The organism is Dolichospermum planctonicum, assembly GCF_005402965.1.
In the GTDB taxonomy this organism is placed as follows: Bacteria; Cyanobacteriota; Cyanobacteriia; order Cyanobacteriales; family Nostocaceae; genus Dolichospermum; species Dolichospermum planctonicum.
In genome coordinates this window covers 1-115,343 of record NZ_BJCF01000006.1, presented here as the reverse complement: position 1 = coordinate 115,343, position 115,343 = coordinate 1, and the positions used below count along the sequence as shown (strand labels likewise).

At 37.5% G+C, this 115,343-nt stretch carries 111 protein-coding genes and 3 pseudogenes; 63 read left to right on the top strand and 51 right to left on the bottom strand.

Translation table 11 applies throughout. From position 1 onward, the window contains the following. Position 1 precedes the first annotated feature (1 nt). A complete protein-coding gene (locus tag FFO06_RS04840; protein WP_137907004.1) occupies positions 2 to 607 on the bottom strand; it encodes a hypothetical protein in 606 nt (201 codons plus the stop codon). 432 nt (positions 608 to 1,039) lie between these two features. Between FFO06_RS04840 and FFO06_RS04835 the strand changes: the two genes are divergently transcribed. Continuing rightward, positions 1,040 to 1,228: a hypothetical protein gene (locus FFO06_RS04835; RefSeq protein ID WP_228036633.1), complete on the top strand. Its 189-nt coding sequence runs from the start codon at positions 1,040 to 1,042 to the stop codon at positions 1,226 to 1,228. Between the two features lie 15 nt (positions 1,229 to 1,243). Here FFO06_RS04835 and FFO06_RS04830 read toward each other — a convergent pair whose 3' ends face one another. The 5 genes from FFO06_RS04830 to FFO06_RS04810 form a co-directional block, all read right to left on the bottom strand. Next, positions 1,244 to 1,474, bottom strand: a complete 231-nt coding sequence (locus FFO06_RS04830; RefSeq protein ID WP_028091050.1) for a type II toxin-antitoxin system HicB family antitoxin — start codon at positions 1,472 to 1,474, stop codon at positions 1,244 to 1,246. Continuing rightward, a complete protein-coding gene (locus FFO06_RS04825) occupies positions 1,471 to 1,710 on the bottom strand; it encodes a type II toxin-antitoxin system HicA family toxin (RefSeq protein WP_137907003.1) in 240 nt (79 codons plus the stop codon). Before FFO06_RS04825 ends, FFO06_RS04830 begins: the two co-directional genes overlap by 4 nt. A gap of 136 nt (positions 1,711 to 1,846) precedes the next feature. Continuing rightward, entirely contained in the window at positions 1,847 to 2,197 is a 351-nt protein-coding gene (locus FFO06_RS04820) for a DUF1257 domain-containing protein (protein WP_015081375.1), read from the bottom strand. A 144-nt stretch (positions 2,198 to 2,341) separates the two neighbouring features. Further along, the gene (ycf46, locus tag FFO06_RS04815) at positions 2,342 to 3,853 is read right to left on the bottom strand and encodes a stress-responsive protein Ycf46 (RefSeq protein WP_137907002.1); all 1,512 of its coding nucleotides are present in this window, start codon (positions 3,851 to 3,853) and stop codon (positions 2,342 to 2,344) included. A 93-nt stretch (positions 3,854 to 3,946) separates the two neighbouring features. Next, positions 3,947 to 4,294 carry a slr0373 family blue light stress response protein gene (locus FFO06_RS04810; protein WP_137907001.1) on the bottom strand — a complete coding sequence of 116 codons (348 nt, stop codon included), beginning with the start codon at positions 4,292 to 4,294 and terminating at the stop codon, positions 3,947 to 3,949. A gap of 521 nt (positions 4,295 to 4,815) precedes the next feature. Here FFO06_RS04810 and FFO06_RS04805 point away from each other — a divergent pair. The 3 genes from FFO06_RS04805 (at position 4,816) to FFO06_RS04795 (ending at position 7,846) form a co-directional block, all read left to right on the top strand. Further along, positions 4,816 to 5,247: a hypothetical protein gene (locus FFO06_RS04805; protein WP_236097065.1), complete on the top strand. Its 432-nt coding sequence runs from the start codon at positions 4,816 to 4,818 to the stop codon at positions 5,245 to 5,247. 128 nt (positions 5,248 to 5,375) lie between these two features. Further along, entirely contained in the window at positions 5,376 to 6,530 is a 1,155-nt protein-coding gene (locus FFO06_RS04800; RefSeq protein WP_137907000.1) for an NAD-dependent epimerase/dehydratase family protein, read from the top strand. 185 nt (positions 6,531 to 6,715) lie between these two features. Next, positions 6,716 to 7,846: a glycosyltransferase family 4 protein gene (locus FFO06_RS04795; protein ID WP_137906999.1), complete on the top strand. Its 1,131-nt coding sequence runs from the start codon at positions 6,716 to 6,718 to the stop codon at positions 7,844 to 7,846. An 85-nt stretch (positions 7,847 to 7,931) separates the two neighbouring features. On the opposite strand, the gene FFO06_RS04790 is transcribed toward FFO06_RS04795, so the two are convergent. Beyond that, a complete protein-coding gene (locus FFO06_RS04790; protein ID WP_137907037.1) occupies positions 7,932 to 8,192 on the bottom strand; it encodes a DUF7219 family protein in 261 nt (86 codons plus the stop codon). A gap of 713 nt (positions 8,193 to 8,905) precedes the next feature. Here FFO06_RS04790 and purC point away from each other — a divergent pair. From purC to FFO06_RS04745, 9 genes and pseudogenes are all read left to right on the top strand, one after another. Then, positions 8,906 to 9,631, top strand: a complete 726-nt coding sequence (gene purC / locus FFO06_RS04785; RefSeq protein WP_137906998.1) for a phosphoribosylaminoimidazolesuccinocarboxamide synthase — start codon at positions 8,906 to 8,908, stop codon at positions 9,629 to 9,631. Positions 9,632 to 9,691: 60 nt separating this feature from the next. Continuing rightward, positions 9,692 to 12,007, top strand: a complete 2,316-nt coding sequence (locus FFO06_RS04780) for a BamA/TamA family outer membrane protein (RefSeq protein ID WP_137906997.1) — start codon at positions 9,692 to 9,694, stop codon at positions 12,005 to 12,007. A 95-nt stretch (positions 12,008 to 12,102) separates the two neighbouring features. Then, complete coding sequence (gene lpxC, locus FFO06_RS04775; protein ID WP_137906996.1) at positions 12,103 to 12,951, top strand: UDP-3-O-acyl-N-acetylglucosamine deacetylase; 849 nt, start codon at positions 12,103 to 12,105, stop codon at positions 12,949 to 12,951. Positions 12,952 to 13,012: 61 nt separating this feature from the next. Further along, positions 13,013 to 13,498, top strand: coding sequence for a 3-hydroxyacyl-ACP dehydratase FabZ (gene fabZ / locus FFO06_RS04770; protein ID WP_137906995.1), 486 nt, complete (start codon positions 13,013 to 13,015; stop codon positions 13,496 to 13,498). 194 nt (positions 13,499 to 13,692) lie between these two features. Further along, entirely contained in the window at positions 13,693 to 14,508 is an 816-nt protein-coding gene (gene lpxA, locus FFO06_RS04765) for an acyl-ACP--UDP-N-acetylglucosamine O-acyltransferase (protein ID WP_137906994.1), read from the top strand. A gap of 180 nt (positions 14,509 to 14,688) precedes the next feature. Next, positions 14,689 to 15,846 carry a lipid-A-disaccharide synthase gene (gene lpxB, locus FFO06_RS04760; protein ID WP_137906993.1) on the top strand — a complete coding sequence of 386 codons (1,158 nt, stop codon included), beginning with the start codon at positions 14,689 to 14,691 and terminating at the stop codon, positions 15,844 to 15,846. Positions 15,847 to 15,895: 49 nt separating this feature from the next. Beyond that, positions 15,896 to 16,321 (top strand): annotated as a pseudogene (locus tag FFO06_RS04755) (DUF4351 domain-containing protein); the annotation flags it as partial. Then, complete coding sequence (locus tag FFO06_RS04750) at positions 16,321 to 17,571, top strand: DNA cytosine methyltransferase (RefSeq protein ID WP_137906992.1); 1,251 nt, start codon at positions 16,321 to 16,323, stop codon at positions 17,569 to 17,571. The pseudogene FFO06_RS04755 and the gene FFO06_RS04750, both read left to right, overlap by 1 nt. A gap of 41 nt (positions 17,572 to 17,612) precedes the next feature. Then, positions 17,613 to 18,074, top strand: coding sequence for a hypothetical protein (locus FFO06_RS04745; protein WP_236097064.1), 462 nt, complete (start codon positions 17,613 to 17,615; stop codon positions 18,072 to 18,074). Positions 18,075 to 18,293: 219 nt separating this feature from the next. Here the strand turns inward: FFO06_RS04745 and FFO06_RS04735 are convergent, their stop codons facing one another. Further along, entirely contained in the window at positions 18,294 to 18,527 is a 234-nt protein-coding gene (locus FFO06_RS04735; RefSeq protein ID WP_137906991.1) for a hypothetical protein, read from the bottom strand. Positions 18,528 to 18,679: 152 nt separating this feature from the next. Between FFO06_RS04735 and FFO06_RS04730 the strand changes: the two genes are divergently transcribed. Continuing rightward, entirely contained in the window at positions 18,680 to 18,889 is a 210-nt protein-coding gene (locus FFO06_RS04730) for a hypothetical protein (protein ID WP_137906990.1), read from the top strand. Between the two features lie 15 nt (positions 18,890 to 18,904). Next, positions 18,905 to 19,063 (top strand): hypothetical protein, encoded by a 159-nt coding sequence (locus FFO06_RS21090; RefSeq protein WP_162501173.1) that lies wholly within the window; start codon positions 18,905 to 18,907, stop codon positions 19,061 to 19,063. Here FFO06_RS21090 and FFO06_RS04725 read toward each other — a convergent pair. Together FFO06_RS04725 and csaB are read right to left on the bottom strand one after the other, a co-directional pair. Next, the gene (locus tag FFO06_RS04725) at positions 19,037 to 19,615 is read right to left on the bottom strand and encodes a Uma2 family endonuclease (protein ID WP_137906989.1); all 579 of its coding nucleotides are present in this window, start codon (positions 19,613 to 19,615) and stop codon (positions 19,037 to 19,039) included. The genes FFO06_RS21090 and FFO06_RS04725 overlap by 27 nt on opposite strands. A gap of 52 nt (positions 19,616 to 19,667) precedes the next feature. Further along, complete coding sequence (gene csaB, locus FFO06_RS04720; protein ID WP_137906988.1) at positions 19,668 to 20,714, bottom strand: polysaccharide pyruvyl transferase CsaB; 1,047 nt, start codon at positions 20,712 to 20,714, stop codon at positions 19,668 to 19,670. A gap of 26 nt (positions 20,715 to 20,740) precedes the next feature. Between csaB and FFO06_RS04715 the strand changes: the two genes are divergently transcribed. The 4 genes from FFO06_RS04715 to FFO06_RS04695 all read left to right on the top strand — a co-directional run bounded on the left by FFO06_RS04715 (position 20,741) and on the right by FFO06_RS04695 (position 22,908). Then, positions 20,741 to 21,076, top strand: a complete 336-nt coding sequence (locus FFO06_RS04715) for a DUF2499 domain-containing protein (RefSeq protein WP_137906987.1) — start codon at positions 20,741 to 20,743, stop codon at positions 21,074 to 21,076. Then, complete coding sequence (locus tag FFO06_RS04710) at positions 21,073 to 21,363, top strand: DUF3593 domain-containing protein (protein WP_137906986.1); 291 nt, start codon at positions 21,073 to 21,075, stop codon at positions 21,361 to 21,363. Before FFO06_RS04715 ends, FFO06_RS04710 begins: the two co-directional genes overlap by 4 nt. A 229-nt stretch (positions 21,364 to 21,592) precedes the next feature. Next, a complete protein-coding gene (gene hisA / locus FFO06_RS04700; RefSeq protein WP_137906985.1) occupies positions 21,593 to 22,366 on the top strand; it encodes a 1-(5-phosphoribosyl)-5-[(5-phosphoribosylamino)methylideneamino]imidazole-4-carboxamide isomerase in 774 nt (257 codons plus the stop codon). A 110-nt stretch (positions 22,367 to 22,476) separates the two neighbouring features. Continuing rightward, complete coding sequence (locus tag FFO06_RS04695) at positions 22,477 to 22,908, top strand: TOBE domain-containing protein (protein WP_137906984.1); 432 nt, start codon at positions 22,477 to 22,479, stop codon at positions 22,906 to 22,908. Positions 22,909 to 22,970: 62 nt separating this feature from the next. On the opposite strand, the gene FFO06_RS04690 is transcribed toward FFO06_RS04695, so the two are convergent. Continuing rightward, positions 22,971 to 23,255 (bottom strand): DUF427 domain-containing protein, encoded by a 285-nt coding sequence (locus FFO06_RS04690; protein ID WP_137906983.1) that lies wholly within the window; start codon positions 23,253 to 23,255, stop codon positions 22,971 to 22,973. A 153-nt stretch (positions 23,256 to 23,408) separates the two neighbouring features. Between FFO06_RS04690 and FFO06_RS04685 the strand changes: the two genes are divergently transcribed. Both FFO06_RS04685 and FFO06_RS04680 read left to right on the top strand, forming a co-directional pair. Further along, entirely contained in the window at positions 23,409 to 23,861 is a 453-nt protein-coding gene (locus FFO06_RS04685; protein ID WP_137906982.1) for a hypothetical protein, read from the top strand. 72 nt (positions 23,862 to 23,933) lie between these two features. After that, positions 23,934 to 26,603 carry a HEAT repeat domain-containing protein gene (locus FFO06_RS04680; RefSeq protein ID WP_236097063.1) on the top strand — a complete coding sequence of 890 codons (2,670 nt, stop codon included), beginning with the start codon at positions 23,934 to 23,936 and terminating at the stop codon, positions 26,601 to 26,603. A gap of 30 nt (positions 26,604 to 26,633) precedes the next feature. Here FFO06_RS04680 and FFO06_RS04675 read toward each other — a convergent pair whose 3' ends face one another. Beyond that, positions 26,634 to 27,143, bottom strand: a complete 510-nt coding sequence (locus FFO06_RS04675) for a DUF29 family protein (RefSeq protein ID WP_137906981.1) — start codon at positions 27,141 to 27,143, stop codon at positions 26,634 to 26,636. Between the two features lie 271 nt (positions 27,144 to 27,414). Between FFO06_RS04675 and recQ the strand changes: the two genes are divergently transcribed. The 9 genes from recQ (at position 27,415) to FFO06_RS04625 (ending at position 38,790) form a co-directional block, all read left to right on the top strand. Continuing rightward, positions 27,415 to 29,604 carry a DNA helicase RecQ gene (gene recQ, locus FFO06_RS04670; protein ID WP_137906980.1) on the top strand — a complete coding sequence of 730 codons (2,190 nt, stop codon included), beginning with the start codon at positions 27,415 to 27,417 and terminating at the stop codon, positions 29,602 to 29,604. A gap of 852 nt (positions 29,605 to 30,456) precedes the next feature. Continuing rightward, positions 30,457 to 32,442, top strand: a complete 1,986-nt coding sequence (locus FFO06_RS04660; RefSeq protein ID WP_137906979.1) for an AMP-dependent synthetase/ligase — start codon at positions 30,457 to 30,459, stop codon at positions 32,440 to 32,442. A 167-nt stretch (positions 32,443 to 32,609) separates the two neighbouring features. Further along, on the top strand, positions 32,610 to 33,059 hold the full coding sequence (locus FFO06_RS04655) for a YlqD family protein (protein ID WP_137906978.1): 450 nt from the start codon (positions 32,610 to 32,612) through the stop codon (positions 33,057 to 33,059). Positions 33,060 to 33,620: 561 nt separating this feature from the next. Further along, on the top strand, positions 33,621 to 34,391 hold the full coding sequence (gene hpsJ-A, locus FFO06_RS04650) for an HpsJ-like protein, cyanoexosortase A-associated (RefSeq protein WP_137906977.1): 771 nt from the start codon (positions 33,621 to 33,623) through the stop codon (positions 34,389 to 34,391). Positions 34,392 to 34,401: 10 nt separating this feature from the next. Continuing rightward, positions 34,402 to 35,985 (top strand): cyanoexosortase A system-associated protein, encoded by a 1,584-nt coding sequence (locus FFO06_RS04645; protein WP_162501172.1) that lies wholly within the window; start codon positions 34,402 to 34,404, stop codon positions 35,983 to 35,985. A 237-nt stretch (positions 35,986 to 36,222) separates the two neighbouring features. Beyond that, positions 36,223 to 37,521, top strand: a complete 1,299-nt coding sequence (locus FFO06_RS04640; RefSeq protein ID WP_137906975.1) for a dihydrolipoamide acetyltransferase family protein — start codon at positions 36,223 to 36,225, stop codon at positions 37,519 to 37,521. Positions 37,522 to 37,691: 170 nt separating this feature from the next. Further along, positions 37,692 to 38,009 (top strand): thioredoxin, encoded by a 318-nt coding sequence (trxA, locus tag FFO06_RS04635; protein ID WP_137906974.1) that lies wholly within the window; start codon positions 37,692 to 37,694, stop codon positions 38,007 to 38,009. A gap of 347 nt (positions 38,010 to 38,356) precedes the next feature. Further along, complete coding sequence (locus FFO06_RS04630; protein WP_137906973.1) at positions 38,357 to 38,563, top strand: type II toxin-antitoxin system HicB family antitoxin; 207 nt, start codon at positions 38,357 to 38,359, stop codon at positions 38,561 to 38,563. A 2-nt stretch (positions 38,564 to 38,565) separates the two neighbouring features. Beyond that, on the top strand, positions 38,566 to 38,790 hold the full coding sequence (locus tag FFO06_RS04625; protein WP_137906972.1) for a type II toxin-antitoxin system HicA family toxin: 225 nt from the start codon (positions 38,566 to 38,568) through the stop codon (positions 38,788 to 38,790). 627 nt (positions 38,791 to 39,417) lie between these two features. Here the strand turns inward: FFO06_RS04625 and FFO06_RS04620 are convergent. Beyond that, a complete protein-coding gene (locus FFO06_RS04620) occupies positions 39,418 to 39,801 on the bottom strand; it encodes a hypothetical protein (protein WP_137906971.1) in 384 nt (127 codons plus the stop codon). 343 nt (positions 39,802 to 40,144) lie between these two features. On the opposite strand from FFO06_RS04620, the gene dnaK reads away from it, so the two are divergent. The 9 genes from dnaK to FFO06_RS04575 all read left to right on the top strand — a co-directional run bounded on the left by dnaK (position 40,145) and on the right by FFO06_RS04575 (position 52,500). Continuing rightward, entirely contained in the window at positions 40,145 to 42,205 is a 2,061-nt protein-coding gene (gene dnaK / locus FFO06_RS04615) for a molecular chaperone DnaK (RefSeq protein WP_137906970.1), read from the top strand. 127 nt (positions 42,206 to 42,332) lie between these two features. Next, the gene (locus FFO06_RS04610) at positions 42,333 to 43,325 is read left to right on the top strand and encodes a DnaJ C-terminal domain-containing protein (RefSeq protein WP_137906969.1); all 993 of its coding nucleotides are present in this window, start codon (positions 42,333 to 42,335) and stop codon (positions 43,323 to 43,325) included. Between the two features lie 138 nt (positions 43,326 to 43,463). Next, positions 43,464 to 44,288: a Uma2 family endonuclease gene (locus FFO06_RS04605; RefSeq protein ID WP_137906968.1), complete on the top strand. Its 825-nt coding sequence runs from the start codon at positions 43,464 to 43,466 to the stop codon at positions 44,286 to 44,288. 360 nt (positions 44,289 to 44,648) lie between these two features. Further along, entirely contained in the window at positions 44,649 to 45,797 is a 1,149-nt protein-coding gene (locus FFO06_RS04600; protein ID WP_137906967.1) for a VWA domain-containing protein, read from the top strand. A 17-nt stretch (positions 45,798 to 45,814) separates the two neighbouring features. Beyond that, on the top strand, positions 45,815 to 48,889 hold the full coding sequence (locus tag FFO06_RS04595) for a tubulin-like doman-containing protein (RefSeq protein ID WP_137906966.1): 3,075 nt from the start codon (positions 45,815 to 45,817) through the stop codon (positions 48,887 to 48,889). Between the two features lie 143 nt (positions 48,890 to 49,032). Beyond that, positions 49,033 to 50,868: a hypothetical protein gene (locus FFO06_RS04590; protein WP_137906965.1), complete on the top strand. Its 1,836-nt coding sequence runs from the start codon at positions 49,033 to 49,035 to the stop codon at positions 50,866 to 50,868. Positions 50,869 to 50,960: 92 nt separating this feature from the next. Further along, entirely contained in the window at positions 50,961 to 51,596 is a 636-nt protein-coding gene (locus FFO06_RS04585; RefSeq protein ID WP_137906964.1) for an OmpA/MotB family protein, read from the top strand. Between the two features lie 133 nt (positions 51,597 to 51,729). Beyond that, entirely contained in the window at positions 51,730 to 52,176 is a 447-nt protein-coding gene (locus FFO06_RS04580) for a J domain-containing protein (RefSeq protein ID WP_137906963.1), read from the top strand. A 57-nt stretch (positions 52,177 to 52,233) separates the two neighbouring features. Continuing rightward, a complete protein-coding gene (locus tag FFO06_RS04575) occupies positions 52,234 to 52,500 on the top strand; it encodes a DUF3143 domain-containing protein (RefSeq protein WP_137906962.1) in 267 nt (88 codons plus the stop codon). A gap of 178 nt (positions 52,501 to 52,678) precedes the next feature. Here the strand turns inward: FFO06_RS04575 and uppS are convergent, their stop codons facing one another. The 3 genes from uppS to lysA form a co-directional block, all read right to left on the bottom strand. Then, a complete protein-coding gene (gene uppS / locus FFO06_RS04570; protein ID WP_137906961.1) occupies positions 52,679 to 53,428 on the bottom strand; it encodes an undecaprenyl pyrophosphate synthase in 750 nt (249 codons plus the stop codon). Further along, on the bottom strand, positions 53,425 to 54,414 hold the full coding sequence (gene cdaA, locus FFO06_RS04565) for a diadenylate cyclase CdaA (RefSeq protein WP_137907034.1): 990 nt from the start codon (positions 54,412 to 54,414) through the stop codon (positions 53,425 to 53,427). The genes uppS and cdaA overlap by 4 nt, the downstream gene beginning before the upstream one ends. Positions 54,415 to 54,507: 93 nt before the next feature. Further along, positions 54,508 to 55,920: a diaminopimelate decarboxylase gene (gene lysA / locus FFO06_RS04560; protein ID WP_137906960.1), complete on the bottom strand. Its 1,413-nt coding sequence runs from the start codon at positions 55,918 to 55,920 to the stop codon at positions 54,508 to 54,510. A 139-nt stretch (positions 55,921 to 56,059) separates the two neighbouring features. On the opposite strand from lysA, the gene rimI reads away from it, so the two are divergent. Then, positions 56,060 to 56,581: a ribosomal protein S18-alanine N-acetyltransferase gene (rimI, locus tag FFO06_RS04555; RefSeq protein WP_137906959.1), complete on the top strand. Its 522-nt coding sequence runs from the start codon at positions 56,060 to 56,062 to the stop codon at positions 56,579 to 56,581. A 25-nt stretch (positions 56,582 to 56,606) separates the two neighbouring features. On the opposite strand, the gene FFO06_RS04550 is transcribed toward rimI, so the two are convergent. The 5 genes from FFO06_RS04550 to FFO06_RS21085 all read right to left on the bottom strand — a co-directional run bounded on the left by FFO06_RS04550 (position 56,607) and on the right by FFO06_RS21085 (position 59,429). After that, positions 56,607 to 56,978 carry a hypothetical protein gene (locus FFO06_RS04550; RefSeq protein WP_137906958.1) on the bottom strand — a complete coding sequence of 124 codons (372 nt, stop codon included), beginning with the start codon at positions 56,976 to 56,978 and terminating at the stop codon, positions 56,607 to 56,609. Between the two features lie 138 nt (positions 56,979 to 57,116). Further along, positions 57,117 to 57,560, bottom strand: a complete 444-nt coding sequence (locus FFO06_RS04545; RefSeq protein WP_137906957.1) for an ATP-binding protein — start codon at positions 57,558 to 57,560, stop codon at positions 57,117 to 57,119. A 300-nt stretch (positions 57,561 to 57,860) separates the two neighbouring features. After that, entirely contained in the window at positions 57,861 to 58,343 is a 483-nt protein-coding gene (gene petD, locus FFO06_RS04540; protein WP_028083690.1) for a cytochrome b6-f complex subunit IV, read from the bottom strand. 173 nt (positions 58,344 to 58,516) lie between these two features. Beyond that, positions 58,517 to 59,164: a cytochrome b6 gene (gene petB / locus FFO06_RS04535; protein WP_028083689.1), complete on the bottom strand. Its 648-nt coding sequence runs from the start codon at positions 59,162 to 59,164 to the stop codon at positions 58,517 to 58,519. Between the two features lie 109 nt (positions 59,165 to 59,273). Continuing rightward, complete coding sequence (locus FFO06_RS21085; protein ID WP_162501171.1) at positions 59,274 to 59,429, bottom strand: hypothetical protein; 156 nt, start codon at positions 59,427 to 59,429, stop codon at positions 59,274 to 59,276. Positions 59,430 to 59,557: 128 nt separating this feature from the next. On the opposite strand from FFO06_RS21085, the gene ctpA reads away from it, so the two are divergent. Then, positions 59,558 to 60,790: a carboxyl-terminal processing protease CtpA gene (ctpA, locus tag FFO06_RS04530; RefSeq protein WP_137907033.1), complete on the top strand. Its 1,233-nt coding sequence runs from the start codon at positions 59,558 to 59,560 to the stop codon at positions 60,788 to 60,790. Between the two features lie 624 nt (positions 60,791 to 61,414). Further along, positions 61,415 to 62,926, top strand: coding sequence for a site-2 protease family protein (locus FFO06_RS04525; protein ID WP_137906956.1), 1,512 nt, complete (start codon positions 61,415 to 61,417; stop codon positions 62,924 to 62,926). Between the two features lie 102 nt (positions 62,927 to 63,028). On the opposite strand, the gene FFO06_RS04520 is transcribed toward FFO06_RS04525, so the two are convergent. Together FFO06_RS04520 and FFO06_RS04515 are read right to left on the bottom strand one after the other, a co-directional pair. Beyond that, positions 63,029 to 63,595, bottom strand: coding sequence for a phycobiliprotein lyase (locus FFO06_RS04520; protein ID WP_137906955.1), 567 nt, complete (start codon positions 63,593 to 63,595; stop codon positions 63,029 to 63,031). 71 nt (positions 63,596 to 63,666) lie between these two features. After that, positions 63,667 to 64,347: a HEAT repeat domain-containing protein gene (locus FFO06_RS04515; RefSeq protein WP_137906954.1), complete on the bottom strand. Its 681-nt coding sequence runs from the start codon at positions 64,345 to 64,347 to the stop codon at positions 63,667 to 63,669. 353 nt (positions 64,348 to 64,700) lie between these two features. On the opposite strand from FFO06_RS04515, the gene FFO06_RS04510 reads away from it, so the two are divergent. Further along, positions 64,701 to 65,252, top strand: coding sequence for a YciE/YciF ferroxidase family protein (locus tag FFO06_RS04510; protein ID WP_137906953.1), 552 nt, complete (start codon positions 64,701 to 64,703; stop codon positions 65,250 to 65,252). Positions 65,253 to 65,523: 271 nt separating this feature from the next. Here FFO06_RS04510 and FFO06_RS04505 read toward each other — a convergent pair whose 3' ends face one another. Further along, positions 65,524 to 66,267 (bottom strand): fasciclin domain-containing protein, encoded by a 744-nt coding sequence (locus FFO06_RS04505; RefSeq protein WP_137906952.1) that lies wholly within the window; start codon positions 66,265 to 66,267, stop codon positions 65,524 to 65,526. 410 nt (positions 66,268 to 66,677) lie between these two features. On the opposite strand from FFO06_RS04505, the gene FFO06_RS04500 reads away from it, so the two are divergent. The 4 genes from FFO06_RS04500 to FFO06_RS04485 all read left to right on the top strand — a co-directional run bounded on the left by FFO06_RS04500 (position 66,678) and on the right by FFO06_RS04485 (position 72,036). After that, a complete protein-coding gene (locus FFO06_RS04500) occupies positions 66,678 to 67,472 on the top strand; it encodes a glutathione S-transferase family protein (protein WP_137906951.1) in 795 nt (264 codons plus the stop codon). Between the two features lie 80 nt (positions 67,473 to 67,552). Further along, on the top strand, positions 67,553 to 69,283 hold the full coding sequence (locus tag FFO06_RS04495; protein ID WP_137907032.1) for a helicase HerA domain-containing protein: 1,731 nt from the start codon (positions 67,553 to 67,555) through the stop codon (positions 69,281 to 69,283). Between the two features lie 574 nt (positions 69,284 to 69,857). Then, on the top strand, positions 69,858 to 70,841 hold the full coding sequence (locus FFO06_RS04490) for an RNA polymerase sigma factor, RpoD/SigA family (RefSeq protein ID WP_137906950.1): 984 nt from the start codon (positions 69,858 to 69,860) through the stop codon (positions 70,839 to 70,841). Between the two features lie 487 nt (positions 70,842 to 71,328). Further along, positions 71,329 to 72,036 (top strand): hypothetical protein, encoded by a 708-nt coding sequence (locus FFO06_RS04485; RefSeq protein WP_137906949.1) that lies wholly within the window; start codon positions 71,329 to 71,331, stop codon positions 72,034 to 72,036. An 83-nt stretch (positions 72,037 to 72,119) separates the two neighbouring features. Here the strand turns inward: FFO06_RS04485 and cobO are convergent, their stop codons facing one another. From cobO to FFO06_RS04470, 3 genes are all read right to left on the bottom strand, one after another. Further along, positions 72,120 to 72,797 carry a cob(I)yrinic acid a,c-diamide adenosyltransferase gene (cobO, locus tag FFO06_RS04480; protein ID WP_137906948.1) on the bottom strand — a complete coding sequence of 226 codons (678 nt, stop codon included), beginning with the start codon at positions 72,795 to 72,797 and terminating at the stop codon, positions 72,120 to 72,122. 108 nt (positions 72,798 to 72,905) lie between these two features. Beyond that, positions 72,906 to 73,262, bottom strand: a complete 357-nt coding sequence (locus tag FFO06_RS04475) for a DUF433 domain-containing protein (protein WP_236097062.1) — start codon at positions 73,260 to 73,262, stop codon at positions 72,906 to 72,908. Next, positions 73,256 to 73,621: a DUF433 domain-containing protein gene (locus tag FFO06_RS04470; protein ID WP_137906947.1), complete on the bottom strand. Its 366-nt coding sequence runs from the start codon at positions 73,619 to 73,621 to the stop codon at positions 73,256 to 73,258. The genes FFO06_RS04475 and FFO06_RS04470 overlap by 7 nt, the downstream gene beginning before the upstream one ends. Before the next feature lie 186 nt (positions 73,622 to 73,807). Here FFO06_RS04470 and FFO06_RS04465 point away from each other — a divergent pair, with 186 nt between their 5' ends. The 7 genes from FFO06_RS04465 to FFO06_RS22260 all read left to right on the top strand — a co-directional run bounded on the left by FFO06_RS04465 (position 73,808) and on the right by FFO06_RS22260 (position 82,688). Continuing rightward, entirely contained in the window at positions 73,808 to 74,956 is a 1,149-nt protein-coding gene (locus tag FFO06_RS04465) for a homospermidine biosynthesis protein (protein ID WP_137906946.1), read from the top strand. Positions 74,957 to 75,144: 188 nt separating this feature from the next. Next, on the top strand, positions 75,145 to 75,324 hold the full coding sequence (gene psb34, locus FFO06_RS04460; protein WP_137906945.1) for a photosystem II assembly protein Psb34: 180 nt from the start codon (positions 75,145 to 75,147) through the stop codon (positions 75,322 to 75,324). A gap of 480 nt (positions 75,325 to 75,804) precedes the next feature. Further along, positions 75,805 to 77,985 (top strand): tetratricopeptide repeat protein, encoded by a 2,181-nt coding sequence (locus FFO06_RS04455; RefSeq protein ID WP_137906944.1) that lies wholly within the window; start codon positions 75,805 to 75,807, stop codon positions 77,983 to 77,985. Between the two features lie 20 nt (positions 77,986 to 78,005). Further along, positions 78,006 to 79,862: an ABC transporter ATP-binding protein gene (locus FFO06_RS04450; RefSeq protein WP_137906943.1), complete on the top strand. Its 1,857-nt coding sequence runs from the start codon at positions 78,006 to 78,008 to the stop codon at positions 79,860 to 79,862. Between the two features lie 107 nt (positions 79,863 to 79,969). Next, on the top strand, positions 79,970 to 80,557 hold the full coding sequence (locus tag FFO06_RS04445; protein ID WP_137906942.1) for a Crp/Fnr family transcriptional regulator: 588 nt from the start codon (positions 79,970 to 79,972) through the stop codon (positions 80,555 to 80,557). A 253-nt stretch (positions 80,558 to 80,810) separates the two neighbouring features. Further along, positions 80,811 to 81,785, top strand: a complete 975-nt coding sequence (locus tag FFO06_RS04440; RefSeq protein WP_137906941.1) for a cysteine synthase A — start codon at positions 80,811 to 80,813, stop codon at positions 81,783 to 81,785. Between the two features lie 318 nt (positions 81,786 to 82,103). Next, positions 82,104 to 82,688, top strand: coding sequence for a DUF5331 domain-containing protein (locus tag FFO06_RS22260; RefSeq protein ID WP_137906940.1), 585 nt, complete (start codon positions 82,104 to 82,106; stop codon positions 82,686 to 82,688). 79 nt (positions 82,689 to 82,767) lie between these two features. Here the strand turns inward: FFO06_RS22260 and ygfZ are convergent, their stop codons facing one another. Beyond that, positions 82,768 to 83,760: a CAF17-like 4Fe-4S cluster assembly/insertion protein YgfZ gene (gene ygfZ / locus FFO06_RS04430; protein WP_137906939.1), complete on the bottom strand. Its 993-nt coding sequence runs from the start codon at positions 83,758 to 83,760 to the stop codon at positions 82,768 to 82,770. A gap of 497 nt (positions 83,761 to 84,257) precedes the next feature. On the opposite strand from ygfZ, the gene FFO06_RS04425 reads away from it, so the two are divergent. Next, positions 84,258 to 88,238 (top strand): Eco57I restriction-modification methylase domain-containing protein, encoded by a 3,981-nt coding sequence (locus FFO06_RS04425; protein ID WP_137906938.1) that lies wholly within the window; start codon positions 84,258 to 84,260, stop codon positions 88,236 to 88,238. Between the two features lie 101 nt (positions 88,239 to 88,339). Here FFO06_RS04425 and FFO06_RS04420 read toward each other — a convergent pair whose 3' ends face one another. The 6 genes from FFO06_RS04420 to aat all read right to left on the bottom strand — a co-directional run bounded on the left by FFO06_RS04420 (position 88,340) and on the right by aat (position 92,186). After that, positions 88,340 to 88,624, bottom strand: a complete 285-nt coding sequence (locus FFO06_RS04420) for a hypothetical protein (protein ID WP_015083498.1) — start codon at positions 88,622 to 88,624, stop codon at positions 88,340 to 88,342. Continuing rightward, positions 88,614 to 88,910, bottom strand: a complete 297-nt coding sequence (locus FFO06_RS04415; RefSeq protein ID WP_137906937.1) for a BrnT family toxin — start codon at positions 88,908 to 88,910, stop codon at positions 88,614 to 88,616. Before FFO06_RS04415 ends, FFO06_RS04420 begins: the two co-directional genes overlap by 11 nt. A 280-nt stretch (positions 88,911 to 89,190) precedes the next feature. After that, positions 89,191 to 90,408 (bottom strand): DUF4336 domain-containing protein, encoded by a 1,218-nt coding sequence (locus FFO06_RS04410; protein ID WP_137906936.1) that lies wholly within the window; start codon positions 90,406 to 90,408, stop codon positions 89,191 to 89,193. A 153-nt stretch (positions 90,409 to 90,561) separates the two neighbouring features. After that, on the bottom strand, positions 90,562 to 90,765 hold the full coding sequence (locus FFO06_RS04405) for a hypothetical protein (protein ID WP_137906935.1): 204 nt from the start codon (positions 90,763 to 90,765) through the stop codon (positions 90,562 to 90,564). Between the two features lie 12 nt (positions 90,766 to 90,777). Next, entirely contained in the window at positions 90,778 to 91,341 is a 564-nt protein-coding gene (gene def, locus FFO06_RS04400) for a peptide deformylase (protein WP_028083309.1), read from the bottom strand. Between the two features lie 269 nt (positions 91,342 to 91,610). Beyond that, positions 91,611 to 92,186: a leucyl/phenylalanyl-tRNA--protein transferase gene (gene aat, locus FFO06_RS04395; RefSeq protein WP_137907030.1), complete on the bottom strand. Its 576-nt coding sequence runs from the start codon at positions 92,184 to 92,186 to the stop codon at positions 91,611 to 91,613. 117 nt (positions 92,187 to 92,303) lie between these two features. On the opposite strand from aat, the gene FFO06_RS04390 reads away from it, so the two are divergent. Beyond that, entirely contained in the window at positions 92,304 to 92,633 is a 330-nt protein-coding gene (locus FFO06_RS04390; protein WP_028090093.1) for a DUF8822 family protein, read from the top strand. Positions 92,634 to 92,696: 63 nt separating this feature from the next. On the opposite strand, the gene rpsN is transcribed toward FFO06_RS04390, so the two are convergent. The 9 genes from rpsN to FFO06_RS04350 all read right to left on the bottom strand — a co-directional run bounded on the left by rpsN (position 92,697) and on the right by FFO06_RS04350 (position 97,997). After that, a complete protein-coding gene (gene rpsN / locus FFO06_RS04385) occupies positions 92,697 to 92,999 on the bottom strand; it encodes a 30S ribosomal protein S14 (protein WP_137906934.1) in 303 nt (100 codons plus the stop codon). A gap of 100 nt (positions 93,000 to 93,099) precedes the next feature. Next, positions 93,100 to 93,774 carry an endonuclease III gene (gene nth / locus FFO06_RS04380; RefSeq protein ID WP_137906933.1) on the bottom strand — a complete coding sequence of 225 codons (675 nt, stop codon included), beginning with the start codon at positions 93,772 to 93,774 and terminating at the stop codon, positions 93,100 to 93,102. A 162-nt stretch (positions 93,775 to 93,936) separates the two neighbouring features. Then, complete coding sequence (gene rseP / locus FFO06_RS04375) at positions 93,937 to 95,025, bottom strand: RIP metalloprotease RseP (protein WP_137906932.1); 1,089 nt, start codon at positions 95,023 to 95,025, stop codon at positions 93,937 to 93,939. Between the two features lie 482 nt (positions 95,026 to 95,507). Continuing rightward, on the bottom strand, positions 95,508 to 95,909 hold the full coding sequence (locus tag FFO06_RS04370; RefSeq protein ID WP_028091334.1) for a type II toxin-antitoxin system VapC family toxin: 402 nt from the start codon (positions 95,907 to 95,909) through the stop codon (positions 95,508 to 95,510). Further along, the gene (locus FFO06_RS04365; protein WP_028091335.1) at positions 95,897 to 96,118 is read right to left on the bottom strand and encodes a hypothetical protein; all 222 of its coding nucleotides are present in this window, start codon (positions 96,116 to 96,118) and stop codon (positions 95,897 to 95,899) included. The genes FFO06_RS04370 and FFO06_RS04365 overlap by 13 nt, the downstream gene beginning before the upstream one ends. 300 nt (positions 96,119 to 96,418) lie before the next feature. Beyond that, positions 96,419 to 96,820, bottom strand: coding sequence for a type II toxin-antitoxin system tRNA(fMet)-specific endonuclease VapC (gene vapC / locus FFO06_RS04360; protein WP_137906931.1), 402 nt, complete (start codon positions 96,818 to 96,820; stop codon positions 96,419 to 96,421). Next, positions 96,821 to 97,048: an antitoxin gene (locus FFO06_RS04355; protein WP_137906930.1), complete on the bottom strand. Its 228-nt coding sequence runs from the start codon at positions 97,046 to 97,048 to the stop codon at positions 96,821 to 96,823. 304 nt (positions 97,049 to 97,352) lie between these two features. Then, entirely contained in the window at positions 97,353 to 97,520 is a 168-nt protein-coding gene (locus FFO06_RS21440) for a hypothetical protein (protein ID WP_168651017.1), read from the bottom strand. A 3-nt stretch (positions 97,521 to 97,523) separates the two neighbouring features. Continuing rightward, on the bottom strand, positions 97,524 to 97,997 hold the full coding sequence (locus tag FFO06_RS04350) for a type II toxin-antitoxin system VapC family toxin (protein WP_137906929.1): 474 nt from the start codon (positions 97,995 to 97,997) through the stop codon (positions 97,524 to 97,526). Between the two features lie 392 nt (positions 97,998 to 98,389). On the opposite strand from FFO06_RS04350, the gene FFO06_RS04345 reads away from it, so the two are divergent. Next, a complete protein-coding gene (locus FFO06_RS04345) occupies positions 98,390 to 98,941 on the top strand; it encodes an REP-associated tyrosine transposase (protein WP_137906928.1) in 552 nt (183 codons plus the stop codon). A 600-nt stretch (positions 98,942 to 99,541) separates the two neighbouring features. Here the strand turns inward: FFO06_RS04345 and serS are convergent. Beyond that, a pseudogene (serS, locus tag FFO06_RS04340) lies at positions 99,542 to 100,822 on the bottom strand (serine--tRNA ligase); the annotation flags it as partial. 322 nt (positions 100,823 to 101,144) lie between these two features. Between serS and FFO06_RS04335 the strand changes: the two are divergent. After that, positions 101,145 to 101,729, top strand: coding sequence for a Uma2 family endonuclease (locus tag FFO06_RS04335; RefSeq protein ID WP_137906926.1), 585 nt, complete (start codon positions 101,145 to 101,147; stop codon positions 101,727 to 101,729). Positions 101,730 to 101,778: 49 nt separating this feature from the next. Here the strand turns inward: FFO06_RS04335 and FFO06_RS04330 are convergent, their stop codons facing one another. Further along, entirely contained in the window at positions 101,779 to 102,348 is a 570-nt protein-coding gene (locus FFO06_RS04330) for a DUF3611 family protein (RefSeq protein WP_137906925.1), read from the bottom strand. Positions 102,349 to 102,471: 123 nt separating this feature from the next. On the opposite strand from FFO06_RS04330, the gene FFO06_RS04325 reads away from it, so the two are divergent. Next, positions 102,472 to 103,005 carry a cofactor assembly of complex C subunit B gene (locus FFO06_RS04325; RefSeq protein ID WP_137906924.1) on the top strand — a complete coding sequence of 178 codons (534 nt, stop codon included), beginning with the start codon at positions 102,472 to 102,474 and terminating at the stop codon, positions 103,003 to 103,005. A 629-nt stretch (positions 103,006 to 103,634) separates the two neighbouring features. Here FFO06_RS04325 and FFO06_RS04320 read toward each other — a convergent pair. Continuing rightward, positions 103,635 to 103,940 (bottom strand): annotated as a pseudogene (locus FFO06_RS04320) (DUF3155 domain-containing protein); the annotation flags it as partial. A gap of 334 nt (positions 103,941 to 104,274) precedes the next feature. Here FFO06_RS04320 and FFO06_RS04315 point away from each other — a divergent pair. The 3 genes from FFO06_RS04315 to FFO06_RS04305 all read left to right on the top strand — a co-directional run bounded on the left by FFO06_RS04315 (position 104,275) and on the right by FFO06_RS04305 (position 108,602). Beyond that, a complete protein-coding gene (locus FFO06_RS04315) occupies positions 104,275 to 105,645 on the top strand; it encodes a sensor histidine kinase (protein ID WP_137907029.1) in 1,371 nt (456 codons plus the stop codon). Positions 105,646 to 105,877: 232 nt separating this feature from the next. Then, positions 105,878 to 107,434, top strand: a complete 1,557-nt coding sequence (locus FFO06_RS04310) for a DEAD/DEAH box helicase (protein ID WP_137906923.1) — start codon at positions 105,878 to 105,880, stop codon at positions 107,432 to 107,434. Then, positions 107,364 to 108,602: a DUF790 family protein gene (locus FFO06_RS04305; RefSeq protein WP_137906922.1), complete on the top strand. Its 1,239-nt coding sequence runs from the start codon at positions 107,364 to 107,366 to the stop codon at positions 108,600 to 108,602. The genes FFO06_RS04310 and FFO06_RS04305 overlap by 71 nt, the downstream gene beginning before the upstream one ends. A gap of 226 nt (positions 108,603 to 108,828) precedes the next feature. Here the strand turns inward: FFO06_RS04305 and FFO06_RS04300 are convergent, their stop codons facing one another. The 5 genes from FFO06_RS04300 to FFO06_RS04280 form a co-directional block, all read right to left on the bottom strand. Further along, complete coding sequence (locus FFO06_RS04300) at positions 108,829 to 109,359, bottom strand: YqeG family HAD IIIA-type phosphatase (protein WP_137906921.1); 531 nt, start codon at positions 109,357 to 109,359, stop codon at positions 108,829 to 108,831. Between the two features lie 325 nt (positions 109,360 to 109,684). Continuing rightward, positions 109,685 to 110,257 (bottom strand): DUF3727 domain-containing protein, encoded by a 573-nt coding sequence (locus FFO06_RS04295; RefSeq protein ID WP_137906920.1) that lies wholly within the window; start codon positions 110,255 to 110,257, stop codon positions 109,685 to 109,687. A gap of 137 nt (positions 110,258 to 110,394) precedes the next feature. Next, positions 110,395 to 110,886, bottom strand: a complete 492-nt coding sequence (gene ruvX / locus FFO06_RS04290) for a Holliday junction resolvase RuvX (RefSeq protein WP_137906919.1) — start codon at positions 110,884 to 110,886, stop codon at positions 110,395 to 110,397. Beyond that, complete coding sequence (locus FFO06_RS04285) at positions 110,873 to 112,117, bottom strand: GNAT family N-acetyltransferase (RefSeq protein WP_201275419.1); 1,245 nt, start codon at positions 112,115 to 112,117, stop codon at positions 110,873 to 110,875. The genes ruvX and FFO06_RS04285 overlap by 14 nt, the downstream gene beginning before the upstream one ends. Before the next feature lie 285 nt (positions 112,118 to 112,402). Continuing rightward, positions 112,403 to 112,603, bottom strand: a complete 201-nt coding sequence (locus FFO06_RS04280; protein WP_028082167.1) for a hypothetical protein — start codon at positions 112,601 to 112,603, stop codon at positions 112,403 to 112,405. Positions 112,604 to 112,946: 343 nt separating this feature from the next. On the opposite strand from FFO06_RS04280, the gene FFO06_RS04275 reads away from it, so the two are divergent. Next, positions 112,947 to 114,491, top strand: a complete 1,545-nt coding sequence (locus FFO06_RS04275) for an RNA polymerase sigma factor (RefSeq protein ID WP_137906917.1) — start codon at positions 112,947 to 112,949, stop codon at positions 114,489 to 114,491. Positions 114,492 to 115,343 lie beyond the last annotated feature (852 nt).

Genomic DNA, 115,343 nt, shown 5'->3' with positions numbered 1-115,343 from the left:
TTTATGCCAAAATTCCTACCAAAATTCTCATTAGATCTTCTAAATCATCAGGAATGCGATATAAGGAAATGTCCTGAAAAATTTGCTGATTGATTTTTTCTAATATTCCAAAACGCCAAGCATCACCAATGGTAACACATCCATAAAAAACATCTCCTTCTTCTACTTGAGAAATAGCAATTAATTCTACAGCAAGTTGTGTAAAACCTCGTGTTAAATCATCATTTTTAGCTTCAACTACCAATAAACTAGGATTATGTTTGAGAAAATAATCTAAATTACCCTTTAACCAGTTATTTACAGACAATGGGTATTCAATTCTCACTTGACATTGACAATAGCGAGCAACTTCTAATAATGTTGGTGCTACTAGGGTTTCTCGTCTTGCTGTTTCACTACTCAAACTTACTAAAGGTAAAGATTCTTCAATTCGTTGTTTTAATTCTTCTAGTCTTTGTAAATGGCGATCGCTTCGTGGTAAAGTAAGATGTTTTCTTATTAACGAATAGCCCAATTCTGCTAGTATTTCATCAGGTTCATAGGGCATTTCAAAGTAAGATCGAAATGTGTAGGATTGATTTTCTGATAATATTTTTTTACGAGTCATAAATTTATCTGAATCAGAATTTACAGGTAAAGAAGTAAAAAGAGCAATTAAAGCCTATTAGAATTTAGATTTTTACATGGCGTGAAAACGTGCATTCATAATCAATCATTTGTCTGAATCAGGATATCCAGGATTTTAGGGTTTACAGGATGTTAATTTTCAATCATCTCACATTCAACTTTGTCTACCGTAGCGATCGCTTCTGTATCAATTTTCATAAAGTAGTCTTTGTTACCTAAGTCTCATGAGTCGAATGTTAGACATATTATACTGTTAGTTACCTATATTTGAGTATATTTGGAGTAAATCTAGATCAGATAATATAATATAATTATTGACAGTTTTAACAGTAAATTAGGTTTGAATTAAGTTTTAATAATTACTACATTTTACTGCCAGAAAGTTTTTATTTCTATACTTCCCTAGCACCCCATGACCACCATTAAAGAAAAACTCATTGCGTCAATTGAAAACGCACCAGAACCTATTCTGGAAAAAACCCTCGACTATCTCGAATATCTCAAAACCAAAATAACTGCCTCTACTATTAAATCAAGCAGTATTCCCATAAAAGATGGAGAACCGATATTACGCGGATGTAAAGCCAAAGATTTGCTATAATTGCCGAAACTTAAACTAGGCAACTTGCAACGGTTGTGTAGGAAGCATTCTAGGTTCTGGTAATGCTTTATTCTCTTGAGTCAGCATCTCCACAAAAGTTTCAATCACTTCCTGACCATTTCTCGCAGCTTCTTCATAAGTTCTACCATGAGTATGAAACTCCTGCCAGGGAAATTCAGGTAAGTGAACTAAAAAAAGTTGATCCTCTTGAGACCATTGAATCACCATACTGTAATGATAAGTCATTCTTCACCTTCTTGATTTTCTTGCTTGTTCAATTCTTCAAGTTTTTTCAGCACCCGTTGAATGTTTTTTTCTAAATATAACGGAGCATCATCTCCATCTTTTCCCGGTATGGTTAATGGTTCTTCCGGTAATAAAGGATGCTTCCAGTAAGTATGACTTCCTTTACCTCTACCTGCTTGAAGGAGATACCCAACTTTTGCTACTATTCCCTTCAGTTCTTTTATTTTCTTCGGCATTTCTCATTACCACACCCCTAGTTTATATTTTATGCTATTTATTTACAACATAATCCTGATTCAGACAAAAAAAAGCGGGCTAACCGCTGATTAGAAGGTTAACCCGTTTCACTTTGGGAACGCGCTAGAGAAATTGTTACTGCAATACCAACTTAACGTTAGCGTTTTGCAGACCGCGCTGTTTTACTTCAGCCAAAGTCTTGTTAACGGCATATTTTTGATTAATAGAGTTGATTAACTCAGTCTGGTTGTGCTTCTTAGCAACACCCCAAAGGTCAGCAATGAGGTCAAAAGAACCGTCACTGTTACGAGACCAACCTAAATCGTACTCGCCTTCCAATACAGCAACGATGTCGGAGCGGAGACGTTGACCATTATAACCGCGAACATCAGCTTCAGTTTTGACACTGATACCCAAGTCGCGCAAAGAAGATTTGAGAATTTCGGCATCGGTGATCTTGGTACGCAGAGTGCTAAAGTGAGACATTTGGGTTTCCTCCAATAAGAAGATTGATGAGAAAAACGACAACGGTTCTTTTTTTTCAGCGAAGCCGCATGATTTGGGAACGGCTTTTTTCTAACTGTTAGTCTTGTGACTAACCTTTCCCCCTGATATAGCAGAGGAAAGCTTTTAAAACTCCATGCGCTGATATTCAGCAACAGAGGAGGCTGCGGGTCTAGCACGCTGTCTGGCCCAGTCTCTTAAAGCTGTGACCTGTTCTTGCATCGTTCGTGACAGCGGCAAAGTAGACTTCAATGCAGCAATAATATCTAATTGGGTGAACTCCCGATCTTGGGCGAAGGCTTCATACATAGCCGCCACGACCGCTTGTTCAATTTCTGCCCCCGAAAAGCCATCGGACATTTTTGCTAGTTGTCCTAAATCAAATCTAGCAATATCTTCCCGGCGTTTGGTCAGGTGAATACCGAAGATATCCTGACGTTCTTCCGGTGTGGGCAGATCCACAAAGAAAATTTCATCAAAACGACCTTTCCTCAAAAACTCTCCAGGTAGGCGTTCTACACGGTTAGCAGTGGCCATTACGAAAACTGGAGATTTCTTTTCTTGCATCCAGGTGAGGAAAGAGCCAAAAATTCTGTTTGATGTCCCCCCATCGGAATCGCCAGAACCACCGCTACCCGCAAAGGATTTATCCAATTCGTCAATAAACAGAATCGTGGGGGAAATTGATTCTGCCGTTTTCAGGGCGTTCCGCAGGTTAGCTTCACTGCGACCCACCATTGAGCCGTCGTAGACCCGCCCCATATCTAATCTCAGAATTGGTAAACCCCATAAACGGGAGGTAGTTTTAGCAATTAGTGACTTACCACAACCGGGAACACCGAGAATTAACATTCCTTTAGGTTGGGGCAAACCATATTCTCTCGCTCTTTCTGTAAAGGCGTTGGAGCGTTGGGTGAGCCAGGTTTTCAACTCTTCCAAACCACCCACAGCATCAATGGTTTCATCTTCTTCGAGGTACTCCAAGATACCGTTACGGCGGATGAGTTGTTTTTTCTCGGACAGGACTATATTAACTTCATTTTCTGTCAATTGCCCCGTTGTTACCTGTGCTTTGCGGTATACTTTCTCAGCTTCATCTTTGGTTAGACCCAAAGCGGCTCGAAGAAGCCTTTCTCGCGCCTCGGTTGTCAGCCGTCGCCCCCGATTTTGCTCTTGATGGGCGGTTAAAACTTTATTTAACTCAGCCATGTCAGGCAATTGAAAATCTAAAACAACAACTTCTTTTTCTAGTTCGATGGGAACTTGTTGCACAGGGGACATTAAGATAATGTTCTTTTGCGTTCCTTTAAAACTAGCGATCGCGTCCCGGAGCGATCTAGTTGTTGCTGGCGCATCAATAAAGGGATGTAAATCTTTAAGAATAAATATACTGGGTTCTTTTTGACGAATTATCCAATCAATTGCTGCTTCGGGAGAAACAGTATTGTGTTGGGTTGTACTGCGAGGTTGACCGTACTCCACGATACCGTGAGTTACTGTCCACACATATACTCGCCTTTGGGGCTTTAACTCTTGAGAGACTTTAAAAATTGCCTGCTCTGCCCGTTCTTCCTCGGAGGTCACAAGGTAGATTAAAGGGTATTGAGCTTGAATTAAAATATTGAGCTCTTCTTTCATACTATCGACCTACTTGAGACCTTATAGAGACAGCACTAATAACGGTAGCCTGGCCTGAAGCCATACTATGAATTAATCATTAACAATTCCTATCTAGCAAGGGACTAATTCTTCCTCACTCTTAGGATGGGTTTGATCTTTTTCTCTGTTGTCAATAGGTAAACATTCTTCACCTATTATTCCCGCTGGATTACCCAAATCCACTAGTTCTCCATTCCGTAACACCAGTGAAGTTTCACAAGTAGGACAGGAATAAAGCCGATGGGTTCGCCCATAAGAAGACGCTTCTAATTCTTCTACTACTTCTGAGTTCGTCAGGTAGAAATTAAGCGCTCGTTCTGCCATATCTGACATCGGTTCTGAGTCAACAGCAGAACGAATTTTCAGTCTTCTGTGCAATTCTGGCGACAAATATAGCGTAACCTTTTGCTTAGTTTGCATATCACTTTCTAGTGGTCTTACCCGGGTATGTATATCACTCTATCTGTTCTTTTCTTGGTTGTCAAGATGGTAAGCCGTTTTAATGCCTATTTTGTTACATTTCTTAATAAATAGTCATTGTTCAGGATTTACATAGTAAATTAAGGTAATAATAAATACTCTATAGTTTGATTGCTAAATCTTTAATTAGATCAAAAATTATTTCCAAAAAAAATCTAGAACTTACCCACAAGTTACGAACTAATGAACCACGTTCGCGGAGCGTCCCGTCAGGGATAGGGGCGAAGATCACGAAGGAAAGAGGTTTTGAGAGATATTTTGCATAAATCCTGACATTAACATGGTAATTTAGGTTTATAGGCAAAATTATTTACCCTGTCTCTTTCCTGTTCTCCTTTTCGACAAGTTATTTTGTTATGGGTGTAACTTATGTCCAAAAGATACTATATGCTACTACTTTAAGTCTTGGCTCATGCTTGATGGTTTGGGGGTGTAATGCTAATGATTTCCAGGTTAAAGATGTGACATGGAAGACATATAAAAATGATCGTTATGGTTTTGAGTTTCCCTACCCCCATACTTGGCAGGAATTAAGAAACCCAGACAACAGTGATGGAGTTGTGTTAGTTTTACCAAACAAGGAAAACCTAGAAATTCGCTCTTATGCCAGTAAGCCCGTATTAAAATTCTCACCCAAAACTCAAGAACATCAAGAACAAGGATATAATTTTCGGACAAATCAAGGGGTTTTTAGCGTCCTGACGGTAGAAGTTAAGGAAAAGGTGACTATAATTAAGTTGACCATTACTCAAGCAGAATTGGAATATTACTGGCAAGGACAAAGCGACAGTCAAGACTTTCAAAATTATTATCGCTTGTTTTACTATATTGCTCAAGAGTATAAAATTAGTCAGGAGTCAGTTGTCAGTAGTCAGTTGTCCGTAGTTAGGTAAGCAGTAGGAATTATTTTTTACTTTTTATTTTTGATTTTTAACTGATTACTGTCTTAGTAAGAATTTAATGATGAAGAGGGGACATAAACCTGATAGATTTAGCTATCAGCGAGTAAAAACTGGTAAAGATGAAAGTCCTGGTTATTGGTGGTGATGGGTATTGTGGTTGGGCAACCGCGCTTTACCTTTCTAATCGAGGTTATGAAGTTGGCATTTTAGATAGTTTGGTGCGACGACACTGGGATAATGAACTGGGTGTAGAAACCCTGACCCCAATCGCACCAATTCAGCAGCGTCTCCAGCGATGGCAAGATTTGACTAGTAAGTCTATTGATCTGTTTATTGGCGATATTACTAATTACGAGTTTCTGCATAAGGCCTTACATCAATTTCAGCCGACAGCAATCGTGCATTTTGGTGAACAGCGTTCAGCCCCATTTTCCATGATTGACCGTGAACACGCTGTTCTTACCCAGGTCAATAATGTGGTGGGTACGTTGAACTTGCTGTATATCATGCGGGAAGATTTCCCAGATTGCCATTTGGTGAAATTGGGAACTATGGGTGAGTATGGAACTCCTAATATTGACATTGAAGAAGGATACATCACGATTGAACACAACGGACGTAAGGATACTTTGCCCTATCCTAAGCAGCCCGGTTCAATGTATCACTTGAGCAAAGTCCATGATAGCCATAATATCCATTTTGCTTGTCGGATTTGGGGGTTAAGGGCTACAGACTTAAATCAAGGGATAGTTTACGGTGTCTTAACTGATGAAACGGGGATGGACGAACTGTTAATTAACCGCTTGGATTATGATGGTGTATTTGGTACAGCACTTAACCGTTTCTGTATTCAAGCCAGCGTAGGACATCCCCTCACCGTCTACGGTAAAGGTGGACAAACTCGCGGATTCTTGGATATTCGGGATACGGTACGATGTATTGAATTAGCGATCGCTAATCCTGCTGAACCGGGAGAATTTCGTGTGTTTAACCAATTTACTGAACTATTTAGTGTCGGTGATTTGGCAATGATGGTGAAAAAAGCCGGTAACGCTATGGGGTTAAATGTGGATATTAACCACATAGATAATCCTAGAGTGGAGAAGGAAGAACACTATTTCAATGCGAAAAATACTAAACTCTTGGATTTGGGTTTACAACCTCACCTGCTTTCAGATTCTTTACTTGATTCGCTTTTAAACTTTGCTGTCAAGTATCAGAACCGAGTTGATCACAAACAAATTCTTCCCAAGGTTTCTTGGCATAGAACATAGGTGACAGTTGACGGGTGACAGTTGACAGTTGACAGTTGACAGTTGACGGGTGACAGTTGACAGTTGACCGTTGACCGTTGACCGTTGACCGTTGACAGGGAGAGAAATTTCTATGGTTCTTTCTCCTAAATTCCTGACTCCTGACTCCTGACTCTTAACTCCTGACTCCTGCTTTCTGGTTTTTTATGCGAATTGCCCTATTTACAGAAACCTTTTTACCGAAAGTTGACGGCATTGTGACACGCCTCCGTCATACTGTTGACCATTTACAACGTCATGGAAATCAAGTTTTGGTATTTGCCCCCGACGGTGGCATCACTGAACATAAAGGTGCGAAAGTTTACGGAGTTAGTGGCTTTCCTTTACCGCTCTATCCAGAGTTAAAAATGTCACTACCTCGCCCTGCCATTGGTCACGCTTTAGCAGAATTTAAACCAGATATTATTCATGTTGTTAATCCCGCTGTTTTGGGACTATCAGGGATTTTTTATAGTAAAGTTCTCAAAATTCCTTTGGTGGCTTCTTATCATACTCACTTGCCACAATATCTGCAACATTACGGTTTAGGGATGTTAGAAGGACTACTATGGGAGTTGCTGAAGGCTGGTCATAATCAAGCAGCATTAAACCTTTGTACCTCTACGGCAATGGTCAAGGAACTTTCAGCACATGGAATTGAAAGAGTGGATTTGTGGCAACGGGGGGTAGATACAGAGTTATTTCATCCTGAGTTGGCTAGTGACAAAATGCGATCGCATCTTTCCCAAAATCATCCAGATAGCCCGTTATTATTGTATGTTGGTCGTCTTTCTGCGGAAAAGGAAATCGAACGCATTAAACCGATTTTAGAAGCTATTCCTGATGCCAGATTAGCATTAGTGGGAGATGGTCCCCACCGCCAAGCTTTAGAAAAACACTTTGCTGGCACAAATACTTATTTTGTCGGTTATCTCATAGGTAAAGAATTAGGCTCTGCCTTTGCCAGCGCTGATGCTTTTATTTTTCCTTCCCGCACAGAAACATTAGGATTAGTGCTGCTAGAAGCCATGGCTTCCGGTTGTCCAGTTGTAGCAGCCCGTTCTGGAGGTATACCTGATATTGTCACAGATGGTGTAAATGGATATCTTTTTGATCCCCAAGCTGATATTCAAGAAGCGATTAATGCTACTATAGGTCTGTTAAAAGAAAAACAGGAAATAAATATTATCCGTAAAAATGCCCGTGCAGAAGCGGAGAAATGGGGCTGGTCATCTGCTACACAACAACTTCAAGATTATTATCAAAAAATAGTCTTCAATGAAAAATTCAATTCTTAATTACCGTTTTCCGTGACCTGTGACATAAACCACAGGGACTTTTCCACCCTGCGGTATCTTTGGCTAAAACATGATAATTAACTAGTTAACTACCCTCTTCAAAACTGTTATTTTGGGAAGGTTGTTCGCCTATTTTCAGTTGTTTTTTTGATTGCTTCAACTGCTTCCAAAGTAACTTTATTTGTTTATACGCTTCCTCAGTGGGAATTTTCCCACCTGTTTCTAGGTTACAGATATAGCCAACTTTTTGAGCAAACTCCTGTAAATTAGCGTTGAATACCAAGTTTTCTGGTTTTACATGACCATAGTAGCGACTACGGGGATAGAGAAAATCGTCTTTACTGATACTCACTATTTTTTCTCCATTTACTCAAATACTCTATAAAACATATACCGTTACCAGCCTTTTCGACATCATATCTACTTATAAGTAGATGGAAAATAAAATGTAACAGAATGCTTACCCTGCGGGCTTTTGCTAAATCCTATGCCTGGATATGTATTTATCAGTCAGGCACTTGAGGAGTTTTTTAGCATTCATCTGATAGTGCGGGGTTTCACAGGCTATAGGTGGAGCTTTAGAGTAATTGGTCATGTCTGATTATCCCCTTATTTATTAACAACAGATTATATAATCTTCTGTAAGTTATGACTATATTCCTGAAAATAGATTAATATATTCTACAATATTTTGCAAATCAAATTTTGGCAGAAGATCAGACACATTCAAAACAGATTCAGATTAGATACATGACTACTGCCATCTATCAGGAAAATTAAGTATATTTAAATATATGAAATATGAGGTAACCTAATGATTTATACATATTTTTTTAGTGGGTTTAGCTTAATTAATCAAGTGACAGGGAACAGATAAGAGTAATAATTTTACATTACCGGTCTAGAATAGATCGGAAGAACTTAAATTAGTTAACTTAAATTAGTTGGTGAAATATGCCGAAAAGTCCTGTTCACCAATGACTAATAACTAAAGATAAAATGGTGAAGCTGATTTCATCAAAGCCGTCCACTACCAAAAACAGTTTTTAATATCTTATCATGTCTGTTAATTCTAAACTCTACGAAGGCAAAGCTAAAATTCTCTACGCTACAGAAGATCCAGAAATTTTGTTGGCTGATTTTAAAGATGATGCTACAGCTTTTAATGCTCAAAAACGCGGCAGCATTGAGAATAAGGGGATGATCAACTGTAGTATTTCTAGCCAACTATTTCAACAATTGGCTAAACAGGGTATTAAAACTCATTTTATTGATAGTCCAGCCCCGCATTTAATGCGAGTAAAAGCTGTAAAAATCATCCCTGTGGAGGTAGTGGTGAGGAACATTGCGGCTGGTAGTCTGTGCAAGGAAACTGGGTTAATACCAGGTACAGTTTTATCAAAGCCTTTAGTGGAATTTTATTACAAAAATGATGATTTAGGTGATCCTTTACTGACGCGCGATCGCTTATTGCTTTTAGAATTAGCGAGACCGGAACAAGTTGATCAAATTACCCATCTAGCATTAGAAATCAACAAATTTCTCCAGGAGTTTTGGGAAAAATGCCAGATTACCTTGGTAGACTTTAAACTTGAATTTGGTGTAGACCACCAACAGCAAATACTATTAGCCGACGAAATTAGTCCTGATACCTGTCGTTTATGGGACATGAACCAAACCGATCCTGAGAACCGAATTATGGATAAAGATCGTTTTCGTCGTGACTTAGGAAATATAGAGAATGCTTACCAGCAGGTTTTACAAAGAGTATTAAAAGTAGTATAAACTACTTAAACAGGGTAAATAACTTTTGACGATTAATGGTGTGTGGTAGTAGAGAGAAAAATGATTAAAACAAGTTTAACACGGGGATTAATGGCAATGGTAGCCATTACAGTTCCCATTGTTGGTTCTTCCGTCAAGGCAAATGCCCAAGCTGTTAATAGTCTTGCAGGGACAACAGAAATTTTGACAGTAGATACAAATCAACTAGACAAGCACAATCCTGGTAAAATTGACAAAAACGAATGTAGGGGCAATAATCCCCCCGTGGTTGCCCAGTGTAATCCCGCCGTGGTTGCCCCAAGGATTATAGAAAAAGCATCTCACCAAGATTCTTCTATTGTTAAAGTTTTAACAACCAATTCAGCACTAGTAAATAATGCTGCTGTGATTGTGCCAAACACTACAACAACTCCAATCACAGCACAAGTTCCACAACCAAAGCCCACCCAACCCTCCGAGACTGAATCTAATCAAGAAAATCAGAATCTCCCGACAACACCACCGACATCATCTCCTAATCCAGAAACAACGGAAGCGCGGGTGTTGGTGTCAGAAGTAGTTGTGAAAACGGAGACGGGAAAAATCACGCCCGAATTAGAAGCGGAAATTTACAAAGTCATTCGTACCCAAGCGGGACAGACAGCAACCCGTTCTCAACTGCAAGAAGATATTAATGCGATTGTGAGAATTGGGCTTTTCTCCAACGTGCAAGCGCTTCCAGAAGATACACCCCTGGGCGTACGGGTGAGTTTTATTGTCACCCCTAATCCTATTCTCAGTAAAGTAGAATTAGAAGCAAATCCTGGAACGGGTGTAGCTTCCGTACTTCCTGGGGAAACTGCACAAGAAATATTTAGTAGTCAATATGGAAAAATTCTCAACTTGCGGGAATTACAAGAGGGAATCAAACAATTAACCAAACGTTATCAAGACCAAGGTTATGTATTAGCCAACTTAATTGGAGTACCGAAAATCTCAGAAAATGGAGTTGTCACCCTACAGATAGCAGAAGGGGTGGTGGAAAACGTGAAAGTTAAATTCCGCGATAAAGAAGGACAAGAGGTCAACGAGAAGGGAGAACCAATTCGGGGACGGACAAAAGATTATATAATTACTAGGGAAGTAGAGTTAAAACCTGGGCAGGTATTTAACCGTAACATTGTTCAAAGAGACTTACAAAGGGTTTTTGGGTTAGCGTTGTTTGAAGATGTCAATGTTTCCCTTGATCCTGGAACTGATCCGAGTAAAGTTACTGTAGTAATAAATGTAGCAGAACGCAGTAGCGGCTCTATTGCCGCAGGGGCGGGGATTAGTTCCGCCAGTGGTTTGTTTGGAACTATCAGCTATCAGCAGCAAAACCTGGGGGGAAGAAACCAAAAATTGGGAACAGAGGTACAGTTAGGGGAACGGGAACTACTATTTGACTTGCGATTTACTGATCCTTGGATTGCGGGTGATCCTTATCGCACTTCTTATACAACTAATATTTTCCGTCGTCGTTCTATTTCCTTGATTTTTGAAGGTAAAGATAAAAACATAGAGACTTTCGATCCCAATAATATTACGAATACAGATGCCCAGGTTAGCCCCCGGATTACTCGTTTGGGTGGTGGTATCACATTTACTCGTCCATTGACGACCAATCCCTACAAAAATGCAGCATGGGTGGCTTCTGCTGGACTACAATATCAACGGGTTTCTGGTCGTGATGCTGATGGTAATTTGAGGACAGAAGGGGCGCTATTTGATGGTAGCAACATTAGTGCTAAAATTCCCTTAACTGTTTCCCCTTCAGGAGAAGACGATTTATTTCTACTCAAGTTAGGAGCGCAAAGGGATCTCCGTAATAATCCGAACCAACCCACAAAAGGTTCTTACCTCAGCTTTGGACTTGATCAATCTGTACCTGTAGGTTCAGGTGGTATTTTTATGACTAGGTTCCGGGGTAACTATAGTCAGTATCTACCGATTAAATTGATTGGCTTTAGTAAAAAACCAGAAACTTTAGCATTTAACGCCCAAGGGGGGACGATTTTAGGAGATTTACCTCCCTATGAAGCTTTTACTCTCGGTGGTAGTAACTCGGTGCGGGGTTATGGTGAAGGTAGATTAGGATCTGGTAGCAGTTATATCCAAGCTGCGGCTGAGTATCGGTTTCCTGTTTTCTCTGTTGTCAGTGGCGCACTATTTTTTGATTATGGTAGTGACTTGGGAACTAGTACCAAAGCCGCACAATTGTTAAATAAAAGTGGCGACGGTTATGGCTATGGTTTAGGTTTGCGGATACAATCACCACTAGGACCTATTCGGATAGATTACGGGATCACTGATAATAATGAAAGTCGGATTAATTTTGGGATCGGGGAAAGATTTTAATTTGTTTGGTCAATAATCAGGACAATATTAATCAGGGTTTCTACTCAAGATGGAAGATGGGCAATATTAGTTACAATATTACAGATGGTGAGACTATGCAGCAACATACTTTAGCTGGGGAAATTACTCAGACTGGTGTGGGGCTGCATAGTGGTGTTAAAACTCAAGTGCGAATATTAGCAGCACCAGCGGGAAGTGGTCGCTTTTTTGTCCGGGTAGATTTACCTGGTTCACCAATTATCCCCGCGCAAATTGCGGCTGTGAGTCAGACTGTGCTTTCTACTCAATTGGGTAAGAATCAAGTCTGTGTTCGCACTGTAGAGCATTTATTGGCGGCTTTGGCAGCTATGGGGGTTGATAATGTCAAAATTGAAATTGATGGACCGGAAATACCCCTTTTAGACGGTTCGGCTGAAATTTGGTGTCAGAAAATTGCGGAAGTCGGTTTAGTTTCCCAACAACTAGTGAAAATAACTACACCTTTAATTATTACTGAACCTATTTGGATTTATGAGGGTGATGCTTTTGTTTGCGCTTTACCCGCTCCAGAAACTCGTTTTAGCTATGGTATAGATTTTAATTTGCCGGCAATTGGTAATCAATGGTACAGTTTTTTAATGAGTACAGATTTAGAAAAGTCTTCTGCTGACTTTGTTTCAGAAATTGCACCTGCGCGAACTTTTGGGTTACAGCATCAAATTGAACATTTACAAAAATCGGGATTAATTAAAGGTGGGAGTTTAGATAATGCTCTAGTTTGTGGTCCCCAAGGTTGGTTAAATCCACCATTACGATTTGCAAATGAACCAGTTCGTCATAAAATCTTGGATCTAGTAGGAGATTTGAGTTTGCTGGGAAATTTCCCTATAGCTCATTTTTTGGCTTACAAGGCTAGTCATAATTTACACATTAAACTAGCAAACAGGATTTTAGAATTGATCTAAAATTCCCCAATTTACCAATTTACTTATTTTGGTGTCTAATAACTTACGTAAAGTACCACTAATGTCCACTATTACTGAATCTAATTCTCCGTCAAGCAATCCACAGACTATTAAAACTACCTTTAGTATTGAGGAAATTCAGGAACTATTACCCCATCGTTATCCATTTTTACTGGTAGATCGGATTATTGACTATGTTCCTGGAAAAAAAGCCGTGGGTATTAAAAATGTTAGCTTTAATGAACCCCAATTTCAAGGGCATTTTCCAGGGCGATCGCTGATGCCCGGTGTGCTAATTATTGAGGCAATGGCACAGGTTGGGGGTGTGGTAATGACGCAAATGCCAGATTCACAAGGAGGACTATTTGTATTTGCCGGTATTGATAAAGTTCGTTTTCGTCGTCAAGTTGTTCCCGGAGATCAATTAGTCATGACGGTGGAACTGTTGTGGGTAAAGCAGCGTCGTTTTGGAAAAATGCAAGGAAAAGCGGAAGTTAATGGACAATTAGCCGCTGAAGGGGAATTGATGTTTTCTTTGATTAGTTAATCATTAATTGCAATTAAAGAAATCTCAATGGCTAATGTTTAGATACGTTGTAGCTTTGAGAAAGTTTGAATAAATTAAACACTACTATACCCCTAATTTTCAATTTTCGCCCTCACACATAACTTACTTTACCCGACAAGTTTCTTCACTGAAATACTGGATATAAAAAAGCACTTAATTTGGGAGATTCACCTTTGAAAACACTTATTCATCCAACTGCTGTCATTCATGCTAACGCAAAACTCCACCCAACAGTGCAAGTCGGTGCTTATGCTGTGATAGGAGAGAATGTTAAAGTTGGTGCAGATACTGTAATTGGCTCTCACGTTGTCCTAGAGGGACTTTGTGAAATTGGTACAGGAAATCAGATTTTTTCCGGCGCCGTTATCGGTATGCAGCCGCAAGACCTCAAATACCTGGGAGAACCGACTTGGGTAAGAATTGGTAACAATAATTCTATCCGTGAGTACGTAACGATTAACCGCGCTACTGGACGTGGAGAAGCGACAATTATCGGTAATGGCAATTTATTAATGGCCTATGTTCATGTAGGTCATAATTGTGAGATTTCAGATTCTGTTATTATTGCTAACTCTGTAGCATTGGCAGGTCATGTACATATTGAATCACGAGCTAGGTTGAGCGGTGTTTTAGGTGTGCATCAATTTGTCCATATTGGGGGAATGTCAATGATAGGCGGTATGGCACGCATTGATAGAGATGTACCTCCTTATATGTTAGTGGAGGGAAATCCTGCAAGAGTGCGATCGCTCAATTTGGTAGGATTAAAACGTTCAGGGATGGCTGTTAGCGATTTTCAATTAATTAAAAAGGCTTTCCGTCTGCTTTATCATTCTGATTTGCTGTTTAAAGATGCTTTACAAGAGTTGGAAAATTTGGGAGATACGGAAGAATTAAAACATCTTCGCCGTTTTTTGCTACTTTCCCAAATGCCGGGAAGACGAGGGTTAATTCCCGGAAAAGGCAAAAAAACAGTCATTGATGAATAATGAATAGGAAATCAAATCTGGGGCGGGGTTTTCCCGTCCTCAAAATTGATTAGTGACTCTGTTTTGGTGGAAAGAATAAAGTTTTAAAAAACCACAAAGACGCAAAGGACACGAAGGAAGAAAAGAAGAATAATAAAAAAAATAGAAAAGTAAGTAAAAATCTAAAATCTAAAATCTAAAATGCGGATATTTATTAGTACTGGTGAAGTTTCTGGAGATCTACAGGGTTCGCTATTAATTGCAGCGCTTCAACGTCAAGCTGTAGCTGTCGGGTTGACCTTAGAAATTGTAGCTTTGGGTGGGGAGAAAATGGCGCAAGCTGGGGCGAAAATTTTAGGTAATACCAGTGGTATTGGTTCAATGGGTTTGATTGAATCTTTGCCTTATGTTATTCCTACATTAAGAGTACAACGGAGTGCGATCGCTTATTTAAAAGAAAATCCCCCTGATTTGGTGGTACTAATTGATTATATGGGTCCTAATTTGGGAATTGGGACTTACATGAAGGAAAATTTACCTGATGTTCCTGTTGCTTATTATATTGCTCCTCAAGAGTGGGTATGGTCAATGAGTTTTCAAAATACCAACCGCATTGTTGGTTTTACAGATAAACTATTAGCAATTTTCCCAGAAGAAGCGCGGTATTATCAACAAAATGGGGCAAATGTTTGTTGGGTAGGACATCCTTTGATTGATAGAATGGCAAATGCACCCAGTCGAGAAATTGCCAGGGAAAAATTAGGAATTAAAGAGGAAGAAATTACCATTGCTTTGTTACCAGCTTCCCGTCATCAAGAATTAAAATATCTGTTACCAATTATTTTTGCAGCGGCTAAAAATATTCAATCTAATTTACCAAATGTCCATTTTTTAATTCCTCTATCTTTGGAAACATTTAGAAATACAATTACAGCAGCAATTAAAGATTATAGTTTGCAAGCTACGGTAGTATTAGGTAAAGAAAGAGAAGTTTTTGCAGCGGCTGATTTTGCAATTACTAAATCGGGAACTGTGAATTTAGAATTAGCATTATTAAATGTTCCCCAAGTTGTAGTTTATCGTCTACACCCCCTCACAGCTTGGATTGCACGTCATATTCTTAAAGGTTCAATTCCCTTTGCTTCTCCAGTAAATTTAGTTGTCATGCGCGAAATTGTCCCAGAATTTTTACAGGAAAAAGCCACAACAGAGAATATTACTCAAGCTGCTATGGAATTATTATTGAATTGTCAAAAAAGACAAAAAACCTTGACAGATTATCAAGAAATGCGCTATTCTTTGGGAGAATTGGGAGTGTGCGATCGCACAGCCAAAGAAATATTAGCAATGTACATTTAATTCAAATGACTCGTTTTATCCATGACCAATTCGCAAAAGATTACCTAGAAGAACTACTAAAAGCCTATGGTTAAGACTTCTAGGAAGAGGAACAGTACAAAAACAAGCAATTGATGAATTAGTTGCGTTACCATCAAATCAGCCCTATGTAGAAATTACACTAGAGCTACTTTATAACCTCCAGCAGAATTTAAGAATCAATCAAAGTTCACAAACAGAAGATAGGGAGTTGATTATGAGATTAGCACCACTTTACCAACAAGATCGAGAACTAGCTAAACAAGAAGGAGAACAACGTCTAATTATCCGTCAATTAAATCGTCGAATTGGTGAAATTGAATCATCATTAATTCAAAAAGTCCAAGCATTATCTGTTGAGCAACTTGAAGAACTTGGAGAAGCTTTGTTAGATTTTACTTCAATTGGAGATCTAGAAAATTGGCTGCAATCTGTAAACTTAATCATAACTAAATAATGACCAAAAAACGAGCAATTGCAGTTGATTTATTTGCGGGTGCAGGAGGGATGACTTTAGGCTTTGAACAAGCTGGGTTTGATGTCCTTGCTTCTGTGGAAATAGACCCAATTCATTGTGCAATTCATCAATTTAATTTTCCTTTTTGGACTGTATTATGTAAAAGCGTGGAAGAGACAACAGGGGAAGAAATTAGGAATAGTTCTCAAATTGCTAATCAAGAAATTGATGTAGTATTTGGTGGTCCACCCTGTCAAGGTTTTTCATTAATGGGAAAACGTTCTTTTGATGATCCCAGAAACTCTTTAGTTTTCCATTTTATTAGGTTGGTTAGAGAATTACAACCTAAGTTTTTTGTATTGGAAAATGTCAAAGGAATGACAGTCGGAAAACATAAAGAATTTATTGCAGAAATCATTAGTCAATTTTCCGAAAGTGGTTATCAAGTTAATGCAAATTATCAAGTTTTAAATGCAGCTAATTATGGAGTCCCACAAAATCGAGAAAGGTTATTTTTACTCGGTTCACGTCAAAATATAGAAGTTCCAAAATATCCAGAAAAAATTACATTCCCTGGTCAAAAATCTCCGACAGTTTGGGACGCATTACAAGATTTACCAGTCATAGAAAACTATCCAGAATTATATCAACAAGATTGGATAATTACTGAATTTAGTAACCCTAGTAATTATGCTAAAAAACTGCGTAATCTGGAAATTGCCAAAAATAACTATTCCTATCAACGTCAGTATGATCATAATTTACTCACATCAAGTTTAAGAAGCAAACACTCACCCGAATCTATGGAAAGATTTGCCTCTACACCCCATGGTAAAATTGAATCAATCAGTCGCTTTCATAAACTTGATCCTCATGGTTTATGTAATACTTTAAGAGCGGGAACACCTAGCAATAAAGGTGCATTTACTTCTCCTCGTCCTATACATCCTTTTATTCCCAGATGTATTACTGTGAGGGAAGCTGCGCGTTTACATTCCTATCCTGATTGGTTTAGATTTCATCCCACAAAATGGCATGGTTTTCGACAAATTGGTAATTCTGTTCCCCCGCTTTTAGCGCAAGCAGTCGCAGAGGAAATTATTCAAGTTTTAGATATCAAATCGTCTCAACCTCAAGGTATTAAAGATTTAGGGGATATTAATTTATTAACATTTGATATGTCAGCAGCAGCGAAATATTTTGGAGTAAACCCTCATGTTATAGAACCGAGAACTAGGAAAAATAGATAATAACTATCTACTGGACACATCCTTATCCGTAGCAATTAACTATGACATTCATATTGCATGAAGTTGAAAAGTCTCCTCTGATTTTATCTGCTGAAATTCCTGATTCTTTACGTTTAGTCATAGAGATAATTCAGTCATATTCCTATGCAGAATTATATGAAGAGAAAAACATTCAGGGAATAAGTTTAGAAGATTCTTTAATCACAGTATTTGATGCAATAGAAAAAGAAAAAAATAGTTTAGATATAAGTTATGGCTATTTCTTTATGGCTATAGTTATGGGAATCGCTGTACAACCAACGATTAAAAGTTATTTACCTCGTGAGACAATAACTGGTAATATATTTCAGTATCTTTTTCAAAATTGGATATATCCTCAAGATAATTATCAGCCAAATTTAAACGTTTCATTTAAAGTATTTTCAATAATTAAGTCATGTTCACAACCTGCTTTACGAATTAAATTCGCACAAACCTCATTAATAACTTGCGTACTAATATAGGACTTACATAAGATGTGGCTGAACACCTTATTCTTGTGTAGGGGTAATTCATGAATTACCCCTACTTTCGGTTCTTTTTGCGTAAGTCCTGTAATAATTAAGTTTTCTTGACTTGTTACCCTTGTAGCTATTTTCTGCTTTTGTATTGCACTGGAATCAGTGGAATTTAATATAAAGCGATATAGCCAAATATTGGAATCAATAAAACATCGCATCATTTCACCAGCGCTCATTTGCTTCCTCTCTGGTGAGTGGCTTGAACCCTGATATTTGCATGGGATTTGCTGTTAACTGGGCGATAATACCCGTTGGTGGAAAGTGTTTCTGTGTTGGTGCAGGTTGCAAAATCACGATTTGCACTATTTCGGCGCTGCATATTTGTTCTTGATACTCAACGGGAATTTCAATTTTGCCGTTGTTTACCTTAGCTTGAAATTGTGTGTTTATACTCATACTTAAAGCTGTAGTAAGCCTACCCGACTGATTTCGATGAAATAGCCCCTTCTGCAATTATAACTACTATCCCTCTGCCAATTCCCCAAGGTGCGTTAAAATCTTAATATCTTCTTTAATATCTTCATCTTAGGTAATATCAATTCTCAAGTATGACTACTTACAAGCAACTCCAGGATTACATCAAAACTAAACATCAGGTAACAGTTAAAACCTGTTGGATTGCTCATGCTAAAGAACAGTTAGGACTTGCAATTAAAGCATCTCAACGCAGTTCTCAAGGAAAACCAAGAGTTTATCCTTGTCCTCCAGATAGATTGCCATTAATTAGAGAAGCTTTTGAACACTTTCATCTTTTATAAAGATTCAATAATAATATGAGCAGCGAAATTGTAATTGTCCGTACAGGTATCCCACCGGAACAACTAGATAAATATGCTGATGATTTGACAAGGCTTCATGAAACACCTGAAGGTTTACGCACCTTAGCCGTTTTAGGGAAAACCTTTCTATCCCCAAATAATTTCCATATTTAAAATAAATCCTGGTAAAATATTTTCACCTGATAATTCTTGAGGAAAGTCTAATATTTCTACTGGTTTACCAAGACGATAAATTTCAACTTGACCCATTTTCCGATTAATTAACCAACCTAATTTAACTCCATTATTCATATATTCCTGCATTTTTGCCCGTGTTTCTGGCAAACTATCACTGGGTGACATTAATTCTAAAACAAAATCTGGAGCAATTGGTGGAAATTTTTCCTGTTCTTCTAGTGTCAGTGTATCCCATCTATCTTTTTTTATCCAAGCAACATCAGGAGAACGATTTGCACCATTGGGAAGTTTAAAACAAGTGGAAGAATCGAAACAAACTCCTAATTTAGTTTGACGATTCCAAAACACAAAATCTGCTGCAACTTCCACATTACGTTTTCCTGTTTCTCCTCCTGTTGGTGACATAATCAATATTTCTCCTTTGGTATTGCGTTCAAATTTGACTTCAGGATTTTCTCGACAGAGTTGATAAAATTGGTTTTCGGTAAGTTGGATAATGGGGTTTAAGTTGACTGTGATAGCTGTCATAATCAATCTCCTTGAGGATGATATCAACCTTAACTAAATTATAGAATCAATTTCATTTTAACACTTTACTTAACAAATCCCGATGTAAAAAAGCTCCATTTACTAAAGATTGAATTTTCGTATCTGACAAGGATTCACCATGATGATAATAATCAATCCAAGTTTTACTAATTAACTCTACATCCTCTGGTAAATCTTTTAAATCCCAACCAGGTATTTTTAGATCTTCCATTAAATGATTGACTTTAGGATCATAACTCAATGCAAAACAACGAGAACCTTCACTAGCGGCCATAATTAAACTATGTAAACGCATTCCTATGGACATTTCTACACCGCGAAATACACCTTTTAAAATTTGTGGATCTTCGGAACAAATAACTCTACTCACATCTTGTAATTGAGTATGAATTTTTTCCGCAATTCCTAGATCTTCACTTTTTTGAAATGGCAATAGTAAAATAAAGGCTTGAGTTTCTTTTTGCAAATTAACTAAGGCTTGAGTTAAATTTGTTAACCGATTTTCTGTTAATTGAGGATGATTTCTTAAAGTCACCGCAATTCTCGGTTTTGGTAACTCTGCTAGTTCCGGTACTGGCTTTGATTTTAACGCCCAAACCGGGTCAGGGGCAAGGATATGGGGTATACTCCAATCTGATAATAACCGAGAACTAGCAACGTCGCGCACACTGATTTGAGTACAACCCGCAAAATTCTGCTGGGCTAAAAATCGAGTTTGGGAACGCAACAAAGGACCTATACCCTGTCCCCAAGCCACAGTTTTCAAACCCATAACTTGAGCTAAAGCCATCAATCCGCCATAATAAAAAGGGCTAATAGTGCTAGTAGCATCTTGCATTAAACTACCACCACCCCAAACAAAAGCATCACAAGAACGCAAAGCCTTGAAGACGGAGAAAAATGCCATACGATTGTAACATTCCACACCGTAATGACGATGGGTTTCTTCAGGATTTCCAGAAAGCACCACAGGAGTAACATCTAGTGGTAACATTTGCAGGAGTGTGGCTAACAAAGCTTCATCACCACCATTACCCTTACCGTAATACCCAGACAATAAAACCCGCATTTTCGCCATTTTAGATTCTAGATTTTAGATTAATTATGCACGTACTTTCAATTCCCACCTGGATAATTCATATTTCCAGCGTCATTGAGTGGATAACCGCAATATGGCTAATTTGGATATATGGTGAACTGACAAAAAATCGGAGTTGGTGGGGATTGTCCTTTGCTATGTTACCAGCTTTAATTAGCGCAATGTGTGCTTGTACTTGGCATTATTTCGACAATTCCCAAACCCTAGAATGGTTAGTCACCTTACAAGCTACCATGACATTAGTTGGTAACTTTACCCTTTGGGCGGCAGCTTATATAATTTGGCGTTCTACCAAACCTACAAGCCCCATGAAGACACAAACCATCAAATCACAACAATGATATCAAAAGAAACCCTCTTTGCCCTTTCTCTTTTTCCCTATTTGGGTTTCCTGTGGTTTATCAGCCGCAGTCCACAAATGCCACGGTTAGCCCTATATGGATTTTACGGCACATTGGTATTTGTCGCCGTCACTATTCCCGCTGGTATTTACGCCAAAGTGCAGTATGGAGAACAATTAGCCAATGTAGACTGGTTACATGGCAGCGCAGAAGCCTTTTTAACCCTGGCTAACATCTTACTAGTCTTAGGCTTCCGCCAAGCAGTACAGGAATTAGGGAACAGGTGACAGGTGACAGGTGACAGGGAACAGGTGACAGGGAACAGGGAACAGGTGCTACGCCACGGGGACAGGGAACAGGTGCTACGCCACGGGGACAGGGAACAGGTGCTACGCCACGGGGACAGGGAACAGGTGCTACGCCACGGGGACAGGGAACAGGTGCTACGCCACGGGAACAGGGAACAGGGAACAGGTGACAGGTGACAGTTAACGGACAACGGAGAACGGACAAATTATGGAAGTAATACCCGCAATTGATTTACTAGCAGGTCGCTGTGTGCGACTATATAAAGGAGACTATGCACAATCCCAAGTATTTAGCGAAAATCCCGTAGAAGTTGCGAAAATGTGGGCTGACCAAGGCGCGACCAGATTACACTTAGTTGATTTAGATGGCGCAAAAGCTGGTAAAATAGTTAACTTGGCCGCCATTGCAGCCATTAGAAATAATCTTTCCATACCCATTGAAGTTGGGGGCGGATTGCGCGATCGCTCCAGTGTGGTAGAATTATTCAATCTGGGAGTAGATTGGGCAATTCTGGGAACTGTCGCGGTTGAACAACCCCAACTAGTCCAGGAACTCTGTCAAGAATTTCCTGAAAAGATTATTATTGGTATAGATGCCCGTAACGGCTTAGTTGCTACTCGTGGTTGGTTAGAAACCTCATCAGTATTAGCCACCCAACTAGCAGTACAAATGCAGGAATTAGGGGCAGCAGCGATAATTTATACTGATATAAACAGAGACGGAACATTACAAGGACCAAATTTAGACGCATTACGAGAACTTGCTGCGGCCATTTCCATACCCGTAATTGCTTCTGGTGGTGTAAGTTCTGTTACTGACTTATTAAGTTTATCAGCTTTAGAACCCCAAGGTGTAACAGGTGTGATAGTGGGTAAAGCCTTGTATACTGGTAATATTATCCTCAAAGAAGGATTACAGGCCATTGGACCGGGGAGAATACAAGATATACCACCAGATTTTGGTATTTCTAGCTTTGCTTAGTATCACACTATATTAAGAGTTTCACCCCAGATCCCTAAATTCTCTGAGAAGTCAGGGGTCTAAACCTGGCAATTAAATTAGTTATAATTAGTCAATAAGTTAGTAGTTTTATGCCAAGAAAAAGCCAAGGTTGGGTAACATTTCAAATATCTGAAGAAGAACGCCAGATTTTAGAAGAATTTTGTCAAAATTCCCAACGTACGAAAACAGAAATTTTACGGGAATTAGTCCGGGGACTTAGGAAATATTCATCACCATTATCATTATCAAATATCCAGGAAAAACCAGAAATTAACAACTCTGAATTTGAAATTGTTAGTGCTAAGAAACCATTAAAAGTCAGTTCCCGTAATGTTCTCAAGGGAGTTGTGAAACGAGTCACCACAGGAACTATAAATACGGAAATAACCTTAGAAATTGTTCACCGAGTTGAATTAACTTCAATGATTACTAGAGTTTCCGCAGAGGAGTTAGAATTATCTGAAGGGACGGAAGCCTATGCTGTGATTAAATCTAATGATATTGTCATTGCAAAGGATTAGAAAGACTGGTTTCAAAATTCAGATATTGGACTTCTTGGAGAAGTCCGGGATATTTTTGTGTACTAAACTTCTACTTTTACACCTTTCCAGAAAGCAATATAACCTTCGATATTTTTAGCTTTCTCTTTGGTGCTAGGATAGTACCAAGCAGCATCTTTATTAACTTGACCATCAACTTGAATACTATAATAATTAGCAACTCCTTTCCAAGAACAAGTGCTGTGGGTGCTGCTGTCTTGAAAATATTCCTTCTTGATAGAGTCAGCAGGGAAATAATGGTTTCCTTCCACAACTACGGTATTATCGCTTTCGGCTAGAATAGCACCATTCCAAATTGCTTTCATGATTTGAGTTTAAAAAAGTTAACAATTTATATTCTGACATTTTTTAGGGGAATTGTGTTAGTATTGGCGAGAAACTGAGGATAGCAGCTAAAAACAGCCTTTCCACAGCCAAAACAACCTTGATTTTTAGTATCCAACTTACTTTAAATTAAATTTATGGAATTGATAATAACTACAGCTATTGCAACTGCTATTGCTACAATAGGCATGAAATCTCTGGAAAAGATAGGTGAAAATACTGGTGATATTATCTGGGGAAGAGTAAATCAATTAATCAATAAGTTACGTCAGAAGAAGTTAGCACCACAATTAACTGCGGCTGTGGACGAAAATAAAGTCCAGGAATTACATTATGATCAAGCTGTAAAAGAATTAACAGAAGCTATGCAGGACGAGGAAATTAAACAAGCGGTTTTAGATTTGGAAAGTTCAGTGAATACTGATACCTCAAAGACTGCTGAAGAAATTAAAAAGAAAGCAGAAGAAATTAAAAATCACCCTTCAGTTATTAATAATAACACAAAATTGGCAGAAATAATAAACGCAGAAAAAGGATCAACTGTTGCCCAAAACGTTAATATTACTAACCAACATAATCATTACAATTGACTAAACTCGTCTGAAGGGGAAGGTCGGACAAAGTTACCCCCCATTGACTGGAAAAAAATCTGCCGCGAAAAGTTGCAAGAACGGCAAAAATTAACCACAAATCCCCTTACTTGCGCTGAGGGGGTAACTTTTAAATTGCCAGATATTTATATAGAAATGGGTTTAGTAGAACGGAAAAAACAACCCAAACAGGATCATAATCAAAATATTCCTCCAGAACAAGGTTCAGCACTTTATCAAGAGACAGAAATAACTCAAAAATATGAACATAATGAATTTTTAACCCAAGTTTTTCACAAGAAAGATACTAAAAAAAGTCAAGGTAAACGCATTACGATTATTGGTGAACCGGGAGCAGGTAAAACTACATTACTACAAAAAATTGCTGATTATTTATCTCGGGAAAGTTCAGAATCAATTATTATTTGGGTATCTTTAGCAGAGTTAGAAAATGGAAAATTAAAAGATTATTTAGATGGGATTTGGTTACGGAATGCTGTTGAGAGAAGTAAAATATCAGAAATTACAAAAGACATTAAAGATGATTTTATTGCCCAATTTAATCAAGACAAAGTATGGTTATTATTAGATGGTTTAGATGAAATGTCTACAAAATCTGTTTCCGGTAATATCTTAACAGATATTGCTGGACAAATTCAGGACGGTGGATATATTAATCAAGCGCGAATAGTTTTAACTTGTCGGTTAAATTTATGGGATGGTGGTAACAATAAACTTTATGATTTTGATACCTATAGAACTTTAGATTTTTCTTATCCTGAACAGGTAGAACAGTTTATTAATAACTGGTTTACTTCTCAACAAGAAGCGGGTAGAAAGTTATGTAAGACTTTAAAAGAAGCTGGTAGAGAACGGATTCAAGATTTAGTTAAAAATCCTCTGCGGTTAACACTACTTTGTTTAAATTGGCAAGGAAGAGAGGCAAAGTTACCAGATACACAAGCAGAATTTTATCAGCAATTAGTTGATAATTTTAACGGATGGAAACAAGATGAATTCGCGCAAATAAGCAAAACACAACGTCAAAAACTGATTACTGATTTAGGTAAATTAGCAAGGGAAGCAATAGATCAAGCAACCTCTCGTTTCCGCTTGCTGGATGGGTTCGTTAAAAAGTTTTTAGGTGATGATAAACTAACATTAGCCCTAAAATTAGGTTGGCTTAATCGGATTGGCACAGATATAAAAGAAAAACCTGTTTATGCTTTTTTCCATACCTCATTTCAAGAATATTTGGCAGCAACAGCAATTAATGATTGGGATTTCTTCTTACCGAAAACCCATAAAAATAAACCCATAGAGGCACAAAAATACCGCATTTTTGAACCTCAGTGGAAACAAACCATATTGTTATGGCTGGGCCGTGAAGATGTAGATGAAAGTGAAAAAGAGTCGTTTATTCAAGCTTTGATAAATTTTCAAGATGGCTGTGTAAAATATCAGGGTAAAGGTTTTTATGGATATCGAGCCTATTTTTTAGCTGCTGGGGGCATAGCCGAATTTAAACATTGTTCTCAAGCAGATCAAATAGTCAAGCAGATTATTAATTGGAAATTCGATAATAGTGTTAGTAATATTCATGATCAAGCAGATGTAGCCCTAAAAGAAACAGACCGGCAAAAAGCGATCGCAGCCTTGGTAAAATTAATCAACACATCAAAGCATTCATATACCCGTAGTTTGGCGGCTGAAAACTTAGGGAAAATAGACCCTGGTAATGCAGATGCGATCGCAGCTTTGGTAAAATTAATCAACACATCACAGGATGAAGATACCCGTTGGCGGGCGGCTAATAGCTTAGGGAAAATAGGCGTTGGTAATCCAGATGCGATCGCAGCTTTGGTAAAATTAATCAACACATCACAGGATGAAGATACCCGTTGGCAGGCGGCTGATAGCTTAGGGAAAATAGGCGTTGGTAATGCAGAACCGATCGCAGCTTTGGTAGAATTAATCAACACATCACAGGATAAATATACCCGTTTGCAGGCGGCTGAAAGCTTAGGGAAAATAGACCCTGGTAATGCAGAAGCGATCGCAGCTTTGGTAGAATTAATCAAGACATCAGAGGATGAATCTACCCGTTGGCAGGCGGCTGATAGCTTAGGGAAAATAGGCGTTGGTAATGCAGAACCGATCGCAGCTTTGGTAAAATTAATCAACACATCACAGGATAAATATACCCGTTGGCGGGCGGCTGTTACCTTAGGGGAAATAGGCGTTGGTAATGCAGATGCAATCGCAGCTTTGGTAGAATTAATCAAGACATCAGAGGATGAATCTACCCGTTGGCAGGCGGCTGATAGCTTAAGGAAAATAGGCGTTGGTAATCCAGATGCGATCGCAGCTTTGGTAAAATTAATCAACACATCACAGGATAAATATACCCGTAGGCGGGCGGCTGTTACCTTAGGGGAAATAGGCGTTGGTAATCCAGATGCGATCGCAGCTTTGGTAAAATTAATCAACACATCACAGGATAAATATACCCGTAGGCGGGCGGCTAATAGCTTAGGGGAAATAGGCGTTGGTGATCAATCTATGGTAATTAAAGCCATAAGTGGTTATCAGCTAACTGATGAACATTATCAACTCATTGGGAAAATCGCTCAAAATATGGTTTACCCCAAATTTTATCAGGCTTGGCATCAACCTTCCTCTTTTACTCGTTCATTCCGCACTGTCAAAAACATTTTCTACATTTTCTATAGTATTTTCTAGAGATAGAAAAACTTCTTAGTTTTACCAAAATTACTCAAACCAATCTTCACCTCCCGGTAATTCTGCTAAATAATTATCAATCATCTTTGCTAACTCTTTAGGTTGATGTTCATAAGTTAACAACAAAAGATTTTCCGCAAAATCAATTAATTCTTTTTCTTGTAATCTTTGAGAAACTTGACTCGGTTTTAAAGTCCCACCAAAAATCTCCGCACTAGCGGGACGAATTGCCATTTCTAGAGATTCTGCTAAATATTCACCCCATTGATCAGATTTAATATAATAGGATTTTTGATGATCTTTAATATTCAATTTGGCAATTTGAATCACAGAATCAGAAATTGAAGCAATCCAAGAATTAGTTAAACGCTGTTCAATTTGATTTTTAATCAGATGAATAACCAACCTGACTAAAAAAGCTTCTATTTTTCGCAAAGTTCCCTGTTTGCCCATATCCTCCAAATCATCAATAATTTCTAAGGCATCATCATAACGCCCTTCTAAGATACTTTGTCTTAATTCCATTAATTCTTGCGTCATGTTTATTGACCTTACTTGGTAGCAGTTATTAGTTGATTTTGTACTTTTGATGTTCTATAATAACCCATATTGGTACATATCTAGTTAAGGCTGCTAATGGGTAATCAGTAATTGGTTATCAAATCCCTATTTTCATCCTGTTAATCCTTTTATCCTGGATATCCTGATTCTGACATTTTCCTATCTATAAATTCTAGCGTTCCCCATTCCCCAAGGTGCGTTAAAATTTTAATATCTTCATCACAACTCAGACACGCGACAACCATCTACCATGCTTCAGTACCCCCACTTAGAACAAGCCCTAAAACATCATTTTGGTTACGATCAATTTCGTCCTGGACAAAGGCAAATTATTGAAGATGCCCTACAAAATCGTGATTTAATGGTAATTATGCCCACCGGTGGGGGTAAATCTCTGTGCTTTCAACTACCTGCACTTTTAAAACCAGGTTTAACAGTGGTAGTGTCACCATTAATAGCCTTAATGCAAGATCAAGTAGAAGCACTGAGAACTAATAACATTTCTGCCACATTTCTCAATAGTAGCCTGAATGCTTATAAGGTTCGCTCTCGTGAAGAAGCGATCATGAATGGTAAAATAAAATTACTTTATGTTGCTCCTGAACGTTTGATTAGCGAGCGATTTTTGCCGCTTTTAGACGTAGTTAAGGAAAAAGTGGGAATTTCTACCTTTGCCATAGATGAAGCCCATTGTGTGTCAGAATGGGGGCATGATTTCCGTCCAGAATATCGGCAATTAAGACTACTGAGAAAACGTTATCCAGATGTACCGACGGTTGCACTAACTGCTACCGCTACAGATAGGGTTAAAGCCGATATTATTGAACAATTAGGATTAAAACAACCAAGTATTCATATTGCCAGTTTTAACCGCCAAAATCTTTATTATGAAGTCCGTTCTAAAAGTAACCGTGCTTACGCTGAAATATTAGAAATTGTTAAAGAAAATGAAGGTTCAGGAATTATCTATTGTTTAACTCGCAAAAAAGTTGATGAACTAACTTTAAAATTACAAAATGATCAAGTTTCAGTTTTACCTTATCATGCTGGTTTAAGTGATGAAGAAAGAACGAAAAATCAAACTCGATTTATTCGGGATGATGTGCGGGTCATGGTAGCGACAATTGCTTTTGGAATGGGTATTAATAAGCCTGATGTCCGGTTTGTGATTCATTCGGATTTACCTCGAAATTTAGAAAGTTACTATCAAGAATCTGGCCGCGCTGGTAGAGATAATGAACCTTCTAAATGTACATTATTTTTTAATTATGGTGATATTAAAACTATAGAATGGAGTATTAATCAAAAAACCGATCCTCAAGAACAATTAATAGCTAAACAGCAATTAAGACAAGTTATAGATTATGCAGAGGGGACAGACTGTAGACGCACAATTCAATTAAGTTATTTTGGGGAAAGATTTCCGGGAAATTGTGGTAATTGTGATAATTGTCGTTATCCTAAACCTGTACAAGACTGGACAATTGAAGCCATGAAATTTTTATCTTGTGTAGCTAGATGTAAGGAAAGATTTGGAATGTTACATATCATTGATGTATTAAGAGGTGCGAAAAATCAGAAAATTGTCGTTAATAAACATGATCAACTTTCTACCTATGGAATTGGTAAAGATAGAACATTAGACGAATGGAGAATGCTAGGAAGATCACTATTACATCAAGGTTTATTAGAACAAACTAGCGACGGTTATTCAATTTTAAAACTCAATGCTTTAAGTTGGGAAGTGATGCGAAAACAACGACCAGTTTCTATTGCTGTTCCCATAGCGCAAAAAATGACTTGGGAAGATGGAAATAATAAACCTGTAGATGTGGAAATTTTAACTCAAAAATTGCGATCGCTTCGTAAACAACTCGCAGATGAACAAGCTATCCCACCCTACATGATCTTTCAAGATTCTACCCTCAAATTAATGGCACAAATTCAACCTAAAACATTAGATGAATTTGGTAAAATTTCCGGTGTTGTTAGTTATAAACTATCTCAATATGGCGAAAAATTCTTAGCAGAAATTCAGGCCTATCGTCAAGAACAAGGTTTACAACAAAATCCCATTAATCGAGTTAATTCTTCATTCTATTCTGACTCACCATCTGATACAGAATTAACTACATTAGAGTTATATAATCAGGGTTTTAGTATTGAAGAAATCGCCCAAAAACGCAATGTTAAAACTGGTACAATTATCAATCATCTCTCCAATTTAATTGAGAAAAAACAATCTTTAGATATCAGTCAATTAGTACCTTTAGAACGTCAGAAAAAAATCTGGCAAATTTTAGAAATTGTTGGTGATATTTCCCTCACACCCCTTCGAGAAAATTTAGGAGCAAGCTACAGTTTTGACGAAATTCGTTTAGTTAGGGCGAAATGGCGACGAGAAAAACATAAATCTACTCAAGATGATATTGACTTTTAGTTTCCCCGCTGTTTCTTGGAGATAAAGCTAGAGATAGCAGCTTAGGCAAAAACAAACAAATAGCAGCATTTATTAGCGTGAGCAATATACCCTGAATTAAAGTCATAGATAACCTTCCCTTATAACTATCTTTGATAACTACATCTTTATTTTGCCTTACAAACACTAGCTTTGAGCAACTTCTAGTTTTTAAATATCTTTTATATTACATAAGTAAATCAAATACTTTTAACCCGCAAGTTCCCCATTCCCTTGTTGCTTATGAATAGCAATCCTGTATAATTTGTGAAAGTTTATGTTTTGATCTAAAATTATGAAGAGCGCAGAGAAAAAAGAAAGATATTCACAAATAACACAAGGACTGCTACTACTCACCAATATTCCCTTTAGCTAAGAGAACACTGAGAACAAAAACGCGGTCTGAACTTACAGAACTGACTACCCGTTAAGGTGTAGGTTGTACAATAAGGGAAACTAGTTATTTCTTTGGCGGGTTTACAAGTGGAGGCGACGGACAATGGTTGAGACTGTTTAGGTTTACGAACCGAAACCATAGATAATAGCTTAGGCAAAGTTAAACAAGCCCCAGCGTTAATGATTGTCAGCAATAATACATCCATCACATCTATAGGGAATCACCCCCAGGCGAAACGACATCAGAACGTTTTAGTTAAAAATACTAAAATATATGGCAACATTAGGCAATGCACGAAGACTTAACCATAGTATTTAGTCTATATAAAATCAGTTTAGCATAGAATTTTGTAGATAGAAACCAACAGAAACTTTTATCAATTAATATGTAAACTGAATCTGAACTACCATGATTAATTGCATTTAACAATAGCATTTATGACAAATAATCAACCTGCAACTTCTTTCTTAACCAACATTTCTGAACGAGAACGTCTTGCATTACAGAGTTTAGTAGATTACACAAATGTAGAGTTATTACCGGAAATTTGGCCTTTGGCTGCCAAGCGATTTGGTGATATTATCGCCTTGTATAACCCCCATTCTCAACCAGAAGTAAAAATTACTTATAGTCAGCTTACAGAACAAATTAACCAATTTGCAGCGGGTTTACAAGCATTAGGCGTAAATACAAATAATAGCGAAAATCTTCCCTACGGAGAACGAGTTTCCTTGATTGCGGATAATAGTCCGCGTTGGTTTATTGCGGACCAAGGTATCATGACTGCTGGGGCTGTAAATGCAGTTCGTAGTTCTCAAGCGGAACGAGAAGAGTTACTTTATATTATTTCCCATAGTGGCAGTACATCTTTAGTAGTTGAGGATCTCAAAACTTTAAATAAATTAGGGGAACGCCTGAACGAATTAGCGATTAAACTGGTAGTTATACTTTCTGACGAAATACCACCCGCAGAACTAAAATTTCCAGTAGTCAACTTTTCCCAGTTACTAGAAATTGGTAGCAATCATACATTAGTAGCAAATAAGTATAGTGCAGAAACCTTAGCAACATTAATTTACACTTCTGGTACTACGGGAAAACCCAAAGGTGTAATGCTCTCCCATAAAAATTTACTACATCAAGTTACAACCTTGGGAACGATTGTGCAACCAGAAAAAGGGGATACAGTCCTGAGTATTTTGCCCACATGGCATAGTTATGAACGCAGCGGTGAATATTTCTTGCTTTCTCAAGGTTGTAGCCAAATTTACACTAATTTGCGTTCTGTTAAAAATGATTTAAAGAAATTTAAACCTAATTATATGATTGCTGTCCCAAGACTATGGGAATCAATTTATGAAGGCGTGCAAAAGCAATTCCGAGAACAACCAGCCAAAAAACAAAGCTTGGTGAAGTTTTTGCTAGAAATCAGCCAGAAATATATTGAATCACGGCGTATTTCCCAGGGATTGAGTTTAAATCACATTAATGCTGGAATGATAGAGCGTTTTCAAGCCAAAATAGTCGAATTGGCATTATTAGCGATTCATATACTAGGGGAAAAATTAGTTTATCACAAAGTACGAGAAGCAACAGGCGGTAAAATCAAGCACGTTATTAGTGGAGGTGGGGCGCTTCCCAAACATATAGATAACTTCTTTGAAATTGTTGGTGTTGAGATATTACAGGGTTATGGGTTAACAGAAACATCACCAGTAACTAATGCTCGTCGTCCTTGGCGTAATTTACGTGGTTCTTCGGGACAACCAATTGCTGGTACAGAAGTGAAAATTGTCAACCCAGAAACTCGTCAACCCCTACCAGCAGGGGAACGGGGTTTAGTCCTTCTCAAAGGACCACAAATCATGCAAGGCTATTATCAAAATCCTCAAGCCACCAATAAAGCCATAGACCCCCAAGGTTGGTTTGATAGCGGTGATTTAGGCTGGGTAACGCCCCAAAATGACCTAGTATTAACAGGGAGGGCAAAAGACACCATTGTTTTAAGCAACGGCGAAAATATCGAACCTCAGCCCATAGAGGACGCTTGTTTGCGATCGCCCTATATTGACCAAATTATGTTAGTAGGACAAGATCAAAAAAGTATTGGTGCCTTAATTGTCCCTAACTCAGAAGCCTTAGCAAAATGGGCAGAAACTCAAAATCAGATCCAAAATCAAATAAATGATAGTCAAAAAATTGACTTAGAGAGTAAAATAGTTCAGGATCTGTTTCGTCAAGAATTAAATCGTGAAGTTCAAAACCGTCCCGGTTATCGAACCGATGATCGTATTGGACCATTTAAACTAATTTCGGAACAGTTTTCAATTGAAAATGGCATGATGACACAAACCTTGAAAATTCGTCGTCACATTGTGATGGAACGATATGGCGATACTATTAACGGAATGTTTGCCAAATAATTCCCGAAATCGCAAATTGTTTTTACCAACTTTCAGATTTCAGAAACCATTGGAGAAACAGGAAACAGAAAAAAAATATTTTTTCCATTCCTGAAAACATAGTATCAGTCTCCTAACTGAACTCATCTCCATACTACAAACTATTGAAGAGTGAACGGACAATTTTTATGGATGTTTCCAACCCTCAATTGCTTTTAAAACGCCCGATTAATGTGAAAGCGATAGTTACCCCTCTCTGGAAAGAGGAAGTACACCAGCAATTACAAGTTCAAATTAATCAAATTGACCAACAACTGCAACAATTAGATATTGAAGGGCAAAGAGCAATTACCGCTATTCAAAAACAGAGTCTTCAACCACCAGGACCTCAGACACTCCAACAAATTGACAACGTTCAACTCCAAGTTAATCAAAAGAAAAGTGAACTTCTAGAACAGAAAAATCAAATGCTGCAAAACCTCCAGCAAGTACAATTGTTGGAATTAGATGAAGAAGTCAATCAATTTCAATTGGAAAGCTTTTTCCGCATTGAAATTGGTGATAACTTAATTAGTAAAATGCAGGTTGAAGTTGTCCTTCGTGACGGCATTGTCGAAGAAATTCGCGGAGACATCTAAACATGATACTAAAAATACCCCACCTCCCTAAGAAGTAGGGTATTTTTGTTCAAGAGGATGATAGATTAGGGGATTAATGCTGAGTAATTTAACGTGAGATGTAGTTTGAGTGGGTATAAAGCAGAGAAACTTAATTATACCACCAATAATGGCTTTTTTTTAGATACGAAAAAGTGGTAATTTTGGAATGTTCATCAGCGGTACATAACTATATAGTTATTATCAGTGAGTAAACAATACCAGAACTTATGTAACTGGCACATTGGTAAAGTGCATCAGATATCAACAATCCGTTTATTTGCCAGATTTTTGCAGTCTGATGCACCCTACAATACATTTTTGGTGTAACACTTGCGTAAGAGGATGTTTTAAAAGTCGTATCCTGTAATTTTAATCACATTTTTACTGCCCGTTAAGGGGGGTTAGGGAGGTGTCAAAAATATTTGATACATCAATCATGACTTTTCAAACACCTTCTCAGCAATCCCATGGGTTATCACCTTTTTTACACCAGATCAACACCTGTAACTAACCTATTCTAGAAAAGGAACATTAACCTAAATGAATAATATCAGAGAAAGTATTAATTTCTTCTTTTTCTCTTTAGTCAGAAATTTTATCAAATTTTTCAGTCGAGTTAAGTTGAGTGGGAAATCCTTAAATAGCAGTGATGTAACTGGTCTATTACCAATCATCGGTTATGGTCTTGTAATTATGTCATTCATAGACTTTATCTCTGTTGCTGCGGAGCTTAAACTGCAAAACTTTGAAAGTGAACTTAATTCCATTAGCGCGTTCACTGAACACAGTTGGATTTTTCTGATTGGTTTGGGGTTGATTTTTACTCGCTATTTTAGCGAAAATCAATATGATATCCGCTATCCAGAAATTATTTTTCAAAGAATTATTCGCTGGGTAATCCTATTAATGGGAGTCGCATTTTTCCTAGCAATTCCCCTGGTTTTTGTAAATACAGGACGTTTATTAAAATCAGTAAATGAGCAAATAATTGAACAGCAAAAGGGCAATCTTGAACAAATAGCTCAAATCGAAAAGGGTCTCAATTCTGGTCTTACCAAAGCACAAATCCAAATTCTTGGTAGGAATATCAACCTGACCCCAGAGGAATTAAAGTTACCAGATCCTCAGATCAAAGATTCAATTAAACGAAACTTACTCATTGGTAAAACAAGAATTACCGAAGCGGCAAATGAAGCCAAAAGACAACAATTTAGGAGCAGATGGAAAAATAGTTCTAGAACAATTATTGCTCTTCTCATTCTTAGTTTTACCTTTGTGATTGTTTGGTTCAAAATAGGACAGGTTTTTTAAAATGTTACAGATGATGTTAACAATCAAACGTAAAATAGAAAGATTCAGGAAAGTTAACTTATCAAATCATACTTTCCTACTCCTATTCATCTTTGGATTGATTTCTGCAATTAACCTCACACTTTATTGGCGAGTTGAACAAAATTTCAATCAATGGTTCTTGGAACTAACACTATATGGAAGTATCCTATGGCATCTTTACCAGAAACGCTATGATCTCACCTTGGTTAGTGTATTTCCAGCTAATTTTATTGGTTGTTGTTTGATCATCATTCCCTACCTCAATGCAAATTTTTCAGTCCAAGAAATCTCTATTTTCTGGTATTTTCTGCCGTTAATCACTTCCGTAGGTTTCGCTTTATTGGCATCGGGATTTCAGGGAATTAAACAATTTCGCCGATATTTAGTAATTACTGCCATATTTCCCTTGGTTGAAATCTTGGTAAAATTATTGGGAATGCTAATTAAGATTACAGTCATTTCTGCTAAATTCACCTCTTTTCTTTTATGGTACTTGGGCTTTGATTCCACTACTCAAGGCGCTCTTGTTTCTGTTAATAATGGGACAATTGATGTTTTGTCAGAATGTACAGCAATACCACTTCTAATCTTGCTATTAAAAGCTTCTTTTCTGTTAATCATTCTTTTTCCCTCTTTCCTGAAAAATATTTATTTGCCCTTTATCCTCTCAGTGGTTATTAGTGGGGTTTGTTCCGTTATCCGGTTGGCTATTATCGCCCTTGTAGTTACAGATAAACCTGCATTTAATTATTGGCATGGTTCTCAAGGTGGTGATATCTTTGCTTTACTCTCGTTCCTATTGTTTGGGCTTATTATTCTCTTGCTATCACCTAATCATCAAATTCCATCATCACTGTCAAAAGTTACATCTCATAAATCCCAACCATTATCTTATTCAAATCTAATCATAGGTATTAGTTTGAGCATCATTTTATCTAATTTTTCTCTCCATACCAGTGCTGGCTTGAGTAAAGCCACTGTCTATCATTTTCCCCAGCAAATTCCTCTCCCCGGTTGGCAATTAACCACTAGTGAACCTGTTTCTGGATCTCAAAAACAGAATAATCTCCCGCAACAGACTACAGGTATTGAAGCTGATAACAAGCAAGAAATATTATCAGGACAAATTTATCATTACCAAAGCTCTGGACAGAGTTTAACTGTCAATTTATACTACATACCTTCTAGTTTAGGGGATATCCAATCCTACTATGAGCAATTTAGTTATCTACCTGATTTACCTAAGCTAATAAAGCCTCTGGAAAAGGTTAACCCTAAGGGACATCATTTACAGTTCTCCTCTGGGGAAAACCACTATTTAACAGCCTGCATTAATTCCATGGGAAAAAGTACAGTCACAATATCTCAATTCACTGCCTATTTTTATCGTCCTTACCTCAATCCCTCTCAATGGTTGAATCTCCTCAACGGTAAACAGACTCCCCGTGACAGACGCTGTGTCTGGGGGCAACTTTCCTTGGCTAAATCTGATGGTAGTGGGGCTGAATTGGAGGCTGTTTGGCAGGCTTTATTATCCTATTGGCAGGATAATTTCCCTAAGTTGAAAACCTAGACCAAAAGATGGGAGGGGGTTGACAATTGATTTTAAATATGTTAGAGTAGAAAAGACAAGGAAGAACTATCATAAAAAATTAAGGATTTCAGAATCGCTGACTATGACATAGTTGGTTAAGTTTGATGTAAAAAACGGATTTTTATCTTTGGCAAAAAATCACCAACTTGACCACAAAACTGTTAGAATCCATAAATTAAAGTCCATATATTATTTATTGATTCTGAAACCACCATTATGAGCATTAACGAAGTATTTATGCCGGCGCTGAGTTCCACCATGACCGAGGGCAAAATTGTCTCCTGGGTCAAATCGCCGGGGGATAAAGTGGAAAAAGGCGAAACGGTGGTGGTTGTCGAGTCAGATAAGGCTGATATGGACGTAGAAACCTTTTATGAAGGATATCTAGCCCATATCATCGTTGCCGCTGGTGAAACCGCCCCAGTGGGCGCAGCGATCGCTTATATTGCCGAAACAGAAGCAGAAATACCTACAGCCAAGTCCTTAGCTAACGCAGGCGGTGCTGCTGCATCTTCCGCACCCGCCCCCACACCTGTAGCCGCTGCTGCAATTGCCACTCCTGTCACCACATCTCAAAATGGTTCTAACCATCAACCAGGTCGGGTAGTAGTTTCACCTCGCGCCCGTAAACTAGCCAAAGAACTGAAAGTTGATTTAAATACCCTTAAAGGTAGTGGTCCTTACGGTCGCATTGTCGCTGAAGATATAGAGGTTGTTGTCGGTAAAGTGCAGCCCGCTACCACCTTTGTTGTTACTCCCCCCGTTGTCACCCCTGCCCCTGTAACTGCCCCAGCCCCAGTAGTCACACCTGTACCCACACAGGTGGTTACTAGTTCTGTTCCTGGTCAAGTAGTACCATTCACTACCTTGCAAAATGCCGTAGTTCGCGGCATGGTAGCCAGTCTATCTGTACCTGTATTCCGTGTTAGTTACACAATCAGCACCGATGGATTAGATAAACTTTACAAGCAAATTAAATCCAAAGGTGTGACAATGACGGCACTACTAGCCAAAGCTGTAGCCGTAACATTACAAAAACACCCCATTCTTAATGCCAGTTATTCAGACCAGGGCGTTGTTAATCACTCTCATATTAATATTTCCGTAGCAGTCGCCATGGATGACGGCGGATTAATTACACCGGTTTTACAGAATGCAGATGCAATTGACATCTATTCTTTATCTCGCAATTGGAAATCTTTAGTGGAACGCGCGAGAACAAAACAGTTACAACCAGCAGAATATAACAGCGGTACTTTCACCCTTTCTAACTTGGGAATGTTTGGTGTAGATACCTTTGATGCGATTTTACCTCCTGGACAAGGTTCTATTTTAGCCATTGGTGCATCACGTCCCCAAGTAGTAGCCACAGCCGACGGGTTATTTGCTGTGCGTCAACAAATGCAAGTTACTATTACCTGTGATCATCGCATTATTTACGGTGCTGATGCTGCTGGATTCTTGCAAGACTTAGCGAAGTTGATTGAAACCAATCCCCAATCTTTGACGATGTAATACTTATTATTGGTATTATTGGTAATCCAGTTCCCTTCCTTTGCGGGGAGGGGCTAGGGCTGGGTTTTCGTGACTACACCGGGGATCTATAAAAAATATAAACATATACAAATTCCAGATTCTAAGAACTAACATAAAAACAAACTATTAATTAAAAATTAGCGCGTGTTATGACAACCAAAAAACAATTCAATAGCTTTGAAGAAATGCTATCCGGTTCAGATTTACCCGTCTTAGTAGACTTTTATGCTGAATGGTGTGGCCCTTGTCAAATGATGGTACCAATTTTAGAACAGGTCAACAACCAATTAAAAGACAGATTACGGATTGTCAAGATTGACACAGAAAAGTATGGAAATCTAGCAAGTCAGTATCAAATTTCAGCTTTACCAACCTTGGTACTATTTAAACAAGGTCAACCCGTGGGCAGAATTGAAGGTGTTATGGAAGCACAACAGCTAGTAGAACACCTGAAATCACGGCTTTAGTATAGTTTCCCAAATTAGAGATGGGAAATTCTGCGTCTCTCTAAGCTGTACTGCATTTAATTTGTATAGTTATAGCGGGCAAGATGCCCGCACCACAAGATTTAGCCAGATTATAATTGTACAATCAATTTAGCTGCGTAACAGCTTATTACAGCAGTTTTCACTCTATTTCTTCCTTTGCCTCTTGGTGCGAAGCATCTTGCCTCCTTGCAAATGCTATTCTAATTTAGATAGTTATAATTCCTGATTTTGAATTGTTGACCTAATGCGGTAATCTTCCATTAAGACTAATAATCGATCGAAATTTTCAAAGCTAAAATACAGGTATTACTTAACTACAACTTAGTATGAAATTCAATGTCACGATTGATCGAGATGAAGATGGTGTCTGGATTATTGAATGTCCTAGTATTCCTGGTTGCATTAGTCAGGGAGCAACAAAAGAAGAGGCTTTAGAGAATATTCAAGATGCGATTTCTGCTTGCTTACAGGTTAGGGCAGAGATTGGCTTGCCATTGACTATTGAAACTAAACAAGTAGAAGTCTTAGTATAGTTATGGCATCAAAATTACCTGTTCTGAGTGGACAAGAAGTAGTTCGTACTTTTGAAAAGCTGGGCTGGCGATTTGCACGCCAAAGTGCAAGTCATATAATTTTGGTCAAAGAAGGTGAAATGGTAACTTTGTCTGTTCCTGATCATCATGAGGTGGCAAAAGGGACTTTACGTGGACTGATACGAACTGCTGGGTTAACAGTAGAAGAATTTATTGCCGCTGTTTAAATATATGGTATAGATTGCTTGTAGCATTGACTATTGATTTTATGGGAATTAATTTATATGTTGTCTCGTTCTCTTCGTCAATTAGTGGATGGTTTTTGTTACCACGTTACGACTCGTTGTAATAATCGTGAGTTTAATTTATACAGCTTTTTTGGAGTTAGGTAACTCTTTAGATGATTGTGCCAAACGCTACAAAGGTTTTTGCCAGCGATATAAACCACCAAAAAATAAACAAGAAAAATGTAGCAACAGGGGAGTCGGTTTTTGACGAGTTTAGGCATCAACAATTAGCAACGCCCAAGGTCGGGACTAAACACAAAACGTCACCTCAACAATTGTCCCTGCCGTTTTTGGTGGAGTGCCAGGTATCCAAAACCGCTGTCCAAGGATGTGGAAAAATTTATCCTAGGGAACCGCTACATCAGGGTTGGGAGCGCCGGTTTTTGATTCTATGCTTCTTCTAGCTTTCCATCTTGCGGCCAAGACGAAAGCGCCGACTACTGCGGGAATGATACCTCCGTCGAAGTCAAAAGGGACGGAGGGACGGGGGTGGGGGGGCGCATCTTCGGTCTACGATCATAAAATAAACGTACGCCCAGTACGCCCCTAAGGAAAAGGATAATAGGGTTAGTTTGAATAGTTATAGTCGTCATAGAAGGCGGAATAGGCGAATTTGGTAGAAACAGGTAGTTGTTGTGTGGGGAACTCTGGTTGTGGTAGAAACAAATATAAGTAATCAGTAACAACCTGGTAGGCTGCGTTTTGATCGTCCCACCAAGGAGTACTCTTGATCCTGTCTTGATTGTCAAGATAAGTTCCTTGAATGGTTGTCACATCGTATGGAGTTCCATTTACAGTTAATACCACCGCCTTAGCAGGAGACATTAAAGCAAGGACACCAGCAGCAGCACTACCAACAACTAAAGGCAAAAGACGAGATAGAGTAAATTTTCCCATACAACTATCTATGATGAAATCTTCTACTACTAATTTTATATCACACACACGCACCCATATTTTAACTATTTACTATTCATAGTTTTTGCGGGCGCACAGACGGAACTTGGGTGAAAATCAATGACAGTTTGCGAGATAATTACGAGATACCAGTCCATCATAAGCCATAATCGTAATCGCAATAAGTGTAATTACCTCTTGCCTCTTACCTCTTGCCTCTTTCTAAATGCTATCCTAGTTTAGCAAGTAGCAATGCTGTTGCTAAAATGCCTCTAATTCCTGATTTAATGATGACTATTATATTATTGGATTGTTGACTTGATTTAGCACTAAACCAAAATCAGCCTTATTATATCATAATAAATCTACAAAACACGCAACGGGAGACGAGTAACGCATGGGCAAGGTAGTTGGCATCGACTTGGGGACAACCAACTCAGTAGTCGCCGTCATGGAGGGTGGCAAGCCGGTGGTGATTGCCAATGCAGAAGGAATGCGAACAACCCCCTCCGTCGTTGGCTTTAGTAAAGAAGGTGAAAGGGTTGTAGGGCAAATGGCTAGACGGCAAACCGTCCTTAATCCCCAAAATACCTTTTTTGCGGTAAAACGCTTTATTGGGCGCAAATATGGGGAATTAAACCCGGATTCTAAGCGTGTTCCTTACACTATCCGTAAAAATGAAATTGGCAATATTAAAGTTGCTTGTCCTCGGCTGAATAAGGAATTTTCCCCGGAAGAAATTTCGGCCATGGTGTTGAAAAAATTAGCTGATGATGCTAGTCGTTATTTGGGTGAACCTGTTACTGGGGCTGTGATTACTGTTCCTGCTTATTTTAATGATTCTCAGCGTCAAGCTACCCGTGACGCGGGTAGAATTGCAGGTTTAGATGTTTTACGCATTCTCAATGAACCCACAGCCGCAGCTTTGGCTTACGGATTAGATCGAGGTGATATGGAAACTATCCTCGTTTTTGATTTGGGTGGGGGAACTTTTGATGTATCCATTCTGGAAGTGGGAGACGGCGTATTTGAGGTTAAGGCTACTAGTGGAGATACTCAACTCGGTGGTAATGATTTTGATAGAAAAGTGGTTGATTGGTTGGCGGAACAGTTTTTAGAAGCAGAAGGGGTAGACCTAAGACGCGATCGCCAAGCGTTGCAAAGACTAATGGAAGCCGCAGAAAAGGCTAAAATAGAACTTTCCGCAGTCAGCGTCACTGATATTAATTTACCTTTTATTACTGCCACGGAGGATGGTCCAAAACACCTAGAAAGCCGCTTGACGCGATCGCAATTTGAGGGTTTATGTGTAGACTTGTTAGGTAGATTAAGAACACCAGTAAAGCGGGCATTAAAGGATGCCGGACTCTCTCCGGTAGATATTGAGGAAGTTGTTTTGGTCGGTGGTTCTACTAGGATGCCTATGGTAAAACAGCTAGTTCAAGACTTAATTGGCATCGAACCCAGCGAAAACGTTAATCCTGATGAAGTTGTCGCTGTCGGTGCGGCTATTCAGGGCAGTATTCTCGCTGGTGAAACTAAGGATGTTTTGCTATTAGATGTTACACCCCTATCTTTGGGTTTGGAAACCATTGGCGGTGTGATGAAAAAACTTATACCGAGGAATACAACGATCCCAGTTCGTCGTTCTGACATCTTTTCTACTTCGGAAAATAATCAAAACAGCGTAGAAATTAACGTGGTTCAGGGTGAAAGGGACATGGCCACAGATAACAAGTCTTTGGGACGGTTTAAACTTTATGGTATCCCCCCAGCACCAAGAGGTATTCCCCAAGTTCAAGTATCTTTTGATATTGATGCTAATGGTATTTTGCAGGTAACAGCCTTAGATCGTACTACGGGCAGGGAACAAAGCATCACCATTCAAGGCGCTTCTACTTTAAGCGAGTCCGAAGTTAATAGAATGATTCAGGATGCTCAAAAATACGCCAATGTTGATAGACAACGGAAAGAACGAGTTGAAAAACGTACCCGGTCTGAAGCTTTAATATTACAAGCAGAACGGCAATTACGCGAACTAGCGTTAGAAATGGGAATGCAATTCGCTCGTAACCGTCGTCAACGCATTGATAATATTTGTCGCAATTTACGGGAAAGTTTACAAGCTGATGAAGATCGGGGTATTGATCAGGCTTATGCTGATTTACAAGATGCTCTTTATGAACTGAATAGAGAAGTCCGTCAGTATTATGCTGAAGATGAAGATGATGATCTATTCGGTGCTATCCGTGACATCTTTGCTGGTGAAAAAGAACCGGAACGAGATGTTTACAGAGATAATTATAGAGATAATTATCGGGAAAGAAATTCATCTAACCGAGGTGTTAACAGAGATAATGGGAGAGAAAATCGTTCTCCCAATTATGAAAGTCGTCCCACCCGCACTAAACGCCCCAGTTACCAAGATAATTGGGATGATGATGATGATTGGCTATAAGCTGATTTTGGATTTTGGACTCGGTATCTTTGATCTAAAATCTAATTTTTCATATTTGTAGGGACAGTAACAAGTATAAGCACATCTGACCACTGACCACTGACAACTAACATTTAAATAACAGATTATGCAAAATTTGCAAAATTTTCGGGATTATTACGAGATTTTAGGAGTTTCTAAAGATGCTTCCAGCGAAGAAATTAAAAAGGTTTATCGTCGTTTAGCTAGACAATATCACCCCGACCTCAATCCTGGCAATAAGGAAGCAGAGGAAAAATTTAAAACCATTGGTGAGGCTTATGAAATCCTTTCCGATTCTAGCAGGCGATCGCAATATGATCAATTTAGCCGCTATTGGCAACAAAACGGTTTTGCTGGTAATAAACAAACTCCCAAGTCCAAAGGTTGGAATAACCGCACTAATGACCGTTCTAGTCAAGATGTAGACCCCAGCCAATTTAGCGATTTTGAAAGTTTTGTGAATCAGGTAATTGGTGTTAGCAACCGTAAAGAACCGAAAAGCAGTTCGGAAAATACCACCACTAGCGACCCCTTTCGCAGTCCTAGAACTAAAGTTGCATATACGGTTAATACTCCCCCTCGTGCTAACCGTCGAGATATTGAAGCTAGATTAACCTTACCTCTGGAAAAAGCTTATCAAGGTGGTAATGAAAGAATACGTTTAGAAGATGGGCGATCGCTCGAAGTGACTATGCCCCCAGCTATGGTGACGGGTCAAACTATCCGCTTGCGAAATCAAGGAATTAGTGGTGGTGATTTATACTTAAAAATTACCGTAGATCCTCATCCTTTGTTTAAGCTAGAAGGTGCTAATATCTTCTGCCAAGTACCTGTAACTCCCAGTGAGGCGACATTGGGCGGACAAGTTGAAGCACCTACCCTTGATGGTCCAGTGAAAATGACTATTCCCCCAGGTGTGAGGTCTGGACAAAGATTCCGTCTTGGTAATAAAGGCTACCCTGTTGAAAATGGACAACGTGGTGATCAATTAGTGGAAATTCAGATATTAACTCCCAAAAATATTAGTCCTCAAGAACGGGAACTGTATGAGAAATTAAGAGAAATAGAAACTTTTAAACCTCGCGCTGATTTAATTTAAATAAAACAAAACAAACTACCACAAAACAAAAGAAATCAATTTCTCCACAAATGGCTCAGATGCAGAGTGGGTAGAGAATGTTAGACTCCTGGATCTGTTATCCTGGATATAGATCCCATTCCTAACTAACTTGCAGCTATGACCGTCACCCAAAAGATTGAACCCGGTTTAGATGTAATATTTCCTCCCAGTAATCTAGAAAGTGACGAACCCCCATTGGAATCATCTTTACATCTACAACAAATGCTACTGCTAATCCAATGTCTCAATTGGTGGTGGCGAGATATTAATAAAATTAATAATTATTTTGTTGCCGGGAACATGACTATTTATTACAGTCCTCGGCAAATTAAAACCAAAGATTTTCGTGGTCCAGATTTTTTCCTAGTGCTGGACACAGAAAACTGCGATCGCAATAGTTGGGTAGTCTGGGAGGAAGGTGGTAAATATCCTAATCTAATTATAGAATTGCTTTCTCCCTCTACTGCTTCCACTGATAAAGGGTTAAAAAAACAAATTTATCAAGATATTTTCCGCACACCTGAATATTTTTGGTTTAATCCGCAAAGTTTAGAATTTGCTGGTTTTATCTTGTTTGGTGGAACATATCAACCTATAGAACCCAATCCTCAAGGTTTATTATGGAGTCAGCAGCTAAATTTATATTTGGGTGTCCATGACGGTAAATTGCGTTATTTTATGCCAGAAGGAGAGTTAATGCTAACACCCGAAGAGTATGGAGTACAACAAACTCAACTCGCAGAACAACAAACTCAACTCGCAGAAGAAGCAACCCAACTCGCAGAACAACAAACTCAACTCGCAGAACAACAAACTCAACTCGCAGAACAACAAACTCAACTCGCAGAACAAGCAAGCCAACTCGCAGAACAACAAACTCAACGTGCAGAACGTTTAGCAGCCAAACTCAGAGAATTGAATATTGACCCTGACATTTTATGAGATAATACAGTTTGTGTAGGTTGGGTTGACCCAAGGAAACCCAACATTTCAACACATATTAGACAAGAGTGCAAAATTAATTTTATGTTACGATTGAGGGTTGTGTTAATTTTAGATAAAAGTTAGAGTTACACGGCTATGGTGTTCTTTACGATCGCAAAGAACACCAAAGATACATAAAACCTAAAGCCTCCTATCCTACCACAGAAACAATTGTGCAATAGGTCTATTGATAACAAAATCAAAAACAACTTAAATACTGACAATTTTTAAAACATCCTTTTATATAGTTGACTAAACTTCTTGACTAGTTGTGCAATAATATTGACATATACACTATTTAAATAGGCTATAGGGTTTGTGACTTTGACAAAAATTAGCCCCGGACAACCACTGACTGATATACAGAAAAATGGCTTACAGTTGGTATCCCTGTTGACTGGGGGTAAACGTGATGTTATTTTAGCTATTGATGTCACTGAAAGTGTCGGTTTTAATGATCAAGGCCGGATTCGTTTACGTCAAATAATTACAGACAGTCTGAAAACCGGTGATTCTGTTTATGTTGTTCCCTTCGCTCAAAATTTGGTTTTTGATGATGTCATATCTGTAGAAAATCCCTTGGGAACACCTATATATTTTGGACAGAAAAATACAGAAAATATTGATAAAGTATTAGCAAAAATACCTTTTAGTTCCGACCCTAACCGCTATGGTACAGATATTCAAAAAGCAGAATTAACTATTTATCAAGGTATCGCACAAATTAATCAAAATCGAGTTTCTAAAAATCAATTAATTAAACCCCAGTCCGTTGTTTGGATTACTGACGCACCTTTGTTTACTCAACCGGGAATTAATTCTCAGATTTGGACAGAAACCCCTGCTGATAGTCCTTTGAGAATAGCAACATCACCGGAAAGCCAAGAAAGACAAAAATGGATTGAGACTTTACCTTTAAAACAGCGATCGCTCACAATTGTAACACAATCCAGTAAAGATTATCAACTATCTGTAGTAGACATTAACCCGACAATTCAAGAATTTTGTACACCAGCCCCCGGAGGTCAAGAAACCTGTTTAGTTAATTCGTATTTACTAAAGCAGCTACGGGTTCCAGGTTTAATTTTATTATTATTAATAGCTGCTAGTGTTTGGAGTCTATGCAAATTTGCCAGATTACAAAAAAAATGGAAATTGCGAATCACCTTTGAAGATAATACAGAAGATGAAGAAAAATTATGTATACTACCAAATAAGAAAAAAATCGCCATAGGTGAAGATGATCCTAGCTGTAAGTATTCTATTGACTGTCCAGGAGGAGAAATTAGAGGCCATTTACAACGTCAAGGAGAAAAACTATATTTAGTCCCAACACCAGAGGGAAACATTCAACTCAACAACAAAAAAGTGACATCAAAGACTCTCATAACCAATTCTAGATTTACGCTAAATTGTCCAGATTCACGCCAGCGTGATTACCAAATAAATGTTAAAATTGAAAAATAGTATTCAGGGGAAAAACTATGACTCAAGCATCTGCAAAAGAAACCCAATATAGAGGCATTAATCGCACAATTTGCATCGGTTTAGGGGGAACTGGTAGAGATGTATTAATGCGAATTAGACGGTTAATTGTTGACCGTTATGGAGACTTAAATAATTTACCAGTTGTCAGTTTTGTTCACATTGACACAGATAAAGCAGCCACCCAAGTCACAGGGATTAGAACAGGGAGTACCTATCATGGTGTTGACTTAAGTTTTAAACAATCTGAAAAAGTCAGTGCTACCATGTCATCAAGAGATGTCACCATGTTTGTAGAAGGACTAGAACGGCGTTCGGAATATAGTAATTACGGACCTTATGACCATATTGGGATCTGGTTTCCTCCCCAACTATTGCGAAATATTAAAGCAGTGGAAGAAGGGGCAAAAGGGATTAGACCTGTGGGAAGATTGGCTTTTTTCCACAACTACCAAACAATTAAAACAGCCATTGAAACCGCAGAGAGACGGACGAGAGGATATGAATCAAAAATGTTGAAATCAGGTTTAAAAATAGAGCCAGGAGTAAGTATTTTCGTTGTCGGTTCTCTTTGTGGTGGCACGGGAAGCGGGATGTTTTTAGATGTTGCTTATAGTCTTAGAAGTCTTTATGGTGAAGACGGTGCTCAAATTTTGGGTTATTTAGTGATTAGTCCAGAATTGTATGGCAATACTCCTAGCATGAGTGCTAATACTTATGCTGCATTAAAAGAATTAAATTATTATAGCAACCCTGGTACGGAATTTACTGCTTGTTATGATACTGAAAATTTATCAATAATTCGAGAAAAACGTCCACCTTTTGATTATACTTATTTGCTATCTCATAAAACAGGGAGTGAATATGAAATTCTTACTCAAGGTAAGTTATGTAATGTAATTGCCCATAAAATTGGTCTAGAATTTTCTGGTGAATTATCTTCAGCCATTAAAGGTAATCGAGATAATTTTCTTCAACAAATGATTAAGTCTGATATACATCCACGTCCTAATAGCCAAAGATACTTAACATTTGGACTTTCTGCCATTTATTTTCCTCGTGATACTATTATCCAGATTGCCTTAACAAAAGTTAGTTCAAATTTGGTCAAATTTTGGTTAAATGGCAAGGGTCAAAGTCCAGATCCTATTAACTTACTTGAGCAATTTTTGATTCAATATAATTGGCATAATGACTTAGGCAAACGAGATGGTTTAACTAATAAATTAGCGGAGTCTGTAGAAGAATCTAATAAGACCTTTAGTAATAGTCTCAAAACTTGGCAAAATAAATTATCCCGGTTAATTGATGAATGTAAAAACAAAGATGACCGCACTAATATCCGTCAGCAATTAGCAACAGAATTTTATAAACAATTTCGCACAGTGCAACCAGGAGAAACAGAAAGCAGTCGCGGTTATTGGTTGACAAAATTAATGCAAACTACTCCCAAGATTACCAAAGAACTTAATGGGAATATTGATGATTATGTGATGCAATTACTCACACCAGTAGATCCTAATTTCTCTATTAAAAATACACACAATTGGTTAGATTCTCTGCGACATGAATTACATAAATATCAACGAGATTTACAAGAATCAATTACTGATTTTGGAGGAATGAAGCGATTAGAAGATGTAGAAAAAAAATGGGATAATGCAGAACAAACAATTGAAGAATTACAAAATAAACTAGCTATTCCCTTTCTTAATTTCAAAAACATACAGTTTCAAGACGAATGTAAAAAATTTATACAAGAAGTTTGCAAAATTTTCAGACATAATTTTGACTTAACCGTGTTGCAAGAAACTTTGAAAATTGTCAGTCAATTACAAAAGCAAGTTCAAGAAAAAGAAAAACAAGTCGCAGCTTTCAGTAGTTTGGTAGAAGATTTACAAAGTGCTTATGAAAAAGAGGAAAGAGAATTAAAACAGTTAAATTTTGATGAAATGAGTGGAGAGGCAATTTTTGATACTGAAGATATAGAACTTTGCTATCAAATAATGATACCAGAAAATGATAGTCGTCCCCAATTAGTATTAGCAAGTTCAACACTCACTGAAACAACAGGTAAAGGAGAATCTTTAGCATTTTTCCTAAATATGGAACGGACTACCCACTCTCAACTAAAACAAGAAATTGACTTGAAAGTTGATAGTTTATTTGCTTTTCGTGGTAGAAATATCGTCAATTCCGTAATTAAACGCTTCATGCAAAAATACTCATTAGGTGCGCGTTCAACTCGTTTAGCGCAAATTATACAGGAAGCTCAACCACTTTTGCGTTTGAATTTGAATGATCCTTATTTCCGAGACGAAGATGCTAAGAGTAGCAAATTAATAGGATATAAAGATACAGATGAATCAGAAGTGAGAGATTTTAAAGAGTTATTAATACAGGATTTAGGAGTTACCACAAATGTTTTAAAAGCAATACAAGCAGATGATGAAATCCTAATTGTGAATGAGTATGCTGGGTTTCCCTTGAGATTAATTATTACTTTAGAAAAAATGAGAAACCCATATTTGCGAGAACAAAATTCTGGTACATCCTTTTTGCATAATGATTCTCACATACCCTTTCCTGATATTATTCCACCTGATGCTAAAACAATTGAAAAAATAGAAGATATTTTTTATCCTTGTCTAGCGATGGAATTATTAGCAGAAAATCATAATACTCAAAAGTTAGAGTTTCAATATTATGACTCTTTCCAAGATATTTATTATACTGCTATTTTGAGTACAAATTGGATGGAAGCTTTGGAAGATTTAGCCAATAACCACAACATGACTGATACCTTGGAGCAAATTTTAGATAATACAATTTTAGAAATGGAAAATAATCCAAACTTATGGGAAAATGAATATTTACCCAAACTGCGCCAATTTCCTGAGAAGCTGAAAAAAATTCCCGAAAATGCTCCCAATTTTCCCTATATTCAAACTGTATATACCTCACCAGACAATAAGCAGCCTAAAGTCAGAGAGGGAGTCATAAATCGTTTTTGGAAGAGAATAGAACAAAAACTCAGCATTAGCAAAATTACAAAAATTGTGAGACGAGAATAAGATTTATATGTAAGTATTCAGCTAAATAAGCCAGATCCCGGACTTCTTTTTTGATGAGTTCAATCAGTGATAAATTAATATTAGAAGTCTGGATTATTATACCAGTTTTAACAATCTTTCTACAACTACCAAGGGTCATTTTTATGCCACCAATACCACTTTACTTAATTGTCATCACTGTTTTTCTGGTTGTTATTCCATCTGTGGTTACTATTATTCTTCGCAGATATCTTTACCGCTATTTAATAGATTTGACGAACAAAGTTCAAAGATTAATCAAAACAGGATCAGCGGAAGGACAACCGAAAATTATCCAAACATTAGAAGCTAGATTTGAAGAAGCTAGTAAACAATTAGAACAGGTAAATACAGCAGCATTAATAGACCAGATTTATAGTCAGGAAACAATTAAGGGATTTAGATTTACCTGTGAACAAATAGATTATTTATGTCGCATTTTGCCAAATTTACTCTTAGCTTTTGGGTTACTGGGAACTTTTTTAGGTATCACTATTAATTTATCTACTCTCAGTCAAACAATTAATCAAACTAATCCTAGTGATATTAATAATTTAGTCTCTGAATTACAAAAACCATTGGAGGGAATGAGTATTGCGTTTACTACGAGTTTAACAGGACTATTTTTCAGTGCTTTGGTAACAGTAGCCAACTTTATATTTAATAGTGGACTTGCTAAATATCGCTTAATTAGTTCTTTAGAAGATTATCTAGATAATGTATATTTTCCTGAGGTACAGGGTGATACCCGTCTTGATAAAATAGTTAATAGAATGGTATCCCAGCAGGATGAATTTTTAACAAATTTTGGTAAAATAGTCCGCGAAGCTGTAGAACAATCTATGGGAAAAGTCGCAAAACAAATTGCTGACGGGAATCAAAAAACTATGGAGTTAGCTACACAAGTTTATGAAAAATTTGATGCTGCTGCTGGAACTATATCTAGTGCTGCTAATGAATTTAAACATTCCATGACAGAATTAAATACAACATCTCAAATATTTAAACAGTCTGCTGAAACTTTTAATAAAAGTGAGTTTCCTCTCAAATTATCATTAGCTGTTGTAGATTTGAGTAATACACAACAAAAATTTTCTGAGTCAGCTACAAGTTTAGCAGCAACAACGGAATTGATTATAAATGCCTTAATTGAAATAGAAAATTCTAGTCAGAGTTTAATTAATTTAGGAGAAGAAATAAAATCTATGAACCAAACTTCAATTGAGGTATTAGATTTACATCAAAATAACCAAAATCTTCTTAGTGAAATTATCCCCCAACTTCATGCAGGAGCTAATAGTTACGAAAAAGCAACTAGTAAATTAGATGATTTAGATCAAAGAGTGGGAGATAAATTCAATAATTTTGATCAATTAATCACAGCTATGACTCAGTTATTAGAAAATGTGAAAACCTATACAACGGAATTAATTAGCAAAGTTGCAACGGAAACTGAAAATTCTAGTCAGAGTTTAATTAGTTTAGCTGAAGAGATAAAAGCTATGAACCAAACTTCAATTCAGGTATTAGATTTACATCAAAATAACCAAAATCTTTTAACTGAAATTATTCCCGGACTTCAGCAAGGAGCTAATAGTTATGAAAAAGCGGTTAGTAAACTGGATGATTTAGATCAAAGAGTGAGCGATAAATTCAATAATTTTGATCAATTAATCACAGCTATGACTCAGTTATTAAAAAGTGTGAAAACATATACAAATAATGTAAATACTACTATTAGTGTAGCATCTAATCAAATAGATGCTAATAATCAAAAACTGATGAAATTATTAGAGAATAATAATTATCAACTAATTTCTGAATATCAAAATGTGAGTAATACCATTATTGAAGGAATTGACAGACAAACTAATATCAACAAGAAGGGTTTTGAGGCTAATATTAAAGGTTTGGAACTATTAATCAGGAATCTTGAGGAATATCAACAAAAACTTGATTAGACAAATACTGATACATGAGGTGCGTTACGCTGGCGCTAACACACCCTACTGTTTAAGTTGACTAACAAATTTACAAAAAAAACATTGCAATTATGGCTCGTCGTTCACGCTACACAGAATATAATGAAGACCTAAACGTTTGGACAGCATTTACTGATTTAATGTCTAATGCGTTTATGATATTGGTTTTATTTTTGTTTTTAACCATTATCATATCAGAAATTAATAATATAGATACACCACCAATCATAGTTATAAAAGATGAAGGTGCTTATAGATTTGCTTCTGGTAGCGCTGAAATTTCTCAACAAATGTCGAATTATATCTTGAAGCAAATAGTACCAGAAATAGAAGCTAGAACTAAAGAATATGGGATTAATGTAGTAGAAATAATCGGACACACAGACGGACAAGCTAATGCTCAAGTAACTAGTAATTTGGATGTCAATTTAGAAAATGTAGTTAGTGGTAATATACCGGTAGGAAACTTACGAGCAGGTTCTAATGCTGATTTAGGATTAATGCGGGCTTTATCGGTTGTCAAGGCGCTGCGTGATATCCAAACAAAAGAAAATAGACTATCTGGATTATCGTTTCGGGCCTATTCTGCGGCACAATTAATATTACCAAATGGACAATTTGCAGCAATAGCGCGTCAAGATGATGTCACACGACGACGAATTGAAATCCGTTTTACCCGCTTGGGAGAAGTACAAGAGGTTAGATAATTTAGATGATACATAACAAATACTAGTTTTGTTATATATTATTCTTTCTTCCTTTGTCTTCCTCAATTGACAAAAGATTTAGAATATAAAAAACTGAATTTGAGCAAACTGACTCAAAAAACCGTAAACCAAAATGGGGAAGTCCCACTTTTTTAGCAATACTACTTATTACTCCCTGCTAGGGCTACATCCCTCAGCATCAGTAATTGATATTCGTCGCGCTTATAGAGAATTAAGCAAAATTTATCACCCTGATACGACGGAATTACCTGCTAATCTTGCTACTACTAAATTTCAGCAAATTAATGAGGCCTACGCTACCCTCAGTAATCCCGAACGACGCTTAAGCTATGATTTAAAAATTGGCTATTCGCGTTTTGGTGTCATTCAAACCCCAACTGATTTAAACCGTCCTGTGTCTCGTGGCTATGATTGGTCAAAATCAGGTTATTTAGATGCCACAGATCGTCCCCTGTCTTCTGGGGAAATATTTGTATTATTTATTTTGGGATTGACCATTGTTGGTTGTATGCTATTAGCGATCGCTATTGCTGTTCTTCGTGGAGAAGTAATCCTCTGAACAACCACCTCCCGCTCCTCGACTAAACAATAATTTTTCCATAATTTTAAATTGCTTATGCTTCCCTCCAATACACCCTTATATAGTCATCCTTTACCACAAATTGAACAGTGGTTAAAAAACCAAGGTTGTCATCAAGATGAAACTCAGCTACATTGTTGGCATATACAACGATCTAGTTGGGAAGCGGAAATTTGGTTAGACACTGAACAAATTACAGTCCGGTATCTCCAATCTGGAGAAAATAATCAAGATATTCAACGTTCCTTTAAGTATTCTCTGAGTCGGGAAGATATCGAAGCAGCGGTTTTTTCTGGTCCGTAATCTAATTTTAGATTTTAGATTTTAGATTTTAGATTTTAGATTTTAGGATTTTGGGATTTCGGGATTTCGGGATTTCGGGATTTTGGGATTTCGGGATTTGAGGATTTGAGGATTTTGGGATTTCGGGATTTGAGGATTTATTGTCAATCTAAAATCACCAATTTACAATCCAAAATTGTCAGACTTTCCCAAACCGTCGCTCCCGCTGTTGGTAAGCAGATAAAGCCCGATGAAACTCACTGCGGTTAAAATCCGGCCAGAGAGCATCACTAATATAAATTTCTCCATAAGCCATTTGCCAAAGTAAGAAATTTGACAGTCGCATTTCCCCACTGGTACGAATTAATAAATCTGGATCTCCTATTCCTGCTGTATATAAGTGACTTTCAAATACTTCTTCAGAAATTTCTTCAGGCTTTAATAAACCTTCTTTCACCTTTTGAGCGATCGCCACACAAGCTTGTAAAATTTCCTGTCTACCGCCATAATTAGTAGCTATTGTCAACAGAATACTACGATTATCCTTAGTTTCTGCCATAGAACGGGAAATTTCCATCTGAAGTGCCTTTGGTAAAGCCGATAAATCACCCACAAACTGAATTTGCACATTTTCCTCTACCATTTCCCGCAATTCTTGACGTAAAACCCGCTGGAATAGAGTCATTAAAAATTCCACCTCTTCCTGTGGTCTTTTCCAGTTCTCCGTCGAAAAAGCATAGGCCGTTAGTGCTTTAATCCCCCAATCCTTACAACAGTGCAGCAAATCCTTAAGAGCATTGACACCAGCTTTATGACCCACAATTCGGGGTAAACCTTGGCGTTTTGCCCATCGTCCATTACCATCCATAATTACCGCAACGTGCCGGGGTAGTAATTCTTGTTTTAAATCAGGGGGTAAATATTGCAATTCAGTTTGTTGTGTTATCATTTTTTATCTTCAGAAGCGGTCGTATCCCTGCCGGGAAGTGAACTACGCGTAGCGTGTCGTTGGTGTAGCCCCTCATAGATCAGACAAGGTAATCTAACTAATCGAGAAATTAATTGTAGTGACTGACCACCAAGCTGACGAACTAAACTTAAAATACCAGGTGCATGAGCTTCCCGATCTACAGTTGGGGAAAATCGAGCCTCTAAAGACTCTTTGAGCTTTTTAATAGTTAGTGGTCTATATAGAGTTCCTCTTTCCGCTAAGGAAATAGAACCCGTTTCTTCAGATACAACGACACAAATACAGTTTTCAACTCTTTCGGTAATTCCCATTGCTGCCCGGTGGCGTGTTCCCAACTGGCGCGAGGCAGTGCGTCCTGAAAGTGGTAAAATTATTCCTGATGATACAATACGTGAACCACGAATTAACGTCGCTCCATCGTGTAGCAGGGTTTTGGGTTGGAAAATAGTTTGGATCAGTTCTTTAGAAACCTCAGCATTTAGCTTTACTCCCGGAACAGAAAAATCTTGTTCTTCAATAGGTCCTGTAGTTTCTAAAATTAGTAAGGCGCCAATTCGATTTTTCGACAATTCTTTAACCGCATCCACAATTTCATCAATTACACTATCTGACTTAGGAATTGCACTGGTGTTATTCACAAAACACTGCCAAAATTCACCACGTCCCAATTGTTCTAAAAAACGGCGAAACTCTGATTGTAGCGCTACAGCCATAGCCACAGCACAGCCAATCACCAATTTTTCTAGGACAAAATTTAGCAGGGGTAATCCTAATTTACTACTCAGTGCCGAACAGAACATTAAAATTATAAATCCTCGTACCATCCATAACGTGCGCCGTTCACTAATAATCACTAGGATCATGTATGTCAGTGCCAGCACTAACATCATATCCAGAGTCCCAAGGAGCAAGGACTGTGACCAATCTCCCAGGTTTATCAGCCATTGCTTCCACCAATCTCTCATGACATCTGGATTCTTATAGTCATTTGTCATTTGTCCGTAGTCAGTTATCAGTTGTGATTTTTAAACCACTGACCACTGACCACTGACTACGGGCTATTTCAGTCGTTCTGGTAGGCAATCTTGTCGAATCAAGTCTTGATAAGTTTCGCGCTGCAAAATTAAATTTGCTTCGCCATTGGCCACCACCACCGCTGCCGGTCGGGGAAGACGATTGTAATTAGATGCCATACTGTAATTGTATGCACCTGTTCCCATAACGACCAGAATATCATTTGCTTCAGTTTTTGGCAGTTGGGCATTTTTAATCAGAATATCCCCTGATTCGCAATGTTTACCCGCTAATGTGACTGTTTCGGTGCAGGGAACAGACATTTTATTGGCAACTACCGCCCGATAAACTGATTGATAGGTGATAGGACGAGGATTATCTGACATTCCGCCATCAATCGCTACATAAGTGCGAATTTCGGGAATAATCTTACTAGACCCAACAGTATAAGCAGTAACACAAGCCGTGGCAATAAGCGATCGCCCAGGTTCACAGAGTAATTTTGGCAAAGGCAGATTTTCCGATATACAAGCCGTTTGCACTACCTCACAAATCGCTTTTGACCATTCTTCAATGCTTGGTGGATCATCAGATTCTATATATTTAATCCCTAAACCACCACCAACATTTAATTCTGTAATTGTCAAGCCGTGTTTAGCTGCATCCCTTAACCACTGCACCATCACAGCCGCTAAATCTCTATGTGGTTGACGTTCAAAGATTTGTGAACCAATATGAGCGTGTAAACCAACACAGTTTAAACTAGCTTGTTTACTCACAAAAGCAAACACTTCCTGTAAATCACTGGGATCAAAACCAAATTTACTATCTAAGTGTCCGGTACGAATATATTCGTGAGTATGGCATTCTATCCCCGGAGTCAAGCGTAGCATAATCCGAATCGGCGCGGCGGTAGAATTTTCTGTTTGCTCCCCTCCTATCTTCACCAACCTATATAATTCATGCCAGTTATCTGCAACAATAGTACAACCAGACTCAATTGCTAAAACTAACTCATCATCAGACTTATTATTGCCATGTAAGTATATTTTATCGGGATTCATACCCGCATTCAGCGCAGTATAAAGTTCCCCACCGGATACTACATCAATTCCTAACCCTTCTGAGGCCACAATGGCACAAACCGCTAAACAATTCCAGGCCTTAGAAGCATAAAGTACCTGAGATTCTCCTTTATAGTATTCTTTAAAGGTATTCCGATATTGTCTACAAGCCGTCCGCAGAGTTTCCTCATCTAAAATATATAAAGGTGAACCATATTGCTCCACTAGGGTTGTTACGTCACAGCCACCGATTTCCAGGTTATCATCATGATTAACTCTGGCTGTCAAGGGTAAAAGTTGTTGGTTAGGGGAAATGTCAGCACCATTGCTACTTATTGGCTGTAAATATTGACGGCCAGAAAGTTGAACCTCGACGGGGTAAGTCAATACCATAATTAATTAAAATCGTGTTTGTGAAAATTCAGAGAATGAGCATAAGTTCTCCTTCCCAGTTTACCCTCTCCTTGGCAATGGTTAATAGGTAATTGATCATTGATAATTGGTAATTAAACTTCCTTAATCCTCAAAAATCGTGATTTCATCAGACTTAAAAATTCAACCTTTGACTAGAGACAATTTAACTGCGTTACTAGAACTGGATCAAGCCTGTTTCCAAGGTTTGTGGACTATGGAAGGCTACCTGCGCGAATTAGAAAGTCCTAACAGTCATTTTCTGGGTTTATTTTCACCTTTTAATGACTCTGAACTCTTGGGAATGGGCTGTTTTTGGTCAATTTTAGAGGAAGCACACATTACAATTTTGGCGGTTCATCCCCTGTATCATGGTCAAGGGCTGGGAAAAGCTATATTATATTCTCTACTGCGGACTGCTGCTGATCTTGGTTTAGAGCGAGCCACCCTCGAAGTTCGTGATTCTAACCACGTCGCTATTTCCATGTATCAAAAGTTTGGGTTCAAAACTGCGGGACGACGACGGGGTTATTACAAGGACAACAATGAAGATGCTTTAATTCTTTGGCTTTCTGAACTACAGCAGCCACATTTTCTCAAAAGGCTGGATCAATGGACCAGTCTAATTAATTCACCGTTTTAGATGCCACCAGACCACTGACCACTGACTAATCTTCCAATGATTGGGCTTGGACTTCCACCGCTGTCACATCAATTGTCCCTTCTGGTGTAAAACGTTGAAATTGACTGTTTTTAACTGATAATCGCTCTCCACAGTTAGTACACTGTGTTTGACTATTATTTAAACCTGTTAATTCATGTCCACATACAGGACACTGACCACTAACTAGATTCTTTTGTAACCACCAGCGAAATCCGAAAAATGCTGCTACGGGTAAAAATAACAATAAGCCAAAAATAATTACTAAAGAATTAACTAACCAGCCCAAACCCAATGATGCTAATAACCAGGTAATTGCTAACAGGGTCAGCCAGGGGCGGATTTTTTCAAAGTTGAATTGCAAGTTTTTAAAGCTCATGTCTCAAATTTGTGCTGCTGACTCTAGGATAGCGAGTTTATTTTTTGCTGATGGAAAATGGCAAAAATAGGATTTATTCATAAACTAAATACTTAGTGTACCCGTTCATTTTAACTTTTTAATTCCGATCAGACCATATTAGTGTGATTCATCCAAACAATATTTGACAATTAACAAACAATTTCTTGTATCTTTATCACGCTCATAGACGACTTTATCAGCCAAACGTCGGAGTAAAAACCATCCATACCCACCTACTTGTAGAGTACCCGGTACTGGTTCAGTGATCACATCAGGATTAAATGGTTTTCCATAATCCCAAATTCTCATTTCCAGTCTATTAATCCATAGACTGACTTGAATTTCTATAGCTGTTTCCGGTGGTAAAGAATGATGAGCATGACGAACAGCGTTGGTAAAACCTTCTGCTAAAGCTAGGTTAAGACGATAAATTTGACTGTCTGACCAGCCATATTTCGGTAAATATTGGTGACAAAATTCTTCAAACCATTGTTGCACTTCGTTTAGGAGTTTAAGATCGCTCCTCACAGTCCGATGGTCCTGCTGCACTATGCCAAGCATTGACCCTAATTTGAATAAAAAATAAGTGGATAATACTTTAGACTGGGGAAAATTGGCGGGTGATTTGAGATTGGGGATATTTTGGTTTTGACTCCCTCGTGATCACTAATCTCAAGATTCCCCCGCTCCAATTCTATATTAGTTAACGCCTGTTGGTCTTCAAGAGCATATATTTTGAAATATCAATAACAATAACACTAGGTCTTTGATGACCTATTGTTATTTGTTTTTCAGATATTGTCTTTTATACACCCTTGAAAACCACAGACGTGATCAGGTTTATGTTTGACTGTAACTACCTTAGAACAATCCTAAAGTTAAGGATTTATCTAATGGGAGTGCAGCGCCAATACCTAGCCACAGAGTCACAAGAGTACCAAACAGAAATACAGTTGTTGCTACAGGACGACGGAAGGGGTTTTGGAACTTGTTCACATTTTCCAAGAAAGGAACAAGAATTAGTCCCAAGGGTACAGAAGCCATTGCTAATACACCTAATAGTTTACTAGGTAATGAGCGTAAAATTTGGAATACAGGATATAAGTACCACTCTGGTAAAATTTCCAAAGGAGTAGCAAAAGGATTAGCTGGTTCACCCGTCATAGCTGGATCTAAAACAGCTAAAGAGACAATACAGGCAAAAGAACCCATAATGACGACAGGAAATATATACAGCAGATCATTAGGCCAAGCGGGTTCACCATAATAATTATGACCCATGCCTTGGGCAAGTTTGGCTCTCAATTTAGGATCGCTCAGATCCGGTTTTTTTTGCGTTGACATTTTTAAATGCGCTCTCCGGCTGAAGTGAAGTTAAAGCATTAGCGAAAGCTATTAGCTATAGAACTAGCTTGTGATTTCCGATATCAAGTTGTTTTCTTTTAGTTTAAAACAAACTCCGATGATCTGGAAACACAAGTTATAGCTGTTGGCTAATAACTTTGATGACAAAGTGATTACAATGGTCCTGAAATACCTTGTTTGCGAATCATCAAGAAGTGGAACAACATGAAGACAGCAATTAGCCAAGGAAGAATGAAGGTGTGGGCGCTATAGTAGCGGGTGAGTGTAGCTTGACCAACACTAGAACCACCACGTAATAAATCGGAGATAAAAACGCCGACTACGGGAATTGCTTCTGGTACACCGCTAACAATTTTTACAGCCCAGTAACCAACTTGATCCCAAGGTAAAGAGTAGCCTGTTACACCGAAGGAAACGGTGATAACTGCAAGAATGACACCACTTACCCAGGTCAATTCCCGGGGCTTTTTGAAGCCACCGGTTAAATAAACGCGGAATGTGTGGAGAATCATCATCAATACCATCATACTGGCTGACCAGCGGTGAATGGAGCGAATTAACCAACCGAAGTTGACTTCATTCATGATGTACTCTACAGAGGAAAAAGCTTCGGTAACTGTAGGTTTGTAGTAGAATGTCATCGCAAATCCAGTCGCAAACTGGATCAGGAAACAAACTAAGGTAATTCCACCTAAACAGTAAAAAATGTTAACGTGGGGAGGAACGTATTTGGTGGTAATATCATCAGCAATCTCTTGGAGATCCAAGCGTTCCTCAAACCAGTCATAAACGTTGGCCATACAATCCTAAGTTCCTAAAAAATAGATTGCGGTTGATAAGTTTTGTTATGCGAAGCTTAGTCATGAGCGACTATTCAACTAACCTGAGTTAGAGGGTTCGCTTCTCGTTTTACTCAAGAGAATTGGCTTCTACTTGTCCACGAGCGTCAAGGGTGTAACTCACCCTATGTTTGAGTGTTTCTTCCTGTCTCTCGTCTTTATGGGCTGACAATGACAATGTTGACCCCAAAAAAGATTTTATCGTTAGTTCAGGAAGAATGGACATCTCATTCAGTTGGACTAGCAACTTTATGAGAATAATGCACTTCTTCTATAAAAAAAGTAACATAGTCGAGAGATAGATTTCATCAACAAGTGAGCATTACAGAAAGTTTTAGGGAATTTGAGTCTGACATGGAACTGAAATTAGGATTCATTCACAAACGGGTTTGGCGGCTAGGATGTTTACTATTATTGCTTTTTGCTTTGGTGTTTGGTGGCTATATTCCCCCGGCTTCGGCTTTGACTCCAGAACAGAAGTTAGTTTATGAAGTATGGCGAATTGTTAACCGCTCTTATTTAGATGGCACTTTTAATCATCAAAGCTGGCTTGATGTCCGACAAAAAGCACTAAAAAATCATTTTTTCAACCATGAAGCCGCTTATGCCACAATTCAGGATATGCTCCAAAGTCTGGATGATCCTTTTACCCGTTTTCTTGAACCTGAAAAGTATCGCAGTTTAAAGGTTAGCACTTCTGGAGAGCTTACAGGTGTGGGATTACAAATCGCTCTCAATCCCCAAACTGGTATTTTGGAAGTTATTACACCTATTGAAAATTCTCCAGCCGATAAAGCAGGTTTAAGACCGCGCGATCGCATTTTGAAAATTGAAGGTTTATCTACAGAGAATCTCTCTCTTGATGAAGCGGCAGCGCGAATGCGTGGACCATTGGGAAGCGTTATCACGCTTTTAATTGGTAGAGAAGGAGAAAGGGATCAGGAAGTTGTATTGGTACGCGATCGCATTGCTCTTAATCCTGTTATATTTGATTTACGATTTTCCCCTACAGGAAGCAAGATTGGCTATGTCCGTTTAAGTCAATTTAGTGCTAATGCTGTTAGGGAGTTGGCACAGGCTATTTCTATTTTAGAAGAAAAAGGCGCCTCCGCCTATATTCTTGATTTAAGAAATAATCCCGGTGGACTTTTACAGGCTGGAATTGAAGTCGCTCGTTTATGGTTGGATTCTGGTACAATCGTTTATACTGCCAACCGCCAAGGCATTCAAGGAAGTTATGAAGCCTGGGGTCCGGCCTTGACAGAAGATCCTTTAGTCATTCTAGTCAATCAGGGAACGGCCAGCGCCAGCGAAATTTTAGCTGGTGCATTACAAGACAATCATCGCGCTCAATTGGTCGGGGAAAGGACTTTTGGTAAGGGTTTAATTCAATCTCTGTTTGAATTATCCGACGGTTCTGGTTTAGCGGTGACAATTGCTAAATATGAAACTCCTAACCATCGAGATATTAACAAATTGGGAATTAAGCCTGATCAAATTATTCCCCAAGAACCTATCAACCGCGAACAAATTGGTACAGTGAAAGACGCTCAATATCAAGCAGCTATGGCACTTTTAAGTAATTGATATTTTTCCAAAACTTACCCAAATGTGACGCAAAATTATCCTTATTATCCTTATTATCCTTTTTTGTTTATGGTTGGGATGAGAGGCGATATTTTATTCGGGTAGCTTCTGCAAGAGAGGACTAAGGTTCTGAATACTGATCAGACTTTAGTCCTCATCTGTTAATTCACGTCATACTAAATTATGATGAAACTCGATCAAATAAGTCTTCAAGAATAATTGAACGCAGATGAACGCAGATGAACACAAATAAATACTAATGAATTAATGTGAATTAATGGATTTGATGATTCTGTACAGTCTCGCATAAAAAAATGAAAAGTTTTAGAAGTGCTTGCTGATAAAGGTTTGTCTTATTGGTTAGCAAATAAATCCTCTCCAAAAAATAATCCAAAAAATAATCCAAAAAATAAAATACTGTCAAATTTACGATAGTATAAATAAGAAGACCCTGGAGAATAGTCCAGTGTTTAAATTATTTGTGTTGTGACATTGAGAGTGAATCTATCAGTAAGATTGGTGACGGTTAAGGGGAATAAATAAGCTTTTTGTTCTGGAATTAAGCATCAGAATCTTTAATAGAAATTACAGGTAAGGTATTCTATCAAACATAGTGAACATAATATGACATTCTGGTTTTTCCTCGTTCTGGGGTTGTTAACTTATCTATTAATGCAACACAGTGTCGCACGGGCTACAAGAACCCCTGTGTGGTTATTGTGGCTGGTTTTAATGACACCAGCATTTATATCTACTGCTTGGACTCTGATATATGGTGTCAAACAAGCACCTCCCTCAGCCCTAATTATTTCGGTCTCAGTGATTTGTTTATTGTTGTACTGGGTATTGTTTAATTCAGGGAGACAATTACCTATAAATCGAGAAAATCAATCTCAAGAAAATCAAGAACAAGCAAATAATAATTATCCTAATAATTATCCTAATAATTATCCTAATTCTACAATAGAAAAACCACCAGTTCGTCCTATTGACTTAGCAGAAGAAGCGCAATTGCGAACTTGTTTTCCCTGGTCTGTATATTTTATCCAAAAAATCGAATATCGTCCCCAAGCGATTATTTGTCGAGGACAGTTGCGAACTATGGCTAGTGCAGCTTACGCACAAATTAAGGCTAATATTGAAAAGGAATTTGGCGATCGCTTTTTAGTTATATTTCAAGAAGGAATGAATGGTAAACCCTTCTTTGTTTTAGTTCCTAATTCTCAAGCAGCTAAACAAAATAACCAACGAGATTCAGAAAATATTACTCAACCGGGGTTAGCATTGGTATTGTTAATAGCAACCTTAGTTAGTACTACTTTTGTCGGTTTGAAAATTGCGGGTTTTCAAGTCACACAAATAGAATCTGATTTCACATTATTTTTTCAGGGTTTACCTTATGCTTTAGGTTTAATGACTATTTTAGCTACTCATGAATTAGGACATTATTTAACAGCGAGATTCTATAAAATTCGCGCTACATTACCTTATTTTATTCCTGTACCTTTTTTCTTGGGAACATTCGGTGCTTTTATCACAATGCGAAGTCCCATACCTCACCGTAAGGCTTTATTTGATGTGAGTATTGCTGGACCTTTGGCAGGATTTATTGTAACTATACCTTTATTAATCTGGGGTTTAGCTAATTCAGAAATAGTAGATTTACCGGAAAAAACCGGAATGTTAAACCCCAATGCACTTAATCCTAAATATTCGATTTTATTAGCTTTACTCTCCAAATTAGCTTTAGGAAGTGAGTTAACTGTAAAATCAGCTATTGATTTACATCCAGTTGCAGTAGCAGGTTTTTTAGGATTAATTGTCACGGCTTTAAATTTAATGCCGGTCGGACAATTAGATGGAGGTCACATTGTTCATGCCATGTTTGGACAACGTACTGCTGTTATTATTGGCCAAGTTGCCAGATTATCATTACTAATACTTTCGCTCCTTAGAGAGGAATTTTTATTGTGGGCAATTATTTTATTATTCATTCCCTTAACTGATGAACCTGCTTTAAATGATGTTACTGAATTAGATAATAAACGGGATTTTATGGGATTAATGTCAATGGTTTTATTGTTGTTGATTGTGTTACCATTACCCCAATTCTTGGCTAATTTATTGCAGATTTAACAAAAATTAAACTTAAAGTATCAAAAGGTAAAAAGCAAAAGGCAAAAGGCAATTACCAATTACCAATTACCAATTACCAATTACCAGCCTCAATATTGTAGTTTAGGATTTTAGCGAATTAGCGGCTTCTGTAGCCTTTTTAGAAGCATCTGTACTACCCATACGGATTTCAGAAGTAAAGGAAGCCATACTGAAACCACCAAAACGCTTTAATACACTTACTCGCATCCGCAAATTAGGACTAGCAAACCATAGTCTCTCTTCAGACCACATAGTTTCATACTCAGTAATCAGCGTCAAAGCACCATCATCACCGATTTTATAGCTACCAGCAACGGGGGCTTTTTCCGCATAACCCATTTCTCGCAGTAATTTACCTTCATTTGGGTTATCTGCATTGGGAACCGTGGCTAAAACCGTCGAACCCTCGTGTTTTTCCTCGTCCCATTCCATTGTCCCATTCCAGGTGACACGGGCCCCACAGGAGGCTGTATGCGGCTCAATTTCATACTGTTGACACAGTTTAATCACTTCAGGATGATCAGCGGCTAACATCTCAATGAGGATGTCTGATTTACCGTCTTCTGACTGTTTAAACGCTAAATGGTGACTAGTGCGGTGAGAAAACCATTTTCCAGCACTTAATTCAAAAAATTCTTCAACGTTCATAAATAAAGTTACCCCGCATCATAATTTTAACAATCTCTTTTATTATTAAAAACTAGGAAGAGACTTTAATTTCAACTCAGGTTGTTGGTTTTCTCAAGTTGTTGCAGAGAAATCCTGGCCGCTTCAGCAACGTTGTGATGACTATCTTTTGCTAGATATTTTAAAGCTGAGACACTTTGAGGTGTGGGTAAATTTCCTAAAGCTTCAGCGAGACGTTGACGCACTAACCAATCTTCTGATTGAGCAAAACGGAGAATATGTGTTACAGAATCTACATCTCGGATTTCTCCCAAAGCAGAAATAGCAGCTTGTTGAATGACTATTTCTGTACTATTTAGAGCCTGGATGAGAATATCATGGGCGCGGGGGTCTTTAATATTACCTAAAGCTACAGCCGCACTAAACCTAACTAACCAATCTGTATCTTCATAAAATGCTCGTGATAAGACCTCCACGGCTCTGTTATCTTCAAGATATCCTAAAGCTCCAGCCGCATCAGCACGGATACCATAATCTGGATCTGTTTCCAGGATTTTCACCAGAATAGAATAACACTCTGGTGTTTTTTTGATACCTAGAGCAAAAATGGCCATGGAACGCATTTGCAGGGAATCATCATCTAAAACCTTTTTAATCAAAGGTACAGCATCATCAGCGGATACATGACGTAAACTAGCGAGAGCTATCATGCGATCGCGCAAATTGGGACTTTCTAACTGAGTCGAAATTAATTCTAAACTTAGAGTAGCCATTTTTTTGACAGCATTTTCTTAATTTATCTTTACTTTAACGCAATTGGGGAAGTTTAAACCGTGATTTTGGTGATTTTGGTGATTTTAGTGATTACACTTACTTTTTGCACTCTACTTTGTATTTTACAATATGGAAATATTTGCAAAACTTGATTAATAATGATCAAATTAATCACACAAATTATAGACCTATTCCCCAAGTTTGATCTGATAGTTTAAATAATTTAAATAACCAAATTATATTTCAGACCTATACTGTGTCTTTAGTTAGAAGAGAATAAATGAAAGTAGAAGTAGAGTTAATCAAACGGCTGGTAAATGCAGTTTAGTTTCATCTCATCAGGAGAATAATCATGGTTCAACTTAGCGAGCGTCCAATTACAAATAAAATCACCAATTTGCAACAGAAGTTTATCTATGAGATAAACACCATGTTTGATGCTGAAAATCGCTTCTTAGAAGCCCAGCAAATGATGTGGCAATGTTGTCAAAATAATAAGTTGAAGACGGTAATTGAGCCACATATTCAAGAAACTGAACAGCACATTAAAAACTTAGAACAGGTGTTAAATATTTTAGGAGAAAAACCACAACGAATTACCTGTGATGTTGCGTCTGGTTTAATTAGTGAATGTCAGAAATTTACACTTTTAGCAGCCGATAATCCCAAAATTGTAGACTTAGGACTGGCAGAATGGCATAGCAAGATTGAACAAATGGAAATTTCTTGTTATCGTCGTTTGATTAAAGTTGCGGAACAAATGGGACAAAATCAAGTTGTCGAATTGTTAGAGCAAAACTTACACCAAGAGGAACAGGTAGCGCAAAAGCTTGATCAATTGATAATGCAGTTACTTCAAGAAGTAAAAACACCTGAAGTAAAGTCTAACGCTAAAGCTCGTTAGTCTGATTACTAGGTTTTGAAACAACCCAGGTTAGATATTATATATAATATTTAACCTGGGTTTTGCTGTTAAGTAAAATCCTCTTTTTTTTAGATCAATTGGGAATTTTAACCTTGAGATTTTCACAAATTAAATAACAAAAATCTGGCGTTTCTCAAAGCAAGTATGAATTTAAGTGTAGATATGTTCCATGGAACGTTTCTGCAAGGGTTTAGGTATGATCAAAAATCATTTTCATACATCAAATCAGCAACGCCAAAAATCCAAAAATCTATATACTGGGAGGGAGAATCAAAGTATCAATTTGATGAATAACGCCGTTGCTACCTTGGATATCTGCTTTAGTTACCTTTGCGTCATTTACCTGTACTCCATTAGTATCAACTTTAACAGTAATAGGATCTCCTTGTAAGCTCTTCAATTCTCCAGATTTCAAATCACTGGAGAGTACTTTACCGGATACTACGTGATAGGTTAAAACCTGTAGCAATATTTCTTTATTTTCTGGCTTTAACAAATCTTGTACTGCATCTTGTGGTAGTTTCGCAAATGCTGCATCTGTAGGAGCAAAAATAGTAAAAGGACCATCTCCTTGTAAAGTGTCAGTGAGTCCCGCTGCTGTTAAGGCTTTAATGAGGGTTTTAAATGAGCCATTGGCGTTCGCTAACACTATTAAGTTCCTGGTTTCTTTGATTTCTGTTATGGGTGTTGTTGGGGTGGGTTTAACAGTGGGAATTTCAGTTGCTGGCTGGGTGGGTTTAACAGTGGGAATTTCAGTTGCTGGCTGGGTGGGTTTTGTGACAGGTATGGTAACACTTGGTTGTTTACCACGGTTATAAAGCGGTTCATTGAAAATACTTGGTTTGGTATTACGCACTTCTTTTGCTTCAGATGCTATACTCATCAAAAGACTAGTGCTGGTTAATCCCATGATACCAAGGATTTTGGCTAATGCTAATAATTTGAATTTGCTGAATTTGCTGAATTTGCCGAATTTGCCGTAATTGCTCTTCATAAATTTTTTTTGTCTTGACTGCTTACAAGTTATATCAAGACTTATAATGTTTTGCCAACTAGAAAATACAATTTATCTGCAAATGTGATTTTAAAAAATTCGATCAACTTATGTTATAAAAAAAACCCAGCCTTTGGGATTGATCATAGTCAATTTCTGAATATTTTGGGACTTATCAAGATGTAGAGATAAGTCCTGTATTTGTAATTGAAGGGTATTTTTCTGAAAAATATCTCATTAATCAAGAAGATATGATATAATTAGCGGTAGCTGTTCACAGAAAAAGCTGAATATTTTTCAACTTTAGTGACAGCGAATCAAGCAAAAAAATATTAATTAATAGGAAAAATTCTCAAAACTCAAGATATAATTATCAAGTTGATAACCAAACGAGTTGGAAAATATACGGTATGCTAGAACTATATCAGTGGGAACTATCTCAATTTTCCGAAAAAGTCCGTCTCATCCTTGATTATAAGGGGTTAGAGTACCGCAAAATCGAAGTTGCACCGGGAATTGGACAACTGGAATTATTTAGACTGACTGGACAAAAACAATTACCAGTGTTAAAAGATGGCAATAGATATATTTTCGATTCTACGGAAATCGCTAAGTATTTAGACTCAACATACCCAGATAGTCCGCTGATACCAACAGAACCCAAAAAACGGGCTTTGACTTTATTATTGGAGGATTGGGCAGATGAGTCAATAGGTGTTAAGGGGAGAAAGGCATTTTTTGCAGCTATTAGTCAAGACCAAAATTTCCGTAAGGCCTTGTTACCAGTTTCAACCCCAGATATTCTCAGAAATTTGGTCGAAGGTGTTCCTGGTGATTTTCTATCTGTACTAGGTTTTGGGGTGGGTTTGACAACGGATGCGGTAAATGCGGCTATTATTGGGTTAAAACAAGATTTGGAAATTATTACCCAATTATTGGCAGATAGTCCCTATTTAACAGGTGATGAGCCAACTTTAGCAGATTTAGCAGTAGCTAGTTTGTCAATGCTTTTAAAGTTTCCTGAAGGTGCTTACTTAGATTTACCAGTATCTCTCAGAGGGAAAGGATTGTCTAGTATAGCTGATAATCCCGATTATGAAGCATTTTTCGCCTGGCGCGATCGCATTTACTCACAATTTAGAAAGCCATTACCAGGAATTACACCACCGGGGGGAAATGCACCTACAAACATTAACATTGATTAAGGAATTGGTAAAGCGTTAAGGAATCCTCTCTCATGAAAGGAAGAGGAGGTATGTCAAAACGGATAAGTAATAAAATTAACATGAATTGGGGACAGCCATTAGGTTCAGTTATTGAAGGTTCTCTGACCGGAGGGTTAGAAGTAAGATTACACCCAGATATTTCCGTAGAAGATATGCGGGTAGGTAAATTTATCGTGGTAGAGGGGGTGCGCTCTCGTTTTTTCTGTCTCCTAACAGATGTATCTTTAGGAACTGCAAATGACCGCATTATTGCTAGTCCTCCCAATTGGGAAGATAGTTTTTTGCGCGAGGTATTAGCCGGTAGCGGTACTTATGGAATGATCAACTTAGCACCAATGTTGATGTTTACCCCCGAATCTCAAGAACCTTTTTTTTCCACCAATGGTAAATCCCCTAATTCTTTTATACCATCGCTTACGGGTTTAGCATCCTTTCAACCTCAAACCAGTACGACGATGGAATTATTACCTGTTAAAACTATTCCTAGTCACTTTAGCCAAGTTTACGAAGCAACCGAAGACGACTTTCGTAAGGTCTTTGGTTGGGAAGATGATCCTCAACGTAAAAACTTTTCTATCGGTAAACCATTAGATATGGATGTGCCGATTTGTATTGATTTGAATCGCTTTGTGGAACGGAGTAATGGTATTTTTGGTAAATCTGGTACTGGTAAATCTTTTCTCACTCGTTTAATTTTAGCTGGTGTGATTCGTAAAAATGCGGCTGTTAATTTGATTTTTGATATGCACTCGGAATATGGTTGGGAAGCAGTCGCAGAAGGGAAAAACGTTAATACTGTGAAGGGTTTAAAACAGTTATTTCCTGGAAAAGTGGAAGTTTACACCCTTGATCCAGACTCGACTAAACGCCGAGGTGTTAGGGACGCTCAAGAACTCTACCTTAGTTATGAACAGGTAGAAGTTGAAGATATTAAATTATGTAATCGTGAGTTAGGACTTTCAGAAGCGGCATTGGATAATGCTAATATTCTATTTAGCGAGTTGGGTAAATCTTGGATTATTCAATTGCTGAATATGAGTAATGAAGATATTGAGATGTTTTGTGAAGAAAAAAGAGGACACAAAGGCTCAATTATGGCGTTACAGCGTAAACTATTACGTTTAGATAGTTTAAAATATATGCGTAGTGCTTGTCCGCAAAATTATGTTAAAAATATAGTTCAATCTTTAGAAGCGGGAAAAAACGTAGTTATTGAATTTGGTTCGCAGTCAAATATGCTTTCATATATGTTAGTGACAAATATGATCACTAGACGGATACATGAGCATTATGTCAGAAAAGCTGATAAATTTCTCCAAAGTAAAAATCCTTTAGATCGGCCGACACCATTAATGATTACAATAGAGGAAGCACACCGCTTTCTTGACCCAGGAGTTGTCCAAAGTACGATTTTTGGAACTATTGCTAGAGAACTGCGGAAGTATTTTGTCACACTTTTGGTAGTTGATCAACGTCCATCAGGGATAGATAATGAAGTTATGTCCCAGATAGGTACTCGCATTACGGCTTTGCTCAATGATGAGAAAGATATTGATGCTATTTTTACGGGTGTATCCGGTGGGGGGGGTTTACGTTCGGTCTTAGCTAAGTTAGACTCTAAACAACAGGCTTTGATTTTAGGTCACGCTGTTCCTATGCCGGTGGTTGTGCGTACCCGTCCCTATGATACCACATTTTACGCTGAAATTGGGGATATGGCTTGGGAAGAAAAGTCAGATGAAGAAGTATTCACTGCTGCTGAATTAGCTAAAGCAGATTTAGGCTTTTAGTGTTAAATTAACAGCGGACAACGGACAACGGACAACGGATAACTTCATAAAATCCCTGCATAATCTAAATAAATCAAGTTCGGTTATCCGGCCACTTGAAAGCAACTTGAAGGGAGGTTTTTGCGTCACCATGGATATGCCACATAATTTTTGAAAGTTAAGGTAAAATTGTCATCAACATTTTGACTTAGAGTAACTGCAAAATTTATTATTCGTGAACTTTACCATTGACGCTCTTGGTGGGAATATGATACGAAAGTAGACACATAGTGATTCTGTTTTTTCAGACAAATACTAGATAAAAAAAGAAGAATTTTTGAAACTGACCAAACAAATGTCTTGCTAAGAGTCCAAAATTAAGGGGAGGTGGGAATATCTGTAATCTTACTTGCAATAGTAACGCCCTGGTAATATCTTGATCAATGTAATGAATAATGGTAACTTGCCATCAGCAGTAATATATATTGTCAGAATATATTATCAGATTGTGAGGTTGTCAGCTTAAAAATTACCGGAATTACCTTGGTTGAAAAAAATATTGATTATGTTTAAAAAGTAGAGGATAAAAACAACAATGTCTACCGTTAAAAATCATACAGAAAATATCAATGCTAAATTTACGGCTGATATGGTGCGGACTTATCTACGGGAAATTGGCCGTGTACCTTTGTTAAGCCGTGAACAGGAAATTGTTTACGGTAAGCAAGTACAGCAAATGATGGTAATACTAGAAGCTAAGGAAGCTTTACGCAAGGAAATTGATCATGAACCCAGTTTAGCAGAATGGGCTGCCCATGTTAACCATTCAGAAACAGAATTAAATCATCTCATGGTACAAGGTAGACGAGCCAAGCAAAAAATGATTGAAGCCAATTTGCGCTTGGTTGTAGCTATTGCGAAAAAATATCAAAAGCGAAATATGGAATTTCTGGATTTAATTCAGGAAGGGACTTTGGGGTTAGAACGAGGTGTAGAAAAATTTGATCCTACACGAGGTTATAAGTTCTCAACCTATGCTTACTGGTGGATTCGTCAAGCAATTACCAGGGCGATCGCCCAACAAGGTCGGACTATCCGTTTACCAATTCATATTACTGAGAAATTGAACAAAATTAAAAAAGTTCAGCGGGAATTGGCGCAAAAACTAGGAAGGTCGCCAACACCAGTCGAAATTGCTCAAGAATTGGAGTTAGAACCCGCTCAAATTCGTGAATATCTGAATATGGCGCGTCAACCAGTTTCTTTAGATGTGCGTGTTGGTGATAACCAAGATACTGAGTTACAAGAAATGTTGGAAGATGATGGTCCTTCCCCTGAGTATTATACCACCCAGGAATTTCTCCGTCAGGACTTGAATAACCTGCTGGCTGAACTCACACTCCAACAGCGTCAAGTTGTAGCCTTACGCTTTGGTTTAGAAGACGGAAATGAAATGTCTTTAGCGAAAGTTGGAGAACGGTTAAACCTCAGTCGGGAACGAGTGCGTCAATTGGAGCATCAAGCCCTCGCACATTTACGTCGTCGCCGCGCTAATGTTAAGGAATACGTTGCTAGTTAGAAATATGAACGCGCAAGAGCGTGTTTTCAATCATCCTAATTGGATATATGCCTCCTGAACTCAGGGGGTAATTTTTTTTGTATTGCGGGCAATATGTGAATTAGTCCTTGTATTTATTGAGAAGTTAAGGAATGAAGAAGGTTTGATCACAAGATGTTTGGATAATTTGTTCTCAAATGGTCATAAAAAAAATAAAACGTATTATTGATCACTGAAAAACAGACAATGACAATGACAAAGTAAAAAGGTCTCAAATCTCGCTCAATTTTACATCCCCCTAGTGGATGAATTAATGAAAGTAAGCGTAAATTCATTAAATAATGATTATTTGAGATTATCCCCGAAAATTCTATAAATAGCGATTTTTTGATGATTTAAAGTCAAAATATATAGATGAAACTTTCGAGGGAATCTTTAATCATTAGTATTTAGTTATTATTCCAAGAGGCGAAAAAACAACGGTTAAGTTTGTTACAGGAGAAATCGTATGCTTAATCATATTTCCAAACTCATTACTTCCAGCCAACTAAAATTTCCCCTGACTGGCTTGATTATTTCCGTTGGTGTTTTAGGTATTGTTTATTCTAGTCAACAACATCAAAAACTACTATCATCAGTAACTTTGTCTACTAATTATATATCACATAATCATCAAAATGAGATTAATTCTGGACATTTGATTAGATCACGACTTGGGGAAATAAAACAGGAGAAAGCCGAAAAATCTCAAGTTTATAATTCTGCTAATTCCTATCAATTATCTGCTAATAAATTCAGGAAAAATACGACAAAATTATCCACAAATACAATAAAATCAGGGAGAAAAGAAAAACTCCAATTTCCAGAACAAGATGGTATTTATCTGTATGGAAAATCAGAAGAGGGTTACATTGTTTTTCAAAAACGCCAAAATCAAATCATTGGTGCTTTGTATGTTCCCCAATCTGAATTTACTTGTTTTCAGGGTAGTTTGGCTAAGTCAGGAAAATTAGCTATGATGGTGAGAACTTTACCTGGGGAAGTCGGGACAATAGAGGTAGCGACAACAGGTACAATCCCTAAAATTAATGAAAATGAGTTCACAACTTATCCTTATTCAGTAACTTTAGAAGACTATCATCGGTTGAGTTATGTAAGTTCTAATGATAGGGAAATTTTACAGATATGTCAACAGGGAAGCGATGGTTTTAGGTAATTAATAAATCGGTGATAGATATATTATTTAATTATTTAATATCATCAAATATCTATCACCAATACAAATTACGGTATTAATTCTTAATACTCAATTCCTGCTTGTGCTTTTACACCTTGATCCTTAAAAGGATGTTTAATTAATGTCATTTCAGTGACTAAGTCAGCCTTTTCAATTAATGCGGGTGGTGCGCCTCTTCCCGTGAGAATTACGTGCTTTTCCGGTGGTTTTTGAGCTAAACCTGCTAATACTTGTTCAACTTGTAAATAACCCATTTTCAAAGCAATATTAATTTCATCTAAAAGCACTAATTTAAAATCGGGATTTTTGATAAATTCTAAGGATTTTTCCCAAGCAGCAGCCGCTTTATCCAAATCCCGATCACGATCTTGAGTTTCCCATGTAAAGCCTTCTCCCATTGCATGAAATTCTAGTTGGTTTTCCCAATGGCTAAAAGCGCGTTTTTCTGCTGGTTCCCACGCCCCTTTAATAAATTGAACTATGGCTACTTTATGTCCATGACCAAGGGATCTCAAAACCATTCCTAAAGCCGCTGTAGTTTTACCTTTTCCATGACCAGTATTGACGATAATTAAGCCTTTTTCGGGTATGGCTTTAGCTATTCTTTGGTCTTGAATTTCTTTCCGTCGCTGCATTTTTTGACGGTATTTTTCATCAGTTTGTGAGGATGATATTACCTCATCAATTAAACGGGAAATTTCTGGATCTGGATTTAATTCTTCTGGTGTGTCGCTTTTCATAAACCCTGTTGATAAATAACTGTTAAGACTAAGAGCATGAAGTATAATTTTTGTGTTTTGACAAATTCATTAGTTATGATAGACTAGAAATCACATAAATTCTGTTAGCTACGATCTGAAATAATTTGTTTTATATTCTGCTTCGAGTCGTTGACATTCTTCTTGATATTGAGTAAATTCAATATTTAGTGATTCCTTATTAGCATAATAATAAGCCAACGCCGTGTAAATACCTGCAATTGTCAAATAAGGCTTATCTTCAATAATTTCTTCTGGGGTCATACCAGATTTAATTTCATTGACAATATACTGAACAGTAATGCGAGTATCAGCAATTCGCGGACAACCACCACAAGTATCTGGTGTGCTAACAATTAAAGTAGAAATATCAATATTTGGGTTACGTCGCAACAATCCGCTCACAATAGTATTATCAAAATTCTCATCAGCAAGCAGTTTCAACATACTTCTTGTTCTGCTTTCCGCGTCAGCAATCTATCACGCAACCCTTGGGGGTCAAATCTGGCCTCATTTATTTTACGAATTTCCTGTGCTTGTTGCTGTCTTTGTTGTAAATAGACTTCCACTTCTTGTTGATGATTGAGATAGAAGGCAATGGTAGCATAAATATCAGCAAGTTTAAGGGATGGATAACGATAAGCAATTTCTTCTGCTGTTGTTCCTTGTTTAAAAACAGCAATTACCGTATCGAGTGTTACGCGAGTTTTACCTATCCTAATCACAATCACACCATCAGTGGTAAATTCCAATGGTGCGGGTTGGGACGGAATTTCCTCAGAGAGACTCACTAAAGCTTGTGCCATAATTAATAACAAGTTAGTTGTCTTTAATCATAGCAAATAATAGAAATACAAAACTGCATAAATCCTTGAGTATGCCATTAAGGATTGTCCCTAACTCATATCGCTACAAAATATTTTAGCAAATTCCGTACATTTAAATACGATAACATTATATTCGGCATATTTAGTATTCAGGATTTCCCAAAAATGTCACAAAAACAAGGTAAGAAAATTGCACCTACTCCCATATCTAACAATGTTAGCGTGGTTGACTTGATTGATACTTATTTTACCGCCTACAACTCAGCCCGGTTGCGGGAAGCCTGTCAACTGCTGACTAAGGAAGTGTTTCAAGAGGGTGTCACCGTAGGAGTTAGCCTGTCTGGGGCTATGACACCGGCAGGTTTTGGGGTTTCTGCTCTTGCGCCCTTAATTCGCAATGGTTTTATTGACTGGATGATTTGCACGGGTGCGAATCTTTATCATGATATGCATTATGGTTTGGGTTTTGAACTATTTGCTGGTAGTCCTTTTTTAGATGATGTCAAATTGCGGGAAGAAGGGACAATCAGAATTTATGATATAATTTTTGGTTACGATGTACTGCTAGAAACTGACGCTTTTATCCGTAAAGTTCTCCAAGCCGAACCTTTCCAAAAGCGGATGGGAACGGCGGAATTTCATTATTTACTGGGTAAGTGCGTGTGGGAAATAGAACAGCAATTGGGGGTGAAAAATTCCTGTTTATTGGCGACGGCTTATGAGTATAGTGTACCTATTTATACGTCTTCTCCCGGTGATAGTTCTATCGGTATGAATGTGGCCGCTTTGGCTTTAGAAGGTTCAAAGCTAGTAATAGATCCGGCTATTGATGTCAATGAAACCGCAGCAATTGTTTATGGAGCGCGAGAAAATGATGGTACAAGTGCGGCGGTAATTATTGGTGGTGGTAGTCCTAAAAACTTTTTATTACAAACACAACCGCAAATACACGAGGTGTTAGGTTTGGAAGAACGGGGACATGATTTCTTTGTTCAGTTTACTGATGCACGTCCTGATACTGGTGGTTTGTCTGGGGCGACTCCCGCTGAAGCTGTGAGTTGGGGTAAAATTGACCCCGATGAGTTACCTAGTGCCGTTGTTTGTTATACTGATAGTACAATTGCTCTACCTTTAGTGACAGCTTATGTCTTAAATCAATGTCTACCTCGTCCCCTGAAGCGGTTGTATGATCAACGTCAAACTTTATTAGATACATTGCAAAAAGATTATTTAGCGGCTAAGGATCAGCCTGTGAGTGAGATTAGTCAGGAAAAAACGGCTACTTATCCCTGCGGTACACTAATTAAAGGTTAAAGTTTTACTAGACATCTGGGGAAAATTAAATGTCCGGCACATAAAAACCCGGCGGGGGAAATTTATGAATTGTCCTTTTACCTCCAGATGTCAGAAATTTTAAATCATGTAACTATTTATCTACTTTTATGAGAGTAATGTCAAATTTGTGTAACATTAAGTAAAAGAAGATAACAAGGAATAACTTTATGCCCTACACAACGGAAGAAGGCGGCCGTCTGAATAACTTCCCCAAAGAACCCAAGGTTTATCAAGCGGAACCGCCAACGAACGCTCAAAAGCGTAATTATATTATCTTAGGAATTGCGGCGGCGCTTTTAGTTGGGGGAGTAGTTTTTGTGGCCTTTACTGTTTCCAATGTCGGTTGATTGTAGAACTTTTATAAATTTTAACTTTTCTTGATCTCAGGTTCTTGCTTTCACAAAGGGCCTGATTTTTTGTTAGGATGGGAAAATGGTAGTATATATAATTATATTTTTTTAACTTCGATCTAGCCGGAAAACCTTAATTAATCCTGAAAGAGAAAACATCTCAGTTAGAAACCCTAGACCTAAAGACGGGGAAAATCGCCCACATCTGATTGACTGACTAGGTTTAAGGCGAGAGTTAAAGACCTAAGAGGGAGTAGGATAAAAAGCTAGTCCTCTACTCTAGAACCAGACGATTAGACAGGCTTGTTAGGGTTAAATCGGTATCCTTTGCATATTTACGGATCTTAAACATTGACATTCCCGGTAGCGTGCCGGAGGCATTAGCTAACATTACCCGCAAGAAGATACTTGCTGTCCTTGGTGAAAATCAACATCGTCAGATGTGACATTAATATTCAATGAATTTATTCAGTCAGGATGTATACAGAAAAAAGGGCTCAAAGCCAAATACATAGAAGCGTGAATGAAACTCTACACACAAAAAATATTAAGAATCAGCAAGTCTATCAACGCCTAAAGCTGTCCCTGAGCCTGGGTTTGCGTAGACAAATTCTATTTGCTATATGTGACGATTTAAAGTTAAGAAATCGCATAGCAGCGCGTTTACACTCACTCTTAGCTTATCCAGTGGGAAATATCCTCTATCAGCAAGAGAATAGAGAAGAGTTTAGCACTCAAGCTTATCCAAGATTAGTCACTTGGCGATTAAATGTCAGTGATCCCAATCCCATAGCGCAAATAAATCAATGGTTAGTTAATTATCCACCCCCCATTGTGGGAGGTTCAAAAAATAATTCTGGCCGTCCTTTACCAACCCCAGGATTTCAGATTGTGGGGGTAGAAATGCTGACTAAAGAACCAGTAGCAGTACAACGGTTATTCTTGAATTATCTCAGACTAAGTGAAGCATATCTATCGGGTCAGGAATCGAGTAGTTTTTTAGAATCCAGTTTGTTATTTTGGGTTTCTCGTCCTTGGTTATCGGCAATTCAGCAATCAGCACCCAAATTTTGGCATTGTCGAACTGGTGTATTTATATTTGCCGGAGAACCGACACCAACTGTAGATAATAGAGTTTATGCAGAGGATTTCGCAGATTCTGTCCGTTTAGATGGGGAAAATTTGCAGGATTTATTTGTTGATGAAGAGGAAATTTATAAAGACATCAGACAAACAAATCAACCAGATTTATCTGCAACTAAAAACGAAAATTTACTAACACAAATACCTGAAAAATCTCCTGCTCAAGCTTCTGAAATAACCACTGAGCAAAGTTTTGCTTCTTTATCTCATATTAATCAGGAATTACATGGATTAATCAAAGAAACACTAAATACTGATGATAGCGGACAAACACAACAAATATTATGGGAAATTGAGCAATTACACATTGAAAATGCCAGGGGAAATGAGTTAGCAATTCCTGGTGAGTGCTTCGCTATTGCTTATCAAAGTTTGGGTAATTTATATCGCTCGCGCATTGAGCAAGGACAAGCAACTCTCCAAAACTTAATGATAGCAATTCTCGCTTATCAGGAAGCGGTTACCTATGATGAAAGTTCTCCACAAATTCCAGATATTTTGAATGATTTGGGGACACTTTATTGGATGTTGCACCGCATCCGTGATAATTCAGAAGAAGCGAAAATTTATATTCAGCAAGGTATAGATTTTTATAAATTAGCACTGAAGCTAATTACGGGTGATACTCAACCAGAAACTTATGCTCGTATCCAAAATAACTTGGGAGCGGCTTATGGTGATTTGGCCAGGTTTTCTGAACCAGTGGAAAACTGGAATTTGGCGGTTATGGCTTACCATGAAGCACTTCGTTACCGACAGGAGGAAATAGAACCTTTAAAATATGCTGCTTGTCAGAATAACTTAGGTACAGCTTACTGGCATTTAGGGCAGTATAATCGGCCTGTAGAACATATTAAAAAAGCGATCGCTGCTTATAAATTAGCCGTTGTTCACTATCAACCGACAGATGAACCCCTAAAATATGGGATGATTCAAAATAACATTGGTACGGCTTATTGGAATCTTTCTCAATATGAACAACCAACGGAAAATCTCCAATTAGCGATTCAGATTTACACTGAAGTGCTAAAATATCGAACATCAACAAATTCACCCCATGCTTATGCTGCTACTCAAAATAATCTCGGTATCGCTTACTGGCATCTAGCAAATCAGCGGACAACAACAAAGGAAGATCAACAAAAATTTATTAAGTTATGTATTAATTCTTATGAAGAAGCTGTGAATACTGCTCACTCATTAACTAATATAAATTTAAGTTTTGATTTGTGGTTGACACATAATACTTTGGGAATAGCTAATTATTATTTAGTTACCAATGTGGGTTTTAATGGAGATAAAAAAATGCTTTCTCGACATTTAGAAGTTGCTTTAGAAAATCATTTACAAGCCCTAAATGGATTTAGTAAACAAACAGAAAATTATCAAATAACCATCAACCACATTATTAAAATAATTCGGACTTTCCATAATGAGTTAGGCATTCAAGGACAAAATTTAGCTTTGTCTAAACTTCCGGGATATTTATTAGCTGATATTTTAGGTAAATTGTAAATTTTTTGGTAATTGATAATATGAAAGAAATAGTGCTAGAGGTTCGTAATCTACAAGTTGAATTTATTAGTGATAGCAGGAAGGTTAAAGCCGTAGATGGTATTAGCTTTCGGTTACATCAGGGTGAGACTCTAGGTATAGTGGGAGAGTCGGGAAGTGGAAAGTCAGTGACAGCTTTAGCAATTATGGGTTTGTTGTCATATCCGGGTAAAGCTAGTGGGGGGGAAATTTGGTTTTCTCCAACCAATGGCCAACCGCTGGATTTATTAGCTTTACCACCTCAAGAAATGCAGCTTTATCGAGGTGGTGATATTGCTATGATTTTTCAAGAACCAATGAGTTCTTTAAATCCAGTTTATACTATTGGGTTTCAATTGCAAGAGGCAATTATGCGTCATCAAAATGTGAATGCAATTCAAGCCAAAGCAATTGCGATCGCTGGTTTACAAGAGGTTAAACTCTTACCTAGTGATGAGCAAATTCAACAACAGTATCTTAATTATGATTTATCTGCACTGGACAGTTTTAAATTAGCACAATTAATAAAGCAGCATAAAGAAGCAATGCTAGATCGCTACCCTCATCAATTGTCAGGGGGGCAGTTACAACGGGTTATGATTGCTATGGCAATTTCTTGTAATCCTTCTGTGTTAGTTGCGGATGAACCAACTACAGCTTTAGATGTGACTGTACAAGCAACAATTTTAGAATTGTTGTCTGAATTACAAAAAAGTCGCAATATGGCTATGATTTTTATTAGTCATGACTTGGGATTAATTTCGGAAATTACTGACCAAGTAGCGGTAATGTATCAAGGTAAAATAGTCGAATATGGAGCAGCCGCACAAATTTTTAATCACCCCCAACATCCTTATACTAAGGGACTTGTAGCTTGTCGTCCCAGCCTTAACCATCGTCCCCGCAAACTCCTAACTGTTTCTGACTACATGAGTGTAGTCAAAAATGAGTTGGGAGAAGTCATAATTAAGGCTAAAGAACCAGTTAAACCAGCGGAAATTACCAAGAAAGAATTTCAGGAAAGACTGGCAAATATTAGCGCCAAACAACCGCTATTAACAGTGCGGAACTTAGAGGTAGGTTTCCCTGTGCGGGGAGTATTTGGAGAAACAAAACGCTACCATAAGGCTGTAAATGGGGTTTCCTTTGATGTTTTTCCCGGAGAAACCTTGGGATTGGTGGGAGAATCGGGTTGTGGTAAAACTACCTTGGGTAGAACCTTGCTGCGACTAATCGAACCCATGAGCGGTAAAATATTATTTGATGGACAAGATATTACCCATTCAACTGGGAAAACTTTGCAGCACTTACGACGGGAAATGCAAATTATTTTCCAAAATCCTTTTAGTTCCCTCAACCCCCGGATAAAAATTGGGGAAGCGATTATAGAACCTCTGTTAATTCATGGTGTGGGTAAGTCAAAACAACAGCAACAAGCTAGGGTAGTGGAACTTTTGGTAAGGGTGGGTTTAAGTGCGGATGATATGAAAAAATATCCTCATCAATTTTCCGGTGGTCAACGTCAACGGGTTTGTATTGCCCGCGCTTTAGCTTTGAATCCTAAGTTTATTATTTGTGATGAGTCAGTTTCAGCTTTAGACGTTTCTGTACAAGCGCAGGTTTTAAACTTATTGAAAGAATTACAAGAAGATTTTCAACTCACTTATATCTTTATTTCCCATGATTTAAGTGTAGTGAAATTTTTGAGCGATCGCATTTTAGTCATGAATCAAGGGAAAATTGTAGAATCAGGTACATCTGAAAGTATTTATCTTGAACCAAAAGAAGAATACACGCAAAAATTAATTGCTGCAATTCCTACAGGTAGTCCTGCACGGGTGAGAAACCGGCACAATTAAATGGAACAATTAAATAGAAATTATAGAAATTTCTAGACAATAGCTTTTTATTACCATATCTATCTATAATACGGTTACTGTATCGGAGAAAAGTAATATAGATACTGATGTCATTATACACAAGTCTAGCGCAAACAGCTACTCACAATAGCCAACAACATTTTACCAGGCGATCTTTATTGCCGAGTAAAAAGAATGCTTTATGGCAAATAGAAGCAGGATTTGTCATAACTTATACTTATTTAGAAGATGGAACGACAGTAGCTTTAGGATTATGGGGGCCGGGGGATCTAGTTGGGGAAATGCTATCAACAATGAAACCTTATCAGATAGAGTGTTTAAGCAAGGTAGAAGCGATTATTATACCTGTAGAGGATTGGACGCAACTGACAAATACTTTGCTTAATCACATTCAAAAAGCGGAAGAATTAATGGTAATTCGCAGTCACAAAAAAGTAGAAACCATGTTGATACGATTATTAGCATGGTTATCAAAAAAATTTGGTTCAGAAGTACAAGCAGGAAGATTAATTGATATGCCTTTAACTCATGAAGACTTAGCAATACTGATCAATTCCACTCGTGTAACCATCACTCGTATATTAGGACAATTAGAACAGGAAGGACTAATTAATAGACTTTCTCAGCACCGGATTATAGTGAAACAAGAAGATATTTGGTATTATGAAATATAAAATGATGAATCTACCCAAATACTAGAGATTGCAGTATGAAAGGACTTACACAAATAGGATGATCTCCTAAGTGTTTGCGGGTAACTTGGGGAATATGCTCAGGGTTAAAGCCCGGACTACAGACAAAAAAATATAAAAATATAGTTTTTTGTGACACCTGCTGAAGTCCTATATAAAATCAAAAACTCTATTTCCCCAACTCTCACTCAATCAATGTCAAAATTTAATTGGGAAGAAATCAAGTAAATTCAATATGGATACCAAAAATGGATTTGTCGGTACAATTGGGAACACACCACTAATTCGCTTAAACAGTTTTAGTGAAGAAACAGGTTGTGATATCTTAGCCAAAGCGGAATTTCTAAACCCTGGTGGTTCTGTAAAAGATCGGGCTGCGCTTTACATCATCGAAGATGCGGAAAAAAAAGGACTGCTCAAACCTGGTGGTACAGTAGTCGAAGGGACTGCGGGAAATACGGGAATTGGACTGGCGCATATCTGCAATGTCAAGGGTTACAAATGTTTGATTATTATTCCCAACACCCAATCTCAAGAAAAAATAGATGCTTTAACTACCTTGGGTGCGGAAGTTCGTCCTGTTCCTGCTGTACCTTACAAAGATCCTCATAATTACGTCAAACTATCTGGGAGAATTGCAGCAGAAATGGAAAACGCCTTATGGGCTAATCAGTTTGACAATTTAGCTAATCGTCTTGCCCATTATCAAACCACAGGTAGAGAGATTTGGCAACAGACAGATGGTAAAATAGACGGCTGGGTAGCGGCGACTGGTACGGGTGGTACTTATGCAGGTGTGGCTATGTACTTAAAAGAGCAAAATCCCGGCGTTAAATGTGTGGTTGCTGACCCTTTGGGTAGTGGACTATACAGTTATATCAAAACCGGGGAAATCAAAATAGAAGGTAATTCCATTACTGAAGGTATTGGTAATAGCAGAATTACAGCTAATATGGAAGGCGCGCCTATTGATGATGCTATCCAAATTGATGATTTAGAGGCCTTGCGTGTCGTTTATCAACTATTAAAAAAAGATGGTTTATTAATGGGTGGTTCAACAGGGATTAATGTGGCTGCGGCTGTGGCTTTAGCCAAACAATTAGGACCTGGACATACTATTGTTACTATCTTGTGTGATAGTGGTTCTCGCTATCAATCACGCATATTTAATAGTGAATGGTTAGCAAGTAAAGGACTGATGATTAATTAAGATTTTTAGCGCTGCATAATGGCGGAATTACTACGCAACTGGCATCATCTGTACTGCATTTAACTTGTATAATTATAGCGGGCAGGATGCCCGCACCAGAAGATTTAGCCAGATTAGGATTGTACAATTTAGCTGCATAACAGCTTAATATATGAGATCGTAGTCAGGATTTTAGTCTTATGTTTGAGAGGCTATGGGAACATTCTTCAGGGCTAAGTCCTATAGACTCTGGTAATTTTGGGTAAGTTTTATAGAACGGATAAAAATTACTGAAAATATATAAATTCTGTCAGGTGCAAATTAGAAAGGAGGGAATAAATGGATATTGAGCATCTACGTCAATCATTAAAAATTAAGTGGCTGAGTTATTATGAGCAAAATCGTTCTTGGCTAGTTAAAATGCGAATTTGGAAAGATTATGATGGTATACGTCGTCCTTCTTCGGGTTACATAATCGCCACTTTATCTATTTTAGAATCAGAGTTAAAAAAAATCCTGCCTTTTATTTTGGATTTAAATAATAATCCTGATCAAATAATTGCGGCTTTAGGTTTACACTTCAATCCTGAACAGGAATTAAATAGCTTGAAATCTCAGCATTCTACAGCGAAAAATGAGATTGTTAGTACCTCTCCTATTCGTATCCCATTGACAGATTTATCTGTAGCTAAAGAACGCAAACAAGTGTTATTGAAAATGAATACGGGTGTTTCAGTGGTTGCAGTGGCCACGCCAGTTTATGATCATTCTTTAGTTAGGCTACCTGTTCCCGTGGAAAGGGAACAAATAGCTACTGAAATCTCCAAAATTCCCAGCCAAAATATTCTCTTTGCTGCATCTCATCCTAGCAGTAGTTTACCTTCTTGGATAGATGAATTTTGTCGGGGTAGAGGAAATGGATGAAGCTGTATAAAATATCAGGATTAATTCATTGATGATTCTGTGTAGCTTGCTATGGAGAATTTAGGATTAAGTTGGTTAATTACCCGTTATTCAAGGGATATTCGTGAGAAACAAAGGGAATAGCCACTATTTCTCCCTCTGTTTCCCCAATTTGCACTTTTAAACCGACTCCACCAGCTTTACTTCTGATGTAACCTAGTCCAAAATGACCATCCGGGGTGGTTGTATAGCTGGTGAGTTTACCTACTTTTTCATCACCAATGGTGATGATTGTTTCTGGTTCAGCCGCACCATGGAGATGAATACCCCAAAGGTATTGTTTTACACCTTTGTATGTATTCAATCTGGCAATGGTTTCTTGGCCGATATAACAACCTTTGTTAAAGGAAATTGTCTGCCATAAACCAACTTCTAAGGGGTTATAATCATCCGTAAGTTCGGCATCTGGAGCGGGACGACCTTGTACTATTCGTAACATTTCCCATGCGCGATCGCTTACTTCTCCAGCACCATAACTCAGGATTTTATTCCACAATATTTCTTTTTTTGTGACTGGTAAAATTAGAGTATATCCCGGTGTAGCCAAGCCGCTACCAACAGCAACTATTACTCCATCTATTGATATGAAATTACCATCTGGTTGACCAATTAAATCACCAGCTCCCAATTTTTCGACAATACCATGGCTTTGGGGTCCCATCAGGGTAAAAGTTGCCGTTTCTGCGGTAATATCAGTTAATTTGACCTGATCTGCAAAGAAGATATAACGATCTAACCATTGCATGATTAGCTGACGACGGTTAGGGGAAACTAGGAGCAAAACAGCATCATCTAATACATAACTAGTGACTAAATCAATCGTCCGGGCTGTAGATGTCACCATGACAGTATCGCAGCCCTGACCGGGTTTGAGGACTTGAAAATTATTTGTGCTTTGATTGTGTAAAAAGCGTAATCTGTCATCATCAGAAACACGGATACGACCCCAGTGAGAGCGATCGCTTATAGCTACACCTTCTTTGATTAATTGGATAGGATTTGCATTTTGATTGTTAATTGCAGATGTTAACATAATTTTCTCAGTCTAGTTTGGTTAAAAAATGAATTGGTCTCAGCCAGAGATGATCCAGACGCAAACAAGAGAAGTTGCAGTTACGGCCATTTTTAGGTTAATGAACCACGTTTTAATCAAAGTTTCGCGCCAAGACAAAAATGCGCAAATAAGTAGATTAATTTAGATTGTGGCATAAATAAATGAAAATTGCTGTAAATATCTTTGATTTTTTTCCTGTTTGTTGCCTAGCATGGATTTGTGTTAATTTGTGTTAATTTGTGTTAATTTGTGTTAGAATTGGAGGCGATATAATTGAGTATAGGACTTAATTAAAATAACTGCGCTATCAAAATTAATTTAATTCTGACTCTAATAGCGATAGTCGTATTTAGACGAATAAAAGAAATTTCTAGTCCTTTTTAACGGACTTTGGTTATTAGCCCGGAAGTTTATTTTTGGGCGGGTTATATCTAGGATAAAATATCCCCATCTATAGATTTTTTCAATTTCCAATTATGACAAATACAAAAAACACAAATAAACCCTTATTTTCTCAACATTATTTAGATTATCGCATTCAAGAACTTCCAGAATGGCAATTAGATATTAAAGCAGAATTTGCGGCATTAAAAAATCTTTATTTATCAAAAAAGGCGATTTTAGCTACTCTGAATGAAGCTCAAACCGAAGATATATTTATTAAACCAGCTTTAGAAATTTTAGGTTTTAAATATATTCCTCAAGTCATTTCTCGTGGTCAAGGTAGAGCCGAACGTCCTGATTATGCGTTGTTTATAAATGAAAGTGAAAGAGATACAGCCTACTCTTTGCAAAATAATGAAACTGCCTTTTATAGTCGAGTATTAGTCATAGCAGAAGCTAAATATTGGCAACGACCATTAAGTAAAATTTCCGCTAATGATCAACGGGACATTTTCAAAAATGCCAACCCATCTTTTCAGATTTCCAGTTATTTAAGTGGTACAAATGTTGACTGGGGAATTTTAACCAATGGGAGAGAATGGCGTTTATATTATCGTCAAGCTTCTTCTACCGCAACGGAATTTTATCCAGTTGATTTAGTGGAATTATTAGAAACCGAAGATATAGAACAATTCAAATACTTTTGGTTATTTTTTAGCAGCGCGGCTTTTGCAAAAGATAGCTACAACAAAAACTTTTTAGAACGAGTCAGAGCAGGAAGTACAACTTATGCGACTCAAGTAGGAAACGAATTAAAAACCTTAGTATTTGATCAGATATTTCCTGATTTAGCAAGAGGGTTTATAGTAGACGCAATGCGACGGGGAAAAACCGTAGAACCAAAACAGATTTACGCAGCGACTTTATCATTTTTATATAAGTTGTTATTTCTCTTATATGCTGAAGCGAGAAACTTATTACCAATTACCACTGCTTACCGTGATTATAGTTTAATTAAAATTACCCAAGAAATAGCCGCAAGTCTGGATAAACAAAGAACATTAAGTGAAACTTCCACAAAAATTTATCAGAGTTTGTTAGGTTTATTTGAAATAGTAGATAGGGGTGATAAAGCTTTAGAAGTACCTCGTTATAATGGTGGTTTATTTCACTTTGATTTTCATGAACTTGGAGATAGAGAAGATTATCCAGAGAATTATTTTTTGTCTGAACATCAAATATCTGATGCTATCTTATTTCCCGCTTTGGATAAATTAGCACGTTTTGAAAAATTACCCATTGACTACAGCTTTTTAGGTGTGCGACAATTGGGTTCAATTTATGAAGGATTATTAGAATATCGTTTAATTATTGAAGATGAAAAAACGGGAAAAGTGCATTTAGAAAATGATAAGGGTGAAAGAAAAGCTACAGGTTCTTATTACACACCAGATTATATTGTTAAATACATTGTTAGTCATACTCTCAAACCAATTTTAGAGGAGAGAAAACAAAGATTTGCAGATTTAATGACCAAAATTAACCAATTACATGAAAAAATGATAGATGGTAGATTAGGAGTACAAAGTCGTAACGGCTTACAAAAAGATTTACAACGTTTAGAAAGACAAGCACAAAATACTTTACTTGATATTAAAATTTGTGATCCTGCTATGGGAAGCGGACACTTTTTAGTGGAAGCTGTTGATTATTTGACAGACGAATTAATCAATATTTTAAATGAATATCCCGAACATAATCCCATTTTGGAGATGTTAGGAAAAACCCGCAATAGTATTTTAGAAAACTTACAACAGCAGGGAATTAATATTGATATCAATTTAGACGATAATCAACTTTTACAAAGAGTGGTCATGAAACGCTGTATTTATGGTGTAGATTTAAATCCCATGGCCGTAGAATTGGCCAAGGTAAGTTTATGGTTACATTTTTTCACAATTGGCGCTCCTTTGAGTTTTTTAGATCATCATTTACGCTGCGGAAATTCTCTTATTGGTACGACTGCGCGAGAAGCAGAAGCGAATATGATGAAGGAAGAAAGTGGCCAATTGAGTTTATTAACAGGTCCGTTTGTGGGGTTGTTACGTGCTGCGGAAATTATGCGCGGTGTGAGTACATTAAGTGATGCAACTTTTGCGGAGGTGGAAACCAGCGAGAGGTTATTTAAGGAATTTGATCAGGCTGCGAAACCTTTTAAAAGGTTATTAGATATTTATGTTTCTCAATTTTTTGGTGTGAAACAAGCTAAGAATTTTTTAGAAAGATTTGGTCTAAATGCGATCAATGCTAAGTTTGAAAATATGAATGCTGCTGATATTGCGGTATATGAGGAAGCGAGAAGGTTGTTTGACCAAAAGCGGTTTTTTCATTGGGATTTGGAATTTCCAGAGGTTTTTATTGATTTAGAAAATGCTAGTTGGAAAGAAAATCCCGGTTTTGATGCTGTGATTGGAAATCCACCTTATATCAATGTTTTAAACATTGAGGGTAAAGAACGAGATTATCTTTTAAAAACTTATGATTCTGCTCAAGGAAGGGTTGATATTTACATACTGTTTTTTGATAAATCTCTTGATATATTAAAAACTGAAGGAGTATGTGGTGTAATTACTCCCAATAAATACTTTGTGTATGGTTATGGTAATTTTCTGAGAAAAAAGCTACTACAAAAAACAACTATCTTAAATCTTGTAGATTTAGCAAAAGCTGAGAGTATTTTTATAGAAGCAGCAACATATACAGTTATATCTATATTTAAAAATAAGTGTCCAACAAATGATCACTTAATAGATACAAGTGTCTTCATTTTAGATCAACCATTATATATTTTGGATATCAAACAAGGAGAATTAAATGGTGCTTGTACTCGTAAATTAATTCCTCAAGATAGGTTTTTCAGAACTCCAGTAAATGTTTTTTCCTTATTTCTTGATGACATTCAATGGAAAATATATGAAAAAACTTATCAAACTTCAACTTTTATTGGAGATAAATGTGACATAGAACAATGTATTCGCATAGGAAGTAAAAAACTTAGAGACGAACTCATAATTACTTCTAGCCAATATTCAAACCTAAAAGAATCAATAAAAACACGCACTAAACCAATTATTGATGCTGAGGAAGTGGAAAGATACTGGATTAATTGGGAAGGTAGATATTTAATTTATGATCAAGAAAAATTATATAATCCAAAATCAGAAGAACTTTTTGAACAGAAAAAAATTGTGGTTAAGGATATAGGAAAAAATTTAACTGTAGGACTTGATATTTCTCAGGATAATTCATACTATGCTCTAAATACAGTGTATATCATTATCCCCAAATATAGCAAGGAAGTAAATATTAGTTTTTTAGCTGCTATTCTTAATTCTCCCTTGAGTGATTTTCTTTATAAACTTCTATTTGGTGCTTTAACTATTCGTGGTGGATACATTAGATTTAGAGAATATCTTCAATATCTTCCTATTCCAAAAATATCCTTCATAACTCCCGCAGAAAAACGTCAAACTTATCTAGAAAACACAATTAACCTTTACCAACAATATCAAATCAATCATAACCCAAATATCCTACTTACCCAAATTGATCACCACCTCAACCAACAACCAGAAGAAGCAGACGTAATTCATGACTTCCTCGCATATTTAGCCGAACAAATGATAGAATTAAATAAACAAAAACAAACAGAAATCAAAGGCTTTTTAACATGGTTAGGAAGATTAATCGGTACTGACATTGATAATCTTACCAATAAATCTAAAATTCAAAATTATTTAGGTGATTATTATAAACAAAAACAAGCAGACAACCATTTAACCCTTGACGAATTAATTGATATTCTCAAGAAAAACAAGAAAAAACTAAAAATTGATATCAGCGGTAGAAAAGAACAAGAAACATTAGCAAAAGAATACCAAGCCAGCTTAAACACACTCCTACCCATCAAAAAACAACTAAAACAATGTGATTGGTTAATTGATGAAATCGTTTATAAACTATATAAATTAACTCCAGAAGAAAAAGCGATCATTGAGGGAGAAAATAGTTAAAAAATTCTAATTAAAAAATTCAGATTACCGGCTTAAGGAGAAGTGCGTAACTGGCTTAATTCCCTTCTCGATTGAAGAATCTGAAAATTTTAAACGTTTTTCTATTTATTAACAACTTCATTTAATGCTTCATGAATAATATCATCACTCACACCATGTCGTTTTAAACTAGCAATTAAAGCATTAACTGTATTATTTTCTAACTTTTCTAAATCTGCTCTCATTCCCTGTCCAATATATGCTCGAATCAAGGGTTGATAACCAGAAAAACCAAGTATGGGTGCAAGTTGTTTCAATTCTTCTACTACATCTTCTGGTATTCTTAGCGTAACCGTAATCATGGGGCGATTTTTGTCTAAGCGTTGTTTTAATGTTTCAATCTTCATAATATTCTCGCTCCTTTCGTGTGGCTTTACGGGCTGAAATAATTCTGATTACATCATCTTCAAATTCGATATGGACTACAAATAAAAGATTCCAACGGGTATCTAAACCAATGATGGCATCTCTGGTTTCATCATTGCGACTAGCATCTACTATTTTGATGAATGGATCAAAAAATGCCTCTGCTGCTTGTTTAAAGGTTATGCCATTATGTTTACTGGGGTTATTTCGACTTTTTTCCTCGTTCCAGACGAAGGTAATACCATTCAATACAAAATAGACATCCATAATGATAGACTGCCATATTTACAATGTCAAGACAGTAAGTTATATTTATATCATGTACATCCCCTAAAACAAGATTTGTGTCGCATTAGTGAAGCTATTGTTAAAAAAATTACGAAATTTGAAACTAAAACTATATGAATCCATATCTTGAACTTTTAAAAACGGACTTTCGAGAGTTTTGTACTAATCTTTACATCAACTAAATACACGATATTTTTACCAGTGCTGGATTTCTTAAAGTAGAGCCAACCCCATGTAATAGTGGACAAAGACAATCATTTTATACCCTCTCCCGCGCAGGTGGTACAATACCAAGCTTATTCAAACCCGCATCAATATCTCTCAACAATTTAAAATCATCCTCCGGTAAAAGATAACTATTGCTACTAACAAAACCTCCAAAGGGTTGTGTTTCTAAAAACCCAAATGCTTGACGAAATTGTTGCGGTTCTGCCTTAATTGGAGCATCAAAATGACAGGGAATTAGCCATTGAAAATCCCAACTAGCAACTTTATCAGCCCAATTGATAGTTTCCTGGGGTGCGCGATTTAAAATCAAACGTTGTAAAATTGGCGCAACAAATATGCGTCCATTCCCTCGCAAAATATCAAAAGAATCTTGCCAATTTTCCCGCCATTGAAAGGGAAACAACCCAAAATATGCCTTTTTAGACCTTTCTGGGGCTTTTTGGGCATCCCGCCATATTTGACTCCAGGTAGGTACTTTCAAGGTACTAGGACTGAAGTAAAAGGCAAATAATGTTACTCGCTGCCACCCTTTGAGGCGATTGGCTGGGGTATCTAAAACCATGTCAAAAGCTTGATCTTTGGCGTGGTATAATAAGGGATAGGGGTCAAGTTGGACAATTGCTGGTGGTTCTGCTGGTACTGAAACTATAGTATCTGTAACTAAGAGCGTGTGCGATCGCTTATGGAAAAAAGCCACTTCTGCAAACTTACCCAAACCGAGATCAATAGGTCCGAGGATTGCATAATCAAAATCCTCAGCGAAAGGGGCTTCCTGGCTATTTTCAGGTAATATCCGAGTCCGTTTATCAGGTAAACCCAACCAACTCAAAGGCAAATTTAAGGGAAAACTCCATTGTCCCGGAGCAACAAATATCTGTGCATTGGGAAAGCGTCGCGCAAACGGACCTACAAATACCTTATGTTCTATTCCTGATATCGTCGGCAATATAATATACTTAATATCACCATGTTTTGTGACTAATTCATTTAGTAATCGGGTACATTCTCCTGTGGGTGCAACAGGTGCATAAACTAGTAAACCGCCCTTTTCTAGCTTAATTACAGTCATGCGAATTGGCACAACTACATAAAAAATTCCCTGTAATTGGTCGAAGGTCCAAATAGTATCTTTAATAACTTCTTTACGAATAGTGCGACGTTGACCATAAGGATAAATTGGCACAACAGGCCAAAACTGCCAGGAAAAATCCTGGGCATGAATTTGTTCTATACTCTCATTTTCCACCACTGTCTGAACCTCCACCAGTCCCCAATAATTTCCATTTCTCCCTTGCAGGGATTGGTTTTACTTAGTCAAAATACTACATAGTAAAAATAAAAGGTAAAAGGGTGAAGTGTGCATTCCTCATTCATCCTCTTACCTTTTTCATATACCTGATGCTTATTTCATATTAGCCCGTGCATCCCTAACTGCGGCAATAAAAAAGAATGCGGTAAGAGGAATGCTCAAAGCTAAGATAATGGCAGTGGTTTGGAAGCCAAAATCTGGTTCTCCATAACTCAGTTCAAAAACCGAACCCACAGCCGCAATGGCTGTTACACAAGCACCACCTAAAAATAAACCGCTTTTTGGAGTTAAATACACTACTAGACCACCCTATGCTACTGGTTTGACCGCTTGATATGAAAAGCCATTTTTAGATAACTCCTGGGCTAAAGTCAAGGAATTTTCTACACGATCTACAAATACCACGCCATTGAGGTGATCTAATTCATGTAAAATACAACGACCAAGTAAATCATCAGCTTTTAATGTTTGCGGACGGCCATACTCGTCTTTATAGGCTATTGTCACCTCTTCTGGACGTTTTACATCTAAAAAGACGTTGGGAATACTCAAACACCCTTCCTGAGCCACACAGAGCTTACTACTCACCTGTTTAATGGTAGGGTTAATTAATACTAATGGCGCGTGGGTGGGGTCATCGGGTTTACAATCAATAACAATTAGCTGTTTATTAATACCAACTTGAGGTGCAGCCAAACCAATACCATCTGAGCTATACATAGTTTGCAGCATTTCGCGCACTAGTTGGCGGAGTTCATCATCTATTTTAGTCACACGCTTTGCTGGTTGACGCAAAACCCGATCTCCTAAGTAGTGCATTTGCAAAGGTGGATTTTTTAACTTCTTCTTCTCGACAGCAATATCAGAGGGCATGGTTCTTGATGGCTTTATAATGAATAATCTAGTTTGATTCTATCGTTAGTGGTCAGTTGACAGTTGACAGTTGACAGGGGACAGGGGACAGGGGACAGGGGACAGGGGACAGGGGACAGTTGACAGTTGACAGTTGACAGTTGACAGTTGACAGGGGACAGTTGACAGTTGACAGTTGACAGTTGACAGGGGACAGTTGACAGTTGACAGTTGACAGTTATTCGTTTTTGAACAGGAATTTTTACTAATTACCAAGACTAAACTTCAAGTTAAATCAAATAACAAGGAAGTTGCAAGGCCTGTTTCAGTAAAAGATGATATTCACTATTACTGATATTATAAGCGCCAAATCTAGATAAATGGGGATTCATCATTTGGGCATCAAATAGCAAAAATTTCCTTTGACGCAATCTGGCTACTAATTTCACCATTGCGACTTTAGAACCTTCGGAAATGTTGAAAAACATGGATTCACCAATAAAAGCACCACCAATCACAATTCCTAAAATTCCCCCGGCTAATTGATCACCAGACCAGGTTTCAAAACTATAAGCATATCCCGACTTGTAAAGTAACCAATATATCTTTTCTAATTCTGGAGAAATCCAAGTTGTGTCACGATTAGCACATCCAGCTACCACACCCAGAAAGTCACGGTTAATTGCTACAGTGAACCGTTCTTGGTTGAGAACTCGCTGTAATGACTTGGGATAGCGAAATTTTTCATCCAAAGGAATTAAAGTTCGTTCCCGACTTTCATACCATCCCAGATGATTATTCTCATCAGCCATGAGAAAATAACCTTGGGCATAACCGCGAATAATAGCACTAACATCATATTCCATAATTGAGTGAATCATCCAAAAAATCCCCTTCTGAACGCAATGGACTGTTATCAGTGTTCCTTTGCGAACTTTTAAGAGACTAACCTGGTAAACAAAATCTATTTAAAATATACAAACATGACTCAAACAATTCCACCCATTACCCTACCACCTTCGGAAAATCCCCAGCAAGAAGGAGAATGGTTACAACAAAACTTACTACATTGGCTTGATAATGAGTTTATTCCTGAAGCAATCAATCAAAATATTGCTCAACGCGCATCACAGATTTTTGTTAGACAACGCATGGAAGGAGAAAACGACTTGGGTTCTCTAGTAATTGCCATTGTCACAGAAATGCAGTGCTATGATTTTTCTAAAAGCTTTTTTGGAGAGTTTGCGATCGCCAACGCCGTTAGCGATCTACTATTAGATAGCCTGGGAATTGATCATTGTTGTGGTCAATAGGATCGGAGTTATTGGTCAGTGGTTATTGATCATTAGTCATTACAACTGACCACTGACTACCAACTACCAACTAGACTTAACAACACCAGGTAAAAGACCTTCATGGGCCCATTCTCTAAGCACGTTCCGAGATAGTCCAAAATCACGGTATACACCTCTAGGACGACCGGTTAACCAGCAGCGGTTATGTTTGCGTACAGGCGCACTGTTACGGGGTAACTGTTGAATTTTGCGGTGAACTTCTAGCTTCAGCAATGGAGATGGTGCTGTTCTGAACTCTTCTAATAGTGCTTCCCGCTTTTCGGCGTATTTCTCCACCATTTTAGCGCGTTTCTTCTCGCGCTCAATCATACTCTTCTTTGCCATGAATTCCCTAATTTAATTAAAGACACCATTCCCCATTGTACACCCTCCTGGACAATTATAGGGAAAATAGGAAAATTTCCACAACCGATACTCCCAAATATCACTTTCTGGGACTCTGGGACTCTGGGAGGGACAAATTCATCTCACATAAATCAGCTAATTTGCAAAAATCACAACCGGGAAAACGGGATTTACACACAGCCCGTCCATGATAAATTAATCTAATCGACCAATTTTCCCACTCTGGTTGGGGTAATAACTGCATTAAATCTTTTTCAATTCTCATCGGTTGAGTATTTTTTGTTAACCCCAAACGTTGACTCAAGCGCTTAACATGAGTATCTACCGTCACTCCAGCATTAATACCATAAGCATGGGCTAAAACCACATTTGCGGTTTTGCGTGCTACCCCCGGCAGCTTTAATAATTGTTCCATTTGATTAGGAACAATAGAGTTAAAATCATTAACAATCATCTGACAAGCAGCTTTGATATTTTTGGCCTTGTTATGATAAAAACCCGTTGAACGAACTAACTCCTCCAATTCTAATATATCAGCATTTGCTAAACCTTTCACATCAGGAAATCGTTTGAACAATGCGGGTGTAACCTTGTTTACACGCTCATCCGTACATTGAGCGGAAAGAATAGTTGCTACTAATAATTGTACAGGTGTTGAGTAATTTAAAGAGCAGGTTGCATCTGGATAAAGATAGTGAAGACGGGAGAGAATTTTTAAAGCCCGTTGTTTTTTAGTTAATGATTTACGAGTCAATTAATTTTCAATTTTGAGTGGTGAGTTATCATACCAATTTTATGTGAGGCTGCACAAAAAAATAATCATCCGTATTTATCTGCGGTGAATTATTCTTAAATCTTAATCCTTGCAGCTTCATCATAATTTGGTATTAGCAGTCAGGTGATCATCTGAGCATATTTACTGTAACAATTTTTGCACCCATTCTAGCTGGGTTGTTTCTTTGACAATTAAGAAAATACCCAATCCTAAAAGTAAGAATAAACCAGTTTGCATGACACCTTCTTGAATTTTGTTAGGTAAAGGTTTACCAAATAAACCTTCAATTAATAAAAAGGCTAATTGTCCACCATCTAAAGCGGGAAGAGGCAAAATATTAATGATTGCCAAGTTAATGCTAATAATTGCCGCAAAAGAGAATAAATTTGTGCTATCACTAGCGGCTAATTGTGCGCCAATTTGCACAATCTTCACAGGTCCTGAAACTTGCCCGACAGTGTTCCCAAAATTAGTAATTAACTGTCCAAAACCTTTAAATGTGCCTACAACTAACTGTTGAAAACGATTAGCAGCAACTTTGAGAATCTCCGTAATATTTTGAGGACGACGATAGTTTGCTTTACCATTGGCTACTAATTCAATTCCGACAACACCTTTACCGTCAGCACCTTGTTTAGGTGTGATTTTCAGATGATTTTGTTGATTTTCATGTTGAATTTTCAGGTCAATTTCTTGATTAGGGTGGGTTTGAATTTCTTTTGTTAATAATGTGGTTGCGTCTTTACCTAAAGGAATTTCTTGACCATTTACAGCCAGAATAATGTCTCCTTCTCGAATCCCTGCTTGGTAAGCAATAGATTGTTCATTTACGGGTTTGACAACTACACCTGGTTGATACTGAAATTCTTGAGGTATACCAACGATTCCCAATTGCAAAGCCAACATTAAATAAGCAAAGATTAAATTGGCGATTACACCCGCACTAATGACAATGGCACGGTCTAAAACAGGGCGGTTACGCAACAAATTCGGGTCATTGGGGGGGATTTGGCTATCGGGATCATCATCAGGAAAGCCAACAAAGCCACCCAAGGGGAAAGCGCGGATGGTATATTCGGTTTGTGATCCTTGGTACTTTAAAAGCGTCGGTCCAAAACCCAGAGAAAAGCGGTTAACGTAAATGCCTTGAGAACGGGCGGCTATGAAATGTCCCAACTCATGTACTAAGATCAAAATAGCCAAAACTGCGATCGCTGCTAAAACTGACATAGAGCTTAATCAAAATATTCGGATATATATCCTCATTGTACTTTGGGAATGGGCGCGCAGAGAATATCTGCTGATGCCAATTTTTGATCTGTTGTCTAATCCAATCCCGAAAACAGCGAATTATGGCAATTTCGTCTATTTTCAGGCTTTGAGGTCAAAAAGAACGGGAAATATTTGTAGTTAGGGGCAAATTGACCACTCTAATTCCCCATAATAATAGCATAGAATGTGATTTTTTGTCTGATAGCGAAGCGTGGCGTTAGCCATATCAGGATGTCCAGGATTTGAGGATGTACAGGATGTTTTTTCATATTCATCTATATTTTCACAAACAAAATTGCGCTAATTTTAATATTCTGTGAATATCAAAATCAAATACTATCCTGTTAATCCTTTAATCCTGGTTATCCTGATTCTGACAGTTAAATTTTCATAAAAATGGTGCGTTACATTTAATTAACGCACCCTATAGAATGAGAAAACTATTGCATCAAATAATTATTGAGTTCAGGATATTGAGAAAAGAAACCATCAATACTGGCTAATTTTGCTTGATATTGTAATGTAGTAGCAATAATTAAACGATCAAATGGATCTTTATGAACAGGAGATAAATTTACAGCACGACAGGAAATTTCTACAGTTACAGGAAATAATGTAATACCTGATGGTTCTAATGCTTCCTGAAACCATTGATTAGCAGCACAAGGTAATTCTAGTCTTCCTCGCTGTTGTGCAAGTGCTATTTCATAACAGGAAATAGTGGAAACTCCTACTTCTTCTGAGGTTTCAATTATTTCTCTCCAATGGGTAGGAAATTTATCAAATTGTTGATTAATAAACCAAAACCAAATATGAGTATCAAGGATAATTATTTGAGACATTCCCACTCTTCTTCATTGACAATAGGACTAACAATATCACCCAATGTTTTACCTTTACCAGCAATAGAACTAGGAGGAATACGGCGTTTTTTTGATGGTAAGTTTTCTTGTAGTATGGTGATAATCACACGAGCAGAATTAACTTGAGGTTGTTCTGACAACCATGTTAATTGGCCATTTTCATAAATTGCTTCGTAACTTTTTAGCATAGTAATTTGATGATGAATGATGGTTATTTTCTATTATAGTTTAAACAATCGCATTTTGTCTGATAGCGAAGCGTGGCGTTAGCCATATCAGGATGTACAGGATTTGAGGATGTACAGGATGTTTTTTAATATTTATCTACATTTTCACAAAATTGCGCTAATTTCAATATTCTGTGAATATCAAACTCAAATATTATCCTGTTAATCCTTTAATCCTGGTTATCCTGATATGGCTTGCGCCACGCTACGCTATCAGACAGTTAAATATTAATAGAAAACGGTGCATTACATTTCATTAACTTACTCTGCCCAATTTTCTAATAATAGATTAGGAATGCGAGAAAATTCGCGGATATTGTTAGTAACGAGAGTAATATCTAAGCTCATTGCATGAGCAGCAATTAACATATCCATGGGTCCAATAACAAGCCCTTTACTTTCTAAATCACTTCTAATATATCCATAAATTACTGCTGCATTTTGACTAAATTCAATAATTTCTAAAGGAAGTAAAAACTGCATTAAGGCATTTTTATTTTTCTCTTGTTGCTGACTTTTATAAACACCATATTCTAATTCAGCAACGGTAATTGAAGAAATGCCAATATCAGAAATTGACAAAGTTTGAAATCGCGCTATAACTTTTTCTGGCTTTTGCTTAATCAGATAAATACAGATGTTGGTATCGAGAAGATATTGCATTTAAAACTCCTCTCTTTTATCAACAGGAAGTTGATCTCTAGTGGTCATGAAATCATCAGAAAATTGATCTAAACTATCAATTAGAGTTTGCCAAGGATTATCTTTACTAATAAGTAAAATGGCATTACCAATTTTTTTGATATAAACTTCTGTACCCGTCATTTGAAAATCTGGGGGTAATATCACTGTTTGCTGAGTACCATCACTGGTAAGTTTAGCTGTATTCATGATTATTGTCTCTAATTGATGTTAGTTGATTGTGGTTTAATTGTAGCTAAAAATTGTCTGATAGCGAAGCGTGGCGTTAGCCATATCAGGATGTCCAGGATTTGAGGATGCACAGGATGTTTTTTAATATTTATCTAGATTTTCAGAAATATTGCGCTAATTTTACTATTCTGTGAATATCAAAATCAAATATAATCGGTGTTAATCCTTTAATCCTGGTTATCCTGATTCAGATAGTGCAATATATTATAAAAATAATAAAAAATGGTGCATTAAATAAAATTGATTAACGCACCCTAAAAAATCAGCGTGATTTTACCACTGTCTTCAAGGGAAGAGAAATAATTTTTCTGCCACTTGTTGCTTGTTTTTTTCTTAAATCAGCACAAATAGCTGCTAAATCATAATTAAATGACTTAGCTTGTTCATCTCTGATTTTCCGAATTTCCGCCAAAACTTCATCATTCAACATAAATTATTCTCCTAACATTTCATAAGGTGTACATATTGTTGGTAGTTCATATCCTAAACTATCAGCAATTTGTGAGAGTTTTTTCTGAATATAGGGGTTAGCAATGTGTTTACAATTCCATGTTAACAGATAATCTAAACCATAGACTGTAGCTGTAGCAATATGAACAGTATCATAAGCAGCAGTGGGTGGTAAATTACTTTGTTTTTGAAATTCCTGTGCTAAGTTTTGGACTGGTTCTGTGATATCAAGTAGAGGAAAGTTATTTAAAACTTCTATTCTTTTATTCACCATTTCTGGATCACCTTTTGCTGCTTCTTGCAATACCAGTTGAGAAATGTAAATAGTAAAAGAATTTCTCTGAGTATCCCACCAATCTCTTGTTATTTCCGCATTAGCAGCAACAATTAGATTTTTACTAGGTCTTGCTGTTAAATAACCAATAATACTTGTTTCTATGTATATTGTTTTGGTCATATTATTAAAGTGTGATTACTTTGCTAAATTTACTATACAGTATCCTGTTAATCTTTTTTGTCAGAATCAGGATGTCCAGGATTTGAGGATCTACAGGATGTTTTTTTATCTTCATCTATATTTTCACAAAATTGCGCTAATTTTAATATTCTGTGAATATCAATATCAAATACAATCGGTGTTAATCCTTTAATCCTGGTTATCCTGATATGGCTAACGCCACGCTTCGCTATCAGACAGTTAAATATTAATAAAAAAATGGTGCGTTACATTTCATTAACGCACCTTACGAGATGAGCTATGATTATAAAAGTAGGGTGTGTTAGCGAAGCGTAACGCACCATCACCATCCATATTATAAATTATAAATAAATACCTATTGCCTAATCAAAATGCCTAATTATCGCAGACCAAATATATCAGGTGCTACCCACTTTATAACTCAAGTAACCTATCAAAGAGAACCTTGGCTTTGTGAAAATATTGCTCGTCAAGCACTCAGAGAAGCCATTCAAAATGTCAGAAAGAAATATCCTTTTTCTATTGATGCTTTTATTCTTCTACCAAATCACTTTCATTGTTTATGGACTTTACCAGATAATGATCATGATTTTTCTGTGAGATTGCGATTAATTAAAACTTACGTGACAAAACATTATGGTGAACAATTAGCCATTGAAAATCCAATTTCTCAATCACGACAAAAACGCGGAGAAAAAAATCTTTGGCAACGTCGTTTTTGGGAGCATTTAATCAGAGATGAACAGGATTTTATGGTACATTGTGATTACATACATTATAATCCTGTCAAACATCGATTGTGTATAAATCCCCAAGATTGGCAATTTTCAAGTATTCATAGATTTATGAAGCAAGAAATTTATCCTCGAAATTGGGGTGTTAATGTAATTCTCGATATCCCATCCAGCGATTTGTATGATTAACCTACATTAACGTAGGGTGCGTTAGCGATAGCGTAACGCACCGATTAAATATCAATAAAAGACGGTGAATTACTGACATTTAAATATCAATAAAAGACGGTGCGTTACATTTCATTAACGCACCCTACAAGATTAGCGATCGCACTGAAACTAAAACATTATAGCACAAGGCAAGAGGCAAAAGGCAAAAGGCAAGAGTGAAATCCTTATTATTTCTAGGTTTCCATGATTGATCATGTCTTAATTAACCTGGCTACAGCTATAATAAGTCGCTTTAATGAACACACCTAACTAATAAATAAAAAAAATTCTTTGTATAACCAACCTTCAAGGTGTGATTATACAGAATTTTCCCGTACATACCTTGATATAAAATCAAGGTTTTTGCAGTATATAGTTTGTCAGACTAATCGTCTACTAAAATAACAAAGACCATATTATCCACACAACATAAGATACGATTGGAATCCACAACAGCAAATCAATAATATAACGAGATTGTACTTGCTCTGTTGGTTTAGGTAAGGATTCAGTTGGTGGCTCAATTACTGTGGGTAGAGTGGGTGGAACTGGATTTGTATTAACTAGAGGAACACCTAAAATTTCTTGATTATTCAAATAAGGTCTTAACACCTCCGGTACTTTAATCGTCCCGTCTGGTTGCTGATAATTCTCCAAAATCGCGGCCATAGTCCTACCCACAGCTAAACCAGAACCATTTAAAGTATGCACAAACTGCGTCCCTTTCTTCCCCGCTTCCTTAAACCGAATATCCGCCCTTCTGGCTTGAAAATCTACACAATTAGAACAACTAGAAATCTCTCGATATTTCCCAGAAGATGGCAACCATACCTCTAAATCATAAGTTTTTGTGGACGAAAAACCTAAATCAGCAGTACATAAATTAATCACTCGATAAGGCAATTTTAAAGCCTGTAAAATACTCTCAGCATTTGCTAATAACTTCTCTAATTCCTCAAAAGAATCTTCGGGTTTTACTAATTTCACTAACTCCACTTTATTGAATTGATGTAACCGAATTAAACCCCGCATATCTCGGCCATAACTTCCTGCTTCCCGCCGAAAACATGGCGTATATGCAGTATGATAAATTGGTAATTCTTCTGCGTTAAGAATGTCCCCCCGATACAAATTAGTTACCGGTACTTCCGCAGTAGGAATTAACCACAAATCATCCTCTGCACATTTAAAACTTTCTTCGGCAAATTTAGGTAATTGTCCTGTACCTGTTAAAGAATCTGTATTTACTAACAATGGTGGACTAACTTCTATATAGCCATTTTCAATATGTTGAGACAGCATAAATTGAATTAACGCTCTTTCTAAAGCCGCACCAGCACCAATCAAACTCACAAAGCGACTTTGGGCAATTTTTACCGCTCTTTCAAAGTTCAAAATCCCTAATTTTTCCCCGATTTCCCAATGTGGTAAAATATGCGGATTTGCGGGTTTATATTCATCTCCCCATGTTCTCACTTCTTGGTTATCATCTTCACTTTTACCAAGGGGTGTAAAATCACTGGGTAAATTCGGAAGTGCTAACAGTAATTCGTGAATTTGGGCTTTTAACTCTTTTTCCTGGGGTTCTAAGTCACTTAATGTGGTCTTAATGGCGTTTCCTTCGTCCTTTAAAGCTTGTATTTCTGGACTTTGAGGATCAACAACTCCAGATTTTACTTTTTGACCGACTAATTTGCCAATTTCGTTGCTGCGGGCTTGTAGTTGACTGCGTTTACCTTCTAATTCCCGTTGTTGTTGGCTTAAATCTAATATAGGTTGAATGTCGTATTTACCGTTACGGCTGTTTAATTTCTCTTGTACGAGTTGGGGGTTTTCTCTAATTTGTTTAATATCCAGCATTTTTTGTTAATTGTTTGTTGTCAGTTGTTAATTGTACGGGTTTAGCAACAGTTATCAGTGTCAATTTAACTGAAAATTAACCCAAACATATCTTATTTTGTATCTTTTCCCAAAACCTAAAAATTGTTAAAATGGTAGGTTGGGTAGAACGCAGTGAAACCCAAGAGATTAACCAAGGGTTAAACTGATAAAATGTTGAGTTTTGTGTCTCTAGTCAATGTTACCTCAAACTGATGCTATGCTAGGAGTTATGAGAAGTACAAGATTCCCGATTTCTTGAAGAAGTCGGATATCTGACCTAATTTTAAGGAGATGATCAGTAATGATGACATCTGAAGCGGTTGTTTTAAATATCAAAAATGTGGGATTAAGTGATGATCAATTTTATCAACTATGTCAAATTAATGAAGATTGGAAACTTGAACAAACTGCTAAAGGAGAATTAATAATTATGCCTCCAGTTGGTGCAATTAGTGGTAATAGAGAATCAGATTTTAATGGTTATGTTTGGTTATGGAATCTTCAAAATAAACTCGGAAAAGTATTTAGTTCTTCCACTGTTTTTACTCTACCCCATGGTGGTAAACGTTCTCCTGATGTGGCTTGGATAGCTAATGAACGCTGGGAATCTTTAAGTGTTGAAGAACGGGAAAAGTTTCCTAAAATTTGTCCTGATTTTGTGATAGAATTGCGATCGCGCACTGATTCTTTGAGTCAATTACAGGAGAAAATGCAGGAATATCTTTATAGTGGTTTACGTTTAGGTTGGTTAATTGATCCTCAAAATCAACAAGTAGAAATTTATCGTCAAAATCAAACTGTAGAAATAGTATCATTACCAACAACTTTATCTGGAGAAGATGTTTTACCAGGATTTATTTTAGAACTACCTATTTTCAGAGATTAGGATACTACAACCACTATCAATTATAAATCAATTATAAATCAATTATAAATTACCTAGTAATACGATTCATTAACCACAGAGATGCTACTAAACCTGCAAAATGCGCTGATACAGTATTAGTATTTGCTTGAACTATAAGCATATCTAAACCGCTAATAATCCGCGTTGGATCAAATAATTGTGTAGTTACTGCTTGAGGAGATATAGACCTAGCTACCAATGTACCAACAATCGCTTGCGCTCCCAATAAAGTCACTAAAGTTCCGCTTAAATTTATCCATAGTCCTAATCTTAATACTTGCGCGGTTTCAGCTTTACGAGGACGATTAGTAGGATTAGGTGATTCTAGTTGTTTACCAATTCTGGTGTAGCGATAGGCTAGGTAAATACCAGCACCCAGGAGGACTATACCACAAATTGCTAAAAATACACCAAAGCCTGTCCCTGGATTATTGCTAGGACTACCTGCTTTTTGGCTAAAAATGCCAAATAATAAAACTATTATCCCAGATATTACCCCTAATACTAACTGAATCCAAAAACTAATCCAACCTGCTAGACGAAATTGTTGGGCTATAGCCCGGATGTTAGGTGATGGTGTTTCCGAGTTTTGTGACATATAAAAATTAAAAGTTAAAAGTTAAAAGTTAAAAGTTAAAAACAAACTTCCGTTTGTTCTCTGATTCCAGAATAATTGATAATGGTTTAAGTCTACTGAAAATTTCAGACTTAAAAATTAATTATGGATGCCGCTGTTTTGCAATCTACTTTCCTGTTAACTTTGTTGTTATCAGTTGGGTTGTTTTTCTTTATTCGGGCTTCAACTAAAGACCGCACAGAAGTGATGCGTTTAGTTTCACAAGAGGATGAAAATACGTTAATGACTTCATTAAAGGATTATTTTCGCACTCGTGCTTATCGAGTATTAGCGGTAGATTCTCCAAAAAATCAAGTCACATTTGAAGGATTTGTTAGACCTAGTTGGTTTTTAGCTATATTTTTAACTACATTAGCAGCGGTGGGTTTAGGTTGTTTGTCGTTAGTTTTATCCATGCTTTTTCCTGATTTTGGGCGGTTTTTTCCGGTAATAATCCTATTTTCACCTTTAAGTGGTCTATTGTATTGGAAAAAATCTGGAAGACTTGAGAAGGTGTCACTACAGATAGAAAATATCCGCAGTGGACAAAATTTATCAAGTGTAATTACTGTTACTGCCCATAGAGATGAACTTGCTGAGTTACAAGGGGCATTACAGCTAAAGGTGCTTGACACTTGATTGATTGTTGGGGATGAAAAAAATGAGCATCTATATCTCTACTCATGTAGAATTCTGACTAAACTTTTGAGCAAATTGGCAGTGAGGAGGAGAAAATACTGCTGCTGCTGTAAATTTTCCTGACGACTGGGATGTAATGAGGAAAAATCTAAATTGGTGGACAGAGCTTGATAGTAGTCCTTAGTGAGATCATGAATTTGTACCTCATCTTTGGATTTCCTTGGCTCTGTCGCTATTCTCCGCTGTGTAAGCTGATAATGAACTGATTCATACAACTAAACCGAGTTGATGAGGAGTTAATTATGCCATGACTTGAGAGAATTCGTTTAAACAGTGTTTAAACCTGCTTGACAATTCGACCACAAAATTAAAAAAAATGGAATTTTTGAAGAACCTGATCAAAATTGCCAGTTAATTATTGTCAGAGCCAGAAGCCACATTTAGGAGATATGATAGTCATTTGTTGTTTAATTAACAGTTACGGCAACTAGTTCCGATACTGCTACTAGTTCTGGTACTAGTTCTGTTACTAGTTCTGGTACTAGTTCTGGTACTAGTTCTGTTACTAGTTCTGGTACTAGTTCTGTTACTAGTTCTGGTACTGGTACTGATGCTGGTACTGGTACTGGTACTGATGCTGGTAATGTTACTGTTGGTGATTCAAAACTCCTCAAACTAGGAAACAAGAAATGATTTTCTTCTACGTATTGAGCACCGAACAGACCTTTTTCCGCCCAGAAATAACGGTCTGTTGTGTGTTCATTGCGTTTTACTAGTAGTAGCGCGGGTGGCATAATACCTTCAGCGTGAATAAACTTTCTTGCTGCTGTCACAGGTTTATCTTCGCCACTTTCGATGCTGTACTGGGGAATGTGTTCCAGTATCCGTCGTCCTTCCTGCCGACGACGACTTTTCCGCTTGCGTCTCCTTGCCAACCTATTGTCCTCCTGTTTCCAGCTATAGATTGTAGTTGTGGCTACAAAATCAGTCGTCATTATATATTTTTTATCTGAGAAAATCAATAGTTTTTAATGTTTTGATACAATAAAGAAAAAACAATAAAAATCAAGAATAAAAATTCAAAAAAAACTGCTGTCTACTACCCATTGTCTATTACCAATCATCCATTACTAGATTAGACTAGATACAGACACTTTGATCAGCTATGGGCTATGCACCACTTTTATCTGGCTTTAAGTCGTGTAAGAGTTTATTTTTGTTAAACTGCTAGTGACTGCAACTTTTCTACCTCCTAAATTCCTGCAACTAATGCTAATGTCTGCCAGTTCTGATTTTCTTGCTTTATGTCGAGAGCAAATAACCCTGTTAGCCCAAGGTATGGGAGCATCTTTTAGCGTAGTTTATTTAACACAGGAATTGGTAGAAAAACCTACAGGTGAGGCAAGACTAATTCCGGTGATGGTGTATCCAGAAACTATAGCATTAAATCCTAGTGATGAGTATGGTGAACAAGAAGACAGTTACCCAGTCAGACTTGCTCATGTTTTAGCATTACCAAATCAAGCAATGAGGTTGTTAAAACCGACTTCAGTATCTGAGTATTCATCAGCTTCAGCAGCAGCAACAGAAGAACAAAATATACAAGATAAACAAGATGAATATTCACTCAGTCATCACCAAATTGTTTCCCCCCTGATTTATGAGGGTGTAATGATGGGATTATTAGTGACTGCGAGGGAAGATAGGGAATGGAACCAACGGGAGGAGGGGGAAATTGAACGCATTGGGAAAACTTTAGCGATCGCTTGCATTTTAGATCAACGTCGGGCTTGGTTGCAACATCAACTCCAGCAAGAACAAATTCTCCAAGAGGAACAACGAGACTTATTAGATAATCTCTTACATCAGTTTCGTAACCCTTTGACTGCTATCCGCACTTTTGGTAAACTCCTATTTAAGCGAATGCGAGCGGTAGATCCTAATCGGGAGGTAGCAACCAGTATAGTCCGGGAGAGCGATCGCTTACAAGAGTTATTGCAAAAGTTTGATCAGGTTATTGATTTAAATACGGTAAATACAGCCAATTTAACACCTCTTTCCCTCCCAGAGTCAAAGGTAGTAATCAACCAAAATCAAAATGCAGAAAAACAAGGGAAACCTGTGTTATTGTTACCAGGAACAGGAGAACAGTTAACTAATTGTTCTGTAGCGGATTTATTAGCACCTTTGTTAATATCGGCTCAAGCTATTTCCCAAGAACGAAATTTACAACTAATTACGGAAATTCCTAATCATTTACCTTTAGTCAGGGTAAATGAAAAAGCCTTGCGAGAAGTATTGAGTAATATTATAGATAATGCTTTGAAATATACCCCAGCAGGTGGTAAGATATTGGTACAATGTGGGCAACAAAAGGGAAATTTCCAAGGTATTGCGATTAGTGATACAGGACCAGGTATTCCCCCGGAAGACTTAGAACATCTGGGAGAAAGACATTACCGAGGTGTACAAGCACAAACAGCAATTCCTGGGACTGGTTTAGGAATTGCTATTGCTCAACAGTTAATAGCAGAAATGCAGGGAAATATAGAGGTTTTCAGTCCAGCAATTGACTCAATTATTACATCATCTCACAGCCCAGGAGCTACGTTTATAATTTGGTTGTCTGCTGTTGTTTAGGTAATTGCTAAAAGTACGCAGTTCCAAGGGTTTCACATAAACATATAAATATAAAATTAATAGCACGGTTGCAAGAGGCAAGAGGGAAGAGGCAAAAGTAAAGAAGTTTTCAGCGATTTTACATTTCTTTACACAGTTTGGTTTTTTCATGCCAACCCTATTTAATTATCATCCCCATTTTGCGTTATGAGTAGTTACATCAGTGTAACTCTATAACTTTATTCAGAGAAAAATGGCTCGTCACCCTACTTTAACTTTTGATCGTGGTACATTAATTTTACACCCACCACCACGGAGTAAAACTTGGATAGATTATGCTACATGGGATGATAGAGTAGAAAAGTTTCGTATTCCGGCCATAAGATACCGTTCCTTAGTTGAAACGCTTCAAGCCGAAGCTACGGATTTTATTGATGAAGCTAAAGCTTTTTATCCCCTGGAGTTGGTAGCTAGTGTAGAAATGACCCCCTATTCCCACCAAAATGAGGCTTTAGCGGCTTGGAAACTGGCTGGACGACGGGGGGTAGTTGTGCTACCAACAGCAGCAGGTAAGACCTATTTGGCGCAAATGGCTATGCAGTCCACGCCGCGCACCACGTTAATTGTAGTCCCAACTTTGGATTTAATGCACCAGTGGTATGCTCACTTAGTAGCAGCTTTTCCTGACCAGGAGGTAGGTTTACTGGGGGGTGGTTCACGGGATAGAACACCGATTTTAATTGCTACATACAATAGTGCGGCTATTCATGGGGAAAGTTTAGGTAATAAATATGCTTTGATAATTTTTGATGAATGTCACCACTTACCTACAGATTTTAACAGAGTTATTGCTGAATATGCGATCGCTCCCTATCGTTTAGGACTTTCTGCAACCCCGGAACGTACAGATGGTAAACACACTGATTTAAATCTTCTTATTGGTAGGGAAGTTTATCGTAAACGCGCTGAAGATTTAGCTGGTAGAGCTTTAGCTGCTCATGAAATTGTGCAAATTAAAGTTAAATTATCCCAATTAGAACGAGAAAAATATAATCAGTTAATTCAAACTCGCAATGATTTTTTAAAACAATCAAAAATCTCTTTAGGAAGTATCCAAGGTTGGCAAATGTTTGTACAAATGAGTGCAAGATCCCAACCTGGACGTAGAGCAATGTTAGCACATCGTCAAGCCAAAGAAATCGCTTTGGGAACTGATGGTAAATTGCGGGTACTTGTAGACTTGTTAACCACCCATTATCCCGAAAGAATTTTGATTTTTACTGCTGATAATGCTACAGTTTATCGTATTTCTCAAGATTTATTAATTCCCGCAATTACTCATCAAACACCAGTGAAAGAAAGACACGAAATTTTAACTAAATTTAAAGCAGGTGAATATAATACTTTAGTTGCTTCTCATGTCTTAAATGAAGGTGTAGATGTTCCCGCAGCCAGTATTGCGATTATTCTATCAGGTACGGGTTCAACCCGGGAATATATTCAACGATTGGGGAGAATTTTACGCAAGGGAAATTTAGCAAATAAACAAGCAATTTTATATGAAGTCATAGCCGAAGATACAAACGAGGAGGGAACTTCAGCCAGACGCAGGGGAGAAAATAACACTCAGGAAGAAAAACCGAAAAAGGCAAATTTACAAGTTATTTATGGTGGAGCAAAGAAAAGCGATTTAAAAGCAGCAGAACAATTAGAAATTAACTATTCAACTAAAAAGAAAGATGTTACCAACGGACTTACTGATACACCGCCAAAACGGCGAGGAAATTATTCCGAAGAGACTGAAACTTGATCATAAACATTTGAATTTAGCCAGGGATTTAATTAGTTTTTTTCAGGAAGCAGTCGGGAAAACTCAAGGATTATTAGAACGTCAATTAGCAGACTTTGAAGGAGATACTACAGATTACCGCATGAAACGGGGTTTAGCTTATATTCTGAAAAGCAGTTTTTGTACTTTTGAAATAGTCAGTCCTCTCGAACCAGCAATGTTAAGAGAAAGGGTATTTACTTTAGCAGCAAAATCTACTTGTAGTCGAGAATTAACGGATATTACTTTAAATAAAATTGCGGCTGATTTAAGTCAAGAACTCAACCAAGAAATTTTACCTATACAAATACGAGACGGACTTTACGCAGATTTATCAGAAAATAAAATTCTAACTGCTTTTGATGCTCCCAAACCAGAAGATGTTTTACATCGTTATAATTTATCTCAAATTCAAGGAGTTTTTTATAAAGCTAGTCAATTAGTATTAAATGCTCATCGCAATGTTCCCGGAGAATATAAACTATTGTTTCGTTATTTAAAGCTATTTCAATTAATGGCTTATATTGAAGGTGATGCAGATCATGGTTTTACGATTACTGTAGATGGTCCGGCAAGTTTATTTACTTCCAGTACCCGTTATGGTTTAGCTATAGCCAAGTTAATTCCCGCTTTACTTCATGTGACAAAATGGAGTTTATCAGCGACTTTACAAACTCGTGATTTTTACACAAATGATTTGAAAATAGGACGTTTTAGCCTTAATTCTGAATGTGGATTAGTCTCCCATTATCCTCCAGGTAAACCTTATGATAGTATGTTGGAGGAATCTTTTGCTAGTAAATGGGATGGCTTAAAAAGTGGTTGGATATTAGAGAGAGAAGTTAATTTAATTCCCATTCCTGGTAGTGTGATGATTCCCGATTTTCGATTAGTTCATGCAGACGGACGGGTATTTATTTTAGAAATAATTGGTTATTGGAGACCAGAATATTTACAAAAGAAATTTTACCAAATAAAACGGGCAAATTGCGATAATTTAATTTTAGCAATTTCCGAAAGGTTGAACTTAGAAAAAGCTGGAGTCAAATTAGATAATGTTCCCGCAAGAATTGTTTGGTTTAAAGAAAAGTTATTACCCAAATCTGTATTAGCAGTAATTGACTTCCTTCCCACCAACTTACTTATATAAAATATGCAAAATGTACAGCGCCAATCCCTCTATGGTGAAGGTTGACGCTGTACGGTTTTATATTTATCTATTATCCGCTAGGGTCTTTTTCGGCTGACCCTGATGTTATTAAAATTAATAATCGCCTATTTTTGAAAAAATAGGGACTTTCTTAAGTATTTCTTTATATTTACTTTCCTGATCAATTATGAATCTTTGTAAAGATTTGTATTGCAGGAAAAGCTGATCACCTGTGTTTTTTGCCGATAATAGATGCACCTAATATCTCTGATATCCAAACTTCAATATTGCGGATAGGATGGGAACGGATGGCTGTAAAATCAGGATGGATAATTGGCTCTACTAAAATTGTAAACATTCCTAAACGATTACCCGCTAATACATCTGTAAACAAGCGATCGCCCACCATACCCACTTGATGTGCGGGTAAATTCATCCCTTGTAAAGCAGCCCGAATTTTCCGCCGGGAGGGTTTGGCCGCGCCTAAGTAGTACGGTAGTTCTAGGGAACGGGCAATACCACCAATTCGGGATTCACTTAAATTATTGCTAACTAACCACAATGCTGTACGAGTACGGATTTCTTCTACCCATGCTTGCAATTCTGGGAAAGTAGAACTTGTGGTCATGGGTACTAAAGTTTCATCCACATCCAATACTAGCCCCTTTAGCCCATATTGTTGGATTAAGTCTGGTGTCAGTGTCAAAACTGAACCCGCTAAAATTAAGTTAGGCTGTAATAGATGGTTGCGAGTCATAATTTTTGTATAGTTACCATGAGATTGTGAGTATCTCACGCAAATTCGCTAAGTACGTTGGCGTTAAAAATTGTCGTTATGACAAGGGAACTCTTAACTGGGAACAGGGAACAGGGAAGAGGTTTTAGGCCACTTTACTTTTCGTTACTTATGTTGGTTTTTTTCCGTTAACCTACTTAAATCACGAATAATTAGAGTTGCCAAGGTTGAATTGAGCAATTTCAGATTTCAATTTAGCAACACCATTTTCAGCATGGGAGCAAGGGGTGAGAATTTTGCCAGTCTTCTGATTCCTCGCTCCTGGATGCTTAAATTTTGGAATTAATTACTCAACTTCATTAAAAAGATGTTCTTCTAAGAGGGGTTGAAATTTACGGAACTCTTCAGGAGAAAGTAATTCTGGTTCACCAGTTTTAGTAATTCTCGCAAAAAAGAGTAGGGGGTCTAGGGGAGTATAAATTGCATACTCCTGGTCGTCATGATAAAAATTGGCAATTTCCATTAATTGCTCTGGTTCTAAACCGTTTTCTTCGTCTTCAATTTCTAAAGTGAAGAATTTAGATTCGTCTTCAGGAGGTAACTCCCCTGCTACGGTTAAAGCATAAGCAGTATTCTTGAGAATCAGGTTTTGCTCAGAAAGAACTGCTTGAGCCGTGCCGAATATTTCTTCAATGATATCATCATCTTCTACTAATACGGCTTCTTCTTCATCGCCATCAGTTTGCCAAGCAAATATTTCTATCGGTGTATCTACGGGCAAAAGCAGAACATAATTTTCTCCATCTACGGAGAGATTATGTTCAATGTAACATTCTAGGGTTCGTTTTAGCTCATCTGTTAAAATCAGGGAACTTTCGGAATCGTGATCATTGTCTTCGGGAAATGGAGATGAATTCATACTTGAATTATGTAGCTGTAATCATAAAATCTAATACTCTTCAATATGGAAATCATCAAACTGCTTGCGGACAGTTGATGTCAACCATAAATTCAGAGATAGAAGTAATAGCTTTTAGAATACCATGTAAAAAGGGGTCACTCATCAGTAAATGTTACTGCCCCCTGTACTAAACTGCGTCTAGCATCTAACCACTGTTGTAAAATCAATGCAGCAGCTTTACGATCTATTAAACCCTTATTTCTAGACGGGGAACGATTCTCAGCTATCAGCAGTTGTTCTGCTTGCAAGGAAGTTAATCTTTCGTCCATATATTCTAAGGGAAGTTTGAGCGCCGAAGCCAGTCTAGAGGCAAATTTTTGCACGTGACGGGCTTGAACACCAATAGTACCATCCATTGAATATGGTAAACCAACCACAAGAATTTGTACCTGTCGCTGGTTGACTATTTGCTGGATTTGTGCTACATCTTCGACAAAGGAACGACGCTCAATCGTGGTGATACCCGTAGCAATTAAACCAGTCCCATCACATCCCGCTAAACCGATGCGTTTACTACCAACATCGACACCCAAAGCGGAGATAAATGATTTTGATTGCTGTGGAGAAATCACGTTATTGTTGTTCATGGAGTTGATCTGTGGCTGAGTCTAGTAGAGGGGGTGTATCTATATGAGAACTTTTATGAGTGAAACTGACAATTTCTGACTGGTTTGGTATAGCTCTTTCTGGCTGTACCTGTTGTGTTTGCGGTATCCATGACATTCCCCCTGGTATGGGTTTGCGAGTCGGTTGCAGTCCTTGTAACATTTCTTGCCACTGAATCCCTTCTAAGGAGACAAATTTCGATTCTCTGAGTTTATGCCACACAGAACGAGACATGATCAGGGTATGTTCTCGACGTTTAGCACCAATACGCTCTAAGTATTCCTCCCGTTCTGGTTGATAGTCTGAAGAAGCTAATTGTAACCCTTGTTGGGGAAAATCTTGGGCAATGCGAGCTAATTGAGACAATAATTCAGGATACAACCAAGTATAAGCGGGATGAACTGTGAGAGTTGCTACATGAGGATTTGCCCCGGTACGGTGCAGTTGGATCTGAAAATAACCAATAGCTGCTTTGCGCTGGGGTTCAAACACATAGCCACTGACAACTTCAGTTTTGCTCGTCCACTGCTTGACAGCATCAATTATCGCCCCAAACAAGGTAGTTTTAAAGTCGTGGGTATGACGATCAAATACTTGCCTGACTAAAGGAGGCATGGATGCTGTATCTAATTGATATAATAGAGGAGCATCAGCATTACTCACTGGCAAGAGATTGGGTAAATCTGGTTCGGTTTGGATTAATTCGGCTAATAACTGCGGACTAATTTCCCAGTATGTCATTTCTGCTAAACGTTGAAATCCATTATGCCGATAAAGTGCTAAGGCATCCACATCATTAACGTTAACTTCTAATATCCACGTCCGCGCTTCTAAAATTGATTCAAAGCAATGGCGTAGTAGTTGAGAACCTACCCCCATGCGATCGCCGGTTCGTGCTAACATGACTTTATTAACACGCCAAGTGCTACGAGTCCGGTTAAAGGGTGATACTTGAATCATTCCTAACAGTATTCGTCCCTGTTCGGCGATATAGCTCCAGAAGCGGTATTGTAATGGGTTAGGAAACCAACTCAAGAATTTAAGTAATCCATACCAGCGCCGTAGCCACTGCATTTCACCCATAGATTCAGTAGCTGCTTGGGGGGAAAGGTGGGATAATGACTCTTGAGTCAAGGATTCAATTCCGTCCAAATCTCGATGTTGGACTGGTCTGATAATAACACTGAGGTTTCGAGGGAGTAGTGGATTCATTTTAATTCCAGCCGCTATTTAACCTTTACAAAAACAAAATTACAAAAACAAAATATGATAGTGATGTTATACTACAATTATTTCTATTTATTTTCTATTTATTTTAACGGGTTTTTACCCTGATGTCTTGTTTCCAAAGAGTGATTCCCTTAATTAAACCTTGACTAAATACGTAAAAAATATCAAAAGCAGAAACCGCGATTATACCCTTAGGGTGAAAACCACAAATATCTGCTTTTATTGTATGTTAATTCTACTAAAAATACTTTTAAATCCACAGACATTCTATAGACTTTGACGAGAAGCAAACTTTTCAAAGTCTGCTTGGGTTTGATGAAGTAATTGTTGACGAGAATCTTGTATAGTTTGTTGGAAGTTGGGAACCAAGTTGCGAGCTTGTAGTGTCATGTGCAACTGTAAATGGGCAACATAGTCGCTGATATCTTGATTGTCTACAGTTGCGCCCGTTAATACGTTTGATTCCATTGTCACTGTGTTCTCCTTCGTAAATTGGTGTAATAGCCGTACTAGATTAAAATCTATCATGTTTTTTGTCTGTTTGCTGATTTCGCAATGAAGTGTAATGATTGTTCATTGGTTATGATACTATCTGCCATATCCTACTTAATACACCACAATACAGAATTTCAGCATCAATATTGTCAATAACATCAAAATTATTGAAAATTATTGACAATTGTAACGTATTATTCTAAACTTGATAAGAAAGATACATTTTTTGCTGACCGAAAAATCGGATACAAGCTCAATGCATCGTTTTTAAGATGGCTTTATAGTCAACCAACTATACAACTATAATTGTACTGTTATGATGACATCAGAGTTTTGGTCATTGTGGATGGATCACAATGAATATTTATACAAAGCTTGTGTGAAGTGGATGGGTAACGTTCCTGATGCTGAAGATGTTTTAAGTCAAGCTATGCTCAAAGCTGAGGAGAAAATACGTATCCATCAGGTACAAGTGATCAACTTTAAACCTTGGGTAACAAAACTAACTTATAATCTCTGTCTTGATCTGCAAAGACAGCGTTATCAGACTATCCAATATTGTCATAATCGGGAAGTTATTAGTGATAGAAATGCAGAATTATTAGTGACTAAAGAAGAGGAAAATCCAGTGTTTGTGGCTACGCAACAAGAACTGGAAAAAATTTTTTCTGTTTGGATTGATGAGTTACGTCCCATACTACGTGATACCTTTATTTTATACTTTCAAGAAGAACTATCATATATAGAAATTGCACAAAAACTGAATATTTCCTGCTGCAATGTACGTAGGCGAATTCATGAAGCTCGGATAATTTTAAAACAGCGATATCATCAGGATTATATCGGGGAAGACAGGCGTAAATTTGAGGTTGTTTCTCAAATTGACAGAAATAAAGAGTCTGATCAGATCACTAAAATAGGATTAGCTAATATTGAAAATATAGAATTACCGATTTTAGAATTATCCAACCAGGAAGAATTACCAGAAGCAGTTAATACTCAGGTTCTACCCCACCCTAACCCTCCTCTTGACCAGGAGAAGAAACTAGATGTTGGTTTCCCTTCTCAAGCAGGAGAAAAGGAGGATAATTCAACTTCTGTGTATACTGTAGTCCCTGAAAAACAGAGAATTTTCCGGAACTTTTTCGACCAGATTAATATCGTCTTAGCAGAAAAAATCGCGGCACTGGTGCCAGCAGTTCGCTACCCCACAGCAATTAAAACTCCAAGTTGCCAAAAAGTGTACATTCATAGTATGAACCAAAGAGTAGCCAAAGTTATTCCCTCTCGTTCTCCTCCTCCATATCAACTTTCCTATGGTCAATTCTTAATCATGATCTACCAGACTACAGTAAGTACAAGTTTAGCTGTGATTATTGCTGCTGCTTTTCCACTCAAAGCCTCAGCCGAAGATCTTAATATAAACTTTACAGGCACCATACCATCCGTTGTCAAGATTAACAGCACCAGTCCAGGTCCTATTGAAAACACCCCTGAGCAAGAATTTCAAAGTGATGATCCTACACCAGCGATATTAAATATTACTCACACTACTGGCATCGTCTTGAGCATTACCAATATTACTGATAACGGTACGGTTTTATCTGGCAGTAAAACATATAACGATCTTGATCTGATCAACGCTAAAGTCAAAGATGGTGATAATCTCCTGATTCAAAGTGAAATTTCACCTAGTGGCAGGTCTACCCCAGTTTATCCGCTGAATGTAGCAAGTGCAGTTCAAGCAGCAGTCACTAGTGGTAAAGAGTATCCAGTTTACCTTGAGATTACCAATATTTCCGGCTTATTACCACAAGGAATCTACAAAATCCGTGTCAATGTTCTGATCACACCCCAGTAATTTACTCGTATAAGGAAAGACAAGGCAGACAAGGAAGGAAAGTGGACAAGGAAGAAGAACCAAGAAAAATTAAAACCCATGAAGATTTAGGGATATATCAAAAAGCGTTTAATGCAGCAATGACAATTTTTGAGTTGTCAAAAAGGCATTTGACAGTTGACAGTTGACAAGACGCAAAAAAACCGCGAAAAATTTGCTTTTTAGGTATTGACAAAGGATTTTAAATATGTTATCGTTAAGTTGACAAGGAAGAACTATCTTAAAATATTTAGAAATAGGGTGTGTTAGCTATTAGTAACGCACCATTGGTAAAGACTTTGAGTGTAGCACAGCGATAGCGAAGCGCTGCTGCAAGCAGTTCGCTATATAATAGCCAAGTAGTAGGGTGTGTTAGCTATTAGTAACGCACCCTTGGTAAAGACTTTGGATGTAGCACAGCGATAGCGAAGCGCTGCTGCAAGCAGTTCGCTATATAATAGCCAAGTAGTAGGGTGTGTTAGCTATTAGTAACGCACCCTTGGTAAAGATTTTGGATGTAGCACAGCGATAGCGAAGCGCTGCTGCAAGCAGTTCGCTATATAATAGCCAATTTTTAACGCTAACCCACTTATGCGGTTTCAGTAAAATTTGAAGACCCTAATGGAATAAAATAGTCCCCTCCCCTTCCTAGAGAGTGAAAGTAGAGTAGCCTTTATTACCCAAAAAAGTTCAGTAAAAAAATAAATCCCACATTCCGCACCCCAAACTGTCACAGAGGTAAATTACGTAGAGAAAAAATTAAAGAGAGCATCAAAACAAACATATAAAGTGAAAAAAGGCATTTGAGAAACAGTAAATCACCAAAAACGTCAT

What these genes read in the sequence shown, in the direction of transcription:
- FFO06_RS04840 (WP_137907004.1), bottom strand. Translation starts at nt 607, where the DNA reads ATGACTCGTAAAAAAATATTATCAGAAAATCAATCCTACACATTTCGA.
- FFO06_RS04835 (WP_228036633.1), top strand. Translation starts at nt 1,040, where the DNA reads ATGACCACCATTAAAGAAAAACTCATTGCGTCAATTGAAAACGCACCA.
- FFO06_RS04830 (WP_028091050.1), bottom strand. Translation starts at nt 1,474, where the DNA reads ATGACTTATCATTACAGTATGGTGATTCAATGGTCTCAAGAGGATCAA.
- FFO06_RS04825 (WP_137907003.1), bottom strand. Translation starts at nt 1,710, where the DNA reads ATGCCGAAGAAAATAAAAGAACTGAAGGGAATAGTAGCAAAAGTTGGG.
- FFO06_RS04820 (WP_015081375.1), bottom strand. Translation starts at nt 2,197, where the DNA reads ATGTCTCACTTTAGCACTCTGCGTACCAAGATCACCGATGCCGAAATT.
- ycf46 (WP_137907002.1), bottom strand. Translation starts at nt 3,853, where the DNA reads ATGAAAGAAGAGCTCAATATTTTAATTCAAGCTCAATACCCTTTAATC.
- FFO06_RS04810 (WP_137907001.1), bottom strand. Translation starts at nt 4,294, where the DNA reads ATGCAAACTAAGCAAAAGGTTACGCTATATTTGTCGCCAGAATTGCAC.
- FFO06_RS04800 (WP_137907000.1), top strand. Translation starts at nt 5,376, where the DNA reads ATGAAAGTCCTGGTTATTGGTGGTGATGGGTATTGTGGTTGGGCAACC.
- FFO06_RS04795 (WP_137906999.1), top strand. Translation starts at nt 6,716, where the DNA reads ATGCGAATTGCCCTATTTACAGAAACCTTTTTACCGAAAGTTGACGGC.
- purC (WP_137906998.1), top strand. Translation starts at nt 8,906, where the DNA reads ATGTCTGTTAATTCTAAACTCTACGAAGGCAAAGCTAAAATTCTCTAC.
- FFO06_RS04780 (WP_137906997.1), top strand. Translation starts at nt 9,692, where the DNA reads ATGATTAAAACAAGTTTAACACGGGGATTAATGGCAATGGTAGCCATT.
- lpxC (WP_137906996.1), top strand. Translation starts at nt 12,103, where the DNA reads ATGCAGCAACATACTTTAGCTGGGGAAATTACTCAGACTGGTGTGGGG.
- fabZ (WP_137906995.1), top strand. Translation starts at nt 13,013, where the DNA reads ATGTCCACTATTACTGAATCTAATTCTCCGTCAAGCAATCCACAGACT.
- lpxB (WP_137906993.1), top strand. Translation starts at nt 14,689, where the DNA reads ATGCGGATATTTATTAGTACTGGTGAAGTTTCTGGAGATCTACAGGGT.
- FFO06_RS04750 (WP_137906992.1), top strand. Translation starts at nt 16,321, where the DNA reads ATGACCAAAAAACGAGCAATTGCAGTTGATTTATTTGCGGGTGCAGGA.
- FFO06_RS04745 (WP_236097064.1), top strand. Translation starts at nt 17,613, where the DNA reads ATGACATTCATATTGCATGAAGTTGAAAAGTCTCCTCTGATTTTATCT.
- FFO06_RS04735 (WP_137906991.1), bottom strand. Translation starts at nt 18,527, where the DNA reads ATGAGTATAAACACACAATTTCAAGCTAAGGTAAACAACGGCAAAATT.
- FFO06_RS04730 (WP_137906990.1), top strand. Translation starts at nt 18,680, where the DNA reads ATGACTACTTACAAGCAACTCCAGGATTACATCAAAACTAAACATCAG.
- FFO06_RS21090 (WP_162501173.1), top strand. Translation starts at nt 18,905, where the DNA reads ATGAGCAGCGAAATTGTAATTGTCCGTACAGGTATCCCACCGGAACAA.
- FFO06_RS04725 (WP_137906989.1), bottom strand. Translation starts at nt 19,615, where the DNA reads ATGACAGCTATCACAGTCAACTTAAACCCCATTATCCAACTTACCGAA.
- csaB (WP_137906988.1), bottom strand. Translation starts at nt 20,714, where the DNA reads ATGGCGAAAATGCGGGTTTTATTGTCTGGGTATTACGGTAAGGGTAAT.
- FFO06_RS04715 (WP_137906987.1), top strand. Translation starts at nt 20,741, where the DNA reads ATGCACGTACTTTCAATTCCCACCTGGATAATTCATATTTCCAGCGTC.
- FFO06_RS04710 (WP_137906986.1), top strand. Translation starts at nt 21,073, where the DNA reads ATGATATCAAAAGAAACCCTCTTTGCCCTTTCTCTTTTTCCCTATTTG.
- hisA (WP_137906985.1), top strand. Translation starts at nt 21,593, where the DNA reads ATGGAAGTAATACCCGCAATTGATTTACTAGCAGGTCGCTGTGTGCGA.
- FFO06_RS04695 (WP_137906984.1), top strand. Translation starts at nt 22,477, where the DNA reads ATGCCAAGAAAAAGCCAAGGTTGGGTAACATTTCAAATATCTGAAGAA.
- FFO06_RS04685 (WP_137906982.1), top strand. Translation starts at nt 23,409, where the DNA reads ATGGAATTGATAATAACTACAGCTATTGCAACTGCTATTGCTACAATA.
- FFO06_RS04675 (WP_137906981.1), bottom strand. Translation starts at nt 27,143, where the DNA reads ATGACGCAAGAATTAATGGAATTAAGACAAAGTATCTTAGAAGGGCGT.
- recQ (WP_137906980.1), top strand. Translation starts at nt 27,415, where the DNA reads ATGCTTCAGTACCCCCACTTAGAACAAGCCCTAAAACATCATTTTGGT.
- FFO06_RS04660 (WP_137906979.1), top strand. Translation starts at nt 30,457, where the DNA reads ATGACAAATAATCAACCTGCAACTTCTTTCTTAACCAACATTTCTGAA.
- FFO06_RS04655 (WP_137906978.1), top strand. Translation starts at nt 32,610, where the DNA reads ATGGATGTTTCCAACCCTCAATTGCTTTTAAAACGCCCGATTAATGTG.
- hpsJ-A (WP_137906977.1), top strand. Translation starts at nt 33,621, where the DNA reads ATGAATAATATCAGAGAAAGTATTAATTTCTTCTTTTTCTCTTTAGTC.
- FFO06_RS04645 (WP_162501172.1), top strand. Translation starts at nt 34,402, where the DNA reads ATGATGTTAACAATCAAACGTAAAATAGAAAGATTCAGGAAAGTTAAC.
- FFO06_RS04640 (WP_137906975.1), top strand. Translation starts at nt 36,223, where the DNA reads ATGAGCATTAACGAAGTATTTATGCCGGCGCTGAGTTCCACCATGACC.
- trxA (WP_137906974.1), top strand. Translation starts at nt 37,692, where the DNA reads ATGACAACCAAAAAACAATTCAATAGCTTTGAAGAAATGCTATCCGGT.
- FFO06_RS04630 (WP_137906973.1), top strand. Translation starts at nt 38,357, where the DNA reads ATGAAATTCAATGTCACGATTGATCGAGATGAAGATGGTGTCTGGATT.
- FFO06_RS04625 (WP_137906972.1), top strand. Translation starts at nt 38,566, where the DNA reads ATGGCATCAAAATTACCTGTTCTGAGTGGACAAGAAGTAGTTCGTACT.
- dnaK (WP_137906970.1), top strand. Translation starts at nt 40,145, where the DNA reads ATGGGCAAGGTAGTTGGCATCGACTTGGGGACAACCAACTCAGTAGTC.
- FFO06_RS04610 (WP_137906969.1), top strand. Translation starts at nt 42,333, where the DNA reads ATGCAAAATTTGCAAAATTTTCGGGATTATTACGAGATTTTAGGAGTT.
- FFO06_RS04605 (WP_137906968.1), top strand. Translation starts at nt 43,464, where the DNA reads ATGACCGTCACCCAAAAGATTGAACCCGGTTTAGATGTAATATTTCCT.
- FFO06_RS04595 (WP_137906966.1), top strand. Translation starts at nt 45,815, where the DNA reads ATGACTCAAGCATCTGCAAAAGAAACCCAATATAGAGGCATTAATCGC.
- FFO06_RS04590 (WP_137906965.1), top strand. Translation starts at nt 49,033, where the DNA reads ATGCCACCAATACCACTTTACTTAATTGTCATCACTGTTTTTCTGGTT.
- FFO06_RS04585 (WP_137906964.1), top strand. Translation starts at nt 50,961, where the DNA reads ATGGCTCGTCGTTCACGCTACACAGAATATAATGAAGACCTAAACGTT.
- FFO06_RS04580 (WP_137906963.1), top strand. Translation starts at nt 51,730, where the DNA reads ATGGGGAAGTCCCACTTTTTTAGCAATACTACTTATTACTCCCTGCTA.
- FFO06_RS04575 (WP_137906962.1), top strand. Translation starts at nt 52,234, where the DNA reads ATGCTTCCCTCCAATACACCCTTATATAGTCATCCTTTACCACAAATT.
- uppS (WP_137906961.1), bottom strand. Translation starts at nt 53,428, where the DNA reads ATGATAACACAACAAACTGAATTGCAATATTTACCCCCTGATTTAAAA.
- cdaA (WP_137907034.1), bottom strand. Translation starts at nt 54,414, where the DNA reads ATGAGAGATTGGTGGAAGCAATGGCTGATAAACCTGGGAGATTGGTCA.
- lysA (WP_137906960.1), bottom strand. Translation starts at nt 55,920, where the DNA reads ATGGTATTGACTTACCCCGTCGAGGTTCAACTTTCTGGCCGTCAATAT.
- FFO06_RS04550 (WP_137906958.1), bottom strand. Translation starts at nt 56,978, where the DNA reads ATGAGCTTTAAAAACTTGCAATTCAACTTTGAAAAAATCCGCCCCTGG.
- FFO06_RS04545 (WP_137906957.1), bottom strand. Translation starts at nt 57,560, where the DNA reads ATGCTTGGCATAGTGCAGCAGGACCATCGGACTGTGAGGAGCGATCTT.
- petD (WP_028083690.1), bottom strand. Translation starts at nt 58,343, where the DNA reads ATGTCAACGCAAAAAAAACCGGATCTGAGCGATCCTAAATTGAGAGCC.
- petB (WP_028083689.1), bottom strand. Translation starts at nt 59,164, where the DNA reads ATGGCCAACGTTTATGACTGGTTTGAGGAACGCTTGGATCTCCAAGAG.
- FFO06_RS21085 (WP_162501171.1), bottom strand. Translation starts at nt 59,429, where the DNA reads ATGTCCATTCTTCCTGAACTAACGATAAAATCTTTTTTGGGGTCAACA.
- ctpA (WP_137907033.1), top strand. Translation starts at nt 59,558, where the DNA reads ATGGAACTGAAATTAGGATTCATTCACAAACGGGTTTGGCGGCTAGGA.
- FFO06_RS04525 (WP_137906956.1), top strand. Translation starts at nt 61,415, where the DNA reads ATGACATTCTGGTTTTTCCTCGTTCTGGGGTTGTTAACTTATCTATTA.
- FFO06_RS04520 (WP_137906955.1), bottom strand. Translation starts at nt 63,595, where the DNA reads ATGAACGTTGAAGAATTTTTTGAATTAAGTGCTGGAAAATGGTTTTCT.
- FFO06_RS04515 (WP_137906954.1), bottom strand. Translation starts at nt 64,347, where the DNA reads ATGGCTACTCTAAGTTTAGAATTAATTTCGACTCAGTTAGAAAGTCCC.
- FFO06_RS04510 (WP_137906953.1), top strand. Translation starts at nt 64,701, where the DNA reads ATGGTTCAACTTAGCGAGCGTCCAATTACAAATAAAATCACCAATTTG.
- FFO06_RS04505 (WP_137906952.1), bottom strand. Translation starts at nt 66,267, where the DNA reads ATGAAGAGCAATTACGGCAAATTCGGCAAATTCAGCAAATTCAGCAAA.
- FFO06_RS04500 (WP_137906951.1), top strand. Translation starts at nt 66,678, where the DNA reads ATGCTAGAACTATATCAGTGGGAACTATCTCAATTTTCCGAAAAAGTC.
- FFO06_RS04495 (WP_137907032.1), top strand. Translation starts at nt 67,553, where the DNA reads ATGAATTGGGGACAGCCATTAGGTTCAGTTATTGAAGGTTCTCTGACC.
- FFO06_RS04490 (WP_137906950.1), top strand. Translation starts at nt 69,858, where the DNA reads ATGTCTACCGTTAAAAATCATACAGAAAATATCAATGCTAAATTTACG.
- FFO06_RS04485 (WP_137906949.1), top strand. Translation starts at nt 71,329, where the DNA reads ATGCTTAATCATATTTCCAAACTCATTACTTCCAGCCAACTAAAATTT.
- cobO (WP_137906948.1), bottom strand. Translation starts at nt 72,797, where the DNA reads ATGAAAAGCGACACACCAGAAGAATTAAATCCAGATCCAGAAATTTCC.
- FFO06_RS04475 (WP_236097062.1), bottom strand. Translation starts at nt 73,262, where the DNA reads ATGTTGAAACTGCTTGCTGATGAGAATTTTGATAATACTATTGTGAGC.
- FFO06_RS04470 (WP_137906947.1), bottom strand. Translation starts at nt 73,621, where the DNA reads ATGGCACAAGCTTTAGTGAGTCTCTCTGAGGAAATTCCGTCCCAACCC.
- FFO06_RS04465 (WP_137906946.1), top strand. Translation starts at nt 73,808, where the DNA reads ATGTCACAAAAACAAGGTAAGAAAATTGCACCTACTCCCATATCTAAC.
- psb34 (WP_137906945.1), top strand. Translation starts at nt 75,145, where the DNA reads ATGCCCTACACAACGGAAGAAGGCGGCCGTCTGAATAACTTCCCCAAA.
- FFO06_RS04455 (WP_137906944.1), top strand. Translation starts at nt 75,805, where the DNA reads ATGTATACAGAAAAAAGGGCTCAAAGCCAAATACATAGAAGCGTGAAT.
- FFO06_RS04450 (WP_137906943.1), top strand. Translation starts at nt 78,006, where the DNA reads ATGAAAGAAATAGTGCTAGAGGTTCGTAATCTACAAGTTGAATTTATT.
- FFO06_RS04445 (WP_137906942.1), top strand. Translation starts at nt 79,970, where the DNA reads ATGTCATTATACACAAGTCTAGCGCAAACAGCTACTCACAATAGCCAA.
- FFO06_RS04440 (WP_137906941.1), top strand. Translation starts at nt 80,811, where the DNA reads ATGGATACCAAAAATGGATTTGTCGGTACAATTGGGAACACACCACTA.
- FFO06_RS22260 (WP_137906940.1), top strand. Translation starts at nt 82,104, where the DNA reads ATGGATATTGAGCATCTACGTCAATCATTAAAAATTAAGTGGCTGAGT.
- ygfZ (WP_137906939.1), bottom strand. Translation starts at nt 83,760, where the DNA reads ATGTTAACATCTGCAATTAACAATCAAAATGCAAATCCTATCCAATTA.
- FFO06_RS04425 (WP_137906938.1), top strand. Translation starts at nt 84,258, where the DNA reads ATGACAAATACAAAAAACACAAATAAACCCTTATTTTCTCAACATTAT.
- FFO06_RS04420 (WP_015083498.1), bottom strand. Translation starts at nt 88,624, where the DNA reads ATGAAGATTGAAACATTAAAACAACGCTTAGACAAAAATCGCCCCATG.
- FFO06_RS04415 (WP_137906937.1), bottom strand. Translation starts at nt 88,910, where the DNA reads ATGGATGTCTATTTTGTATTGAATGGTATTACCTTCGTCTGGAACGAG.
- def (WP_028083309.1), bottom strand. Translation starts at nt 91,341, where the DNA reads ATGCCCTCTGATATTGCTGTCGAGAAGAAGAAGTTAAAAAATCCACCT.
- aat (WP_137907030.1), bottom strand. Translation starts at nt 92,186, where the DNA reads ATGGAATATGATGTTAGTGCTATTATTCGCGGTTATGCCCAAGGTTAT.
- FFO06_RS04390 (WP_028090093.1), top strand. Translation starts at nt 92,304, where the DNA reads ATGACTCAAACAATTCCACCCATTACCCTACCACCTTCGGAAAATCCC.
- rpsN (WP_137906934.1), bottom strand. Translation starts at nt 92,999, where the DNA reads ATGGCAAAGAAGAGTATGATTGAGCGCGAGAAGAAACGCGCTAAAATG.
- rseP (WP_137906932.1), bottom strand. Translation starts at nt 95,025, where the DNA reads ATGTCAGTTTTAGCAGCGATCGCAGTTTTGGCTATTTTGATCTTAGTA.
- FFO06_RS04370 (WP_028091334.1), bottom strand. Translation starts at nt 95,909, where the DNA reads ATGTCTCAAATAATTATCCTTGATACTCATATTTGGTTTTGGTTTATT.
- FFO06_RS04365 (WP_028091335.1), bottom strand. Translation starts at nt 96,118, where the DNA reads ATGCTAAAAAGTTACGAAGCAATTTATGAAAATGGCCAATTAACATGG.
- vapC (WP_137906931.1), bottom strand. Translation starts at nt 96,820, where the DNA reads ATGCAATATCTTCTCGATACCAACATCTGTATTTATCTGATTAAGCAA.
- FFO06_RS04355 (WP_137906930.1), bottom strand. Translation starts at nt 97,048, where the DNA reads ATGAATACAGCTAAACTTACCAGTGATGGTACTCAGCAAACAGTGATA.
- FFO06_RS21440 (WP_168651017.1), bottom strand. Translation starts at nt 97,520, where the DNA reads ATGTTGAATGATGAAGTTTTGGCGGAAATTCGGAAAATCAGAGATGAA.
- FFO06_RS04350 (WP_137906929.1), bottom strand. Translation starts at nt 97,997, where the DNA reads ATGACCAAAACAATATACATAGAAACAAGTATTATTGGTTATTTAACA.
- FFO06_RS04345 (WP_137906928.1), top strand. Translation starts at nt 98,390, where the DNA reads ATGCCTAATTATCGCAGACCAAATATATCAGGTGCTACCCACTTTATA.
- FFO06_RS04335 (WP_137906926.1), top strand. Translation starts at nt 101,145, where the DNA reads ATGATGACATCTGAAGCGGTTGTTTTAAATATCAAAAATGTGGGATTA.
- FFO06_RS04330 (WP_137906925.1), bottom strand. Translation starts at nt 102,348, where the DNA reads ATGTCACAAAACTCGGAAACACCATCACCTAACATCCGGGCTATAGCC.
- FFO06_RS04325 (WP_137906924.1), top strand. Translation starts at nt 102,472, where the DNA reads ATGGATGCCGCTGTTTTGCAATCTACTTTCCTGTTAACTTTGTTGTTA.
- FFO06_RS04315 (WP_137907029.1), top strand. Translation starts at nt 104,275, where the DNA reads ATGCTAATGTCTGCCAGTTCTGATTTTCTTGCTTTATGTCGAGAGCAA.
- FFO06_RS04310 (WP_137906923.1), top strand. Translation starts at nt 105,878, where the DNA reads ATGGCTCGTCACCCTACTTTAACTTTTGATCGTGGTACATTAATTTTA.
- FFO06_RS04305 (WP_137906922.1), top strand. Translation starts at nt 107,364, where the DNA reads ATGTTACCAACGGACTTACTGATACACCGCCAAAACGGCGAGGAAATT.
- FFO06_RS04300 (WP_137906921.1), bottom strand. Translation starts at nt 109,359, where the DNA reads ATGACTCGCAACCATCTATTACAGCCTAACTTAATTTTAGCGGGTTCA.
- FFO06_RS04295 (WP_137906920.1), bottom strand. Translation starts at nt 110,257, where the DNA reads ATGAATTCATCTCCATTTCCCGAAGACAATGATCACGATTCCGAAAGT.
- ruvX (WP_137906919.1), bottom strand. Translation starts at nt 110,886, where the DNA reads ATGAACAACAATAACGTGATTTCTCCACAGCAATCAAAATCATTTATC.
- FFO06_RS04285 (WP_201275419.1), bottom strand. Translation starts at nt 112,117, where the DNA reads ATGAATCCACTACTCCCTCGAAACCTCAGTGTTATTATCAGACCAGTC.
- FFO06_RS04280 (WP_028082167.1), bottom strand. Translation starts at nt 112,603, where the DNA reads ATGGAATCAAACGTATTAACGGGCGCAACTGTAGACAATCAAGATATC.
- FFO06_RS04275 (WP_137906917.1), top strand. Translation starts at nt 112,947, where the DNA reads ATGATGACATCAGAGTTTTGGTCATTGTGGATGGATCACAATGAATAT.